This is a genomic window from Herbaspirillum sp. CAH-3 (assembly GCF_009668275.1).
GTDB classification, from domain to species: domain Bacteria; phylum Pseudomonadota; class Gammaproteobacteria; order Burkholderiales; family Burkholderiaceae_D; genus Herbaspirillum; species Herbaspirillum aquaticum.
The window spans coordinates 170,874-286,216 of the sequence record NZ_VSWE01000002.1 but is presented as its reverse complement, the minus strand read 5'-3'; the positions used below and the strand labels follow the sequence as shown (position 1 = coordinate 286,216).

The window sequence follows — 115,343 nt, the reverse complement described above, 5'->3', positions numbered from 1 at the left end:
AGCCGGTGCGGAAGTCACCCTGGTGTCCGGCCCGACAGCGCTGGACACCCCTTACGGCGTGCTGCGCGTGGACGTGCAGACGGCCCTGCAGATGCATGAGGCGGTGTTAGCCCATGTGAAGGAAAAAGACCTGTTCGTTGCCGTTGCGGCCGTCGCTGACTGGCGCGTGGCCAATGCCAGCGAGCAGAAACTGAAGAAACAGGACGAACACGACACCCCGCAGCTGGAGTTCGTCCAGAACCCCGACATCCTGGCCACCGTCGCCGCCCTGCCCCAGCGCCCCTATTGCGTGGGCTTTGCGGCCGAATCGGAGAACCTGGAGCAATATGGCGCGGCCAAGCGCATCCGCAAGAACATTCCGCTGCTGGTCGGCAATATCGGCCACCAGACCTTTGGCCGCGATGACAACGCTCTCATGCTGTTCGACGCCCAGGGCCACAGCGCCCTGCCCCGCGCGGACAAGCAGACCCTGGCCCGCCAGCTGGTGCGCGAGATCGCGCGCCGCATGGCGGCCTGACGGTGCACGGCCCGCGTCTTGCGGGCCGTGTCTTTTGTACGCTTGCGTACGTTTTGTTTTTTGAATCCGATTACGCATCATGAAGACCATCGACATCAAGATCCTCGACCCCCGCATGAAAGACCAGCTGCCCGCCTATGCCACTCCCGGCAGCGCCGGCCTGGACCTGCGGGCCTGCATCGATGCGCCGCTGACCCTGGCACCGGGTGCCACGCACCTGATCCCGACGGGCCTGGCGATCCACCTGGCCGATCCCAATTACGCGGCCGTGATCCTGCCGCGCAGCGGCATGGGCCACAAGCATGGCATCGTGCTGGGCAACCTGGTCGGGCTGATCGATTCGGATTACCAGGGCCAGTTGATGATCTCGACGTGGAACCGCGGCAGTACCGAGTTTGTCCTAAACCCCATGGAACGCCTGGCGCAGCTGGTGATCGTGCCGGTACTGCAGGTCGGCTTCAATGTGGTGGATGAATTCGACAGCAGCGAACGCGGCGCCGGTGGTTTCGGCAGCACAGGCAAACACTGATGGAGAACCGCATGCTCGTATCCCCCCTGCCCCGGTGGCAGAAACTGAAAACCCTCGCCGTCCTGGCGCCGCTGGCCTTCCTGGCCGCCTGCGCCACCCAGGAACCCGGTCCGGTCACCGCCACGCCGTCCAAACCGGTGGCCACCCCCACCCAGGCGCCGCGCCCGGTGGCCGACAACCCCCAGCAGGCACAATTGCGCGAACTGATCGCGCAGCAGGACCGGCTCTATCGCGTCGCTGCGCCGCTGTTGACCAGCAATGCCCAGCTCTGCCGCGGCAATGCCCGCAACTTGCTGGGCTTTACCGCCAAGAACCGCTACTCCTTCCCCATCGAATATGCAGAAACGGCCCGTAGCCTGGGCTACGACGACCGTCTGCAGGTCACCGGCGTACTGCCGGGCAGCGGCGCTGCCCAGGCTGGCATCCAGCGTGGCGACTTCCTGATCTCGGTGGCAGGCAAGCCGATGCCACAAGGCACCGATGCCGAACGCCAGGCCGCCGTGCTGCTGAGCCCGCTGGTGGTCAAGAAGGCCCCCATTGCGCTGGGCGTGCAGCGCAACGGCCAGAACACCACCGTCAATGTCCCGCTGACCTTCGCCTGCGCCTTCAGCATCGAGCTGGGCAATGCCGACAACGTCAACACCTATGCCGATGGCCGCCGCGTGCTCATTACCCGCGGCATGCTCAAGTTCACCCAGTCCGATGATGAACTGGCCTACCTGATCGCCAAGGACATGGCGCACAACATCCTCGGCCACGCCATCCGCCAGCGCATGGTCTCGACGATTGCCGAAGTAATCGACAACCTGCTGCTGCCGCATCCGGACCCGACCACCACGGCCGGTACCGCCGGCATCCGCGTCTATCCGCAAGACCTGGATGCGGCTGCCGATACGCTCTCGCTGTACCTGCTCGCGCGCGCCGGCTACAGCATCGACAACGTGCCGGCGTTCTGGAAGCGCCTGGCCGACCAGTATCCGGCCAGTGTGCCCAACGGCTACACGGCGCTGCATCCCGCCACCGCCTATCGCCTCTCGATGATCGACAAGGTCACGCAGATCGTGAAGGCCAAGCAGGAGGCGGGCAAGCCGCTGGTGCCGTAAATGCGGTGAGTTGAAGTAGTTGAAGTGGAGACGGCGCGGTGAAGACCGCGCCGTTTTTGTTTGCGTAGTGAATGTGAAGCCAGCTGCAAACAAAAAGGCCACGCCGGTTTCCCGACGTGGCCTTGATGGCTAGCCTGATGCGCTTATTCGACTTCGAGCTTTTCTTGCGGCTCTTCCGGCGGGGACGAATCGTCGCCCTCGGGGAATTCCAGCTTGATCTGCTCCTTGTCGTCCATCTCCACCGTCACGCGGCCGCCGCTGACCAGTTTGCCGAACAGCAGTTCGTCGGCCAGCGCCTTGCGGATCAGGTCCTGGATCAGGCGCGACATCGGACGTGCACCCATCAGCGGATCGAAGCCCTTCTTGCCCAGGAACTTGCGCAGATTGTCGGAGAAGACGGCTTCCACCTTCTTCTCGTGCAACTGCTCTTCCAGCTGCATCAGGAACTTGTCGACCACGCGCAGGATGATTTCCTCGTCCAGCGGACGGAAGCTGATGATGGCATCCAGACGGTTGCGGAACTCCGGGGTGAACATGCGCTTGATGTCCGCCATTTCGTCGCCGGCTTCCTTCTTTTCGGTGAAGCCGATGGTGCGCTTCTGCAGGCTCTCGGCCCCCGCGTTGGTGGTCATGATGATGATCACGTTGCGGAAGTCGGTCTTGCGGCCGTTGTTGTCGGTCAGCGTGCCATGGTCCATCACCTGCAACAGGATGTTGAAGATGTCGGGGTGCGCCTTCTCGATTTCATCCAGCAGCAGCACGGCATGCGGCTTCTTGTTGACGGCTTCGGTCAAGAGGCCGCCCTGGTCGAAACCGACATAGCCCGGGGGCGCGCCGATGAGGCGGCTCACGGCGTGGCGCTCCATGTATTCGGACATGTCGAACCGTACCAGCTCGATGCCCAGGATGAAGGCCAGCTGCTTGGCCACTTCGGTCTTGCCCACGCCGGTCGGGCCGGAGAACAGGAAGGAGCCGATCGGCTTGTCAGTCTTGCCCAGGCCGGCACGTGCCATCTTGATGGCCGAGGCCAGCGCTTCGATGGCCGGATCCTGGCCGAACACGACGTTCTTCAGGTCGCGGTCAATGGTCTGCAGCTTGGCGCGATCATCCTGGTTCACGGACTGCGGCGGAATGCGGGCGATCTTGGAAATGATTTCCTCGATCTCCGGCTTGCCGATGGTCTTCTTCTGCTTGGACTTGGGCAGGATGCGCTGGGCAGCACCGGCTTCGTCGATCACGTCGATGGCCTTGTCGGGCAGGTGACGATCATTGATGAAACGCGCCGCCAGTTCGGCTGCCGAAGTCAGGGCCGAAGCGGAATACTTCACACCATGGTGTTCCTCGAACTTGGACTTCAGGCCACGCAGGATCTGCACGGTCTGCTCCACGGTCGGTTCGTTCACATCAATCTTCTGGAAGCGACGCGACAGCGCGTGATCCTTCTCGAAGACGCCACGGAATTCGGTATAGGTGGTCGCGCCGATGCACTTCAACTGGCCGCTCGAGAGCGCCGGCTTCAACAGGTTGGACGCGTCCAGCGTGCCGCCCGACGCCGAGCCCGCACCGATGATGGTGTGGATTTCATCGATGAAGAGGATGCCATTGGGGCTGTCCTTCAATTGCTTCAACACGGCCTTGAGGCGCTGCTCGAAGTCGCCACGGTACTTGGTACCGGCCAGCAGCGCGCCCATGTCCAGCGAATACACGACGGCATTCTTCAGGATCTCGGGCACGTCGCCTTGCGTCACGCGCCAGGCCAGGCCTTCGGCGATGGCGGTCTTGCCGACACCGGCTTCGCCCACCAGCAGCGGGTTGTTCTTGCGGCGGCGGCACAGGGTCTGGATGACGCGCTCGACCTCGGAATCGCGGCCGATCAGCGGATCGATCTTGCCTTCGGCCGCAGCCTTGTTCAGGTTCTGGGTGAATTGGTCCAGCGGGCTTTCCTTCTGCTGGCCTTCGGCTTGCACGTCTTCGGCGCCTTCCGGCGCCTTCTGCGGATCAGCCTGCTGGTCCTTGCGCACGCCGTGCGAGATGAAGTTGACCACGTCCAGGCGGGTCACGCCCTGCTGGTGCAGGTAGTACACCGCGTGCGAATCCTTCTCGCCGAAGATGGCCACCAGCACGTTGGCACCGGTGACTTCCTTCTTGCCGTTGGAGGCCGACTGCACGTGCATGATGGCGCGCTGGATCACGCGCTGGAAGCCCAGCGTGGGCTGGGTATCCACCTCATTGGTGCCGGGGACCGTGGGCGTGTTGTCGGTAATGAAATTGGTCAGCGTCTTGCGCAGATCATCAATGTTAACCGAGCAGGCGCGCAGCACTTCGGCCGCCGAAGGATTGTCCAGCAGCGCGAGCAGCAAGTGTTCCACGGTAATGAATTCATGGCGCGATTGTCTGGCTTCGACAAAGGCCATGTGCAAACTGACTTCGAGTTCCTGCGCAATCATGCTTCCTCCATCACGCATTGCAGGGGGTGCCCTGCTTTTCGAGCGTGGGTTAAAACGAGTTCCACTTTTGTGGATGCGATATCTTTGGGATACACACCACACATTCCCTTCCCATCGCGGTGAACCTTGAGCATGATCTGCGTCGCGGTTTCACGGTCCTTGTTGAAGTACTGCTGGATGACTGCGACGACGAACTCCATCGGCGTATAGTCATCGTTCAACAATAAAACCTGGTACATCGGGGGCGGCTTGAGTTTTGCCTCCTGCCGTTCCAGGACTGTACCGCCATCATTTTCGTGCTTGGTTGCCATGCGTTTATTCGACCATCAAAGCTGTGCAACGCACAATGATCACGTAACCTCTAGATGAGATAGATATTACTTGTTTTCCGGACCTTGCGCAGATGACGATGATTTATCCTAAATCAAGGGTTTCTTTCCCCATCGCTCAAACAGGGCCACAAAGCGGAACGTGAAAACTGCTTGACTTTTGGATTTCGACCGAGAACAATGGAATTCATTGATTAGTAGTTACTAAATGTAACAGCTCATCGATACGATAGGGGGCAGGTTTAAGGGGGGCTGCGTGACGCGCGATGCTTCTTGCTTTGACGGCTCGTGTGAATAGTTAATTTTGAAAGATGCTTTTATGGCAACAGGTACTGTCAAGTGGTTCAATGATTCCAAAGGCTTTGGCTTTATCACTCCGGATGACGGCGGCGAAGATCTGTTCGCTCACTTCTCCGCAATCCAGATGAACGGCTTCAAGACCCTGAAAGAAGGTCAAAAAGTCCAGTTTGACGTTACGCAAGGCCCCAAAGGCAAGCAAGCTTCGAACATCCAGAACGCCGCTTAAACCCCGGTTTCTCTAAAAGCCCCGCTCTTGCGGGGCTTTTTTCATTGGGGCGACACTTTTGCTCGGCGCTGCCGTCCGTGCATCCCTGCCTGCCAACAACTTGCGCCCAAAACAAAAACAGCCGGCAAATGCCGGCTGTCTGTTGTTTTTTCGTCATCACGTCAGCAGAACAAGCTGCTGAAGCAGTATGGCGGCTTTACATGTTTTCGATCATCGCTTCACCGAAGCCCGAGCACGATACCTGCGTCGCCCCCTCCAGCAAACGCGCAAAATCATAGGTCACGCGCTTGGCCGAAACCGACTTCTGCATGGCCGTGATGATGAGGTCTGCCGCCTCGATCCAGCCCATGTGGCGCAGCATCATTTCTGCGGAAAGAATGCTGGAACCGGGGTTCACGTAATCCTTGCCGGCATACTTCGGCGCGGTGCCATGGGTGGCTTCGAACACGGCGACCGAATCGGACATGTTGGCACCCGGAGCAATCCCGATACCGCCAACCTGCGCCGCCACGGCGTCGGAAATGTAGTCGCCGTTCAGGTTCATGGTGGCGATGACGCTGTATTCGGCCGGTCGCATCAGTACCTGCTGGAAGAAGGCATCGGTGATGGCATCCTTGATGACGATCTGGCGGCCGGTCTTGGGGTTCTTCAGGCGCATCCACGGGCCGTCGTCGATCAGCTCGGCGCCGAACTCGCGGCCGGCCAGCGCATAGCCCCAGTCACGGAAAGCGCCTTCGGTGTACTTCATGATGTTGCCCTTGTGGACCAGCGTCACGGAGGGCTTGTCATGGTCGATGGCGTACTGGATGGCCTTGCGCACCAGACGCTCGGTGCCTTCGCGCGAGACCGGCTTGATGCCCAGCGCCGAGGTCTCCGGGAAGCGCAGCTTCTTGACGCCCATCTCGCGCGTGAGCAATTCGATCAATTTCTTCACTTCCGGCGTACCCGCCTGCCATTCGATGCCGGCGTAGATGTCTTCGGAGTTTTCGCGGAAGATCACCATGTCGGTCTTCTCAGGCTCCTTCAGCGGCGAGGGCACACCCTTGAAATAGCGCACAGGTCGCAGGCAGACGTAGAGGTCCAGCTGCTGGCGCATGGTCACGTTCAGGGAACGGATGCCACCACCGACCGGCGTGGACAGCGGTCCCTTGATCGAGACCAGGTACTCCTTGAGCACATCCAGCGTTTCCTCCGGCAGCCAGGTATCGGCGCCATAGAGCTTGGTCGACTTCTCGCCCGCGTAGATTTCCATCCAGTGGATCTTGCGCGCACCGCCGTAGGCCTTCTCCACCGCAGCATCGACCACCTTGAGCATCACCGGCGTGACATCCACGCCCACGCCATCACCCATGATGAAGGGAATGATGGGATTGTTCGGGACATTGAGGGTGTCATCGGCATTGGCGGTGATCTTGCGCCCTTCTGCAGGCACTTGGATATGTTGGTACGACATCGTGGTCTCCGACGGTTGAGGCGGTAGCGTTAGGAAGCATCAGCGGCAAAGCCCATGCAGATCGCAAAGGACCTTGCATGATTTGCCATACAAGCGGGGAATTTTAAGAGATTTCCGGATTTTCAGCCGGGAAAATTCCGGATTGCAATCACCAAGTCTTATATAAGACATAGGACATATCCAAACGATTATGCATCAGGATTTTACGCAAGGCCATCTTTTTGCGACACTAGCGCATGCCTTTGATCCTCTTCAACAAACCCTTCGGCGTGATGAGCCAGTTCTCCGCCCATCCCGAGCGCCAGACGCTGGCCGATTACCTCGACATCCCCAACATCTATCCTGCCGGCCGGCTCGATGCCGACAGTGAAGGCCTGCTACTGCTCACCGATGACGGCAAGCTGCAGCACGCCATCGCCCATCCGCGCCGCAAGCAGCCCAAGACCTACCTGGCGCAGGTGGAAGGCCTGGCCACGCCAGAAGCCCTGCAACGCCTGCGCAATCCGCTGGACCTGGGCGACTTCGTCACCCAGCCCGGGGAGGCGCGATTGATCCAGGAACCGGCCTGGATCTGGCCGCGCACGCCGCCCATCCGCCAGCGTGCCAACCAGCCCACCAGCTGGATCGCCCTGACTATCAGCGAAGGCAAGAACCGTCAGGTGCGCCGCATGACGGCGGCAGTGGGGCTGCCCACGCTGCGCCTGGTGCGCATCGCCATCGGCCCGTTCTCGCTGGCGACCCATCCGGTGATGCCCGGGGAATGGCGCGAAGTCGATCCGCAGGAGCTGGATGCCTGAGCGCCGCATGAACAATCTGACAAGATTCGAAGCACCCAGGGCTGCCCACTTCTTCCCGAAACCTCATAAAAAAGATCAGAAGTGATGTCAACCTTCATACGCGCGCGCCGTTATTGGCAGTGATTCGCACGAATCATCGTTTGCCTCACATCCCTAACATGTTGAATTGAAGGACGCAAAATGAAAAAATTGATCGCCGCTCTGATCGCTGGTCTGTTCGCAACTGCTGCTTTCGCACAAGCTCCGGCCGCGCCTGAAGCGCCGAAGGCTGAAGCCGCTGCTCCGAAGGCAAAGAAGGCCAAGAAGGCAAAGAAGGCCAAGAAGGCAAAGAAGGCAGCTGAAGCTAAGTAATTAGCGTCCGCACCAAGAAAAGGCAGGCTAGTCCTGCCTTTTTTCATGTCCGCACGGTTCAGGCGAGGCGCGCCATGGCCATCAACGCCGGCCAGCGCACTCCCGCTGCACACGCCCTGCCCCGCTGCTGCTATCCTGCCCGATCCGAATCCCGATTGATAAACAACATGCGCCAATCTTCACTTTCCCGATTTTCCCGACTTTCCCGTTTCTTCATGCATGGCACCGTCGCCCTCCTGGCCGTCGGCTGCCTGTCCACCGCCGGCGCGCAGACGCCGCAGGTGCGCAAGTTTGCCACCACCCAGCTCAACATCGGCATCCACCTGATCAAGGCTGAAGTGGCCCAGACCGAGGCCGAGCGCGAGCAAGGCCTGATGTTCCGCGAAAAGATGGGCGACAACGAGGGCATGCTGTTCCTCTTCGGCCAGCCGGCCGGGGTCTGCATGTGGATGAAAAATACGCTGATTCCGCTGTCGGTGGCCTTCATGGATGAAAAAGGCGTGATCATCAACATCGAGGAAATGAAGGAACAGACCCTGGATTCGCACTGTGCCAAACGTGCGGCGGTCTATGCGCTGGAGATGAACAAGGGCTGGTTCAAGCAGAAGAACATCAAACCCGGCACCAAGATCGAAGGCTTACCCCAATAAGCCGTACGGGCTGCGGCCTCTGGCTGCGGCCCGTTATCTGGCCATGACGCTGGGGAAGGCGGCAAAAAGCGCCGCCCCAAACGCAAAAAACCGCTTGGAATCAAGCGGTTTTCTTGTACTGCAGCCTGAAGCGGGCCAGGCCGCGCTTCAGTTCAAGCCAGGAGCAATTAAGCAGCCAGGGCCTTCAGGGCAGCAGCCAGGCGGCTCTTGTGGCGAGCGGCCTTGTTCTTGTGAATGATCTTCTTGTCGGCGATGCTGTCGATGGTCGACACGGAAGATTGGAACACGGAGGTTGCTGCAGCCTTGTCGCCGGCGGCGATGGCCTTGCGAACTGCCTTGATTGCGGTGCGCAGGGTCGAGCGCTGGCTCGAGTTGTGAGCGTTTTGCTTGACTGCTTGACGAGCACGCTTACGTGCCTGTGCGGTATTTGCCATGAAAATTATCCTAAATCGAGAGTCGTTTGCGCCGCAAACCCCGAGGACTCGCGATGCCAAATTCTGTAAAGCATCGGATTATAACGAGATTCCCGTGACAAGGCAATCAACTTGTCCGCTTCTGCTGTAAACACGGTGCCATCCGTTGCGATGCCACCGCACCGGCCCGGATTTCCGCAAGGAAATTCACGCCTGCTACCGAACCTGTAGCCACGACATCGAGTCTATCGCGCCGAGCAGCAGGGGCATGTCCTTTCCTTCATATCGTCTCCGAAGGGCCTGCATCCGGGGCCTGCCCCGCCCCTGTCGTGCTCCCGCACCAATCCTTGCCATTGCAGCAAAAGCACCGCTGCCCACCGCTATAATGCCGCTCCATGAATCTGCATAAAACCCTCGCCGCCATCTCCGGCATGACGATGCTCTCGCGCATCACCGGGCTGGCCCGGGAAATCCTGTTCGCCCGCGCCTTTGGCGCGTCCGCCTACACCGACGCCTTCAACATCGCCTTCCGCATCCCCAACCTGCTGCGCCGACTCTTCGCCGAAGGCGCCTTTTCGCAGGCCTTCGTGCCCATCCTGGCTGAATACAAGAACCGCCGCGGCCTGGAGGAAACCAAGCACCTGGTCGACCACGTGGCCACGGCCCTGATGTGGGTCATGTTGATCACCTGCGTGGCCGGCATCGCCGCCACCCCGTTCGTGGTCTATTTCATCGCCACCGGGCTGCAATACAACCCGGACGCCTTCAACGCCTCGGTGCTGATGACCCGCATCATGTTCCCCTACATCGGCTTCATGGCCTTCGTGGCGCTGGCCGGGGGCATCCTCAATACCTGGAAGGAATTCAAGATCCCGGCAGTCACTTCGGTGCTGCTCAACATCTCCTTCATCGTGGCATCGCTCTTCGTGGCTCCCTTCATGGAACAGCCCATCTATGCGATGGCTTTCGCGGTGCTGGTGGGCGGCATCCTGCAGGTGGCCATCCAGGTGCCGGCGTTGATCAAGATCGGCATGCTGCCGCGCCTGTACTGGAACCCGCTGCTGGGCCTGCGCGACGATGGCGTCAAACGGGTGCTCAAGAAAATGGGCCCCGCCGTCTTTGCCGTCTCGGCCGCGCAGATCAGCCTGATGATCAATACCAATATCGCTTCTCGTCTTGAGCACGGCAGCGTTTCCTGGCTCAGCTATGCCGACCGCCTGATGGAATTCCCCACCGCCCTGCTGGGCGTGGCGCTGGGTACCATCCTGCTGCCCAGCTTGTCCAACGCCCATGCCGCCGAAGACATGGAGGAATATTCCGCCCTGCTGGACTGGGGCCTGCGCCTGACCTTCATGCTGGCCATGCCCTCGGCCGTGGGCCTGGCCACGCTCTCCGAGCCGCTCACGGCCACCCTGTTCCACTATGGCCGCTTCGATGCGCTGTCGGTGACCATGGTCGGCCACGCCCTGGTGGCCTATGGCGTGGGCCTGATCGGCTTGATCGTGGTGAAGATCCTGGCCCCCGGCTTCTATGCCAAGCAGGATATCCGCACCCCCGTCATCATCGCCGTGGGCGTGCTCATCGCCACCCAGCTCATGAACAGCGTCTTCGTGCCCATGTTCTCGCACGCCGGCCTGGCCTTGTCGATCGGCCTGGGGGCCTGCCTCAATGCCCTGTGCCTGTACATCGGCCTGCGCCGCCGCCAGATCTACGTTCCGCGTCCGGGCTGGGGCATGTTCCTGGTGCGCCTGACCGGCGCGCTGCTGGTGATGGCCGGTGTGGCGCTGTGGATTTCCGGCCACTTCGACTGGGTCGCCCTGCGCGCCCATCCGGTACTGCGCATCGGGGCGCTGCTGCTGGTGCTGGCGGTCTGTGCGGCGGCCTATTTCGGCCCCTTGTTCGCGATGGGCTTCCGCCTGCGTGAATTCAAGCGCATCGCGCGCCGCTGAGCCGCCTTGCAGGCCGCTTGAACACAAGCAACGAGCGGCCTGGAACAAGAAATTTCATTCCCTGTCCGGCAGACCTGACGCAGCGCGCAATATTTTGATAGCATGGGTGACATGACGCTCACCTCCCTCGACTATTTTGCTTCGCTGGTGCGCCAGGACGATTCGATTCCACTGTTCGAATCTGCCTTGACGCTGGGACAGGATTTTTATCCGGAAATGGATTTTGCCGAGGAAGAGATGGCGCTCGACACCCTGGCCGCCAAGCTCAAGCAGCGCCTCCCATCGGATGCCTCGCAGATCCAGAAGCTGCGCATGCTGAACCATTTCTTCTTCCAGGAAATGGCCTTCGCCGGCAACGTCAACAATTACTACGATCCCGACAACAGCTACATCCACCGCGTCATCTCGACGCGGCGCGGCATCCCGATCTCGCTGGCGGTGGTCTATATCGAACTGGCCCAGCACATCGGCCTGGAAATGAAGGGGGTTTCCTTCCCGGGCCACTTCCTGATGAAGCTGTCGGTGCAATCCGGTGAAATCGTGCTCGATCCCATGAATGGCGCAAGCCTGTCGCGACAGGAACTGGAAGAGCGGCTGGAACCCTATCTGGCCCATCAGCCCGAGGAAGATTTCGGCGATGAACTGCCGCTGGCAGCCTACCTGCGCGCGGCCCATCCGCGCGAGATCCTGGCGCGCATGCTGCGCAACCTCAAGGCCATCTTCATGGAAAGCCAGCGTTGGCAACAGGTGCTGGATGTGCAGGAGAGACTGGTGATCCTGCTGCCCGAGGAAATCACCGAGAAGCGCGACCGTGGCCTGGCCTACGCCAACCTCGGCCAGGCGCAGGCGGCGCTGGAAGACCTGGAAGCCTACCTGGCCCTGCGTCCCCATGCCGAGGACGCGCCCAACCTGCGCGAGATGCTGCCCGACCTGCGCGAAGCACTGCGCAAGCCGAGCTGAACAGCCCGCACGGGCTTACTGCTTGCCTTCGATTTCTTCCCAACGCTCCAGGCTCACCAGCAGTTCTTCGTCGATCTCGGCGAAGCGCTGGTTCAGCTTGACGGCTTCATCGGCCCCCGTCTTGTAGAGGTCCGGATCGGCCAGTTTTGCCGACAATTCCTTCTGCTCCGCTTCCAGCGCGGCGATGCGCTTGGGCAGTTCTTCCAGCTCGCGCTGTTCCTTGTAGCTCAGCTTCTTCTTGGCCGGTGCAGGGGCAGCGGCCGGGGCGGCCATGGTCGATTCGGCCTTGACCTCGTTCTTGTCGGCCGCCTTGGCTGCCGCCTTGGAGGAGGTGGCAGACTGGGCCGGACGCTGGCGCTCCCAGTCGGAGTAACCGCCCACGTATTCACGCCAGACGCCATTGCCTTCGGAGGCGATCACCTGCGTGACCACGTTGTCCAGGAACATGCGGTCGTGGCTGACCAGGAAGACGGTCCCTTCGTACTCTTCCAGCAATTCTTCCAGCAGTTCGAGGGTATCGATATCCAAGTCGTTGGTCGGTTCGTCCAGCACCAGCACGTTGGCCGGCTTGGCGAACAGGCGCGCCAGCAGCAGGCGGTTGCGTTCGCCACCGGAGAGCGTGCGCACCGGCGAACGGGCGCGTTCGGGGGCAAACAGGAAGTCCGACAGGTAGGTCATCACGTGCTTGCGCTGGCCGTTGACTTCCACCCAGTCGCTGCCCGGGGCGATGGTATCGGCCAGGGTGGTTTCTTCATTCAACTGCGCGCGCATCTGATCGAAATACGCGACCTGCATCTTGGTCCCCTGCTTGACGGTGCCGCTGTCGGGCGCTTCCTCGCCCAGGATCAGCTTGAGCAAGGTGGTCTTGCCGGCGCCGTTCTGGCCGATCAGGCCGACCTTGTCGCCGCGCATGAGGATGCTGCTGAAGTCGCGCACGATGGTCTTGGGGCCGTAGGCCTTGTTGACGTTTTCCAGTTCCGCCACGATCTTGCCGGAACGTTCACCCGTCCCCACTTCGAGCTTGACCTGCCCCTGGCGCTCGCGGCGCTCGCTGCGTTGCACGCGCAGCGCCTCCAGGCGGCGCACGCGGCCTTCGTCGCGGGTGCGGCGGGCCTGCACGCCCTTGCGGATCCAGACTTCTTCCTGCGCCAGGAATTTGTCGAACTTGGCGTTTTCCACTTCCTCATTGGCCAGCAGCTCGGCCTTGCGGGCCTGGTAGGTGGTGAAGTTGCCGGGGAAGGAAAGAATCTTGCCGCGATCCAGTTCGATGATGCGGGTGGAGACGTTGTCCAGGAAGCTGCGGTCGTGGGTGATGAAGAGGATGCTGCCCTTGAAGTCGCGCAGCAGGCCTTCCAGCCACAGGATGGAGCCGAAGTCGAGGTGGTTGGTCGGTTCGTCCAGCAGCAGCACGTCGGGGTTGCCCACCAGCCCGCAGGCCAGCGCCACGCGCTTCTTCATGCCGCCGGAGAGCTCGCCGATGCGGGCCTCGCGGTTCAGGTTCAGCTTGTCCAGGGTAGTCTCGACCTTGTTGCCGATGGACCAGGCATCGGCCGCATCCAGCACGGTCTGGATCTGGTGCATGCGCTCCAGCAGGGCGTCGTCATTGTCGCCGCCGAACTGGCCGGTGATGGCTTCGTATTCGGCCAAGAGCGCCGGCAGCTCGCCCAGGCCGGAGGCCACGGCGTCGAAGACGGTCATCTCTTCCGGGAAATGCGGTTCCTGGTCGACGTAGGCGATCTTCAGGTTCTGCTGCATCACCAGCAGGCCATCATCCAGCTTGGAGCGGCCGGCGATGATCTTCAGCAGCGAGGATTTGCCGGTGCCGTTGCGGCCGATCAGGCCGATGCGTTCGCCGGTCTCCAGCGAGAATTCGGCGTGATCCAGGAGGGCGACGTGGCCGAAGGCCAGTTGTGCGTCGGAGAGGGAAATGACTGCCATAGCGTGCGTGATCTGCGTGAATGCGTCGGCCCAAGCCGCGCAGGATGAATGCGAAAGGCGCTTGATGCAGGAAAAAGCGCGAGAGCGGCATTGTACCGACTGCGCCGCACAAATGCTGGTTTAACGCGCCCACCGCCGCCTTCCGATGGCCCGAAACTGTCCCGGCTTGCACTTTGGCAACGGGAATGATGAAAAATAACGACAAAAGCTCGACATTCCTCGTCGTGCGGGAGCCATGTTACAACTGGTTAAGCATTGGCCGTGCCCCGCCCCCCGGCCCGGCGGTGCGATGCGGTAAGATAGCGCATTCCGATTCCCGCTCATCCCATGCCTTTTTCCTCTTTGCCGGACCTGCGCCGCCAGCGCGGCTTCCTCAATCCCAACATCGCCAAGTTCATCGGTCTTTCCATCCTCGGCCTGGGTGCCGCCGGTGCCCTGCTGGTGGTGTATGCACTGATCTTCATCAATCCGCGGCTACCCTCACTGGACCTGATCACCGATTACCGGCCCAAGGTACCGCTGCGCATCTGGTCCGAGGACAAGGTCCTGCTCGGTGAATTTGGTGAAGAAAAGCGCAGCCTGGTCAAACTGGAAGACATCCCGGCCGACATGAAGAATGCCGTGCTGGCCATCGAGGACTATCGCTTCTACGAGCACGGCGGCATCGACTGGATCGGCATCGCCCGCGCACTGGCCACCGACGTACTGCGCGGCAGTGCCTCCCAGGGCGCCAGCACCATCACCATGCAGGTGGCGCGCAACGTCTTCCTGACCAAGGAAAAAACCTTCTCCCGCAAGCTCTATGAAGTGCTGCTGGCCAACAAGATCGAACATGCACTGACCAAGGACCAGATCCTGGAGGTCTACATGAACCAGATCTACCTGGGCCAGCGCGCCTTCGGCTTCGCCGCCGCGGCCCGCACCTACTTCGGCAAGGACCTCAAGGACATCTCCCTGGCCGAAGCCGCCATGCTGGCCGGCCTGCCCAAGGCGCCCTCGGCCTACAACCCCATCGTCAACCCCAAGCGTGCGCATATCCGCCAGCAATACATCCTGCAGCGCATGATGGAGGTGGGTTTCATCACCAAGGCGCAATATGAAAAGGCCGCCAAGGAAGAACTGAAGGTACGCGCCCCGGGCAGCCAATACAGCATTCACGCCGAATACGTGAACGAAATGGTGCGCCAGATGGTGTACGCCCAGTACAAGGAAGACACCTACACCCAAGGCTTCAACGTCTACACCACCGTCAATGCGGCCGACCAGCAGGCAGCCTACCAGGCCGTGCGCAAGGGCGTGATGGATTACGACCGCCGCCACGGCTATCGCGGCCCGGAAGAAACCATCGAACTGCCGGCCAATGCCGAAGACCGCGCCTCGGCCATCGACGACGTCATGGACGACCACCCCGACAACGACGACATCCTGGCCGCCGTGGTGGTGGCCGCCGGCCCCAAGCAGATCGATGCGGTGCTGCGCAGCGGCGACAAGATCAGCATCAAGGGCGAAGCCCTGCGCTTCGTGGCATCGGCCCTGTCGGAGAAGGCCAAGAAGGAGATCCGCATCGCGCCCGGTGCCCTGATCCGCGTGATGCAGGATGCCAAGCAGAACTGGCAGGTGGTACAACTGCCGCAGGTGGAAGCGGCGCTGGTCTCGGTGGTGCCGCAGGATGGTGCCATCCGCGCCCTGGTCGGTGGCTTCGACTTCACCCAGAACAATTTCAACCACGTCACGCAAGCCTGGCGCCAGCCGGGTTCGACCTTCAAACCCTTCATCTATTCGGCTGCATTGGAGAAGGGTTTTGCACCGGCCTCCATTGTCAACGATGCCCCGGTTTCGTATCCGGCCGGACCCGGCCAGCCGAACTGGGAACCCAAGGACGACGAAACCCCGGCCGGCCCCATCACGGTACGCACTGCCCTGCAGAAGTCGGTGAACCTGGTGGCCATCCGCACGCTGGACTATATCGGCGTCCCTTACGCCAAGGACTTCATCACCGGCACCTATGGTTTCGATGCCGACAAGGTCCCGCCCTACCTGCCCATGGCACTGGGTGCGGGCCAGACCAATCCGCTGCAGCTCTCGGCGGCCTACTCGGTGTTTGCCAACGGCGGCTACAAGATCCAGCCCTACCTGATTTCGCAGATCACCGATGCACGCGGCAAGGTGCTGTCCAAGGCGGAACCGCTGATCGTGGGCAATGGCGCACCGCGCGTCGTCTCGGAGCGCAACAGCTACATGATGACCAGCATGCTCAAGGCGGTGGCCCAGGGCGGTACCGGCGCGCGCAGCAACAGCATCGGCCGCACCGACCTGGCCGGCAAGACCGGCACCACCAATGACGCCGTCGATGGCTGGTTCGCCGGCTACCAGCGTACGCTGGCCACCGTGGCCTGGATGGGCTATGACCAGCCCAAGAGCCTGGGCAGCAAGGAATTCGGTGCACAGCTGGCGCTGCCGATCTGGGTCGACTACATGGCCAAGGCACTCAAGGGTGTGCCGCAGTTCGACCTGCCGGTACCGGAGGGCATCCGCTTCATCGATGGCGAGCCCTACTACGACAACTTCACTCCCAACAACGGCCTGGTGACCAATGTGGGCGTGACGGTAGTGGATGCGATCTCGAACTTCTTCGGCTGGACACCCAGCCAGTCCCCGGCCGCACCGGGCAGTACGCCAGCGGCGCCGAACGTGCCGGGCACGTCGCAGGGGACGCCGGGGGCAGCGCCTGGCGGCGCTGCAAACCGGCCGCAAAATGAGAACGCCCGACGCTTCCTGGACAATACCAACCAGGGACATTGAGGCCACGCCAGCGGCAGCACGAAAAAAAACGGGCACTTCCGAAGAAGTGCCCGTTTCCTTTTGTCTGGCGCCCCCGACACGGATCGAACGTGTGACCTATCCCTTCATACCACTATGGCTTTCGCCACCATCAGATACATGAACGTCGTGTAACCGGATGTTTGTAGTCTGGACTATACCTTGGCCATGGACCCTGCCCGGGAGGGCGGGTCGGAAGGCCGGAGCCGTCTAGTCTCTACACCTTCCGGCTTCCGAAGAAACCGGCTTGGCTCGGTATTGCCAGCAGCCGCTGCACGACCATGCATGCGCTGTCAGGGTTCACCGACTTTGACTCCATTCAGGCGGCGCCTTTCGGCATCCGCTGCCCAATTTGACTTAGGAGGGGATCGCTCTATCCACTGAGCTACGGGGGCAAACAAGGCCGCTATTGTATCCGCTGCGCCCGGCCTTGCAAAGCCGCAAGCGTGCTGCCCGCTTGGACTACAATAGGCCGATGCGCTCGCCCACAAAAAATATGAAGAAGCTTGCAGCCGCCGTCCTGGGGACACTGATCACGGGCGGCGCTGCCATGGCCCAGACGCCCGCGGAGAAACCGCGCGCCGTGCCGGGCATGGCCGAACGCATGGCCGCCTGCATCGCCTGCCACGGCAAGGAAGGGCGTGCCACGGCCGATGGCTACTATCCGCGCATTGCCGGCAAGCCGGAGGGCTATCTGCTGAACCAGCTGCAGAGTTTCCGCGATGGCCGGCGCCGCTATCCGATGATGAATTATCTGCTGGGCCATCTTTCTGACGATTACCTGCAGCAGATCGCCCTCTTCTTCGCCGACCAGCATCCGCCCTACCCGCCCCCGGTGCCGGCCGATGTGGGCGCCACGGTACTGGAGCGCGGACGCCTGCTGGTCAGCCAGGGCAAGCCCGCCCAAGGCATCCCGGCCTGCGCCAGTTGCCACGGGGCCGGATTGACCGGCGTGCAGCCGGCCATTCCGGGCTTGCTCGGCCTGCCACGCGACTACATCAATGCGCAACTGGGTGCCTGGCGCAATGGCGAACGCACTGCCCGGGCCCCGGATTGCATGGGCGAGATCGCCAAGGCGTTGAGCCCGGAAGAAATCAATGCGGCCAGCAGCTGGTTGTCCTCCCAGCCGGTCCCGGCCGACTATGCACCTCAAGGCGTGCTGCCCAAGCCCCTGCCGGTGGCCTGCGGCAGCATGCCGGGTTCCCCTGCCAGCCCGGGAGCGACACGATGAACCGGAGCTTGCGCCTGGGAGTCGGCATCCTGCTGGGCAGCGTGCTGGCCGTGGTAGCGCTGGCCGGCGGCGTGATCGCCTGGCAAAGCCTGCGCAGCGAAGATCCTGGCGTGATCGTCCCGGTGACCGACCGCCAGGCACAGCTGGCCAAAGGCCAATACCTGGCGCGGGCCGGCAACTGCATGGCCTGCCACACAGCGCGCGGCGGCGCGGCCTATGCCGGTGGACGCGCCCTTGCGACGCCCTTCGGCACGATCTACACCAACAACATCACGCCCGATCGAGCCACCGGCATCGGCGACTGGAGCGCCGACGATTTCTGGCGCGCCCTGCATCAGGGACGCGGACGCGATGGCCGGTTCCTCTTTCCGGCTTTCCCCTACACCAGCTTCACGCAGCTCAGCCGCGAGGACAGTGACGCCTTGTTCGCATGGCTGCGCACGCTGCCCCCCGTGAATCAGGCCAATCGTTCACATGAGTTGCGCTTCCCTTACGACCAGCGTCCGCTGTTGGGTCTATGGCGCGCATTTTTCTTCACACCAGCTGTTTACCAGCCTGATCCGGCGCGCTCCGCCCAATGGAATCGCGGTGCCTATCTGGTGCGCGGCGCCGGCCATTGCAGCGCCTGCCACAGCGCCCGCAACGTGGTGGCGGCCAGCATCGCACCGCTGGACCTGGCCGGCGGCATGATCCCGGCGCTGGACTGGTATGCCCCGCCCCTGCATGGCGGCGAACACGGCCTGGGCAGCTGGAGCGAGGCCGACATCGCCGCCCTGCTCAGGACTGGCGTCTCGCCGCGCGGCACCTCGCTGGGGCCGATGTCGGAAATCGTCGGGCGCAGCCTGCAGTATCTGGACGATGAGGACATCAATGCCATGGCGGTCTACCTGAAGTCGCTGCCGGCGCAGCCCCTGCCGGGCGCCAGCGCCGCTGCGCAGCCGGAACCCGCCGAGGCCGAACGCATCCTCAAGCAGGGCAAGAAGCTCTATGGGGAGTTGTGCGTGGACTGCCACGGCGGCAAGGGACAAGGCAGTGCCCCGGACTATCCGCCGCTGGCGGGCAATCACGCCATCGGCGGACCGCAGCCGGTCAATGCCATCCGCGCGGTACTCAATGGCGGCTTCCCGCCCTCGACGGCAGGCAATCCCTATCCCTTCGGCATGCCGCCCTTCGGTCCGCAATTGAGTGACCAGGAAGTGGCGGCATTGGTCTCCTATGTGCGCAACAGCTGGGGCAACCAAGGGGGCTTCGTCTCGGCATCAGACGTGAACCGGTATCGCAGCGTACCGCTGGACTGAACAGGCGCAAAAAAGGCGATCCGAAGATCGCCTTTTTCATTCATGGTCCAGCCCGATGGCCGCCTGCCTCACTGCTCGGCGCTGAGCTTGTAACCCATCCCGCGTACCGTCTGGACATAATGCGCCAGATCGCCCAGCGACTTGCGCAAGCGCATGATGTGCACATCCACGGTACGTTCCTCGATGAAGGTGTGGTCACCCCAGACCTTGTCGAGCAACTGGGCGCGCGAGAAGATGCGCTCCGGATGCGCCACCAGGTAACGCAGCAGCTTGAATTCGGCCTGGTCCAGCGCGACCTGCCGGCCGGCCACCTCCACCTGGCGGCGTTCGACGTCGATGCTGATGTCGCGATATTTGAGCGCCTGGCTGCCGATTTCCGGTGCCTTGCGGCGCAGCAGGGCCTGCACGCGCGCCACCAGTTCCTTGGGCGAGAACGGCTTGGTGACGTAGTCATCCGCACCTTCATTCAAGCCCTTGACCTTGTCTTCTTCCATGCCCTTGGCGGTCAGCATGATGACCGGCAGCGCCGCCGTGCGCTGGTCGCGCCGCAGCTCCGAGAGCAGCACCAGGCCGGAGCTGTCGGGCAGCATCCAGTCCAGCAGCACCACGTGCGGCAGCGACTCGGCAATCAGCTTGCGGGCCTGGGCCACGTCGGTGGCGATGGTGGTGGCAAAGCCCGCCCCCTGCATCGTGAAGCGCAACAGCTCCGCGATGCTGGGTTCGTCTTCGACCATCAGGATGTGAGGGAGCTCTTTTGACATCGTCCTTGGATCCGCAACTACTGACTCAGAGCACCTTGGCCGCGATGCGCTGGGCCATGCTGCGCGCCAGCTCGGCTTCCTGCGCCTCCACCATCACGCGGATCAGCGGTTCGGTGCCGGAAGGACGCAGCAGAACGCGGCCGCGCTCGCCCAGTTCTGCTTCCACGGCAGCCTGCTCGGCTTGCAGGGCGGTATTGGACTTCCAGTCATAGCCGGCAGGAATCTTCACATTGATCAGCGACTGCGGATACAGGGTGATGTCGCCGGTCATCTGGGCCAGGGTCTGGCCGGCGCGCTTCAAGGCACACAGCACCTGCAGGGCCGAAACGATGCCGTCACCGGTGGTGTGCTTGTCCAGCGCCAGGAGGTGGCCGGAGCCTTCGCCGCCGAGCAGCCAGCCCTTTTCCTGCAGCACTTCGAGCACGTAGCGGTCGCCCACTTTGGCGCGCGCGAAGGGCACACCCATTTTCTTGAAGGCCACTTCCAGGGCCATGTTGGTCATGAGGGTGCCGACCGCCCCATCGACCGGGCCGATCGCCAGGCGATCCTTGACCATCACGTAGAGCAGCTCATCACCGTTGTAGATGCGGCCGCTGCCATCGACCATGATGAGACGGTCGGCATCGCCGTCCAGGGCAATGCCGAGGTCGGCGCGGTATTCGCGCACCGACGCCACCAGCGACTTGGGGGCCGTGGCGCCGCAATCCTCGTTGATGTTCAGGCCATCGGGCTGGTTGCCGATGGTGATGACTTCCGCACCCAGCTCATGGAACACATGCGGTGCGATGTTATAGGCCGCGCCGTTGGCGCAGTCCACTACCAGGCGCATGCCGCGCAGGTCCATGGCGCTGGGGAAGGTGCTCTTGCAGAATTCGATGTAGCGACCAGCCGCGTCCGACAGGCGGCGCGCCTTGCCCAGCTTCTCGGAGGGAACGCACTCCATGGGCTGCTCCAGCGCTGCTTCGATGTCGGCCTCGACCTGGTCGGGCAGCTTGTTGCCCCTGGCCGAGAAGAACTTGATGCCGTTGTCGTGGTAGGGATTGTGCGACGCCGAAATCACCACACCAGCCGAGAGGCGTTGGGCGCGGGTCAGGTAGGCCACGGCCGGCGTGGGCAGTGGACCGGCCAGCCAGACGTCCACGCCGGCGGCGGCGAATCCGGCTTCCAGCGCGGCTTCGAGCATGTAGCCGGAGATGCGGGTGTCTTTGCCGATGAGTACCGTGGGTCGAGCCACGCCGTCCTTGGACTTGGCCAGCACCTTGCCGGCAGCATAGCCCAGGCGCATGACGAAATCAGGAGTGATGGGCGCCACGCCCACGCGACCGCGCACGCCATCGGTGCCGAAATATTTCCCTGCCATGTTGGTCCCTTATCGCTTATCGCTTGTTGCTTGTTGATGTCTTGCGGGCCGGCGAGCATGCCAGCCTGCTTCTCGTGAAATCTGTTGTCGTGCTTGCGTTTTGGTCACGTTCGCACGCGGACGGCGCCCCGCATTACAGGTCGCCGCGTCCAGCCTGCCACATGGCCAGCGCGTCGACCGTTTCGGCCACATCGTGCACGCGGATGATCATCGCGCCCTGCTGTGCCGCCGCCAGCGCCGCGCCGATGCTGCCGGCCATGCGGCGCTCCAGCGGCTTGCCGGTAACCGCGCCGATCATGGACTTGCGCGACATGCCTGCCAACAGCGGCAGGTCCAGCGAATCGATGAGTCGCCGCGTATTCCTGAGCAAAGCCAGATTATGCTCTACAGTCTTGCCGAAACCAAAACCGGGGTCGATGCAGATTCGTTCACGTCCGATACCGGCCGCCTTCATCAGGTCGACCTGGGTCTGCAGGAATTGCTCCACCTCCGTGACCACATCGTCATATCGAGGTTCTTGCTGCATGGTCTGGGGCTGGCCTTGCATGTGCATCACGCACAGGCCGGCTTCGCTGTCCTTGACGGCATCGATGGCACCCTCGGCGCGAAAACCATTGATGTCGTTGATCATGTCCACCTCGGCGGCCAGCGCTTCGCGCATGACGGCCGGTTTGTAGGTATCCAGGGACAGCGGCTTGCCGCAGTCGCGCAGGGCGTAGATCACGGGCATGACGCGCTCCAGCTCTTCCTGCAGCGACAGCGGTGCAATGCCCGGGCGGGTGGATTCACCACCGATGTCGATGATGTCGACACCGTCGGCAATCATCTGCTCGGCATGGGTCAGGGCCAGTTCCAGCGAATGATGGCGGCCACCATCGGAGAAGGAGTCGGGCGTCACGTTGAGGATGCCCATGACCAGCGGCCGGCGGCCGTACTGGACCGGCAGGCGGAACCTGCCGCATTTGAGGAAAGCTTGCGTCATCGTTGTGGTGGGTGATGCGGATGAATTGCCCGAGGGGCGGCCATGTGCCTGCTGCGCCGCGCACCATCGCTGTGCGGCAGCATGATACACCGCCGATGGACCGCCTTTACACTTTTGTCCGGCAAGGACGTCATCGGCTGTACCGTTTTTCACCTGCCAAATTCATTGGCCAAATAAAAAAGGTGAGGATTTCTCCTCACCTTCATCGGGACTGCGGCTTCAGGCATTCACGCCTTGCGCCTCACGCTGCGCGCTTCAGGCCGGGGCCGTGGCGTTGGGCGACACGTCGCCGGAGCGGTTGTTGTCCGAGGACGACTTCTTGGCCGGAACACCATTGCGCGGCGGACGCGGTTCGTCGCCATTCATGATGTCGTTGACCTGGTCGGCGTCCAGCGTTTCCCATTCCAGCAGGGCCTTGGCCATGACGTCGACCTTCTCGCGGTTCTCTTCCAGCAGGCGGCGAGCCAGGGCGTATTGCTCGTCCAGGATGCTGCGGATTTCAGCGTCCACCTTTTGCTGGGTGGCTTCGGAAACGGTCTTGGAGGACATGCGGCCGAAGTAGGCATCCTGCTCCGAATCTTCATACACCATGGTGCCCAGGGTCACGGACATGCCGTAGCGGGTGACCATGGCGCGAGCCAGCTTGGTCGCGCGCTCGAAGTCGTTGGAGGCGCCAGTGGACATCTGGTGCATGAAGATTTCTTCAGCGATACGGCCACCGAAGAGGATCGAGATCTCTTCCAGCATCTTGTCCTTGTACATGTTCACACGGTCATGTTCCGGCAGCTGCCAGGTCAGGCCCAGGGCATAGCCACGCGGCATGATGGTGACCTTGTGGACCGGATCGGCCTTGGGCAGCAGCTTGGCGACCACGGCGTGGCCGGACTCGTGGTAGGCGGTGTTGCGGCGTTCTTCCTCGCGCATCACGGCCGACTTGCGTTCCGGGCCCATGACGATCTTGTCCTTGGCATCCTCGAAGTCCTGCATTTCCACCAGGCGCTTGTTGCGGCGCGCAGCGAACAGGGCTGCTTCGTTGACCAGGTTGGCCAGGTCGGCACCTGAGAAGCCAGGCGTACCACGGGCCAGGATATCGGCCTTGACGTCCGGGGCGATGGGCACCTTGCGCATGTGGACGTAGAGGATCTGTTCGCGGCCACGGATGTCGGGCAGGCCGACCATCACCTGGCGGTCGAAACGGCCCGGACGCAGCAGCGCCTTGTCCAGCACGTCGGCGCGGTTGGTAGCGGCGATGACGATGACGCCGGAGTTGGCTTCGAAACCGTCCATCTCCACCAGCATCTGGTTCAGGGTCTGTTCGCGTTCGTCGTTGCCGCCGCCCATGCCGGCACCACGATGGCGGCCGACGGCGTCGATTTCGTCGATGAAGATGATGCAGGGAGCGTGCTTCTTGGCGTTCTCGAACATGTCGCGCACACGGGAGGCACCGACACCGACGAACATTTCCACGAAGTCCGAACCCGAAATGGTGAAGAACGGCACCTTGGCTTCGCCAGCGATGGCACGGGCCAGCAGGGTTTTACCGGTACCCGGGGGACCGACCATCAACACACCGTGGGGGATGCGGCCGCCCAGCTTCTGGAACTTGGTCGGGTCACGCAGGAATTCGACCAGCTCCTGGACTTCTTCCTTGGCTTCGTCGCAACCGGCGACGTCGGCGAAGGTGACCGAGTTGCTGTTTTCATCCAGCATGCGCGCCTTGGACTTGCCGAAGGAGAACGCGCCGCCCTTGCCGCCGCCCTGCATCTGGCGCATGAAGAAGATCCAGACGCCGATCAACAGCAGCATCGGGAACCAGGAAATGAAGATTTGCGACAGGAAGGACTGCTCTTCCGGCTGGCGCACGTCGAACTTCACGCCATTGTTGAGCAGGTCGCCGACCAGGCCGCGGTCCAGGATGGTGGTCGCGGTCTTGACCTTGGTGCCGTCCTGGGTGGTCGCCACGATGGTGCGATCCTCGATGGTCGCATCCTTGATGTGTCCGGCCTTGACCTCGGAGATGAAGTCCGAATACGCGATCGACTTGGCGTTGGTCGCCAGGCTGCGGTTGTCGAACTGTTTAAAGACCATAAACAGCACGAGCGCGATGACTACCCAGATGGCAGCCTTGGAAAACATATTGTTCACTGGAACTCCTCCGACGCCTGCGCGCCACGTTGCCTTTGTATCGTCCGATTTTACCCGGATTCAACCACCCTTACACGGAAAACCGCCGTCCGCCTGGCCTCGCCCTGCCCCGCTGTGCCACCACGCAACGCACAAACACGCGTCACGCACGGCGGCAGCCGCCAATTGCTTGCCATTCGAACATGATCATTGCGATTGGCGGGGAGACATCCTTGCCTGCGTTTGCCTTCGATTCAGCCAGACTAACGATTTACAAAAATCGATATAAGGCTGAAATCAGGCAAAACAAGGCAGGAAAATTCACTAAATTGCCGGGTTTCCAGCAGATTTTGCGCCAGATTGCAGAAAACGGAACCACTCTGTGTCAACTTTAACCGATTTAGCTGCGAGGATTTTTAAGGATTTTCCCTAGCAGAAAGATTTCGGAAGACTTGTCGCGGCTGGCCTTGGGCTTCTTGGACATCACTGTCTTGAATTCGGCCCTGAATTTGTGCACCAGTTCGTTGTAGCCGGTCCCGTTGAAACACTTGACCAGCAATGAGCCGCCAGGTTTCATGTGCAGCTGCGCAAAATCGATGGCCAGGTCGATCAGGTACTCCACCCGCGCGGCATCGGCGATGGCCACGCCCGACAGGTTGGGCGCCATGTCCGATAGCACCAGGTCGGCCTTGCGGCCGGCCAGGACGGCTTCGAGCTGGCGTACCGGCTCGTCTTCGCGGAAATCGCCCTGGATGTAGTGCACATCGGCAATCGGGTCCATGGGGAGGATGTCCAGGCCGATGATGGTCCCATGGATGCCGCCGCCTTCAGCGCCGGCCAGCTTGTTGCGGGCGTACTGGCACCAGCTGCCGGGGGTGCAGCCAAGGTCGACGATCACCTGCCCGGGCTTGATGAGACGCTCTTCCTCATCGATTTCCTTGAGCTTGTAGGCGGCACGCGCGCGATAGCCTTCCTTCTGTGCCAACTTCACATAAGGGTCGTTGATATGGTCGTGTAACCAGTTTTTGTTCAGTTTGTTCTTTGCCATTCGCGTAGAATACTGGTTTTATCTCATTGAGGGACAACTTGGCATCGCCGAGACCTCGTCCCGAACCTGCACTCCCATGTTGAATCTGACTCCCGCCGAGCGCAGCGAACTGCGCGCCCAGGCCCATGGCTTGAACCCCGTCGTGATGGTAGGCGAAAGTGGCCTGACCGAATCCGTCATGAAGGAAATCGACAAGAGCCTGAACGCCCACGGCCTCATCAAGGTCCGTGTCTTCGGCGACGACCGTGAAGCGCGCATCGCGATCTACGAAACCATCTGCGCCGAGCTCAAGGCGGCACCGGTACAACACATCGGCAAGCTGCTGGTGCTGTATCGCCCGCAAAAGGACGAAGGCAAGAAAGCCGCTGCCGGTGCCAAGGGCGGCCTGCGCGAAGTGACCATCGTCAAGTCGCACGCCACCAAGCGTCCTTCGGTGAGCAAGGTCATGCTCAAGGGCAATGAACGCATCACCGCCGGTGGCCTGGTCAAGAAAGCCAAGCCGCGCCAGCGCAGCACCAAGAAGTCGCTCGGCTGATCCTTCGGTCGCTGCACGCACCGGGCTGCAGCTTGCTGCGGCCCACAAAACAGAATGCCCGCTGATGCGGGCATTTTTCATTTCCGGCGTCGGTATTGCGGCAGGATCAATGCCGCATCCGCCAGGCTTCAGCGAGACGGATGCGGCAGTCTACGTCAGACGTAGCGCACTTCCAGGATTTCGTATTCCTTCAGGCCCGAGGGGGCTTCCACGGCCACCACGTCACCGGCGCTCTTGCCGATCAGGGCACGGGCGATGGGCGAAGTCACCGAGACCTTCGATTCCTTGATGTCGGCTTCGTCCAGGCCCACGATCTGGTAGGTCACCTTCTCGCCGCTGTCCAGGTTTTCCAGGTCCACGGTGGAGGCGAAGACCACGCGGCCTTCGGCGTTCAGTTCCGCCGGGTCCACGATCTGGGCCGCGCCCAGCTTGCCTTCCAGGTCAGCGATACGGCCTTCGATGAAGGCCTGGCGCTCCTTGGCGGACTCGTATTCGGCGTTTTCGGACAAGTCGCCCTGCGCGCGCGCTTCGGCGATCGCATTGATGACTTCCGGACGGTCTTTGGTTTTCAAACGGTGCAATTCTTCCTTCAGAAGTTCGGCGCCACGCTTGGTAAGGGGAACTGTGCTCATAAGTCTCTTGCTCAAGGTTAGGGTTACACGGAAGACGCATCCAAGGTCCGCCGGCCGCTGAATACGCAAAAAGAGAGCCGCGCCGCCAACCTGGCGGACAAGCCTTGTTTTTACGGGAACAGTCTGGCTGGTGAACGGACCGTTGCTGCAGGATTCCGTCAGCTCTTCAACAACACGCGCTCTGACTCAGAGCCGCTAAGGACATGACGCCACGCGCAAATCCACTTGCATGTGGCCCGATGGCGTCATGTCCTTAGCGTCCCCGGACGGATCTGCCCTGCAACATTGAACATGTTGTGGCCGCAGGGTGTCGTCCAAAAGTCAGAGAGGGCATCGATTGCTCAGATGCCCTCTTTGCCTGCCGGCGTCAATCAAGCTAAAGCCGGCAAAAGTAACGTGTTGTGGGTTTAGTGTATAGCTTTATGCAGGCCTTGTAAATCGTAGACGTCCAGCGCGTCCAGATGGCGCATGCCTTCCACTGCCGCTTCGGCACCGGCGATGGTGGTGAAGGTGGTCACGCGGGCGGCCAGCGCCGAAGTGCGGATCGCTCCGGAGTCGGCAATGGCGTTGCGCTTTTCTTCAACGGTGTTCACCACCAGGGTGATCTCGTTGTTCTTGACCATGTCCACGATGTGCGGACGGCCTTCCACCACCTTGTTGACGGTCGCCACGGGGATGCCGGCAGCGCTGATGGCAGCCGCCGTACCCTTGGTGGCCACAATCGAGAAGCCCAGGGCGACCAGGTCGCGCGCCACTTGCACGGCACGCGGCTTGTCGCTGTTCTTCACCGACAGGAAGACCTTGCCGGACTTCGGCAGCTTCACGCCAGCACCCATCTGCGACTTCACGAAGGCTTCGCCGAAGGTCTTGCCCACGCCCATGACTTCGCCGGTGGACTTCATTTCAGGGCCGAGGATGGTGTCCACGCCCGGGAACTTGACGAACGGGAACACGGCTTCCTTGACGCTGTAGTAAGGCGGCACGACTTCGTTCTTGATGCCCTGGCTGTCCAGCGACTGGCCGACCATGCAGCGTGCAGCGATCTTGGCCAGCTGCAGGCCGGTCGCCTTGGAGACGAAGGGCACGGTACGCGATGCACGCGGGTTCACTTCCAGCACGAAGACGGTATCGACGGTCTTGCCATCGACTTCACTTTGCTGGATGGCGAACTGCACGTTCATCAGGCCGACCACGTTCAGGCCCTTGGCCATCAGTGCGGTCTGTCGCTTCAGTTCTTCAATCGTTTCCTTGGACAGCGAATACGGCGGCAGCGAGCAAGCCGAGTCGCCCGAGTGCACGCCAGCCTGTTCGATGTGCTCCATCACGCCGCCGATGAAGGTACGTTCACCGTCGGAGAGGCAATCCACGTCCACTTCGATGGCGTCGTTCAGGAAGCGGTCCAGCAGCACCGGCGAATCATGCGAAACCTTGACGGCTTCGCGCATGTAGCGCTCCAGGTCACGCTGCTCGTGGACGATTTCCATGGCGCGGCCACCCAGCACGTAGGACGGGCGCACCACCAGCGGATAACCGATTTCCTGCGCCAGTTGCAGCGCGTCGGCTTCGGTACGGGCGGTACGGTTGGGCGGCTGGCGCAGGCCGAGGTCCTGCAGCAGCTTCTGGAAGCGCTCGCGGTCTTCAGCGGCGTCGATCATGTCAGGCGAGGTGCCGACGATGGGCACGCCATTGGCTTCCAGGTCCAGCGCCAGCTTCAGCGGGGTCTGGCCGCCGTACTGGACGATCACGCCAACCGGCTTTTCCTTGTCGACGATTTCCAGCACGTCTTCCAGCGTCACCGGCTCGAAGTACAGGCGGTCGGAGGTGTCGTAGTCGGTCGAGACGGTTTCCGGGTTGCAGTTGACCATGATGGTTTCGTAACCGTCATCGCGCATCGCCAGTGCCGCGTGCACGCAGCAGTAGTCGAACTCGATGCCCTGGCCGATACGGTTCGGGCCACCGCCCAGCACCATGATCTTCTTCTTGTCGGTCGGGTTGGATTCGCACTCTTCGTCATAGGTCGAATACATGTAGGCGGTATCGGTCGAGAACTCGCCCGCGCAGGTATCGACGCGCTTGAAGACCGGACGCACGCCCAGCTTCTTGCGCTGCTCGCGCACGGCGGTGTCGGTGGTCTTCAACAGCTTGGCCAGGCGGCGATCCGAGAAGCCCTTCTGCTTCAGCTGGAACAGGGTCGCCTTGTCCAGCGACTCCAGCGCCACATCCTTTTCCAGCCACAGTTCGATGTCGACGATCTCTTTGATCTGCGACAGGAACCACGGGTCGATGTGGGTCAGGCCATGCACTTCTTCCAGCGAGAAGCCTTGCGCGAAGGCGTCGCCCACGTACCAGATGCGGTCCGGACCGGGTTCGCCCAGTTCCTTCTCGATCAGTTCGCGGTCGGTGGTCTTTTCGTTCATGCCGTCCACGCCCACTTCCAGGCCACGCAGGGCTTTCTGGAAGGACTCCTGGAAGGTACGGCCGATGGCCATCACTTCACCCACGGACTTCATCTGGGTGGTCAGGTGCTTGTCGGCCTGCGGGAATTTCTCGAAGGTGAAGCGCGGGATCTTGGTCACGACGTAGTCGATGGACGGCTCGAAGGACGCCGGGGTCGCGCCGCCGGTGATCTCGTTGCGCAGTTCATCGAGCGTGAAGCCCACGGCCAGCTTGGCGGCGATCTTGGCGATCGGGAAGCCGGTGGCCTTGGAGGCCAGTGCCGAGGAACGCGAGACGCGCGGGTTCATTTCGATGACGATCATGCGGCCATCGGCCGGGTTGACCGAGAACTGCACGTTGGAGCCGCCGGTATCCACACCGATTTCACGCAGCACCGCCAGCGAGGCGTTACGCATGATCTGGTATTCCTTGTCGGTCAGCGTCTGGGCCGGCGCCACGGTGATGGAGTCGCCGGTGTGCACGCCCATCGGGTCCAGGTTTTCGATGGAGCAGACGATGATGCAGTTGTCCGCCTTGTCGCGGACCACTTCCATTTCGTATTCCTTCCAGCCGATCAGCGATTCTTCGATCAGCAGTTCGGACGTCGGCGAAGCCTCCAGGCCGCGCTTGCAGATGGTTTCGAATTCCTCGGCGTTGTAGGCGATACCACCGCCGGTGCCGCCCATGGTGAAGGACGGACGGATGATGACCGGGAAGCCGATGGTCTTCTGCACCGCCCACGATTCTTCCATCGTGTGCGACACGCCCGAACGGGCCGAACCCAGGCCGATCTTGGTCATGGCCTGCTTGAACTTGGAGCGGTCTTCGGCCTTGTCGATGGCTTCCGGGGTCGCGCCGATCAGCTCGACCTTGTACTTCTCCAGCACGCCATTGCGATGCAGGTCCAGCGCGCAGTTCAGCGCGGTCTGGCCGCCCATGGTCGGCAGGATGGCGTCCGGCTTTTCCTTGGCGATGATGCGCTCGACAGCTTGCCAGGTGATCGGCTCAATGTAGGTGGCATCGGCCATTTCCGGGTCGGTCATGATGGTGGCCGGGTTGCTGTTGACCAGGATGACCTTGAAACCTTCTTCACGCAGGGCCTTGCAGGCCTGGGCGCCGGAATAGTCGAATTCGCAGGCCTGGCCGATGATGATCGGGCCAGCGCCAATGATCAGGATGCTTTTGATGTCAGTACGCTTAGGCATTTTGTTTCTTCTCCATCATCGCCACGAACTTGTCGAACAGGGGAGCGATGTCATGCGGTCCAGGGGATGCTTCGGGGTGGCCCTGGAAGCAGAAAGCAGGTTTGTCGGTACGCTCGAAGCCTTGCAGCGAACCGTCGAAGAGCGACACGTGGGTCACGCGGCAATTGGCCGGCAGGGTCGCCTGGTCCACGGCGAAACCGTGGTTCTGCGAGGTGATCATCACCTGCTTGGAATCCAGGTCCTGCACCGGGTGGTTGGCGCCGTGGTGGCCGAACTTCATCTTCAAGGTCTTGGCGCCGGAAGCCAGGGCCATGATCTGGTGACCCAGGCAGATGCCGAAGGTCGGGATACCGCGCTCGATCAGCTCCTTGGAAGCGGCAATGGCGTAATCACAGGGTTCCGGATCGCCAGGACCGTTGGAGAGGAAGATGCCGTCCGGGTTCAGGGCCAGCGCTTCGGCCGCAGTGGCTTGCGCCGGCAGCACGGTGACCTTGCAGCCGCGCTCGGCCAGCATGCGCAGGATGTTGTACTTGACGCCGTAGTCGAAGGCGACCACGTGGAATTTCGGGGTGATCTGCTGGCCATAGCCGCGGCCCAGGCGCCATTCGGTCTCGGTCCAGTTGTAGGCCTTCTTGGTGGAGACCACCTTGGCCAGATCCATGCCGGCCAGGCCGGGGAAGGCGCGCGCCAGTTCCAGTGCCTTGGCGGTGGCGGCCGCGATGTCGGCTTCACCGGCGACGATGGCGCCGTTCTGGGCACCCTTCTCGCGCAGGATGCGGGTCAGCTTGCGGGTGTCGATGCCGGCGATGGAGACGATGTTGCCTTCTTTCAGGTAATCCGACAGCGATTGCTGGCTGCGGAAGTTCGACAGCAGGCGCGGCAGGTCCTTGATGATGAGGCCGGCGGCGTGGATCTGCGACGCTTCGACGTCTTCACGGTTCACGCCCGTGTTGCCGATGTGCGGATAGGTAAGGGTGACGATCTGGCGGCTGTAGCTGGGGTCGGTCAGGATTTCCTGGTAGCCGGTCATCGCGGTATTGAACACGACCTCACCGGTGGTGTTGCCTGCGGCGCCGATGGAAAAACCTTGGAAGACAGACCCGTCTGCGAGCGCGAGGACGGCCGGAATCGCGGGACCGGAAAGAAGAGGCAGCAAGGGTAACTCCTGAGATTGTTACCGCCGCGGCTGGATGACCGGTAGACCTTTGCGCGCCAAACTGACCGGCGCGAACACCCCGACTCATTCGGTACGGAAGCGTGGCTGGGCCTGTTGGGAACGAGGAAGAGGAATGGGTATGCGCTACGGCGGATAAAATTGGCTAAACCGCTCGATTATAGCGCAAAAGCCTCCCTCCGGCAAATCGTAGATTGCCGAAAGTTGGCGCCAATAGCACCGGCACCGCACCGAATTGGGACCGAAACGGGGTGCAAGCAAGGCGGGAACGCCGGCCGCCAAGGCCGCCGGCGTCGAGGGGAATTACAGGCCCAGGGCAGCGATACCGGCCTTGGCGATCTGCACGTCTTCCGAGGACTTCACGCCCGAGACGCCGACGGCGCCCACGTAATGGCCATCGACCACCACCGGCACGCCGCCTTCGAGCAGGCCGTCCAGGCCAGGAGCGCTCAGGAAGGAGACGCGGCCGTTGTTGATCATGTCTTCATAGATCTTGCTTTCGCGGCGACCCAGGGCAGCGGTGCGCGCCTTGGCCGGGGCGATCTGCGAGGAGATCGGGGCGGCGCCGTCCATGCGCTGCAGCCACAGCAGGTGGCCGCCGTCATCGACCACCGAGATGGCCACGTTCCAGTTGTTGGCACGGGCTTCGGCTTCAGCGCCGGCAGCGATCTTCTTGACGTCGTCCAGCGACAGGAACGGTTTGGTTTGCATGTTTGCTCCGATAGGCAGAAAAAATTGAACGCTGATTGTACGGCCAGAATATCTTTTTTGACATCCCGCCCGGCCAACTCATCCTTGTCCGTTAGATGAAGATTTTTGCATCATCCCGGCCCTGCCAATCTCTTTTCTCATGCATCGAGGAAACTTTCCGCAAAAACGTAAATCATTTAGCCGAAATATTTTCCTACCCCGTGTAGGAAAAACACTGACTGGGAGAAGGCAGCAAAATCGCCGCTTTTGCCCCGTAATTGATTTCAATTTGACAAGCTGGCACGAATCCAGCTTTTGACAAGCCGTAAGATTTACCTTACAGTCCCGCAATCCTATTCTGAGAGGATCCCGATGACCCTACGCCGATCTGAACGAATCCGACGACAAACCGCTCGTGCGTGCGCGCTCGCAGCCGGCATCTGGATCAGTGCATCGGCCTATTCCGCTGACCTTTCCCTGGCAGCGCAGGATCTTCCCCCTCCCCAAGCCACCTCCCCGCAAGCCCAGCAGCTGATCAGCAAGACCAATCTCGCGATCGCCCGCCTGCAAGACATCACCAACCGCGCCTCCGAACTGGCTACCCAGGCCCTGGCCATGCTGGGCATCAATTACCGCTACGGCGGCAATTCGCCCGATACCGGCCTGGATTGCAGCGGACTGGTGCGCTACGTCTTCAAGGAAGCATGGGGCACCGACCTGCCGCGCACCTCGCTGGAAATCAGCCGCGTGGGCGAGAAAATCGGCAGCGACAACCTGCAGCCGGGCGACCTGGTGTTCTACAACACCCTGCGCCGTGGTTTCTCGCACGTGGGCATCTACCTGGGCGACGGCAAGTTCATCCACTCCCCCTCGGCCGGCGGCCAGGTGCGTATCGAGAGCATGGACGAGTCCTACTGGAAGAAGCGCTTCAATGGTGCACGCCGCATCATCGCAGGCGAAGACGAACAGAAATGATCACCATCGCGGTGCAGACCGCATGGTAAAAGGCCGCTGGAGACAGCGGCCTTTTTTTTCGTTCATATCACGGCCAACAACGGCCGAGCCCTCAATTGCCGCCAGTCGCCATCAACTTGAGCTTGCGCTTGATGTCCGGCATGGCGGCGGTAGCGGCCTGCTCCCCGGCCAGGATGGCCACGTTGCGGCTGGCGAAGTCGCTACCCTTCATCGAACCCAGGCCCGGCTGCAGGACGATGTCGGCATTCTTCAACTCATACTGGTTGATGGTCTGGCCCATGATGGCAAAGGTCTGCAGCAGCACGTCGATGGAGCTGCTGGAGGCCGCCTGCGCCTCGGGATTGGCCGAGATGTTGACCGCAATCACGAAGTCCGCCCCCATCTGCCGCGCAAAGCGCACCGGCACCGGCGACACCAGCCCGCCATCCACATAGGTGTGGTCGCCGATCCTGACCGACTGGAACACGCCCGGCACGGCCGACGACGCCCGCACGGCCGTGCCGGCATTGCCGCGCTGGAACAGGATGGGCTGGCCGGTACGCAGGTCGGTGGCCACCGCCCCGAAGGGAATCTTGAATTTCTCGATGGGGACGTTGTGCACGGCCTTGTTGACGTAGTTCTGCACGCCCTCGCCCTTGAGCACGCCACTGACCTTGGAGAACAGCGGCACCGACCAGTCCGAGATGGCCGCCTCGTCCATGGCCAGCGCCAGCTTCTGCAGCGCGAAGCCATCATTGCCGGCCGCATAGAGCGCCCCGACCAGACTGCCGGCACTGGTACCGGCCACCACATCGACGGTGATGCCCTGGGCTTCCAGCGCCTTGATCACGCCGATGTGGGCAAAGCCGCGTGCTGCGCCGCCGCCCAATGCCAGGCCGATCTTGATCTTGCGCGGGGTGGGCGCGGCCGTGGCGCTGGGAGCGACGGGCGTGACGGCAGGCGTGGAAGCGCTGGCCTCGACCGGCTTGGACGAAGCGCCGCCCGGCAGCAATGAGGTGGTACCACAGGCAGAAAGAAGGAACACCGAAGCGATGGCCGCAGCCATCAAGCGAGAGGAGAGGCGCATGACGCGAGGAAAAGCAGTGACGAAGCCCGACATTGTACTGCAAGCGCCATGCCCGTCCGGCGGGTGCGGGAGGCGGTGGTGTAGAATGCGGCCCCTGGCTTTACGATCCGCTCCAGCCCATCCAGGCATCACAGGCATCCCAGGCAGCACAGGCACATGAATATCGTCATCAACGAAGAACTGAAACAGTACATCGATCCCCTCACCCCCAATGAATACGCGGCGCTGGAACGCAGCCTCCTGGCCGAAGGTTGCCGCGATGCGCTGGTGCTGTGGGGCGATGTGCTCATCGATGGTCACAACCGTTACGAAATCTGCAGCAAGTACGACCTGCCCTTCAAGACCATCCAGAACGACAGCTTCGGCTCGCTGGAAGACGTGCTGCTCTGGATGATCGACAACCAGCTCGGCCGCCGCAGCGTCTCCGACTTCCAGCGCGGCATGCTGGCCCTGCGCAAGCGCGACATCATCGCCGCCCGCACCAAGGCCGAGGCCATGCCGGCCAAAAGCACCGCCACGGAAGAGAGCGAAGGCGCAGGCGCGGCTGCCAGCGACGCGCCTGCGGCCAGCGACGATCCCTGGCACGCCGACGACAACACCGGCCGCATCAAGACCCGCGAAGACATCGCCCGCGCCGCCGGCATCAGCAGTGCCACCATCGGCCAGATCGACCGCATCCGCAAGACTGCCGCCCCTGAACTGGTGGAAGCCGTACGCAGCGGTGCCATTTCCATCAACGCCGCAGCCGCCGTGGCGACCCTGCCCAGCGAGGCGCAGGTCAGTGCCGTGGCCGGGGGCAAGAAGGAATTGCGCGAAGCCGCCAAGAAGGTGCGCGAGCAGAAAGCCGCCACCCGCACCCCGCGCGCGCCCAAGGCCGATGAGGCGATGACGGAAAACGCCATCCCGCTGGTGGACGGCCAGGAAAACGAACTCACCGCCACCCTGCGCCGTGAAATTGCCTCGCTGCAGGCGCGCGTGAGCCGCCTGTCGGAAGAGAACCAGGGCCTGCGCGCCGAGCTGGCCCTGCTCAAGGGCGGCACTGCCCCGCAAGACTGAAGCGCCCTCCCGCATGGCCACCTTCACCATCGCCCAGCGCGCCGAGATCGAACTGGAGATCCGCAAGAGCCGCTTCATCGGCATCGTCATGCCGGTCCCCGGCCGCGAGGCCGCCATGCAGGAAATCGCCCGCATGCGCGACACCCATCGCAGCGCCACCCACGTCTGCTGGGCATTGATGGCCGGTGGCCAGTCCGGCATGTCCGATGACGGCGAACCCTCAGGGACGGCCGGACGCCCAATGCTGGAAGTGCTGCGCCATCACGAACTCGATGGCGTACTGGCCATGGTGGTGCGTTACTACGGTGGCGTCAAACTCGGTGCAGGCGGCCTGGTGCGCGCCTATACGGATGCGATTGCGACTGCGCTCAAGAGTACCGAGCGCACCGAACGCGTGGCCCAGGCCGAGATCGAGATCGGCGTGGTCTATTCGGCCGAACCGCAGCTGCGCCACTGGCTGGCCCAGCAGAAATACGAATTGCTGGACAGCCGCCACGACACCCTGGCCCATCTTCACCTGCGCCTGCCCGAAGCGGCGCTGTCACAGGCTGAAGAAGCGATCCGCCGGCTCTCTTCGAACGCCGAGATCAAGCGCATCATCTGATCCATCCGCGCGCGCAGGGCCGCCTCCGGTGGCCGCGCCCACAGCATGTCGAACTCGGCCACCAGCAGGTGGTAGTCGATTTCGGTCAACGGTGTTGAAGCCTCCATGCCCGCCTCACCGGTCCCGCGCCACACTGCGCGCCACCACGATGGCCCATGCCGGCGCCAGCGTGAACAGCGCCAGCAGGACCCGCGCGGCATGCGCCGTCGCCTGCGTGCCGCCCTCCCCCAGCCCTGCCTGATTGGCGACCAGCCCGGCCAGTGCCGCCCCCAGCGCCATGGCAAACAATTGCACGGTCGTGATGGCTGAAGAGGTCAGGTTCTCTTCGCCAGGCTGCGCCGCATGCAGCGCACGTGCCACCAGATGCGGCCAGCCCATGCCGATGCCCAGGCCCGTGGCCGCCAGCGCCAGCACGACCAGGCCATCGGCCAGCAGGCCTGCGGGCAGCCACTGCGCTGGCATCAGCAGCGCCAGCAAGGCCATGCCCAGCGTCATCACCCAAGGCCCGAGACGGATCATGCGCAATGCCGCCCGTCCGCCCAGCCCCGAGCCGCCCAGCGAGCCCAGGCTCCAGCCCGCTGCCATGGCCGCCGTCGCATACCCGGCGCCCAGCGGATCATAGCCATGCAAATTCTGCAGGAAATACGGCAGGAAGATTTCCACACACGTGCCAATGACCAGCAAGCCGATGCAGGCCATCACGCCACCCATGATTGTGTTCGGCCGGTAAGCCGCGTGCGGCAACAGGTTCACACGATGACGCAGGTCAATGCGGGCCATCCACCCGGCCAGCACCAGCCCCGCCACGACGCAGGCGGCGGCCAGCCAGTCATCTTCGGTCTGTGCGGCCAGCGCCACCAACAAGACCGATGCGGCCAGCAGGGCGATGCGTCCCAGCGGTACGGCCTGTGCCGGGCCGCTCAGGCTGCGTACCGTCGCCGGTCCCAATTGCCGCCACACCAGCCAGGCCTGTGCGGCCAGCAAGGGCAACAAGGCAAAGAACGCCACCCGCCAATGGCCGCCAGCGGCAAACAGGCCACCGACGGCGGGGCCCAGCAAGGTCGAGACACCCCACATGCCGGACACCAGCGCGATGGCACGCGGCCACAAACGCGGCTCGAACACCAGCGGGATCAGGGCATACGCCAGCGCTGCCAGCAGACCGCCGCCCACGCCCTGCACCGCCCGCCCGGCCAGCATCCATGCCATGCTGGCAGCGCTGCCACACAGCAAGGCACCGCAGCCGAACAGTGCCAGTGCCAGCAAATAGGTGGCGCGTGCGCCGATTGCGCCCATGAGCTTGCCGGTCAAGGCAGAACCGGCGATGGAGGCGGCCACGAAGAGCGTCACGTTCCAGGCGTAGTAAGCCAGGCCACCGATATCCCTTACCACCGAAGGCAGGATGGTGGTGACGATGTGCACGTTGATCGCATACAGGGCGACCCCGCCGGTCAGCGCGACGGCGCGCCAGCGGTGCGGCCCCAGCAGTTCGCCCCAGCCGGCCGCAGCCGTTGCGGCGCCTGGGGAAAGGGACGAGGTGGAAGAACGGGTCATGGCAACAAACCTTTCTTTATGCAGCAAACACGATGCGTGGCCCGGGACCGCATCGACAAGGACGAGGCACCGGGATATTATGCAAGCCATTCCTTGCTTAATTACCCCAAATGGTAAGAGCATTTTTTTAATTAAACAAGTAAACACTTGGAAAATAACATGCGCGAAGAAAGCTCTGCTGCCGACACCGGCCCCAGCACGGCCGAACGTCTCCTGCTGCGCCTGAAGACACGTGGGCCGGCATCCACCGCCGAACTGGCAGGCGAGCTGCAGGTCACGCCCGAGGCGGCGCGCCAGCAATTGCAGAAGCTGGCGGCCGAAGGCCTGATCTGTCCGCGCCAGGTCCAGACCACGGTGCGAGCCGGAAGGCCGCGCCAGGATTGGGAGTTGACCGGTGCCGGCCATCGCCGCTTCCCGGACACCCACGCCCAGCTGACGGTGCAATTGATCGGCTCGATCCGCCAGCTCTTTGGCGAGCCCGGCCTGAACAAGCTGATCGACCAGCGCGAGCAGGACATGCGCGCGGACTACCTGCTGCAGTGCGACGGGATCACGGCGCCCGCCAAGCGCCTGCAGCGACTGGCCGAGCTGCGCACCGCCGAGGGCTACATGGCAAGGGTGGAAAAGGATGGAAGGGATTGGCTGCTGATCGAAGACCACTGCCCCATCTGCGCCGCCGCCAGCACTTGCCAGGGGTTTTGCCGTTCGGAGCTGCAGCTCTTCGGCGAGGTGCTGGGCAAGGAGTTCGCCATCACCCGCGAGGAACACCTGCCCACAGGGGGCAGGCGCTGCGTCTATCGTATCCGGCGCTTGCCAGCACGTTGAGCACGGGACTGCCGTCACCGCCGTAAATGTGCGAAGATCGCGCTCGCCGCACCGCCTCGGGGGAGGCCGGACGGCCATCGTCACCACGCCACCGCACCAACACACCAACGCCAGGGGAAGCCATGCCGCCAGACCAGAGTGATTTCGATCCCGTTCTCTTCATCAAGGATGGGCCGTCAACGCCCTTGCGCGATCCCAAGCAATATCCTTACATGCTCAATGACAGGGGCGTGGGCAGCCAGATCGAGACCCCCGTCGGCGTGCCCATCACGCTGGCACCGGAAGCACCGGCCCTGGAACGCGGTGCGACCTACCGCGACATCGCCCATTGGCAGCGCACCGTCACGCCCAAGGACTGGCCCCCTTACGAGATTACCGAATTCGATTTCCGCGTTCCCGAGGTGCGCTACGAGCCGCTGCCCGCGACCGCGGAGAGCGCCCAGGCCTTCGGCGCGACCCTGCTGCGCGACGGCCAGTGCCTGTACTTTCCCTACGAGGGCCTGGTCATGGCCGAATACACCTACGGCAAGTGGGCCGGTTATGAATCGCCCTACCTGGGCGATGGCCGCAGCCGCGAGCTGCTGACCTGGAACGCCACCGACCTGGAGTATCACGATTTCGCGCACATCTTCTTTTCGCGCGGACCCGAGCCGCTGGTGATCACGGTGGCGCGCTGGCGTCCTTACGTCAATGAAATCAGCCTGGCCGACCTGTGGGTGGAACCGGGCGACGCCCTGGTGATCCCGCCCAAGCGCATGGCGCCGCCGCCCCTGCCTGGCATGAGCGAACAGGAGAAACGCCTGCTGGTGGTGGACATGCACAACAACCGCAATTCAGCCCAGGCCTGCCGCCGCTATGACGGTCCACCCGGCCTGTTCACGGTCACGGTGCTGGCCGATGCGGCGGTGATGTCGGCACCGCTGACCCGCCCTTATTATCACGAAGAAAAACAGCCGACCTGGCACGGCATGTTGCGCTAGCGCCTGTTCACTGCGCTGCTTTACTGCTGGCCCAGTTCCCGGTACAGGTCATTGGCCCGCATCAGGTGCGCGCGCATGGCTTCGGCGGCGGCATCGCCGTCATGCGCGGCGATGGCGTCGACGATGCGCTGGTGCTCGGCCAGGGTCAGTTCCTCGGCGCCGGGCGCGCGCACCAGGGTGGTGTAGAACTCGCTGGCCCAGCGGAACATCGATTCCACCACCGAGGGAAAGATCGGATTGCCGCTGATGTCGGCGATCTCGCGGTGAAACGCCATGTCGCGTTCAATGAATTCTTCCAGGTTGACCATCGAAGCGCGGTGCGCGGCGATGGCCTCGCGCAGGCGTGCGACCTGCTCTTCGGTGGCGCGTTCGGCCGCCATGCGGGCGGTGCTGGTTTCCAGGAACACGCGCGCTTCCTTCATATGCCTGAGCATGTCCGGCTTGGTGCGCAAGAGATGCTGCGCACCAGCCGCGATCTGGGCGATCAGGCGGTCGGCCGTGGGGTCGACCACACGCGCCCGTTCACCATGGGCAATCTCCACGAAACCCGAGCGCTCCATGGCCTGCAGCGCTTCACGCACGGCCGGGCGGCCGACGCCGTACTGGTCCATGAGGTCGCGTTCGGAAGGCAATTGGGACCCCGGCGGAAATTCCCCTTGATGAATGCGCGCCATCAGGCGCTCCAGGACTTCCTGGTATAGCTTGCGTCGCTGTATCGGTTCCGGCATGGCAGCACTGTCTCAATTGTAGGTTTCGTTGGACGCGCACTCTATCACAATCCCGCGCCAGGACTGTGATTGCGGCCGCCCGTCGATCCTCTTGTTTCAGCTGCGCCGTCCCTCCAGTACATCGCCGAAGAAGCTGCGTGCACCGACCTGCCCGCCCTTGAGCACCAGCTGCAGGCCATCACGCCCCGGATGGTCCGAGCACGCCCGGCACAAGGGCGCCCCGGGTGCCAGCCCGGCGCAGACCGACAGCGCCGCAATGTCCAGCGCACTGGCCACCTCGCCCGAGCTGTCGCCGCCGGCAATGGCGATGCGCTGCAAGGGCTTCGCATCGAGCAGCCGGCGCATCGTGGCGGCCAGTGCCAAGCCTACCTTCTGCGCTGCCTCCTGGCGCGCCAGCCCGGCAGCAGCGGCCATCGCATCAAAGCCGGTCACCTGCGGGTCATCCGGCCCTTCCGCTGAAAACACCAACGGACTGCGGCCTTCCCGCAGTGCCGCCACGGCGGCCGAGACCAGCCGCGCCAGTTCGGTCTCGCGCGTGGCCTCGGACAAGACCGCCGGCAGGTCCATGCGCAAGCAGACGAAGCCATGCTCGCGCGCCCAGCCGATCTGCCCTGCTGTGACCGGCGAACAACTGCCGCTGACGGCCGCGATCACCGGCACCGGGCCAGCCTGCGGCAACCCGGACTCGGGCGAGATCCAGCCACGGGCACGCCAATAGGCCGTGAGCGCATATTGCAACCCCGATGAAGAGGCCGTGAAGACGCCCGCCCCGCGCCCTTCCCAGACCAGCCGCCCGGCTTCGCGCAGGGTCTCCTCATCGAGCACGTCGATCATCACCACCGGTACATCCTTGCCACGCAAGGATGGCAAGCGGGCATGCGCAGCCTCCGCGCCCTCGCGCAACTGCAACATGTTTACCAGTTCGATGCGGCGCGCCGTCTGGCGCCGCAGGTGGCGGCGCAGATCGGACTCGTCCATGGGCGTGACGGGATGACGGGCCATGGTGGGGTGGCGATCAAGCCGGTAGCCTTCACCGTCGACGGCCGCAAAGAGATGGCCGAAGACCTGATAGCGCTTCAGCCGTGGCGCCCCCACGATCATGGGGGAGAAGTCGCCGGGCATGTGGCGCACACCCAGGTCGATGGCACGACCGATGGAGCCGATGGCGGGCGAAGAGTCAAAGGTGGAGCACACCTTGTACTGCATCAGCGGAGCACGCAGCGAGGCCAGCGCGGCAAAGGGCGCGCCCAGGTGTTCATCCATCCACTGTGGCGAACGTCCGCGCGAGGCACCCGCGATGCCGATGCAGCGCGCCTCGGGGAACCGCGCCAGCAGTGCCGCATCGGGCGTACGCAAAAACAGTACGCTCGACAAGCCGGCCGCGCTCATCACCTCCATGGCATCGGTGGAGCCGGTGAAGTCGTCACCGTAATACGCCAGCAGCAAACCCGGTGGCAGGCCGTCAGGATCGGTCAGCAGACTCATTTCCAGAACTCCAGTGCTGCCTGCAGGGCCGGATGCTTGCCCGCATGCTGCTGCAGCGGCACGCCTTCGATGGCCGCCACCCAAGCCTCGCGCAGGGCCTGCACACCGGCGGCCACGCCTTGCGGATGGCCGAAGATGCCGCCGCCAGCCGTGTGGATCAGGTCGGCGCAGCCGATGGCCGCGTAAGTATCAGCGGCCTGCAGCCCGGTCTGGCCCGAGCTGAACACCGGCATGGTACTGACCATCTCGACACCGGGGACCACTGGCTGCAGTACCGAACGCGCCGCGGTGATCACGCTGTCGTCCGGTTCGCTGAATTTGTTGCGCAAGCCATTGACATGCATGTGGTCAGCCCCGGCCAGTCGCCACAGCTGCTGCCAGGGCGCGTAGTCCCAGCCCAGTTGCGGGCTGCGCGTGAGATAGCCCCAGCCGGCGCGGTGCGCGTGGATCGGCAACTGCGCATGGCGACGCAATTCCTGCAAGCCGACCAGGCCGATGGAATTCAGGACCGCCATCACGCAGGTACCGCCTTCGGCCAGCACCAGGTCGTGGCGACGGCGCATCTGGTCGAGGTCGCCGGTCAGGTTGAAGGCCACCATCACCTTCTTTCCGGTACGCTCGGCGTGCTCGTTGACCACCCGCATCACCGCACGCACCCGTTCATCGAAGGGACAGCGGCCACCATCGGCCTGCAATTCATCGTCCTTGATGAAGTCGATGCCACCGGCCACCAGTTCACGCACCTGCTCAACCGTCTCCTCGACCGACAAGCCGATGCTGGGCTTGATGATGGTGCCGATCAGCGGGCCGTGGGTCACGCCGGTCAGCTTGCGGGTGCCGGCGATGCCGAAGGCGGGGCCGGGATAGGCCTCCACGAAGGCGCGCGGCAAGCGTAGCCCGGTCAGCCGCAGGCCCGAGACCTGGCGCAATTCGAACAGGTTGCCGGCCACCGTGGACATCAGGTTGGGCAGCGAGGCGCCGGTGTTTTCCAGGGGCCATGACAGTTCCAGCCGGCATTGCGTATAGCGCGCAGCGGGCATGCCGCCCGGCAGGCTGGGCGTGGTGCTGTGGCCGAGGATCTCCAGCTTTTCCACCCGCGCCCCGGAGCGCTCCTTCAGGGCGGGCGTTTCGGTGGCCAGGGCCACGAAGGTGCCGCTGGATTGTTCGCCGGCGATGACCTCGGCCGCGCGGGCCGGATCATCACCCGTTTCCAGCCAGTAGCTGGCGTAGATGCGTTCCATGCGCGCTCCCGGTCAGGTGATGCGGCGGATGCTCTCCGCGATCTCGTCGTGGTCGAAGACCTTGAGCCAGTCATCGCGCAAGAGACGTGGTAAGCCGTTCTGTATGGCCTTGTTGCAGGCATCCGAAAACGCGCCCGGGATCTCCTTGAAGATCACCGCGCCCAGGATATTCATGTGGCCCAGCAGGAAGTCGCGTGCCGCCTCTTCCGGCACACCGCGGCGCACGGTCTCGTCCATGGCCTGCTTCATCGCGTAGAGCAGCGTGGCGCAGACCGTCTCCGACAACCCCGGTTCGAGGATGGCCATCTGCTCCACGGTCAGGCGATAGCTGCGCAGGATGGGCTGGTAGATGACCTTGGCCACGTCTTCCCCGAGATCGAAGGCCGACTCCGGCCCCTGCATCAGGGCGCTGGTGATCGATTGCCGGGCCGCACCACCGCCGAAGAAATCGCGTCGGCCTTCGGCCGTGGTTTCATCGTTGAAGATGGGTGGATGGCATGGGTGCGCCACGAAGTAGACCAGGTCCGGCCGGTCCGGCAGGTGGCCGGCGAAGGGCGCGGCGGCGTCCAGCGTCATCACCATCACGCCGGCACGCAGCTTGGGCGAGATCTCGGCGGCGATCCTGCCGATCAGGGTATCGGGCACGGCCAGGATGACCACGTCCACATTGTCCAGCGCGGCGTCGATGCCGACGCACTCCACGCCGACTTCATCGCGCAGGCGCTGCTGGCCGGCCGCGCTGACTTCCACATGGGCCACGCGGTAGTCGGATTTCTTCAGGTTCTTCGCCAGGCGCACGCCCATCTTGCCGCCTGCGCCGAAGAGTGCAATTTTTTCCTTCATATCATTTCTCCTGTCATCGTTGGCGGCCCGCTCCTTCGTTGAGCGGGCCGATTGTTTCCACGTACCGATCTCACTCGGCGATCACGCGTCCCTGCAACTCGCTGGCCTCTTGCCTTGCCCCGGCACCGATGGCGAAGATCACCAGGGCCGATACCGCCATGAGCGCACCTACCACGAACATCGGCGCCTGGTAGTTGCCGGTGGCATCCTTGATGGCGCCGGTGATGAAGGGCGCCATGAAGCCGGCGGCGTTGCCCACGGTGTTGATCAGCGCAATGCCCGCCGCCGCAGCTGCCCCCGAGAGGAAGCGCGCCGGAATCGACCAGAAGGCCGGCAAGGCCGAGAAGATGGCGCAGGCGGTCACGGTAATGGCCAGCACGGTCGTGGCCGGGCTTTGCATGTAGAGTGCGGCCGGGATGCTGATGGCGCCCATCAAGGCGGGCAGGCCGACGTGCCAGCTGCGCACCCCGCGCCGGGTGGCGTCGCGGCTCCACAGGAACAGCGCGACAGCGGCCGGCAGGTAGGGGATGGCCGTGATCAGGCCCTTCTGGAAGACATTGAATTTGCTGCCGAACTGCGCCTCGAAGCCGCCGATGATGGTCGGCAGGAAGAAGGCCAGGGCATAGAGGCCATAGATCAGCCCGAAATACACCAGTGCCAGCAGCCACACGCGCGGATTCTTCAGCGCCGCCCCGGCATGGGCCACGTGCTCGACGCGCTTGCTGCTCTGTTCGGCTTGCAGGGCGGCGGTCAACCATTGGCGCTCGGCCGGCTCCAGCCATTTGGCGTCGGCCGGGCGGTCAGCCAGGTAGAACCAGGCGATCACGCCCACCACGATGGCCGGCAGCGCCACCCCGGCAAACATCACGCGCCAGCCTTCCAGGCCGAACAGGCCGTGTGCCTCGATCAGCAGGGCCGCCACCGGTGCCCCGATGACGATGGTCAGCGGCTGGGCCAGGTAGAACAGGGCCAGGATATGGCTGCGGTGTCGTGCAGGGACCCACAGGCTCAGGTAGAGGATGGCACCGGGGAAGAAGCCGGCCTCGGCCACGCCCAGCAGGAAGCGCAGCACGTACAGGCCCTCCACGCTGCTGACCCAGGTAAAGAGCAACGCCACGATGCCCCAGGTCACCATGATGCGGGCCAGCCAGCGGCGCGCGCCGTATTTGTGCAGGGCCAGGTTGCTGGGGATCTCCAGCAGCACGTAGCCGATGAAGAAGACCCCGGCCGCAAACCCGAACTGGGCGGCGGTCAGGGCCAGGTCACGGCTCATGCCATTGGGGCCGGCGAACGAGATCGCCGTGCGATCCAGGAAGTTGATGAAAAACATCAGGCCCACGAAGGGCACGAGCCGCATTGCGACCTTGCGGATGGCCGATCTTTCGACGGCGCTTTGGGGCGTCTCCATTGTTGTCTTGTCTCCTGTCGGGTTGAGAGGCTGTGCCTGTTCAACGACAACCTCTGCGGGTGAGGCCAGGAAACGCGGGGGCTGTGCGCCTCGCGGTCGCCTGGCTGCCTTGGTTGCTTCTTTGTTATTTCTTTGTTTTTCCAGAAGGCAACACACAGATCAGCTCTGAGAAGCCCAACTGGTATCATCACTATACCATTACACCAGAACAGGCTACCCGAATTATTTGCATGGATGAGGTGAATATCCTTTCACCTCGCCCTGCATCCACCGTGGTGCGGCGGTTTGCGACGGGGCAGGATTCGAACAGGGCATGGGACAAGGGCGAACGAGCGCGGCCGGCAACGGCCGCCTGGACGGCGCAGGTGAAGCACTGCGCCTCAGAGAGAGGACAGAGAAATACGGGGCCGGATGGAGACCAACCCTCCCTGGCCGCTACGTGCAGCGACGGCCGGGCACCCGGACAGGTTCAGGCAGCCTTGGCGCCCTGGCGCAGCAAGCCCACGAAGGCCTCCCCCGCCCTGGACAACTGCCCACCCTTGCGCGTAACGATGCCGATGGTCTGCGACATCGACCGCAGCGTCACCGGCAGGATGCGCAGCATGCCGCGCTTGACGAACATCTCGGCCACCGCCGTGGGCAGGATGGAGACCATGTCAGTGCCCTGCTGCAGCAGGGCCACCGTCACGAAGGTGGAGGCGGTGGAAGTCGCATTGCCGGGCATGCTCACCCCGGCCAGGTCCATCTCGCGCTCCAGCACCGCGTGCAGCGGCATGTGGCTGGGATAGGTGACCCAGCGATAGCCGGCCAGTGCCGCCAGGCTCATCTGCTTGCCGCGCACTCGGGGATGTTCGCCCGAGACCACCACCGAGAGCGGCTCTTCCGACAAGGGCTGGTAGTGATACTTGCCAGGATTGTCCGAGACGCTGGCACGCGCCACCAGCAAATCGAGATGGCCTTCGTCAAGGAGGCTCAGCAGCTGCACGCTGGTCTCTTCCACGATATCGATGGAAAGCTCGGGATGGCGTCGCTGCAAGGCATCCACGGCCGGCACCACCAGTTCCGGCAAGGCCCCCATGACCGCCCCGATGGCCAGGCGTCCGCCGCGTCCGGAGCGGATCTGCGCCATTTCTTCGCAGAGCGACCCGAGATCGGTGGCCATCAGCCGCGCGTAGCGGATCACGCAGTGGCCGAACTGGTTGGGGATCAGGCCGGATTTGGTCCGCTCGAACAATTGCGCATCCAGCATCGATTCGAGCTCGGCCAGCGACTTGCTGGCTGCCGACTGCGTCATGGCCAGGGCGCTGGAGGCCTTGTGCAGGGACTGGTGATCATCCAGGGCGATGAGCAACTGCAGCTGCTTCATGCGCAGGCGGGACAGGAGACTGTGGAGGCTTTGCTGGCTGGGCGCGGGTTTCATGGGTGATTCCAAAAAGCGATCACATGATGGAAAGTCTTCACTATACAGTCCATCGGGCCCCACGTATATTCATCGCCATCGCACACCGCCATCGCTGTGATGGCCCACGACAACCAAGACGGAGACTCCATGAGCACCCCCATTTACCGCGGCGTATTCCCGGTCGCCCCGACCATCTTTGACGAAAACGGCAAGCTGGACCTGGAAGGCCAGAAGCGCGCCATCGACTTCATGATCGATGCCGGCTCCAACGGCATCTGCATCCTGGCCAACTTCTCGGAGCAGTTCGTGCTCTCCGACGAAGAGCGCGTGCTGGTGCAGGATACGGTCTTGAAACACGTGGCCGGCCGCATCCCCGTGATCGTCACCACCACCCACTTCGGCAGCCAGATCTGTGCCGAGCGCAGCCGTGCGGCGCAAGATGCCGGTGCGGCCATGGTGATGGTGATGCCGCCGTATCATGGCGCCACCTTCCGTGTGTCGGAAAAACAGATTTACGAGTTCTTTGGCCGCGTCTCCGATGCCATCGACATCCCCATCATGATCCAGGATGCGCCGGTGGCCGGTACGCCCCTGTCGGCGCCCTTCCTGGCCCGCATGGCCAAGGAGATCGAGAACGTCTCCTACTTCAAGATCGAGACCGCCGGTGCCGCCTCCAAGCTGCGCGAACTGATCGAGCTGGGCGGCGACGCCGTAGTCGGCCCGTGGGATGGCGAAGAAGCCATCACCCTGATCCCCGACCTGGATGGCGGTGCGACCGGTGCCATGACCGGTGGCGGCTATCCGGACGGCATCCGCAAGATCGTCGACGCGTATTTCGCGGGCGACACCGAGAAGGCCGCCGAGCTGTACATGCAGTGGCTGCCGCTGATCAACTACGAGAACCGCCAATGCGGCCTGGCGGCGTGCAAGGCGCTCATGCTTGAAGGCGGCGTGATCAAGTCCGACATGCTGCGCCATCCGCAAGCCCCGATGCATCCCAAGGTGCGCGAAGGCCTGCTGCGCGTGGCGCGCCGACTGGACCCGATGGTCCTGAGCTGGGGCAAGTAAGACCGCTCACGCCTGCCATGCGCAGGAGGCGATCTGCATCATGAACAACGGGAGCTGCGGCTCCCGTTGTTCATTGCGCGGCCACATGGGCGCACAGGCCCCGCGTGCATCAAAATAGTTTGTAGTTTCCCCAAAACATTGGCGTCATTTCCAACAACGGCCGTCCTCTCCCCCATCATCGCGCCTTCACACCGGACGCCCTCTCCTGGCTTGCATCCGGATTTCCTGAACTGCTCCCCTGTGAAGACCATGCATCTCGAATTGAGCTACCCTTCGCCGCATGCCACGCTACCCGGCGTGGCCGATCATCTGCGCCAGTTGCTGCCGCTGCTTGACTGGCTGGCACTGCAAGGACTCGCCGTGGAAAACTGGTATGCGCCGGCCGCGGAAGCCGGCTCGCCGGAATACCCGGCCTGCCCGCCCGCCTTCGCCGGAAATGCGCCCACAGCCGCCGCCATCGCGGTCCTGCATGATGAGGACGCGATGCGGGACGATGACCGTTTGCGCCCGCTGGCCTTGTGGAGCGGTGAAGAAGACGGCGCCGGTGCCTTCCTGCTGCATACCCTGGGCACGCAGCGCTACGGCGAGCCATGCCACCTGCTGTTGCAAAGCCAGTTCCTCCCGCAACTGGAACAGCAGGATACGCTGCTCGCCCTGGTCAGCGCCCTGGTGCAATGGTGGCCGGCGTCCCGGGTGGAGATCGGCATCAGCAGTCCGCAAGAAGAGGACGCGGGGCACGATGAGAATGCCCTCCTCGATGATCCCCTCGGTGCGATCTGGATGCGCTATCTTCCGCGGGTGATCGATGCGTCTGAAGTCCCTGGCAGCAACCGCCTGCATGCGGTTCATGCGGCCGATGGCAGCCGGCTGGGAACGCTGGTCCTGGCGGTGGATACGGACAGGTTTGATCCCGCCAATGAGGCGCATCGCCAAGCCGCCCGCGAACTCGCCGCGTGGCAATGAATGCAGCCCGCGCAGGATAACTTGCAACAGGGCGGGCAAGCACGCAGCAGGCGGTTCTGTGGCATGCTTGCCCTTTATCCCTGTTGAGGAAAATTCATGTCGCAGCCCCTTGCCGCTACCGCTTCCGAGCACTTCCGTCCGGTCGCCCTGGAATACGCCAGCCGCCTCATCAACCATGGCCCGACGGTGCTCATCAGCAGCGCCCATGGCGCGCATCGCAACATCATGGCAGCCGCCTGGTCGATGCCGGTCGAATTCACTCCCCCGCGCATCGCCGTGGTGATCGACAAGAGCACGTGGACGCGTGAACTGATCAAGCAGTCAGGCAGCTTCGGCATCATCGTTCCCGGTGCGGCCCGGATGGACCTGACCTACGCGGTCGGCAGCGCCAGCGGACGCGACGAAGACAAGTTCGCCCGCCACCAGATTGCTGCCCGCACCGGCCCGGTGCTGGGCATGCCGGTCCTGGAACAAGGCTGTGCGGCCTGGCTGGAATGCCGCTGGCTGCCGCAGGGCCAGACCGAAGATGCCTACGACACCCTGTTCGGTGAAGTCGTCAGTGCCGCTGCCGATGTGCGCATCTTCGAGAACGGCCACTGGAACTTCACCGAAGGCAACGCCGACCTCCACACCCTGCACCACCTGGGCGCGGGCAAGTTCGTGGTGGCCGGCAACCAGGTCCAGGCACGCCAGGACTGAGGAGTCGGACAGCAGCCTCAGCAGGCCTGGATCGCTTCGGTGAAGCAGTAGCCCACGCCATGCAGGGTGCGCAGCGGCAGGTCACACATGGTGCTGTCGCGCCATTTGCGGCGCAGCCGGCTGACGGTCTTTTCCAGGATGCGCTCGTCGAAGCTGACCCACTCCATCCCGAAGGCATGCGCGATGGCGCAGCGGTCGGCAGCATGCCGGGAGCTCTCGGCCAAGGCCTTCAACAACGCCACTTCACGCGAATTGATGCCCACCGCGTCATGCCGTGGCGCGCGCAGCGTGCGTGCGCCCACATCCAGTTGCCACGCCTGCGGCATGACCCGCCGCAGCATGGCATCGAGGTAGGCGTTGAGCAGTTCGAGCCGGTGCGGCAACACTTCGCAGAAGTCGGCACCGCGCTCAAGTCCCGTGATGCGCACCGTCGCACTCTCATGCGTGGCTGCCAGCAGCAGGATGCCCATGCGGGCATCGGCGCTGCGCAATTGCTGCGTGAGCTGGTAGCCCGCCGCGCTGGCGCATCCGACGTGGATGATGGCGATATCGCTCTTGCGTATCGGCATCAGCAACTGCTCACCCTCGGCGCGTACCCGGCTGACACTGTGCCCCTGCTCTTCCAGAAAAGTGCAAAGATTGCGGTTGCGATAGTTCATCAAAATATCTTCTACCAACAATATGCTGGCCATTTGTCTCTCCCTGATCTCATAGCGACGCATGTTCGATGGCGGACCTTGGACACCGGTCCGTTCTGATGGTGAGTAGGGACGCCATCGCAGTTGCAGGGATCGGTCCCGGCAGCGGCAGCGGCAGCGATGCCATGCTCACCACGGAGAGGCAATCTAGCGCAAGAAGCCCGTGATTTTCTCTCCAGGTTTTTGCGGGGTCGCCGACTGAGTTTGCTTCAGGGAAGAATATTTGGCAGTACCAATTAGGGCCTGTTCACATTAAATCTGCGAGTGCGCAGTTTTAATGTGAACAGGCCCTAGCATCTGCTGAGCCGGCCACTGCCTGAAAATCACAAGCTGGCAGTTCATCGATATCGAATTTTTTCGACAATTTCCTCGACGATGTTTTGCCCATCGACCGCATAGTTTTGATCGCAGGAAAAATATTTCCTGCCAGGCCATTTTCGCTTCGTGTCTCGAACATTTCGCGGTAACTTCCCGCTCATTCAAGATGAGGCAAACATGGTCTACAAATCGATACACCCGGTGTACGCCGGGCCTTTGGCGGGGCAGCGCATCCTGGTCGTCGACGACGCCGAGGAAGATCGCATGCTGCTCTCCGACTTCCTGCTGTGCCATGGTGCGCGGCTGTACGTGGCACGCGATGGGCAGGATGGCTATCGCAAGGCGCAGACGGTGCGGCCGGACCTGATCCTGATGGACATCCGCATGCCGGTCTATGACGGACTCACCAGCGCCCGCCTGCTCAAAGCCAATTCCTCCACGCGCAACATTCCGCTGATCTTCCTCTCGGCGGCTGCGGCCACCGAGGAAAAGGTCAATGGCCTGAGCGTCGGTGCCGTGGACTACATCACCAAACCCTTCGATTTCGAGGAAGTGCGGCTGCGGCTATGCGTGCACCTGCGCTCACCCGTGCATGTGGACCTGCCACCGGTCACCCAGACGCCCGTCGGCCCGGTGCCACAAGGCGGCTCCAGTACCTTCGACATGGTGCTGTTCCAGGCAGCGCGCCGCCTCATGATGGACAAGCTCGACCAGCCGCTGGGACTCAATGCCCTGGCGGCGGCGGTGGGCACCAATGCGCGGCGGCTGTCGAGCGCCTTCAAGCATTGTGCCGGAGTGACCGTCTTCGACTTCCTGCGCGAAGAGCGGATGAAGGAAGCCCGCCGCCTGCTCTCTGAAAGTACCCTCGACATCGGCGCCATTGCGCTGGCGCTGGGCTACAGCAACACGGCCAACTTTTCCACGGCCTTCCGCGAACGCTTCGGCATGCCGCCCAGCCAGTTCCGGCGCTGACGAGAGGACGATGTCACGCTTGCGCGCAGCACTGCTGTGGTCTTGGCTGCTGCTGTGCAGCCTGCTGTCGCCCCTGGTGCTGGCCTCACCCGCACCGCCCTCCATCGAGCTGGCCAGCATCGCCACCCACCAGGTCATCACGCCGCAATTGCAGGTGCTGCGCGACGCCCGCGCCAGCGAGCTGCTCTCGACCGCGCTGGCCAGCGGTCCATGGGAAGCCATCCACATACCCATGCTGCAGGAGGGCTACAGCACCGGCGCCTTCTGGCTGCGCGGACAGGTCCGCAACGACAGCAGCGAGCATGTCACGCGCTGGCTGGCGATGGGGTCGGCACGCTTGCAGGACGTGCGGCTGTACTGGCTGCCCTCTTTGCCCTCATCGTCCGCGCACACGGCCGATGATGTCATCCCGCGCTACGCCGGTACCCTGCATCCGATCGCCCGGCGTGAAATCGCCAGCCGCACTCCCCTGTTCCCGCTGACGCTGGCCCCGGGTGAAGAGCGCCAGTGGGTGCTGCGGGTGACCGGTGATTCAGCCATTGATCTCAATGTGGCGCTCTGGGAAAGCGCCGCGTTCCGGCAGGATGAAGGACGCGAACTATCCATCCAGGCCTTCGTGCTGGGCGTGTCGGTGTTGCTGGTGACCTATGCGCTGATCCAGGGCATCGCCTGGCACGACCGCGGCTTCGTGCTCATGGCCGCGTGGATCGTGACGGCGCTGGCATACATCTGGACCTTCCAGGGGTATCTGCAGCTGTATCTGTTTCCGCAAGGCGGCGCCTGGCTGGTGCGCACACCGGCCACCCTGGGCTGCCTGGCCACACTGCTGTACGTGCGCATGAGCTATGTGCTGGTCGGCCTGCAGCGCCTGCGCCCCTGGAACAGCGTCTATGCTGTCATCCAGGCGCTGCTGATCGCGGTGATCGGCGCAACCGCACTGGGCAACTATCGCGTCACCGCCCCGCTGGCCAACGCCACCGCTGCACTGGCCTATGTGATGTGGCTGGCCTCGCTGCTGCACGCCTGGCGCGCTGGCCTGCCCCATGCCCGGGTATTGACGCTGTCCTTCGCCCTGGCCTGGCTGGGCATGTCGGTCAAGCTGCTGGAACTGAACGGGCTCGTTGATCGCAGCCTGCTGCCGGACTGGCATTTCGCGGCGCTGTTCCAGATCGGGCTGTTGTGCATGACGGCCCTGGTGATCATCGGCCGCGCGCTGGAACTGCACCGCAAGCATGACCAGATGCAATGGGCCATGCTCTACCTGCGCGTGCGTGAGCAGCTGAAGCTGGAACAGGCCGTGGCCGCGCGCACCCGCGAACTGCGCGAAGCGCTGGAGGCGGCCGACCAGGCCAACCGCGCCAAGACCGGCTTCCTCACCCGCATCAGCCACGACCTGCGCACGCCGCTGACTTCCATCCTGGGCTTTGCCGACATGCTGCAGACCGGCGGCGACGAGCGCGCGCGCCACGGCCGCATCATCGTGCGCAGCGCGCGGCACATGCTGGCCATGGTCAATGACCTGATCGACTATGCACGCGGCGACCGGCCCGACCTGCCGCACCCGGCCCCGGTCTACGTCCACGCCCTGCTGCAGGAGATCGGCCAGGAAGCCAGCCTGCTGGCCCAGCGCCAGCACAACGCCTTCCGCCTGCAGGTGGCGCCGACGCTACCGCCGGTACTCACGCTCGATGCGCGCCGCGTGCGGCGCATCCTCGGCAACCTGCTGGACAACGCCGCCAAGTACACCCGCGATGGCCGCATCGTGCTGCAGGTGCAATGGCATCCTGCCTCGGCGCAATCCGGCATGGGGGTCATGGAAATGCAGGTGCGCGACACCGGCTGCGGCATTCCGCTGCATTTCCAGAAACGGGTGTTCGAACCCTTCGAACGCGCCCATGCGGACCGCTCGCAGCCGGGCATCGGCATGGGCCTGGCCATCGTGCGCCAGTGGATCCAGCAGATGGGCGGGCAGGTGGCACTGTCGAGCCGGCCCGGCGAAGGCACCACGATGACGCTGCGCCTGCCGGCGGCCATCGGCAGCGAGCACGACGTGGCCCGCCATGACGCCCCGGAAGACGCCAGCGGCCGCCTCCTGATCGATGGCGAGGGGCGCCTGGTGCTGGTGGTGGAAGACCATGCCGACATCGCCCAGTTGCTGGGCGACCAGCTTGGCAGCGTCGGCTTCGCGGTGGAGCTGTATGCAGATGCCGAGCGCGCCATCGCCCGCATGGCCGCGCCCGATGCGCCCGCCGTGGCGCTGGTGATGACCGATTTCCAGTTGCCGGGCCTGCATGGCGATGCCGTGCTGGAGGCGGCGCGGCGACTGCTGCCCGGCATACCGGTCCTGCTGCTGTCAGCCACGCTGCAGCCCGAACGCGGCCAGGAGGACGGTGGACAGTTCGATGCCTGCCTGCTCAAGCCGGTCAATTTCCTGGAACTGCAGGAGACCATCGGCCGGCTGCTGGGCCTGCAGAAACAGGAGCCCTCCTGCGAGGACGGTACCGCCCCGCCCTTGCAGCGCCCCGCTCCGGCCGACCTGCAGGAGGCGCTGGCGCTCATCGAGATGGGGGCGGTGTCGGATTTGCTGGACTGGTGCGATACGCTGCAACGAAGGAACCCGGTCTGGACGGGTTTTGTGACCATGGCGCGGCAACTGGTCATGGATGCGGACCTGAGCACGCTGGAGGCGCTGTGCCAGACGGATCAGCCGGTGCAATCCGTCGATGAATGAGGGGAGCGCGATGCGATGGCCGCTAACGCCCATCCAGATACTGCCGGGGCAGTCCGCCAATGGGACAGCAAAGTAACTTGATCGAAAAAAATGAAGATTGGATGATGAATTGCGGGGATCGCAGGGCTTATCCCTGAAGAACAAATATGATATCATTTTTTGATATCAACCCAAGCCATGAAAAGCATCCATCGACGAACTCTTCTGGCCATCTTCAGCGATCCGATGGCACGTTCGCTCCAGTGGCGCCAGATCGAAATGCTTTTCCTGGCCATCGGTGCGCAGCTGGTAGAGGGACGCGGATCGCGCGTGCGCTTCATGCTCGGTGACGCCATGGGGACATTTCACCGTCCACATCCGGCCAAGGATGCAAAGCCTTACCAGATCCGAGATGCCCGTACCTTCCTGCGCAACGCAGGATTCGACCCGGAGAAAGGAATGAGGGAATGGGAACAATGATCTACAAGGGCTACGCGGCCCGAATCGAATACAGCGATGAAGACGAAAGTTTCATCGGCCGTATCGCCGGAATTCAGGATGTCGTCGGATTCCACGGTGACTCTGTTGTCACATTGAAGGCGGCGTTCGAAGAGGCGGTCGACGATTATCTGGAAGCCTGCGCCAAGGTGGGCAGGGCCCCGCAGAAACCGTTTTCGGGAAAGTTCATGGTGCGCGTCACACCTGAAATCCACGCGCACGCAGCCACGATGGCGGAGGCACGCGGCATGAGCCTGAACGCTTGGGCGGCACAAGCACTCGCGCTCTATCGCTGACAAGACCCGGGCGGAAAATCAATCCCGCTCCCGGCTGCGTTCATCCATCCGCGATGACTCGCCCTCGGGACGGCTGCGCGCCAGTTCCGCATTGCGCTGGTTGATCTGGTACTGCTCCTCGGCATGCTGGAAGGCCAGTTGCTCCTTGGGCGAACGGCTGCATGCCCCCAGCGTCAAGGGCAGCAACACAGCCAGGACCAGGACGGCGATCGACGCCAACGGGAGGGGGGCCGGTTGGATTGTCACGGATAGTCTCCAAATTTATATTTCTATCCGGCAATATACCCCTCACAAATACTCACTGCAAGTCTCTGTTCCGGCGCTGCTGGCGCTCAGCGGGCCCGTCACCGCGGGAGGGAGGCCCAGGCGCTCAATCCCGGGCCGCGATCCAGTCCCAGGTATCGGCCGCCGTCATCGGGCGCGCGATGCCATAGCCCTGACCGTATTCGCAACCGAGATGATGGAGGATGCGGCGGCATTTCTCGGTCTCCACGCCTTCGGCCACCACCGCAAACCCGAGCTTCTGGCCCAGGTGGATCATCGAGGGCACGATCTGCTGGTCCGAATAATTGCTTTCCATGCTGCGGATGAAGGACTGGTCGATCTTCAGGTAATCCGCAGGAATGTTCTTGAGATAACTGAGGTTGCTGAATCCGGCACCGAAGTCATCGATGGCTACCTTTACGCCCAGGCGCTTGATCTCCTGGATGCGGCCGTAGAGTTTCTCCGGGTTCTTGCTCATCGCGCTTTCGGTGAACTCGATCTCGATCAGGCCAGCCGGAATGCGATGGCGACGCAACTGCACTGCCAGCGTCTGCACCAGATCATCGTTGTCGAAGTCGCGCGCCGACACGTTGATGGCCACTGGAATGGCCCGCCCCTGGCGGGCCCAGGCCGCGGCCTGTTCGATGCCATGCTGCAGCACCCACAAGGTGACCTGGCGAATCAGCGCGGTCTTCTCGGCCAGTGGAATGAAGAGCGCCGGCGAGACCACGCCATGTACCGGATGGCGCCAGCGCAGCAGCGCTTCCACCCCGGCGCACTGGCCCGAGGACAGCGCAATCTTGGGCTGGAATTCCAGCCACAGCTGGTCTGCCGAAAGCAATGCTCCCGGAATGGCCGAGAGCAATTCGAAGGAATGTTTCTGCTGGCGTCCCAGCGGCTGCTCGTAACTGCAGTGCAGTACGCCGGACTCGCGGGCCATGTCGGCGGCCGTCAGCAGCGAAGGCACCAGTTCACCGACTTCACCGCACTGGGCCAGGGGCACGATCCCGACTGAAATCTGCAGCCGATGCGGAATGCCCTGGTGCTCCACCGTGCCGGCAAAGGCGCGCTCTACCCGCTCGACCTGGGGCTGCCAGCGATCCCTGCGCTCCAGGTAGGCGAAGGTGGTGGTGCCGATGCGATAGAGCGCAACCTCGCCGAGCGCCTGCCGCAGTTGGTCCATGGCCTGGATCAGGAAACCCTCGACATAGTCCCAGCCCAGCGCCTTGATCATGTCGCGCAGGTAGATGCGGTCACAGATGTCGACCACCACCGCCGTGAGCTTGCCCGACAGCCCCCCGCCTTCCGGCCCGAACGCGGCCAGCTCCTGCAGGTCCGCGTCCAGGCGGCTGCGGTTGGGCAGCGCAGTCAGGCTATCCATGTAACTGGCTGAGCGCAGTGTATCCAGGCGAGCCATCACCACGGCCGCCAGCTGCCGCAGCGTCAGCCGCTCGGCCCGAGTGAATTCCGTACGCGGGGAGGTGCTGATCACGCACAGCGTACCCAGCCTGACCCCATCGGCGGTCTGCAGCGGGGCACCGGCATAGAAGCGGATGCCAGGTGCACCGGTGACCAACGGATTGTCGGCAAATCGCGCATCCTGGCAGGCATCCGGCACCACCATCACTTCGTCCTGCCCGATGGCGTGGCTGCAAAAGGATTGCGAGCGCGGCGTGCCGGGTGCCTCCAGGCCGCGCCGCGACTTGAACCACTGACGCTGCTCGGCCACCAGCGAGACCAGCGCAATCTCGGTCCCGAAGAGCGAACAAGCCAGTTCCGTCACAAGATCGCAGAGCACATCGGGCTGCGTGTCCAGCACACAGTAGCTATCCAGTACCGCAAGGCGCTGCTGCTCATGCGGTGTTGGCGCGTCCTGCTGGAGGGTCGCCGTCAGCGCGGGCGACAGGCGGAGGAGGTCTGCGTGCATGTGGTCGCCCTGTTCAGAAAGTGACCCATTCGTCAGAGGCGCCGGCCGCGTGGCGGCTCGCCAGGACGGGTGCCAGCGGCTTGCCCAGGCGCGGCTCCCGCACCAGTGCACGCGGCGTCACGGCAAGCGCAGCCGGCTTGGCGGGCACGCTGGCCGGCGCTGGTGCAGCAGCGACCGCATCCACGGCGTGGTCCTGCGCAGCATGGCCATCCAGGCGGAACACACTGACGGCCTGCGCCAGTTCCTGTGCCTGTTCCTGCAGCGCTTGCGAGGCGGCAGCGGCTTCTTCCACCAGGGCTGCGTTCTGCTGCGTGACCTGGTCCATCTGCCCCACCGCCTGGCTGACCTGTTCGATGCCGGAACGCTGCTCTTCGCCTGCAGCACTGATCTCGTTGATCATGCCGGTCACACGCTGTACGCTCTCGACGATCTCGCGCATGGTGTCGCCGGCCTCGTTGACCAGCACGCTGCCGGACTCCACTTTGGCCACGGAGTCGCTGATGAGGGACTTGATTTCCTTGGCAGCGGCCGCCGAGCGCTGCGCCAGGCTGCGCACTTCGGTGGCCACCACCGCAAAGCCACGGCCCTGCTCGCCGGCGCGCGCCGCTTCCACGGCGGCATTCAACGCCAGGATGTTGGTCTGGAAAGCAATGCCGTCGATGACGCTGATGATGTCCACGATCTTGCGCGAGGACGCATTGATTTCTTCCATCGTTTCCACCACGCGGCTGACCACGCCGCCACCGCTGCTGGCGATGTCGGAAGCGGCCTGCGCCATGCGGTTGGCTTCACGGGCATTGGCGCTGTTCTGCTGCACGGTGGAGGTCAGCTCTTCCATCGAGGAGGCGGTTTCCTCCAGGGAGCTGGCCTGCTGCTCGGTACGCGAGGACAGGTCCAGGTTGCCGCTGGCAATCTGCGAAGAGGCAGTGGCAATCATGTCGGTGCCACGGCGCACGCCGGAAACGATATGCACCAGGCTGGCATTCATGTCCTTGAGGGCGCCCAGGAGTTCACCGGTCTCATCACGCGAACGCACCTCGATGCGCGCGGTCAGGTCACCGCCGGCCACCTGGCGGGCCAGGCGAACGGCCAGCGCCAGCGGACGGGTGATGTTGTTGGCCAGCCACCAGGCCAGCAGCATGGCCAGCGCCACCGAAATGATGCCGCCGATGATGAGCGTATTGCCGGTCACCGATTTGAGGGCGGCGGCTTCCTCAGCGCGGGCTGCCATCAGCGAGGACTCGGCATTGTCCATCTCGCCCAACAGGCGGCGCATGTTGTCCATCTCGGTCTTGCCCTTTCCGGCCTGCTCCAGCGTGGTCACGGCCGCCATCTGCTCGCGGCCCTCACGCACCGCACGGCGCAGGGTGATGGCCGGCTCGATGGCGGTAGTGAGCCAGCGCTGTTCGGCCTCCGTGATCAGCTGCAGTCGCTGCTGCTGGGCCGGATTGTCGGCGGTCAGCTCACGGGCTCTTTCCAGGTATTTCTTGAAGTTGGCGTTGCCCAGCTGGTACGGTTCCAGCGAGGCCTCATTGCCGGTAAGCGAAAATCCGCGCTGGCCGGTCTCGATGTTGATGAGGCTCTCGATCATGCCCTGCAGCTGGTCGCGCACGTCATAGGTATGCACGTTCCAGTCATTGGCTGCACCCAGCCGCGCGAAATTGGCATACGCCACACTGACCAGGATGACCAGGATGGCGGAAATCATGCCGAAGCCGATATAAAGGCGGGTGCCGATTTTCAGGTCCGATAGTTTCATGATGGTTCTTTCAGGGGGACTGCAAGGTTTCTCGAATGGATCGACACGTGTCCACGGGGAGCGGGCCGATTCTTGTTGTTGATCACGATGTTTCACATCCAAGCAAAAGCGTGACATACTGGCAAAAATCACAAAAACAAACAGAAATATTTACCAATCTCTTGCAACAAATTTGCTTTGCAACGACTCTGAACAGATATATTTAAAAAATATCCGTACATTTCGAAAATATTTTCGTTAAAAACATGACAATGACGAACAAACAAGCCCCCTCTCCTCCCCCGGCGGCCGCCGAGACGATGGAGCTGTCCGACCTGCCGCTGCTGCGCCCTGGCGCGGTAGCGCGCCAGCTGGGCATGTCTGTGGAGACCCTGCGCGCCTGGGAACATCGTTACGGCATCACCTCATCGCAGCATAGCGGCGGGGGGCAGCGCCTGTATTCGCAGGAAGACCTGCAACGCCTGGTGTGGATCAAGGCCCTGGTGGATGCCGGCCATCGCATCGGCAAGCTGGCCACCCTGGCCCCGCAAGACCTGCAGGCGCTGGCACAGGCCCTGCCCGCAGAGGCTTACGCGACGGCAGGCGCAGGTCATGGCGAGCACCCTTCGCACCCGCCCACTCGGCTGGCGCTGGTCGGCCCGTGGATGGCCGTCAAGGCGGTGGCGCAGGCACTGGAGCATCGGCAACTGCGCGTAGCGGCCGCCGTCGAAAGTCTTGATGAACTCGACCTTGCACAGGTCGACGCCGAGCTGCTCGTGCTGGAAAGCACGGTCCTCGACAGCGATCTCGACCAGCGTCTTGAGCGGCTGTACAACACCTCCATCAAGCTGCCCATGCTGATCCTGTATCGCTTTGGCTCGCCAGACATGGTGACGCGCCTGACCGAGGCCGGGCATCGGGTCGTGCGCAAGGCCGTGGAAGGAATCGATGTGGAATGGCTGTGCGAGATGATCCGACGCATGGAGCCGGCCACCGGCCACGCCGGGGGCGAGGAGGACGCCTTGCCGGAGCCGCGCTTCAGCGAGAGCACCCTGGCCTCGGTGTCGGAGCAGTCCGATCGCATGCAATGCGAATGTCCGCGCCATCTGGCGGAACTGCTGACGGCATTGGCCGGCTTCGAGCGCTACAGCCGGCAATGCGAGGATGACAGCGCAGAAGAAGCCGAACTGCACCGCGAACTGCGCATCGCCGCCGGACGCGCGCGGCTGCCCCTGGAAGATGCCTTGCAGAAGCTGGTCCGCTTCAAGGGGATTGCACTGGGCTAGGCAGGAATGCGGAAAGAGGCGTCGAAGAAATCACGTCCCCAATTCCGGTCCGAACAGACGCGCTAATTGACACCTGAATTCGGCCCCGATTTCTGCGCTCAATTCACGCCTGAATCCTGGCCTTGATGCCGGCCACCATTGGGCCGCGAAGACGTAAAAAACAGCGCGCCCAATGGACGCGCTGCTTGTTCACACTGTGCTACCGGGCTAGCGCAAGCTCAGAACTGCTCCCAATCTCCCTCAGCGGCCGCCGGCTTCAAGGCCGGTTGCGCCGCTGGCAAGACCTTGGCGGGGGCACTCGCCTTGGGGGCAGGTTTGCGCGGCAAGGCCGCCGCACGCGGCGTGACATCCACCGTGCGCGGCGCACTCACGGGTGCCGCACGATGCCCTTCATGGCTGCTCAGCTTGAAGATGCTGACCGTTTGCACCAGGCGGCCGGACTGTTCCTGCAGCGATTGCGCCGCCGCTGCCGCCTCTTCCACCAGCGCGGCATTCTGCTGGGTAACTTCATCCATTTGCACGATGGCCTGATTGATCTGTTCGATGCCATCGCTCTGCTCGCTGCTGGCGGCAGTGATCTCGGCCACCACATCGGTGACGCGCTTGACGCTGGCCACCACTTCATCCATGGTCGTGCCGGCCTGCTCGACCAGCCGGCTGCCGCTATCGACGCGCTCCACCGACGCATCGATCAGGGACTTGATTTCCTTGGCTGCGGCCGCGCTGCGCTGGGCCAGCGTGCGCACTTCGGAAGCCACCACCGCAAAGCCGCGACCCTGCTCGCCGGCCCGTGCCGCTTCCACGGCCGCATTGAGGGCCAGGATATTGGTCTGGAAGGCGATGCCGTCGATGACGCTGATGATGTCCACGATCTTGCGGGAGGCATCATTGATCTGGCCCATCGTCTGCACCACTTCACCGACCACGCTGCCACCTTGCATCGCGACCTGCGAAGCGGTCGCGGCCAGGGTATTGGCTTGACGGGCATTGTCGGCATTCTGCTTGACGGTGGAGGTCAGTTCCTCCATGGCCGAGGCGGTCTCTTCCAGGGCGCCGGCCTGCTGCTCGGTACGCGAAGACAGGTCCAGGTTGCCGGTGGCGATTTCGGCGGAGGCGGTATTGATGGTATCGCTGCCCTGGCGCACTTCGGTCACGATACGGTGCAGGTTCTGATTCATGGCCTTGAGCGCCGCCAGCAGTGCACCGGTCTCATCCTTGGCGGTATCGTTGATCTGCACCGTCAGGTCGCCGGCGGCCACCGCCGTAGCAACGTGCACCGCCTCGTTGAGCGGACGGGTGATGGAGCGCGTGATCAGCAGCGCGCACAGCGCCGAGAGGAGGATGGCAACACCGGAAAGCACGAGCACCGTATTGACGGCGTTGGAGGACTCATCAGCGCCTTTGGCCACGCTTTGATCCATGAGCGATACCTGGAAGGCGACCAGTTCCTTGAGCACCGCGAAGTACTTGTCCTGCGCCGGAATCACTTCCTTGAAAAGAAACTCTGACGCTTCCACCGTCTTCCGCTGGCGCAGCAAATCAAATGCCTTGTCGCGCGGCTTGGCGTAATCGGCCCGTACCTGCTTGAGCTTGGCAAACAACTCCTTGCCTTGGGGAGTATTAAGCCGCTTTTCCAGATCCGCCATGAGCTCGGTCACCTCGCGCGTACTGTTGAGAGAACGCTCGACATACTTGTCCAGAGTGGCTTGGTCAGGGGCAATGATCGCATTGCGCAAGGCGCGAGCGGCGGCGTTGACCTTGTCGCTGATCTGATTGACCAACGCCACCTTGGCGTATCGGTCATTGACGATTTCATCGGTGATGGCGCTGACCGCCCACAGATTCTTCACCGCCACAAATCCGATCACGCACATCACCACGATGAGTCCGGCAAAGGCCGCGCCGAGCCGAACACTGATCTTGATATCCGAAATTTTCATACTACCCCCTTGATCGTTTTACACCTGAGCCATCCCAAGAAACCCCTGGTCCCGGCACGCCTGTCGGCACCGAAACAGGTTGACTATAAACGATTTATTTAACGGATTCGGTGAAAATGTTTTTAAAGCGATTTTTCGTGGTTTTTTCACGGCAGAGTTGCCAAGCCGATTATTCAAACGTGAACAACGGTGAGGATTGATGCGCGGAAACCGCCGTTCCTCAAGGAAATTGCTGGTGCAAAGCAACAAGCCGGACTTCCCCCAAAAGCAACACCCGGCTTAACGTACATCAAACTTCACATGCTTTCCGGGTCAATTTGTATTGCAAAAAAGGAAATCAAAATACATCTGCAGTAAAATACAAATGGTGAATTTGATTAATTTGATTCCAGATTGACATGACTCACCAGAAGTCAGCCCGGAGTAAGCCATGCCCCTCAAACGTCTCAACAACAAGGTCAGGATCACTTCGCTGGTGCTGGCCATCCTCGGCAGCGCACTGTTTGGCTATGCGCTGCTCAATGGCAGCCTGACCAGCAGGGAAGCGGCCCTCAAAAGCGGGGAAACCGCCACCCTCAACATCGCCACGGGCTTGTCGACCCAGGTCAACCTGAGCTTTCGCGCGGCCGACCTGCTGATCCAGGAAATCGCCGAGCTGGAGGGCAACCGCAGCCTCCCGCAGGCTGAACTGCAGCGTCTGCTGCAAGACCTGCTCACCCGCCAGAGCAGGCTCTTCCCGGAGCTCGACAGCCTGCTGGTCATCGATGACCAGGGCCGCATCCTGCACCGCTGGCCCAGCCAGCCGGCACCGACCGGCCTGCCCGGCATGGAGCCGGCGGCCGCGATGGCACGCATGCAGGCCGGCCCTGAGGGCCGCAGCAGCGGCCTGCTCATCGGTACCCCCGTCATCAGCAGCGTGACCGGACACTGGGTCATTCCGCTCACGCGCCAGCGCCTGCGCCAAGGCAAGCCGGCTGGCACGATCCGCGTGGGCGTCAGCCTGGATCATTTCATGCGCCTGTTCAACGAAATCAACATCGGCAAGCAAGGTTCGCTGGTGCTGGCCAGCACCGATGGCAACATGCTGCTGCGCCGCCCCTACAGCGCCGAGTTCCTCGGCAAGAGCATGGCCGAGCTGCCGCTCTACCGGGACCATGCCCGGCAGCGCCAGTCCGGCTGGGCCGTGATCCAGTCGGCCCAGGACGGCGTGCTGCGCCTGAACTATTTCACGCGTGTGCCGGACTATCCGCTGTTCGTGACGGCGGCGCTGGCCCATGAGGACATGCTGGCCGACTGGCGCGAAGCACAGCGTGCGCAATTGATGGTGATCGTCGCGGCGGGGCTGCTGGTGGGCCTGCTGACGGCCTATCTGGTGCGCGTGGTGCGCATGCGCGACCGCGCCGAGGAAGAAATCGAGAAGAAGAACCTGTCCCTGAAATTGCTCACCGAAAACCTGCGGGCGCAGGCCATGCTCGATGGCATGACCGGCATCCCCAACCGGCGCTACCTGGATGAACAGCTGCAACTGGCCATGCAGAACGCCAGCCGCAGCAAGAGCGCCTTGTCGCTGGTGATGTTCGATGTCGATTACTTCAAGAAGTACAACGACCTGTATGGCCACATCCAGGGCGACTACTGCCTGCAGGACATCGCCCGCGTGCTGCGCGCGGTACAGCGCCGCCATGGCGACCTGGCGGCGCGCTATGGCGGCGAGGAATTCGTCCTGCTGCTGCCCGATACCGACCTGGGCGCCGCCCACCGCATCGCGCAGAAGGTACTCGATGGGGTACGTGCCCTGGAGATCCCGCATGAAGGCAATGCTGGCGGCGTGGTCACCATCAGCGCCGGCGTGATGACCTGCGTGCCGCGTCCGGACATGCGCATCGAGGATCTGTTCGCCGGGGCCGACCGTGCGCTGTACCGCGCCAAGGACAACGGCCGCAACCGCGTGGAGGACTGCCAGCTGCCGCGACCGGTGAAGGCGGCGGCCGCTGGCAGCACCGCTGCCTCATCGGGAAGTAGCGGCTGAGAGCGTTCGCTCAGCCCAGCCGTGCCGGACTCAATGCTGCGGCATCGACACCAAAGCGTGCGATATGCGGTGGTACAGGTTCGCCCCGGATCAAGGCCGCATAAGTCTCCCCTGCCGCCGGTGAAGACTGGATACCATAGCCCCCCTGCCCGGCCGCCCAGAACAAGCCGGGCAGCCGGGTGTCATAGCCACCCACGAAACTGCCATCGGCCACGAAGGAACGCAGTCCGGCCCAGACATGCGCGGGACGAAGGATCTCCAGCGTGGTGCCGTTCTGGATGTGATCGATGGCAATGGCGATATCCAGTTCCTCGGCCTGCACGTCGTGCGGTCCGACCGGATCGGCATTGGCCGGCGAGCCCAGCAGCAGGCCGGCATCGGGCTTGACGTAGAAGGATTCATCGACCGGCATGAACATGGGCCAGTGGGCGCTGTCGGCTGGCGCAGCGAAGGTGAAGGCCGAGCGCCGTTTCGGCACCAGCCCGATGGGTGCCGCCCCGGCCAGGCGGCCGATCTCGTCGGCCCAGGCACCGGCCGCGTTGACAATGACGCCCGCGCGCAACTCACCCTGACTCGTCTGCACATGCCACGTGCTCTCTGCCTGCTCACCGTCATGTTGCAGCGACTGCACCTCTGCATTGCACAGCACGCGCGCGCCTGCTGCCCGCGCCCCGCGCAGGAAGCCCTGGTGCAAGGCATGCACGTCGATGTCGCTGGCGTCTTCCTCATAGACCGATCCGATCAGGTCGTCTTCACGCAGCACCGGCACCATGGCGCGGGTCTGCGCCGCGTCCAGCCGCTGCACCTTGTCGGAGACCGAACGCACCAGGGCCTCATGGGCGTCGAGTTCTTCACGCAAGGCGGAGGTGGCGTAAAACAAGGCGCCCCGCGGCGTGAGCAGGGCATGTTCCGTAAATCCTTGCGGCGGACGATCGAAGAACGCGCGGCTGGCGCAGGTCAGCGCACGCACCTGCGGCGGACCGTAGCTCTCCATGTAGAGTGCGGCCGAACGGCCGGTGCTGTGGTAGCCCGGCTGGGATTCGCGCTCCAGCAGCAGCACGCTGCCGTGACGCGCCAGCCAGTATGCGATGGAGGCCCCGGCGATGCCGGCCCCGATGATGAGATAGTCGACGCGGCAATGCTGGCTCATGAACAGGCCCCCTCGATCAGGTCAAAGCGCGGCGATGACCGCCACTTCCACATCCAGCCCCGGCGCCATCAGCAGGGCCTGCACGCAGGCACGCGTGGGCGCGTAGCCGGCCGGCACCCAGGCGTCCCACACGGTATTGAAGGCCGCGAAATGGTCGGGGCTGGAGAGCCAGACATTGGCGCTGACGATGCGCTCACGGCCGATGCCCTGGGCCTGCAATTGCGCATCGACCTTGGCCAGCACTTCGCTGGCCTGCTGCGCAATGGAAGCACCGGCGTGGTCCGCCACCTGGCCGGCGACGAAGGCAAAACCATTGGCCAGCACCAGCTGGCTCATGCGGGCATTGGTATTGAAACGTTGGATGGTATTCATGGAATCGGTCGAGGTTGAAATTGACTAAATGATTTATACCGCCGCCTGTCCCGCCACGGCAGTGGCCTGCCCATCGAAGACGGGAGGATGGGTGACGATGGAGGTCAGCGGCGCGTGGACCGCCTTCAGTTGTGCCAGGTCAGGACGCGGCCGGCACAATGCGGCATCGCCCGCAAACGCCGCCTCCAGCGCGGCGGCCCAGGACAGCAGGCGGGCATCGTCGCGGAAGGCGCCGGTGACCTGCAAGCCGAAGGGCATGCCGCGATGGTCGCGGCCGCAGGGCAGCGAGATCGAGGGATTGGTAACAAGCGTGACCACATAGGTCAGGGCCAGCCAGCGATAATAATTTTCCAGCGCCACGCCGTTGACCTCCTTGAGATACAGCTCGCTCCAGGGGAAGGGAGATACCGGCGTGGTCGGCGAAACGATCAGGTCATAGCGCGCATACAGTTGCTGGAAGCGGCGGAACAGGCGGGTCTGCTCACCCTGCGCCCAGGCGCAATCGGACAGGCTCATGGCCGCGCCCATCTCGTAGTTGGCGCGGGTGTTGGTGCCGAGCGAGGCAGGATCGCGGCGATAGGCCGCCTCGAAACCGGCCACGAAGGCTTCGGCACGGATCACGTCGAAGGCGCGATGGGCCTCGCCCATGTCCATCTCCACCGGCTCGCAGACCTGCACGAAACGGCCGATGGCCGCCATCTTCTGGCGGAATGCCGCGCGGATGCCGTCGTCCACCTCGCACACGCCGAAGTCTTCGGTATAACCGATGCGCAGGCGCGACAGCTCCACCGGCGGCAGCGCCGCGAAGCTGCCTTCATCGACGGCGTAGCTGAGGGGATCACTCTGATGCAGTCCCAAGGTGGCGCGCAATTGCAGCACGGTATCGGCCACATTGCGGCCCATCGGGCCGACCACCGAGATCGGCGTCCAGCCCAGCAGCTTGCGTTCGCTCGGCACCAGCCCCGGTGAAGGACGGAAGCCGACGACGCCGCATTTGGCCGCCGGGATGCGCAGCGAACCACCGGTATCCGAACCCGAGCACAGCGGCAGCAAATCCACCGCCAGTGCCGCCGCCGAGCCCCCGGAGGAACCGCCCGCATTGAGCAGCGGATTGAAGGGATTGCCGGTGGCACCCCACACCGTATTGCGGCTGTTGGCACCGGCGCCCATCTCGGGCACGTTGGTCTTGCCGGCCACGATGGCACCAGCCGCGCGCAGGCGCGCTACCAGTGCATTGTCGCGTGTGGGCACATTGCCGCGATAGATGGGAGAACCGTAGGTGGTGAGCAGGCCCTCGGTTTCTTCGAGATCCTTGATGCCGATGGGCAGCCCGTGCAGCAGGCCCAGCGGGCGACCGTCGATCACGGCCTGCTCGGCCGCGCGCGCCTCCTGGCGGGCGCGCTCGAAGCAGGTGGCGGTCACGGCATTGATATGGGGATTGAGGTCTTCGATGCGGGCGATGCAGGCGTCCAGCAATTCGACCGGAGAGACTTGCTTGCTGCCGATCAGCTGGCGCAGTTCGACGGCAGTTTTTTCGACGAGGGAATCAGACATGAATTTCCTTGAGAGTGGATCAGGCCGGCAGCAACTGGCTGCCGGTCTTGCTGGTACGGATGAACAAGCTCACCAGCACAGAGAAGAGGGCCGCACCGATCAGGAAGGCAAAAGCGTAATCATAGTTGGCAAAGGCGCTCACCAGGAAGCCGATCACCAGCGGCGAAATGAAACCCGCCAGTTGCCCGCCCAGGTTGACCATGCCCACGCCGCTGCCCACCAGTTGCGCCTGCAGCAGCTTGGTCGGCAGCGCGATACAGGTGGCCAGAACGAAGGACTTGAAGAAATAGGCCAGGCATTGCCAGGCGATGACGCCCTCGACAGTCGCGGCAGTGTACATGCAGTAGACGAAGACTGCGGTGAGCAGCGAAGAAGCGATCAGCAGCACTTTCTCACGGCCGTCGAAGAAGCGCACCATCACCCAGCCGCCTATGGCAGTAGACAGCCCCGCCATGATGTAGGGCAGCGGCAGCAACAGGCCCACTGCCTTGAGGTTGAGACCGCGCACGGTCATCAGGTAGGTCGGCATCCAGCTGTCGAGTCCCTTGTTGATGATGGACAGGCCAAACCACACCGCCACGATCTTCCACATCAACGGCATCTTGAGCAGGGCCGCGAAGGCTTGATTGTTGATGGCTTTGGGACCGTCCTTGCCGGGCCGCACCGGCCGCACGCAGAACCAGTACACGAGGGCGAACACCAACCCGGCAACGCCGATGGTATGGAAGACCGCGCGCCAGCCGAAATGCATGATCAGCGGTGCAATCAGCAGCGGGGCCAGCATGCTGCCGATGTAATTGGAGGATATCAGCAGCGAGGACATCTTGGGCCGTTCCTCACGGCTGAAGTTTTCGGCCACGCCCTTGATGCTGGCGGCCGGAAACGCGCCCTCGCCCAGGCCGAAGGCGAAGCGGATCACCACCAGGCTGGTAATGGACCAGGCCATGCCGGTCACGCCGGTGAAGACCGACCACAGCAGGATGGAGATGACGATCACGGGCCGCGATCCATAGCGGTCTGCCAGCCAGCCGCCGGGCAGTTGCAACAGGGAATAGCCGAGGAAGAAGCTCGACAACAGGATGCCCAGGTCAGAAGGCTTCAACGCAAATTCGCTGGCGATCTGGGTCGCGGCGAAGGTGATGGCGGCACGGTCGATGTAGGACACGCACCAGCCCAGATACAGCAACACCAGTACCAGATACTTGTAGCGTCCCTCACCCTTCGCCTTCGTCATTGCAGCCTGTGCAGCATCCATGAAGCCTCCCTCGCGACGCGGCGGCAGGCACCATGCCGCCGATCCGTGAACGCATCCTAAGCCGGCATGTGGTTTGCCACAAGTACAAGTTTTCGAATTATCGATTGCCGAATCAGCAAACCGTTTCCACAAGTCACGGAGGTAAATCATCCGTACGCGCGTGCTGCAGGAGACGGCCGTACGCCACTTCCTCGAAGTGGTGCGGCGAGGTTCCATCACCGAGGCGGCCACTACGCTCAACGTGGCCTGGTCAGCCATCAGCCGCCAGATCGCGTGGCTCGCAGCCGAACGCATCGGCAACGAGCTGGCGGCTTTGAAGGGCTTGCGCCGGGGTGAAGTGAAACTGGCTACCATCGTGGACTTTGCGCTGGAATTCGTGCCAGCGGCGCTCGAACAATTCTGCCGCCAACACTGGGACATCCGCTTCCAGCTTTCGGTGGGCAATGCACTTCACGTGGCGCAACAGATCCGCGACAAGACTATGAAAACCCTGCAGCTGGAAATCCAGTCCCTGGCCGGCCGCATCCTGCCCGATGCGGCGCGCGCTTTCCTCAACGCCCTGATTGCGCGCGCCAGCGGGCGGCACTGAATGTTTACGCCACCTGTGCGCCTTGCAGCACCAATAACGGCGCCAGGTGGAAGGAATGTTCCAGGCGCGCCTGCGGGTCTTCCATGTGCTCGGCGATGACGCCCATGCAGGCCGCCACCAGGCAACGCGCCACATCGATGGGCGTGAGCCCGCGCCGCAACTGGCCGCGCTCATAGGCGATGTTGATGGCGGCAGTCAGGTGCTGCAAGGTGCGCAGGCTCAGCGATTCGATCCGCTCACCCAGTTCCTCGGGCAGCTCGGGCGTGCCGCGATAGCGCAGCACCACTTCCATGCGGCGCCGCTGCCGGACGTTGCGCAAGAAATCGAGCAGCTTCAACCACAGCACTTCGCGCAGCAACAACAAGGGCTGCTCGCTCTGGCGATACACCGCCAGTTCCGGACCGATATCGAAGGGCCAGACCAGGTCATCGAAGACCGCCTTGACCAGCGCCACCTTGTCCGGGAAGTGCCAGTAGACGGCACCTCGCGTAAAGGCGGCGCTGGCCGCCACGTGTTCCAGCGTGGTGGCCCGCACACCGCGCCGGGCAAACGCGGCCAGCGCGGCATCGAGCAGGATGGCGCGGGTCTTGTCGGCGCGCGGGCTCATGGCGCGGCCGTGGCCAGGTCACTCGCCACCGGCTGGCCGGAGCGTTCCACCCAGCCGCCGCCGAGGGCCTTGTAGAAGGTCACCAGATTGGTCCAGCGCGACAGGCGCGTACCGATCAGGGTCTTCTGCGCCGAATACAGCGTGCGTTGCGAATCCAGGACGGTCAGGTAGCTGTCCACGCCGTTGTTGAAGCGCGCCTGCGAGAGCCGGTACGAGGCGTCGCTGGCCTCCACCAGGTCCTCCTGCGCCTTCAGCTGGCGGCCCAGGGTATTGCGCTGGGCCAGTGCATCGGAGACTTCCTGGAAGGCGGTCTGGATGGCCTTCTCATACTGGGCCACGCTGATGTCGCGGCTGATGGTGGCGATATCCAGGTTGGCCTGGTTGGCGCCGCCATCGAAGATCGGCAAGGAGATCTGCGGCACGAAACTCCACGAACCCGAGCCGCCCTTGAACAGGCCGGCCAGCCGCGCACTGGCTGTGCCCGCATCGGCAGTCAGGCTGATGCTGGGATAGAAGGCCGCGCGCGCCGCACCGATGTTGGCATTGGCGGCACGCAGCGTGCGTTCGGCCTCGACGATATCGGCGCGTCGCTGCAGCAGGTCCGAGGGCAGCCCTGGCGGAATGGTCGCAAGCGGACTGGCAGCGGCCAAGGCGGTATCGGGCAAGCCTTGCGGCAGCAGGCGGTCCGGCAGGTCCTTGCCCACCAGCAGCACCAGGGCATTGCGGTCCTGGTCGACCTGGGCGGTATAGCTCTCCACATCCACGCGCGCACTCTCCACGCTGGTCTGCGCCTGGCGCAAGGTCAGCGCCGAGGATGAACCCAGCTCGAAGCTGCGCCGTGTGAGTTCGTAACTGCTGGCCTGGCTGGCCAGCGTGTCCTTGGCCAGGCGCAAGCGGTCTTGGTCGGAGGCCAGCGTCAGCCAGGCGGTAGCGACTTCGGCGATCAGGCTGATCTGGGTGCTGCGGCGCGCCTCGGCGGTGGAGAGGAAGGATTGCAGCGCCTGCTCCTTGAGGCTGCGCACCCGGCCGAACAGGTCCAGTTCATAGGCGCTGAAACCCAGCGTGGCGGTATAGCTGCGCGCGGTCAGCGCACGGCCGGTGGACGACAGGTCGGCCGGTGTGCGGCTGGCCGATTCGCTGGTGGCGGCGTTGATGGTCGGGAACAGCGCGGCGCGCTCCACGCCATATTGGGCGCGCGCCTTCTCGATGTTGAGCACGGCCACGCGCAGGTCGCGATTGTTGGCCAGACTGAGGCTGATCACCTCCTGCAATGTCGGATCGGTGAAGACATCACGCCAGCCGATATCAGAAACCGCCATGGCCGCTGTGCCACCGGCGGCGTTGGCGCTGTGGTCGCCCGCAAACTGGCTCGCCACGGGGGCAGCGGGCCGCTGGTACTCGGGCATCAGGGTGCAGCCGCCCAGCAGCATGGCCAGCAGCAGCGGTGTCACCAGCGCGCGGGGGCGATGCGCGGGGCGATGGGTCAGGGAAGGATTCATGTCAGTGCTCCGGGGAGATCGCGGGTTGGCCTTGCGGCGCGGAGGAAGGCTTGCGGGCAAACAGCTTCATGATGATCACGAAGAAGAGCGGCACGAAGAACACCGCCAGCACCGTGCCCGAGAGCATGCCGCCGATCACCGCCGTGCCCAGCGCATGCTGCGCGCCGGCACCCGCACCGCTGCCCAGCACCAGCGGCAGCACGCCGAGGATGAAGGCCAGCGAGGTCATCAGGATAGGACGCAAACGCATGCGCACCGCATCCATGGTCGCTTCCACCAGGCCCTTGCCGTGTTCGTGGAGATCCTTGGCGAATTCCACGATCAGGATGGCGTTCTTGCAGGCCAGGCCGATGGTAGTCAACAGGCCCACCTGGAAGTAGACGTCATTCATCTTCCAGGTCAGGATCGCGCCCAGCAGTGCGCCGAACACGCCCAGCGGTACCACCATGATCACCGAGAAAGGCACCGCCCAGCTTTCATAGAGCGCCGCCAGCGCCAGGAACACGATCAGGATCGAGATCGAATACAGCAGGCCGGTCTTGCCGCTGGAGGCCTTTTCCTGCAGCGACAGGCCGGTCCACTCATAGCCGATGCCGGGCGGCATCTTGGCCAGCGCCGCTTCCACGATGGCCATGGCTTCACCGCTGGAGGCCGCACCCGGCAGGGCCATGCCGAGGATTTCCATGGACGGCACGCCGTTGTAGCGCTCCAGGCGCGGCGAACCGGACGCCCAGCTGGCGGTCGAGAAGGCGCTGAAGGGAACCATGGTGCCGGCGCTGTTGCGCACGTACCAGCGGTCCAGGTCCGAGGGCAGCATGCGGTATTGCGCATCGGCCTGCAGCATCACCTTCTTGACGCGGCCCTTGTCGATGAAGTCGTTGACGTAGCTGCTGCCCCAGGCGGTGGCGATGGTGTCATTGATGTCGGACATGGCCACGCCCAGCGCACCGGCCTTGTCGGTATCGACATTGAGGCGGAACTCCGGCGTATCTTCCAGGCCATTGGGGCGCACGGCCACCAGGCGCTTGTCCTGCATCAGCGTACCCAGCAACTGGTTGCGGGCCTGCATCAGGGCGGCATGACCGAGGTTGGCTTCATCCTTCAACATCAGGTCGAAGCCGGTGGCATTGCCCAGTTCGGACACCGCCGGCGGCGCGAAGGCAAACACGCGGGCATCGCGAATCTGCGCGAAGGCGGCACCGGCCTTGGCCGCCACATCGGTCACCGACAGTCCGGGGCCCTTGCGCTCATCCCAGGGCTTGAGCTTGATGAAGGCAAAGCCCATGTTCTGGCCGCTACCGGCGAAACTGAAACCGGAGACGGCGAATACGCCGGCCACCGCATCCTTCTGGTCCACCAGGAAATGATGCTCGACCTGTTCAATGACTGCATCGGTACGCGCCTTGGTGGCACCGGACGGCAACTGCAGGATCGCAAACAGCGTGCCCTGGTCCTCATCCGGCAGGAAGCCCACCGGCAGCTTCATGAAACCCGTCACCACCAGCGCCAGCAGCACCGCGTAAGCGGCCATGTAGCGCCAGCCGCGGCCCAGCATGTGGCGCACGATCCCCTGGTAGCGCAGGTTGCCGCGATCGAACTGGCGATTGAACCAGCCGAAGAAACCGGTGGTGGCCAGCGCATGGCCCTTGGCTGCGGGCTTGAGCAGGGTGGCGCACAGGGCCGGGGTCAACACCAGCGCCACCAGCACCGACAGGGTCATGGCCGAGACGATGGTGATGGAGAACTGGCGATAGATCACCCCGGTCGAGCCGCTGAAGAAGGCCATCGGCACGAACACCGCCGCCAGCACCAGCGCCACGCCGACCAGCGCGCCACTGATCTGGCCCATGGACTTGCGGGTGGCCTCCTTGGGCGGCAAGCCCTCCTCGGACATCACGCGCTCGACGTTTTCCACCACCACGATGGCATCGTCCACCAGCAAACCGATGGCCAGCACCATGGCAAACATGGTCAGCGTATTGATGGTGAAGCCGAAGGCTGCCAGCACGCCGAAGGTGCCCAGCAGCACCACCGGCACGGCGATGGTGGGGATCAGCGTGGCGCGGAAGTTCTGCAGGAACAGGTACATCACCAGGAACACCAGCACCACCGCTTCGATCAGGGTGCGCACCACTTCCTCGATGGAGATGCGCACGAAGGGCGTGGTGTCATAGGGCTTCTGCACCTTCATCCCGGCGGGGAAGAACTTCTCCAGCTGGGCCACGCTGGCGTCGATGGCCTTGACGGTATCGAGCGCATTGGCACCGGTGGCCAGCTTGATGGCCAGGCCGGCCGCGGGCTTGCCGTTGTAGCGGCCGACCGAGGTATAGCTCTCGCTGCCCAGTTCGATGCGGGCGACATCGCGCAGCTTGACCCGCGCACCACCGGAGAGCGTGCGCAGCACGATGTTCTGGAACTGCTCGGCCGTGCGCAGACGGGTCTGGGCGGTGATGGTGGCGTTGATCTGCTGGTTCTCGGCCGCAGGCAAGCCACCCAGCTGGCCCGACGAGACCTGTACGTTCTGCGCCTGGATGGCGTTCTTCACGTCCAGCGGGGTCAGGCTGTAGCTGTTGAGCTTGTCGGGATCGAGCCAGATGCGCATCGCATATTGCGAACCGAAGAGCGTGGTATCGCCCACGCCTTCCACCCGGCTGATGGCGTCCTGGACATTGGCGGCCACGTAGTCCGACAGGTCGGAGCCGCTCATGCTGCCATCTTCCGAGGTAAAGGCCAGCACGTTCAGGAAGTTGGTGGCCGACTTGGTCACGGTGATGCCCTGCTGCTGGACTTCGGAGGGCAGCAAGGGCGTGGCCAGGGAGAGCTTGTTTTGTACCTGCACCTGGGCCGTATCCGGATTGGTGCCGTTCTCGAAGGTCAGGGTGATGGTCACCGTCCCGGACGATTCACTGGTGGAGGCCATGTAGCTGAGACGATCCAGCCCCTTCATCTTCTGTTCGATGATCTGGGTCACGGTGTCTTCCAGGGTCTTGGCCGACGCCCCCGGATAGTTGGCGGTGATGGCGATGGCCGGTGGCGCGATGGCCGGATACTGCGCAATCGGCAGGGTCAGCACCGAGATGGCGCCGGCCAGCATGACGATGATGGCGAGCACCCAGGCGAAGATGGGGCGGTCAATGAAGAAGCGAGCCATGATGTCGTCCCGCCTTTCAGTTGGTGCCGCTGGCGGTACCGGCGCTGGCCACCGTGGCCTTGGGCGACCACGGCACCACCTTCACCTTGGCCCCGGGCTTGGCGGACTGCTGGCCGTCGACCACCAGCTGGTCGCCTTCCTTCAAGCCGCTGCTGACCAGCCACTTGTCGCCGATGGCGCGGTCGGTCACCAGGGCGCGCTGCTCCACCACGCCTTGCGCGTTGACCACGAAGGCCACCGGCTTGCCGGCACCGTCGCGGCTGACTGCCTGTTGCGGCACCAGCAGGCCCTGCTGGCGCACGCCCTCCTGCAGCACGGCGCGCACATACATGCCCGGCAGCAGGTCGGCCTTGGGGTTGGGGAAGACTGCGCGCAGCGTGATGGCGCCGGTGTCCTGGTTGACCGTCACATCGGAGAACTGCAGCGTTCCTTCCTGCGCGTAGGTACGGCCGTTCTCCAGGATCAGCCTGACCTTGGCGCCGTTGCCGGACTTCTGCAATTCGCCATTGGCCAGTGCTTCCTTCAGGTTGAGCCAGTTGGTGCTGGACTGGGTCACATCGACGTAGATGGGATCGAGCTGCTGGATGGTCGTCAGCGCCGTGGTCTGGCTGGCGGTGACCAGGGCGCCCGGCGTCACGCTGGACTTGCCGATGCGGCCCGAGATGGGTGCATCGACCTTGGCGTAATCGAGGTTGATGCGGCTGGTCTGCACGTTGGCCCGGGCCGAGCCGACGTCGGCCTCGGCTTCCCCCAGGGAGGCGACGGCGTCATCGTAATCCTGCTGGCTGACCGCCTTGATGGCCACCAGCTCCTTGTAGCGGCTGGCCTTCAGGCGCGCCGTCTTGACGCTCGCCTCGGCCTTGGCCAAGGCGGCCACGCTGCTGTCATAGGCGGCCTGATAGCTGGCCGGATTGATCTGGTACAGCACCTGCCCGGCCTTGACGTCGCTGCCCTCGCGGAAATTGCGCGCCTTGACGATGCCATTGACCTGCGGCCGCACGTCAGCAATCTGGTAAGGCGAGGTCCGGCCCGGCAGCTCGGTGTGCAGCTCTACCGGCTCGGTGCGCACCGTCATCACGCCCAGCACGGGCGTACCTGCGGCCGGTGGCGGCCCGCCCGGCGGCTTGCCGCAGGCACTGAGGACACTGAGGATGGCCAGTGCAGCGACGGGCCGTAGAAGGGGTGTGGTGCGCATGAAGGACTCTCCGGAAAGGGAAGAAGGTTTTTATAACGATACCGAACTGTACAGTATTATTAATTGACAGTTCTTCCCCGGTCAAGCAATACTGAACACATCTGTACGAAAATGACACTTGTAAAGAAAACGGAGACAGTTCGATGAGAGTCAAGACCCCTGCGCGGCGCGAGGCCATCCTGGCCGTGGCGGCCGACGTCTTCAAGGAAATGGGTTTCGAGGGTGCGTCCATGGCCGAGATCTCGGCCCGCATTGGTGGCTCCAAGGCCACGCTGTATGGCTACTTCAAGTCGAAGGAGGAGCTGTTCGTGGCGGTGACCCACGGCGAGGCGAAGAAGCAGATGGAACCTGCCCTGGCCGCACTGGACCAGGAGGTGGACGATCTGGCGAAGACCCTGCAGGTCTTTGGTGAGAAGGCGGTCAGCTTCCTGTGCCAGGAAAGCACCTTGCAGACGCACCGCATGATCGTGGCCGAAGCGGGCCGCAGCGACATCGGTCGGCGCTTCCACGAAGAGGGACCGAAGATGGGGATGGAGCGCATCGCCGCCTTCCTGAAGAAGCAGATGGCAGCCGGCCGCCTGAGAACGGCCGACCCCATGCTGGCGACCCTGCAGCTGTGCGCCCTGCTCGATTGCGAGACGGTCAAGCCGATGATGCTGGGGCTGGAGACCAGCATCTCCCGGCCGCGCATGAAGCGCATGGTCGGCCGCGCGGTAGAGACCTTCCTCGCGGCCTACGCCATGCCTTCCGACTGAGAACGACGGTCCTCAGAAGGTATGCCGGATCCCCAGTTGCACGCCGGTCTCGCTGGCGCCCGCATCCGGGCTCAAGGCCTGGCTGGCCGTGAAGCTGGCACCGGTCATGCGATAGGCGGCGGTATTCTGGTTGACCAGCCGTGAGGCCACCGCATACAGCCGCGTGCGCTTGGAGAGGTCGTAGTTCACGATCAGGCTGAACTGGCGCGCGTTGTTGTTGTAGCGCGAGCCGTCCTTGACATAACCGCCACCGGCACCGACCGTAGTCTGCGCATTGATGCGGTAGTCGGCCGAGAGGCTGTAGGTGTTGTGATAGTCGCCCGCCGTATTGCCGACCACGGCACCGGCAGGATCGTACTTGCCGGCCGGGTTGGTGAAAACATTGCCGGTGGTGGCCGAGATCACTTCGTTGGTGCGGAAGAAGGCCAGGTAGACCTTGCCGCTGCCATACTCAACATTGCCGCCCAGCATGAACTGTTTCACGCTGTTGGTGTTGGTGGCGTTGTTGGCGTTGAGATAGGCGCTACCCACGTAGAGCGGTCCCTGCTGGGTCTGCATGCCGATCTGGTAGACCGCATTGCCGGCGGTGCTGCCGGCGCGCTCGCCGACCGAGTAATGCAGTTCCAGCGTGGTATTGGCAAACTTGGGCGAGATGTAGCTGATGTCGTTGTCCACCCGCGCCAGCCAGTTGGCGAAGTTGTTGTAGGCCGAGCCATAGGTGGCCGCACCGAACGCATCCATATTGCCCGAGTAGAGGAACATGACGCTGTTCTGCCGCCCCACGCGCACTTCGCCGAAGCCGCCGCCGAGGCCGACCCAGGACTGGCGGTCGAAGTAGCGATAGCTGTTCTGCAGGCCGCCGGTGCTGGGATCGAAACCGGTTTCCAGATTGAAGCTGGCGCGATAGCCGCCACCCAGATCCTCGACGCCCTTGAAGCCGAGACGGCTGGTCATCTGGCCGTTGTTGCCCATGGCCCAGAGCGAAGTGTCCTTGCCGCCGACGGTGCTCTTCTGGTAGGCCGTATAGACGTCCACTACGCCATAGATGGTCACTGAACTCTGCGCGAAGGCAGCGGGGGCAGCGGCCAGCAGCAGGGCTGCCGGGATGAGACGGATGGGGTGTTGCAACTGCATAAGGAATCTCCTCCTGTGGTTGAATCGGTCTGGTTGATCCAGTGTTCTTGTCAATGTCGATGGCCTGCATCAAGGGCGCGCTGCCGGGCAGCGCACGTGTCAGTTCAGCTCGGCGTGCGCCTCTTCTGCGTGGGCGCTCTCTTCTTCCCCTCGCGGTTTCCTGCCAGGTTCGTCCTGCGGGTCACATAAAATCAGTCGATGTATTTCAGGCCGGCCGCTTCCAGCGGCGCGCGCATCTTGTACATGTCCAGCCCCAGCACGCCGGCGGCGAGCTGGGCGCGCTTCTCGCCTTCCAGGGCTTCGCGCTTCTGCGCCACCTCGGCCACACGCACGGCATCAGCGGCAGGTACGGCCACCACACCATCATCATCGGCCACGATCACGTCGCCCGGATTGACCAGGGCACCGGCGCAGATCACCGGCACATTGACCGAGCCCGGTGTGGCCTTGATGGTGCCCTTGGCGCTGATGGCGCGGCTCCACACCGGGAAGCCCATTTCCTTCAACACCTTCACGTCGCGCACACCGGCATCGATGATGAGGGCCCGCGCCCCGCGTGCCATGAAACTGGTGGCCAGCAGGTCGCCGAAATAGCCGTCGGTGCACTCGGCCGTGATGGCCGCCACCACGATGTCACCGGGACGGATCTGCTCGGCCACCACGTGCATCATCCAGTTGTCGCCGGGGTGCAGCAGCACGGTCACGGCCGTGCCAGAGACGGTGCTACCGGGAAAGATCGGACGCAGGTAGGGCTTCAACAGGCCGGTGCGGCCCTGCGCCTCATGCACGGTCGCCACGCCGAACTGGCCGAGCTGTCGTACGGCGGCGGCATCGGCGCGTTCGATCTGGCGCTTGACCACGCCAAGCTGGTTGATCAGGGGAGTGCTCATGCTGTCAGTCCTTTCGCGTTGAGGGCGGCATCCAGGCGCGGGTAGACGCGGCGGGCATTGCCTTCGTAGATCTGGTGGCGCTCTTCGCGGCTCAGGGCGGCGGCCTCGATGTAGCGCTTGGTATCGTCGTAGTAGTGGCCGGTCTGCGGATCAATGCCGCGCACCGCTCCGATCATCTCGGAGGCGAACAGCACGTTCTGTACCGGGATCACGCGCGTGAGCAGGTCGATGCCCGGCTGGTGATACACGCAGGTGTCGAAGAAGATGTTGTTGAGCAGATGCTCCTCCAGCAGCGGCTTCTTCATCTCCTGCGCCAGGCCACGGAAACGGCCCCAGTGGTAAGGCACGGCACCGCCGCCGTGCGGGATCAGGAACTTCAGCGTCGGGAAATCCTTGAACAGGTCCGAGGTCAGGCACTGCATGAAGGCAGTGGTATCGGCATTGAGGTAATGCGCACCGGTGGTGTGGAAGCAGGCATTGCAGCTGGTGCTCACGTGGATCATGGCGGGCACCTCCAGCTCCACCATCTTTTCGTAGAGCGGATACCAAGAGCGGTCCGACAGCGGCGGCGCAGTCCAGTGCCCGCCCGAGGGATCGGGATTGAGATTGATGCCGACGAAACCATATTCCCGCACGCACTTTTCCATCTCCGCAATCGAGGTGCGGATATCGGCCCCCGGCGACTGCGGCAGCATGGCCGCACCGATGAAGTGATCGGGAAACAGCTGCGCTACCCGATGGCACAGCTCGTTGCAGATGGCCGCCCAGGTCTGGCTGGTCTTGAGATCGCCGATGTGATGCGCCATGAACGAGGCGCGCGGCGAGAAGATGGTCAGATCCGCACCGCGTTCGCGCATCAGTCGCAACTGGTTGCTTTGGATGGATTCGCGCAGTTCGTCGTCGCTGATCTTGAGCTCGGCCACCTTGGGACCGAGTTCAGGCGTGTTCAGGTTGGCGATCTGCCGGTTGCGCCAGTCTTCCAGCGCCTTGGGGGCGGTGGTGTAATGGCCATGGCAGTCGATGATGAGGGAGTCTCGCATGGGATTCAGGAATGTTCTGTCAGGAGTTCGGCGGGAACCAGGACTTCCCCGCGCAGGATGGGACGCGCCGTGCGCAGCAGCGCGGCACGCAGGATCTGTTGCTGGTCATGGGGATCAAGCTCCAGCGCGACGCTGAATTCGCCGCTGGGATGCTCCACCGAGACGGTGCGCTGCAAGCCGCTGCCGGCCAGCGCCAGCCCCTGGGCTATGGAGCCTTCCAGCACGCAGGCGGTGGCGACGGTGACGGCGGCCAGTACACCGATGGCCTCGTGGCAGACATGCGGGATGAAGCAGCGGGTGCTGATCGTGCCACCCGCCAAGGGGGCAGACAGCAGGCACATCTTGGGATAATTCCTGGCGCTGACCTCACCCAATCCCATGAGCGGACCGCAGGCCAGCCGCAAAGCCTCCAGCCGCTCCTTCAGGACCGCGTCGGCATTGAGGGCAGCCACGCTTTCATCACCGGTCAGGCCGAAATCAGACGCGCGCACCAGCACCATGGGCATGCCATTGTCGATCAGGGTGGCAGCAGTCTCGCGCTGCTCACCGCCGGGGGTGGCGTAGCGCACCCGGTCTTGCACGCGCCCCGTAGGCAGCATGGCAGGGCTGACCGAGCCCGCCGTGTCGAGGAAGTTGATGCTGACCGGTGCCGCCGATCCCGGCACGCCATCGATACGGGTATCGCCCCGATAGCGCAGGCGGCCGCCCGGTGTCTGTACCGTCACATCGCACTGCATGCCGGTGTTGAGTGTGAGAATGCGCGCGGTGGTGGTCTCGGGACCGGCAGCGATCAGGCCGCGCTCGATGGCAAAGGGCAGCACGGCAGCCAGCATGTTGCCGCAATTGGGGGTGGTATCGACGCGGTCCGATTCAGGCTGCAACTGTGCGAACAGGAAATCCAGGTCCACCCCGGTCACACGGCTGCGGCTGACGATGCCGGCCTTGCTGGTCAGCGGATGGGCACCGCCGAGGCCATCGATCTGGCGACGATCGGGAGAACCCAGCGCGGCCAGCAGCACGCGATCGCGCGCAGCGACATCCTGTGGCAGGTCGTCGGCCACGAAGAAGGGACCGCGCGAGGTGCCGCCGCGCATCAGGGTGCAGGGAATGGCCAGCAGGTCGGACGCGTCAGCGTCGCCAGGAGCAGGGAAATCAGGATCAGGCACGGCGCTTTACCTTTGAAAACAATGGCGTCGAGTATGCGTGAGCGCCTTGTCGGCTTGGTTGCGTTGTGGGCCTTCCTCTGTTCTAATTTTCTAATCGCGCTCAGAAATCAATGTCCCCGGATCGTCTCGCCATGGCCCTGCTCAACCTGCGTCACCTGCACGTCTTCAATGTTGTCGCCACCACTGGCGGCGTGCGCCGCTCCTCCGACACGTTGCTGCGCGCCTCCTCTGCGGTGGCGCGCTCGGTGGCGGCGCTGGAGCAGAGCCTGTCGGCGCAACTGTTCGAGCGCAAGGGCCGCGGCATGCTGCTGACCGCCGCTGGCCAAGCCGTGCGGCTGCGCGTCGAACGTATCGAAGCCGAACTGCGCGAGGTACGCGACGATGCGCTGCGCCTGCGCGACCGAAACGGCCAGCCGGTGGGCAGCCTGGACGCGCTGTTCAACGAACGCCGCCTGCATGCCGCCGCGCTGCTGGCCGAAACGCATCACATGCCCAGCGTGGCGCGCCTGATGGAAGTGTCCCCCTCGGCGGTGAGCCAGGCCCTGTCGATGCTGGAGGGCATCCTCGGGCAGGCGCTCTTCTTTCGCACCGCACACGGGATGTTGCCCACCGATGCGGGCCGCCGCTGGACCGAACGCTTCGGCCGGGCGCTGGCCGAGCTGCGCCATATTCCGGAAGACATCGCCGCCCTCGACGGTGTGGTGCAAGGCACGGTGACCGTCGGGGCCTTGCCGCTGGCGCGTTCGCAACTGCTGCCGGCGGCGATGACGCGGGTACTGGCGCGCCATCCGCGGCTGCAGATCCGCTCGCTGGAAAGCCCCTATGAAGAACTGGCCGCCGGCCTCATGAGCGGACGCATCGATTTCATCGTCGGCGCATTGCGCGCCTTTTCCAGTGACACCTTCGACATGCGGCCGCTGGTGGCCGACAGTGCCGCCCTGATCGCACGGGCCGGGCACCCGCTGGCGCGCCGCAAGAAGCTGTCCCTGCGTGATCTCGACGGCTATCCCTGGGTGCTCTCACGAGCCGGGACGCCCCTGCGCGATTCCATCGAGCAATTCTTCCGCGACAGCCGCTGGCCGGCGCCCCGTCCAGCGGTGGAGACCGGCGACCTGGCGTTGCTGCGCGGACTGCTGGTGGGCAGCGACATGCTCACCGTGATCTCGGCCCATCAACTGCAGCATGAGATCGCCACCGGGCAGCTCACCACCCTCCCCTTCGCCATGCGCGGCATGGAGCGCCGCATCGGACTGATGCAGCGCAAGGGTGCGCATCTGTCGCCCGGCGCCCGGGCCCTGCAGGAAGCCATCGAAGCGGTCGCCGCAGCACTGGACTGAACCGCGCACGCCCGCAGCAGGCGGGCCCCAAGCGGTACGAGCGCGCTTGCCCGGATGCATAAAAAATCCATCACGATTAGCAAATGGCAACGCTCCGGTAGCCGAAAGCAATACTCGCCAGCCCTCCCCGTCTTACACTTTGTGCCAAGTCGAGGCACGCTGGTGCTGCCTAGACAGGTAATCCCCAAGCCGCGTGCAGACAAGCCGGCAGATCCCGACAATTCGACACCATTACGGAGACTTAATGAATACAGCACAATCGCTGGACGTGCGCTCGCACATCAACGGGCGCAAGATGTCCGGCTACCAATGGCTACTGCTGATCCTGTGCTTCCTCATCGTGGCCACCGACGGCATGGACGTGGCCATCATGGGCTTCCTGGCACCGGCCATCACCAAGGAGTGGGGCATCTCGCGCGCAGCCTTCGGCGTGGTCATGAGTGCCGCGCCCATCGGTCTGGCCGTGGGTGCGCTGCTGGTCGGTCCGCTGTCGGACCGCTATGGCCGCAAGAAACTGCTGATGACGGCGGTGGCCTGGTTCGGTGCGTGCAGCCTGGCCTGTGCCTTCGCGCATGACGTGGTCACGCTCTCGGTGCTGCGCTTCCTGACCGGACTTGGCCTGGGCGCGGCCATGCCCAATGCCACCACCCTGCTTTCCGAGTACGTCCCCGAGCGTTCGCGCAGCACGCTGCTGGCGATCATGTTCACCGGCTTCAACCTGGGCTCCGGCCTGGTCGGATTCCTGGCCGCCGCCCTGCTGCCGGATTACGGCTGGCGCACCGTGCTGATGGTCGGCGGTGCCATTCCGCTGCTCTGCCTGCCGTTCTACCTGTGGCTGGTGCCGGAGTCGGCGCGCTTCATGGTGGTGCGCCACTATCCCGCCGAGCGCATTGCGCGCACCCTGGCGCGCGTCTGCGGCAGCCAATTCGCCGCCGGCCAGACCTTCAGCGTGAGCGAACCGCCGGTCAAGGGCGGCCAGCCGGCCAAGGTCCTGCTCTCGGACGCCTATCGCAAGACCACCCTGTCGCTGTGGGGCACCTACTTCATGGGCTTGCTGGTGATCTACCTGCTCTCCGGCTGGCTGCCCACGCTGATCAAGGATGCCGGCCTGCCCATCGAGAAGGCGGCCAGCATCACGGCACTGTTCCAGCTGGGCGGTACCGTCGGCGCGCTGGTGGTAGGCTTCCTGATGGATCGCTGGTCGCCCAGCCGTGCCATCGCCTGCGCCTACATCGCCGGTGCCGTCTTCATCCTGCTGCTGGCGTCCGGCAGCGTGCAGTCGGGCATGTTTGCGGCCTACGTGCTGCTGGCCGGCTTCTGCATGAGCGGCGCACAAACCGGACTGAACGCCTTTGCCCCCTCCTGCTATCCGACCGTGGTGCGTGCGACCGGCGTATCGTGGATGCTGGGGGTGGGCCGCTTCGGCAGCATCCTGGGCTCCTTCGCCGGCGGCGTCCTGCTGTCGATGGGCTGGGGCTTTGGTGCCGTCATCGCCATTCTCGCGGTCCCGGCGACGCTGGCGGCGCTGATCATCGTCTTCATCCAGATGGGACAGCGTCCGGCGGCAGCGGTTTGATCAAGCTGCTGCATCAATCACATCGGATTCATCTGTTACAGGAATAAATCGTCATGGCCAACATCGTCGGCGCCATCGCCACCTCCCACACACCGACCATCGGCTTCGCGCTGGATGCCAACAAGCAGCACGATGCGGTCTGGGCGCCCATCTTCAAGGCTTACGAGCCGGTGCAGCAATGGCTGCAAGAGAAGCAGCCGGACGTGCTGCTGGTGGTCTACAACGACCACGTGACCTCCTTCTTCTTTGACCATTACTCCGCCTTTGCGCTGGGGGTGGGCAGCGAGTACCAGGTCGCCGACGAAGGCGGTGGTGCCCGCAAGCTGCCGCCGGTGGGCGGCCAGGCGGCGCTGGCGCGGCATATCGGCAGCTCCCTGATGGCCGATGAATTCGACATGGCCTTCTTCCAGAACAAGCCGCTGGACCATGGGTGCTTCTCGCCGCTGTCGATACTGTGGCCGCACCAGGAGGGCTGGCCCGGCCAGATCATCCCGCTGCAGGTAGGCGTGCTGCAGTTCCCGATCCCCACCGCGCGCCGCTGCTACAAGCTGGGCCAGGGCTTGCGCCGCGCCATCGAAAGCTATCCGGAAGACCTGGACGTGGTCATCGTGGCTACCGGCGGGCTGTCGCACCAGGTGCATGGCGAGCGTGCGGGCTTCAACAACACGCCGTGGGACCATCAGGTCCTCGATCTCCTGCAGCATGATCCGGAGGCGCTCACGCGCCTGACCCACGCCGAGCTGGCGACCCTGGGCGGACTGGAGAGTGCCGAAGTCATCATGTGGCTCATCATGCGCGGGGCCATGCCGGCAGGCGTGAATTGCCTGCATCGCGAGTATTACCTGCCCTCCATGACCGGCATCGCGGTGGCCGTCTATGAACCGGCGGTGCCGGCCGATGCGGCCTTGCAGGCGGCCGAGGTGGCGCGTCATCGCGAGCACGTGGCGCAGCAGCTCAAGGGTATCGAGCAACTGCAAGGCACCTATCCCTTCACGCTGGAGACGGCCAATACGCGCTACCGCATCAACCGCTACCTGTACCAGCTGATCCAGCCGGCGTTCCGCGAGCGCTTCCTGGCGGATCCGCAAGCGACCTATGCGCAAGCTGGTCTGTCGCAGGAGGAATGCGACATGATCAGCCGCCGCGACTGGCAGGCCATGATCCGTTATGGCGTGATCTTCTTCCTGCTGGAAAAGCTGGGCGCGGTGGTCGGCGTATCAAACCTGCATATCTACGCGGCGATGCGCGGTCAGTCGCTGGAAGAATTCCAGAAGACGCGCAATGCGCCGGGAGCGCTGTATTCGGTGGCAGGGGCGGCATCGGACAAGGCTGCGGATTGGAACAAGACCGGGACCCGGTGAGCGTGTTCTTCCTGCTGACGTAAACCGCATCGCGCCCTCCCTCGGAGCGGCGCGATTTTTTATGGCCGTTGCCATTCAAAGAAAATCAGCACTCCATCAAAACACCCGAGCTGTCTTGACTATGGCTTGGCGAAAGCCACTACGCTAATCGTCCGAAAAATCGAATTACTTCCATTGAGAAAGTGCCTCGCGCAACGGAGACTGTCGCCTTCGTCGCCCGCGGCCTTGGCTGTACCGAGGAGTCCATGGGCATTGGCCGCATCAGGGACATCCTCCTTCCAAACGGGCAGGCGCGCTTCGCATCAGGTGCTGCGATTTTCTCCTGTTTGTTCACTGGCATGTTCCCGACTGCGCGAATTCTCTCTGGAAGCCGCATCGCATGCCCTCCCCCTCGCCGAATCATTCACCACGCTCCCACGCGCGCATCACGCAGCATCGCCGGCTGCTCCAGCTGGACTCGCCACTTGGTCCAGACGTCCTCTTGCCACAACGGCTGATCGCCACCGAGCGACTCAATGATGGCTACGAAGTCACCCTCGATCTGCTGAGCACGCATACCGGCATCGCGCTGGAGCAGTTGATTGCGCAGCCAGTCACGCTGTGGATCCGGCAGCATGAGGGCGAGACCCTGCCCTGGCATGGCTACGTGCATACTGCAAAGCGCCTGGGCAGTGACGGCGAACTCGATTTCTGCCAGCTCTCGTTCTCTTCGTGGCTGCATTTCCTGCGCTTTCGCAAGGACGCCCGGATCTGGCAGGACAAGCGGACCGAGGACATTCTCGCTGACGTCTTCAACAACCATCCGCAAGCACGCGGCCATTACCGCTTTGTCCTTGAACGAACTTACGTCCCGCGCTCCTATTGCACCCAGTACGAGACCGACTGGCATTTCGTCCAGCGCCTGTTGGAAGAAGAAGGCTGGTTCGCCCATCACGAGCAGCGGGAAGATGGCAGCGGCCACGTTCTGGTCATCACCGACAATACCTGGAACCTGCCCGGCTTGCCCCGGCAAGGCATCGCCTTCCACGGCGCCGCCCCCCGCGACGAGCTCGACAAGATCCTGCATTGGAGCGCCAGCCGCACGCTTTCCTCGAAGTCATGGCGAGGGCGCACCGACGACTACAAATCGCCTCGCATGCAGAAGGAGGCCGAAGAACAGGTGATGCCCGAATACGGCCACCTGCCCGCGCAGCTGGAGATGTATGAATACACCGGCGCTTACAGTTTCAGGCTGCAGGAAGACGGCAATCGCCAAGCCGATCTGCAAGTTGAGCAATGGGAGTCTGCCATGCAGCGCTACGCAGCCGTCTCGGGCGTGCGCAATCTGGCCTGCGGGCGCTGGTTCAGGCTGGAAGAACATCCCCAGTACCGGACCGAGCCCGACAGGGAACGCCAGTTCGTCATCCTCGCCATCGACTGGTTCATTGAGAACAACCTGCCCCTGTCGCATCAGGCACTGGATTTTCCGGGCAGCCTGAAAGGCACACTGATGGCCTTCAAGGAGTCGATCCGGCGCGAACGGCAGGTCGATGAAACGGACAACGAGCACACCGGCCATTGCTTCAACCGCTTCGAGGTACAGCGCCGCAAGCTGCCGTTTCGTGCTGCGCGCACGCATGCCAGGCCGCTCATGCTGCCGCAGACGGCCATCGTCGTGGGGCCGGCCAGTGAGGAGGTCTATACCGATCACCTCGATCGCATCAAGGTCCAGTTCCGCTGGGACCGCATCAATCCCGGCAACGAGGCGGCGTCCTGCTGGGTACGGGTGAGTTACCCCAATGCCGGCCAATCCTGGGGTGCCCTCCAGGTGCCGCGCATCGGGCAGGAAGTCATCGTGTCCTTCCTCAACGGCGACCCGGACCGGCCGGTGGTGACCGGTCGCTTGTTCAACGGGGAGCAGCGTCCGCAGTGGCATACCGACGGACGGCTCTCGGGCGTGAAATCCAAGGAGTTCGGCGGCACCGGGTTCAACCAGATGGTGATGGACGACACCCCTGAGCAAAGCCGGATTCATCTCTACAGCACCAATACCCATGCGCAATTGAATCTCGGCCACCTGGTCAGCCAGACGGGCAACGAGCGTGGCGGCTTCTTCGGAAGCGGCTTTGCACTGAGCACCGATGCCTACGGCGCCATCGTCACGCACAAGGGCTTGTACATCAGCACCTATGGACGACCAGGCGCACAGGGTACGCAACTCGATGCCAATGAGGCTACCGGTCAGCTGAAGTCCGGCGCGGCCCTCAGCCGGACCCTGTCGGAGACAGCAGCGAAAGCGGGCGCTGAAGCGCTCGCAGCGCATGAGTCATTGTGCGATTTCATCGATGCCACCCAGGCGGATTACGCGGATCCGTCGCAGGCGCAGGCCAATCGTTTCAAGCAGGCCGTTCTGCTGGCGGCCTCCCCGGATGGCATTGGCCTCACTACCCCCAAGGGGGTGCATACGCATGCTGGTGCGGAGCTCACGCTGTCATCGGGAACGGATACCAGCATCGCTGCCGGTAAAAGCCTGCTGGCCAGCGTGGCCGAGAAGATCAGCCTGTTCGCCTTCAAGGCCGGGATCAAGCTGTTCTCCGCCAAGGGCAAGGTGGAGGTGCAGGCCCAGAGCGACGACCTGGACCTGATTGCCGAGAAGGTGGCCCGGCTGCTGTCGACGAGCGGGCGCGTCGAGATACATGCAAAAGACGAAGTGTTGATATCCGCCGGCGGGTCCTTCATCCGGATCAACGCCTCCGGAATCACGCACGGGACGGCTGGCACATGGGAAGCCAAGGCATCGCAGCATGCGATGACAGGTCCGGCGCGCGTGTCGTATGCGATGCCATTGCTGCCCGCGAGCGACTTGAATCTGCCCAAGCGCTATCCCTACTCACAGTGAGTTTTTCTTCAACGAGGACATCATGCTGATCAGTCCCCCTTTCCTGCCGCCGCGCACGGAGCAACAGAGCGAAGACGAATGGCTCGACCTGGCCATGAATGGCGATGCACCCGGCCGGGGTGCTTTCCCGGTCAGTTTCAATCTCGGGTGGCACGGCGGGATTCACCTGACCGCTCCGAGGACAGGCAACGCGCATGAGCCGGTCAGGGCCATTGCGGATGGCACCATCGTCTTTGTGCGCCCGCCTACGAAAGGCTTGCCCAACCTGCCGCCTGAACATCCTCTCATGTACAACGGTGCCACCAGCGATGGCGTGGTCGTCATCAGGCATGAAGCCGAGATTGGCGAAGGTGAACAGGCGCGCGTCGTCTTCTTCAGCCTCTACATGCACCTGCATGCCATCGCACCGGCCGCGCGGGTCAATCGCTTCGTGCATCGCAAGGAAGTCATCGGGAACGTAGGCTACATCGATGGAGAGATGGGGCGCATGCACTTCGAGATCATTTGCGACGATGCGAATCTCGCCAGGCTCACGGGCCGCGCTTCAGGTCCGTTGCCGCTCACGTCGGACGGACGAAGCGACGTCATCTTTGGCGAAATCCATTTCCACATCCCTGCCGGGACGCCGGTCTACGACAAACAGCCGCTGGCACATTCCGCGCAGGCATTGACGGCAGCACCAAAACCAAGCCGTCCATCGCGCGACAAGGAGCCCGATCCCCCGGTTGCGCTCTCTGCCGTCCACATCACCGCCAGTGACATGATCCTGGGCGTGCGCTATCCCGGCGCAGAGGGCAACGTCGCCAGCACCGGAGAAGCGGTGCTCACCACTTACGCGATGGACGGGACCAGGACCGGCACGCCGGTCAGGGAAAAGGATGGCGAAGCCGATCTCTACAAGCATGCGGTCCGGATCGCCAACGCCTGTCCCGAAGCGCAGCGCCCTGCCCCGAGCGCCGTGTATGAACTGCTGCGCTTTGGCCGCGTGATCGGACCGGACAAGCTGCCATCCGCCAGCCTGCCCCATTGGAGAAAGCTGTCTTATCCCGGCGGAGAAGGCTGGATCAACCTGAATGCCGCCAACATCCGCAAGTTCAGCGATGCAGATTTCCCGCACTGGAAGCAGTGGCGCCTCATCAATGACGATACCGATCAGGATAGCCGCTGTGATTCGCGGACGATCCGGGGCTGGCTCGATACCGACAAGGATGGACGTGTCCAGCCGGCAGAAGCCAGGTCCAGGATGGCCGAGGTGGACATGGCCTACAAGCTGCGCCGGGTCATCGCGCGGTTTCCAACTGAGTGGGAGAGCAGCACGATCGAGGCGCGCTGGGGATGGTTGAAGACCAGCACGGCGGAAAATCCGACGCCGTTGAGCAATACGGATTTTGAGGCCTTGCGTGCGCATATCAGCGCCCTTGCCTTCTGGCCCGGGGGTACTGAGCTCCCCAGAATTCATTGGCACTGGCATCCGAAGGAATTCATTCGCCACTTCCGCAAATGTGCGTGGCTGAGCGCAAAGGATCTGGCGCGCATCTATCCGGATGAGAAATATCCGTTGAAGGCGTTGGAGGCAGAGGGACGCCAGCGTACCCCGGCCTCCATTCGGGAAACTTACCGCAAAGACCTCAACAAGGTGATGCGCAAGTACCTGATCAATTCACCGGTGCGGATGACACATTTTCTGGGTGAGGCGGCGGTGGAATGCATGTACCTGGTGATCATGGCGGAGGGGGCGGTCAGTTTTGCCAGGAAACCGACGCATGAGAGTTTTCAGCCGGAGGATGCGGGGTTCTATGCCCCCGAGAAACCGGGCTATCTCAAGTATCTGTCGGGGAAGCTTGGCAACATCGAGCCCGAAGATGGGCCCAAGTTCAGAGGGCGTGGGATCAAGCAACTGACGGGGAGAGAGAACTACGCCAAGTATTGGGTATATCGAGGATGGCTCTCACCCACCTCATTTGCAACAACTTGGTGGAAACCATCCGAGCCCAAAAAGGCACCGAAAATCCCGGACCCGCAAAGACTTTCGATCAATGTTTATAACGCAGTGGATTCGGGCGGATGGTACTGGACTGCTGGAGCTAGAGATAACCAATTCAAAACAATCAATTTGAAAATAAATTCCCTCGTTATCGATCAACCTTTGGTCAAAGAGGTAGCAATAGCAATCAACGGAAAAGATCCTCTTACGCAAGAACCTAACAATTTAGTTGAACGCGTGAAGGAAACTCAATGGACCAAATCAATCACTATGGATGGAGTGTAAATGCAAGCAACCCAGAAATCGGTGTTCCTTTTTTTTCTTATTTTTACGAACTCCGGCGATGTTCAGGCTTTGTCTCAAAGTGACTTGGATCTGGTCAAAAGAGACCTGAATATTCCAAAGACGTGGACCATCTCGCAAAAGGCATCTCCATGGAATAGCAGTACTGGCGACACATATTGCACGGTTCTGATGTCCACCGACCGAAGAAAATGGCTAGGGAATTTCTGCATTTCATCCAGCTCACAAGTTCGCTTTGACGTGGGCGTCTGGGACGAAGTACCTGACGAAGAGTATTGGGGTGACCGCAGCAAAGAAGAGATCGGCTATTGGAACGTCACCCCGATGTTCATCTATCCGATGACGCCATTCATTACCCACCCCATCAAGAATTATGCCGCGGAAATTGACTGTAATTTGGGGGATGGAATCGGCTATAGACCTACCAACACCTGTCACAGCGCCTATTACCAACTCCGCGAGGGCGTGTTCATTTACAGCATATTTCATCTCTCCGATGATGTAAGGCGCAAACAGAAGGCGCGAATCTCGGACATTAGAAATCTATGGATTCATGTCGGCAAAAAGATCGAGGGGAGATCTAACCCAAAATGAAGAAGCAGACGGACGAGAGAGTGCTGCGGACCACAAAAAATCGCATCTCCGGCGCAAAGCCCAACACCGACCGCGGAAGAACTTATATGCAAGCGATCAGAATATTGCTCTTTGCCTTTCTACCGATATTTGCAGACCCTGCTTTTTCGCAAGTCCTTTCCAGAAATGAGGCAATCGCGCTTACCCGGGATTTACGCTTTCCCAAAGCGTGGCACATGTCCAAAAACATGAAACTAGTTAGCAAAGACTATCCAGATAGCTACTGCACCGTCTTCCACTCTACAAAAACGAAGAAGTGGCTAGGCGAACTATGTATCTCGTCCAATAAGGACTTTATCTGGACGATGGGTTTCGCTGAGACAGTCCCCGACGAAGAACGTTGGGGCGATCGGGATGAACAGCAGATCGGTTATTACACATTTACCCCCCTCTTCACCTATCCAATGACACCCCTAATGGCCGATCCGATACAAATTTACGCTGCCGAGTCAGACTGTTATCTCGACGACGGCCCGGTGTATCGAGCTACCAGCATGTGCCATACCGCGCTTTATGAACTGCGTCCCGGCGTCTTCATCTTCACCGCCTTTGACTTCTTCGACAACGTCAAGCGCAAGCAAAAAGCGCAACTATCAGACATCAAAGACCTATGGATTCAAGTAGGAAACAGGATCAAAAAAGAATCAAGGTACTGAAACACCGCAATACCCCACCGTTTTCTCCGACTGGCCCGTCGCTAGGCTCCGGGCCATATTGGGCGGCACCCGCTCCGCCCGGACCAGTCCCACTAATCTCTCGCAAGATCAACCCACCTGATAAACCCCCTTCAACATCTTGCGCACAATCGCCTCAAAGAAAATCACCGCAAACCCGTCATTGCGAATGAGCTGCTGCGTCAGGTCCGCACATTTCTGCCTCACCGCATCCGGCAACAGCTGATCCTCGCCCGCCATCGACCGTCCCGCCACCTGGATCTCGGCCGCCCGCTGCACCGTCCACAGCAGGAAGAAGGCGCGCTGGATATCGCTCTCGCACACCGCCACCCCGTGATTGCGCAAGACCAGGATGTGCTTGTCCCCGAGGCTCTGCAGCATGCGCTCCTTCTCCTCCGCAAACAGCGTGATCCCCTCGAACTCGTGATACCCGATGCGCCCGAACAATTGCGCCCCATAGAAATCGTTGTGCTCGAAACCGCTCTTCTTCATCGTCACCGCCGAGATCGGCGTGGTATGCGTGTGGATCACGCAGCGCAGGTCATCACGCGCACCATGGATGGCACTGTGCAGCGCAAACCCCGCCGGGTTGGCCTTGTAATCCGACGGTTCGGCCAGTTGCCCATCCAGCCCGACCTTGAGCAGGTTGGCCGGCGTGACTTCGTTGTAGTTCAGCGCAAAGGGATTGACCAGGTAATGATGCTCCGGCCCCGGCACGCGCACCGAGATGTGGTTGAAGATCATCTCCGTCCAGCCCAGGTAATCCACCAGCCGGTAACAGTGCGCCAGCTGGATGCGCAGCGCCCATTCTTCGTCGCTGCAGTGGGATGGCTTATCTGCGCCATAGCTGAATTGCATGATATTCATCGATTTGACTCCTGAATTCGTCAATGAGGTGATCGCGCTCAGGCGGCTCGTGCCGCCGGCTGCGGTTGTTGTGTCTGCTGCGCTCTCTGTTGTCCTGTCTGCCCTGTCTGCTGCTGCGCCGCCTCGCCGCGAAAACGCGCCAGCGATACGATAGCCCGCGTGATCGGCATCGGGATGGCATAACGCGCGGCCATCTCCAGCACTGCATCGCCGATGGCCGCCAGCTCCAGTGGCCGTCCGCGCTCCAGGTCCTGCAGCATCGAGGTCCGGAACGCCCCCATGGCCTCGCCCAGCTGCAGGAAGGTCAGTGGATCGATGTCCACCCGCGCCCCGTGGCTGGAAGCCACCAGCAAGGTCTCGCGCATGATCTGGCTGACCACCTCGCGCAGCTCGGGCAAGCCGTACAACTGCTGCAGCGTGCCCTGCGTGATGACCGACAGCGGATTGGTGCTGATGTTGGCAATGATCTTGGTCCACAGCTTGTCGCGAATGCGATCGGTGGCGCGGGCTTCGATACCGGCAGCTTCCACCGCCGCCCGCACACGCATGAGGCGCTCGCTCATCGCCCCGGATGGCTCCCCCAGCACCATCAGGTGCGGATTGACCGAGCGGATCACGCCCGGACTGTCGACCTCGGCCGTGATGAAGAGCACGCTGCCAATGAGCCTGTCCAGCGCAACCGCATTTGACAGCGCACCGTCCGGGTCCACGGCCTTGACGGTTTCGCCATCGAAGCGCCCGCCCTCGCGGTGGAAATACCACCACGGCACGCCATTGTTGGTCGGGATCACCACCGTCTCTTCGCCCACCATGGGCGCGATCTGGGGCAGCAGGGCTGACATGTCCTGACTCTTGGCGCACAGGAAAATGACGTCCTGCATGCCGAACTCCGGCAACTGGCTGGCCGCCGGACGCGCGTGCGTGGTGCCGTGCAGGTCATGCAGGGTCAGGCCGCGCTCGCGGATGGCCTGCAGCGTCTGGCCACGCGCCAGTACGCTGACCTGGTGGCCGGCCGCCGACAGGCGCACGGCCAGGGTGCCGCCGATGGCGCCGGCACCGGCGATGCAGATGCGCAAGGGTTCAGCAGGTGATGCAGCAGAGGGGGAAGTTGCGTTGCTCATGGCAATCACTCAATCAATCAGGAAAATGTTCAGCCAGCCAGCTTGTCCTGGTGCTTGCCGGACAAGCCCAGGTAAGCCTCGATCACGCGGCGGTCATGGGCCAGCTGGCTGGCCGGGCCATGCATGCGGATCTCGCCGTTCTCCAGAACGTAGCCATAGTCGGCCACCTGCAGCGCGGCGCGCGCGTTCTGCTCCACCAGCAGGATGGAAACGCCCCGCCGGCGCAGCTCGGCGATGATGCGGAAGATCTCGCGCACGATCAGCGGTGCCAGCCCCAGGCTGGGTTCGTCCAGCATCAGCAGGCGCGGCTTGGCCATGAGCGCACGACCCACGGCCAGCATCTGGCGCTCGCCGCCCGAGAGCGTACCGGCCTGTTGCGTGCGGCGTTCACGCAAGCGCGGGAAGAGCGTGTAGACTTCCTCCAGCGTCGCCGCGTAATCACGCTGGCCGGTGCGGTAACGCTGGAAGGCCCCCAGCATCAGGTTGTCCTCGATGTTCATCTCCGAAAACAGCTCGCGCTTCTCCGGCACCAGGGTCATGCCGGCCGCCACCATCTCTTCGACCTCGGGCGAGTGGCGGATGGTGCCGTCAAAGGCCATCGCCCCGCGCGAGGGCAGCACGCCCATGATGGCCGAGAGCAGCGTGGTCTTGCCCGCGCCGTTGGGGCCGATCACGGTGACGATCTTGCCCTGCTCCACCGACAGGTCGATGCCCGACAGCACCTGCACCCGGCCATAGGCCGCCGACAGGTCGCGTACTTCCAATACCTTATTGCCCATGATGTGCTCCTGCTGCGATGGCATTGCCCGCGCCTTCTTCGACCGCTGCGCCCTCTTCCTCGTCGGCCACGCCCAGATAGGCTTCCAGCACGGCGCGATTGTTCTGGATCTCTTCGGGCAAGCCCTCGGCGATCTTCTGGCCGAAGTCCATCACCACGATGCGGTCCACCAGTTCCATCACGAAATCCATGTCGTGTTCCACCAGCAGGATGGCCATGCCCTCGCTGCGCAGCTTGCGCAGCAGGTCGCCCAGCGCCTGCTTCTCGCCCAGGCGCAGGCCCGCTGCGGGTTCATCCAGCAACAGCAGGCAGGGATCGGCGGCCAGGGCACGGGCGATTTCCAGGATGCGTTGCTGGCCCAGCGACAGCGCGCCGGCCTGTTCGTACATCTGCGCCTTCAATCCGACACGTTCGATCTGGCGTGCCGCTTCAGCCAGGATGCGCGCCTCTTCCTGGCGATCCAGACGCAGCATGGACGACAGCACACCGCGCTGGCCACGCAGGTAGGCGCCGATGGCAACGTTCTCCAGCACCGTCATGCGCGGCATCAGGCGCACGTGCTGGAAGCTGCGGCTCATGCCCAGCCCGGCGATATGGCGCGAACCGCGACCGGTGACCTCGTGGCCACGGAACTGCACGCTGCCCGAGGTCGGTGTATCGACACCGGAAATCTGGTTGAAGAGCGTGGACTTGCCCGCACCATTGGGGCCGATCAGGGCCAGCACTTCACCGGCCATCACTTTCAGGCTCATGTTGTTGTTGGCCACCAGGCCGCCGAACTTGCGGGTCACCTCCCGCACGTCCAGCACCACCTCCTGCGGCGCAGGCATGGGGCGGCGCGGCAGCGCTTCGGCGTGCGGGTCGATCTCCAACCGACGGCTGCGCACCGGTACCAGGCGAGCCAGGTAAGGCCACAGCCCATCGCGCGAACGCTGCAGCAGCACCACGATCAGGAGCCCGAAGACGATGGTCTCGAAGTTGCCCGAGCGCCCCAGCACCACCGGCAGGATGCCCTGCAGCCATTCCTTGAGCACCACGATCAAGGTGGAGCCCAGCACCGCGCCCCACACATGGCTGGCCCCGCCGAGTACCGCCATGAAGAGGTAGTCGATGCCGAAGCCCAGCCCGAAGGGTGAGGGATTGACGAAGCGTTGCATGTGCACGTACAGCCAGCCCGACAGGGCTGCCAGGACGGCAGCGATCACGAAGACCACGATGCGCATGCGTGCCGTATCGATGCCCATGGCCTCGGCCATCACGATGCCGCCCTTGAGCGCGCGGATGGCGCGGCCCTCGCGCGAGTCCAGCAGATTGCTCAGGGCCGCCACACCCAGCAGTACGGCCACCCAGATCAGGCCAAACATCGCCCGGTCAGAACTGAGCGCGATGCCGAAGAACGTGATGGAGGGAATGCCCGACATGCCGGTCTGCCCGCCCATGCTCTCCAGCGTGCCGAAGATGAAATACAGGCTGATGCCCCAGGCGATGGTGCCCAGCGGCAGGTAGTGGCCGGAGAGCTTGAGCGTGACGCTGCCCACGGCAAACGCCAGCACGGCCGTCAGCACCAGGGCCACCACCAGGGCCACCCAGGGCGATTGCATCCACAGCAGCGCATCGGGCAGCGGCAGGATCTTGGCCGACAGCGCCGCCGAGAAGTAGGCTCCCAGACCGACGAAGGCCGCCTGCCCGAAGCTGGTCAGGCCGGCCACTCCGGTCAGCAGCACCAGCCCCAGCACCACCAGGGAAGCCAGGCCGATGTTGTTCAACAAGGTCATGGTGAACGGCGGCAGCACGAAGGGGGCTGCTGCCAGCAGGACCACGAACAGGCCCAGCGCCGCGCGCGAGGACAAGCGCGCCACCGGACGTTTGGACGAAGTGGAAGAAGCGGGTTTCATTCTTCTTCCTCCACGTGACGGGTCGACAGGGAACGCCATAGCAGGATGGGAATGATCAGCACGAAGACGATGATTTCCTTGTAGGCACTGGCCCAGAAGGTCGAGAAGGATTCGATGAGGCCAATGGCCAGTGCGCCGATGGCCGCCACCGGATAGCTGACCAGCCCGCCGATGATGGAACCGACGAAGCCTTTCAGGCTGATCAGGAAGCCCGAGTCATAGTAGATGGTGGTGATGGGGGCGATCAGCACGCCCGACATCACGCCAATGAGTGAAGCCAGCAGGAACATGGCCTTGCCCGCGAACACCGGCGAGATGCCCATCAGGCGCGCGCCCATGCGGTTCAACGCAGCAGCGCGCAAGGCCTTGCCATAGAGCGTGCGCTCGAACATCAGGAACAGTCCGACGATGAGCAGCAGCGATACGCAGATCACCCACAGCGCCTGGCTGGAAAAGCGCAGGCTGCCCAGTTCCAGGCTGGCCTCGGTGAAGGGCGCCGTGCGCGCGCCTTCGGGGCCGAACACCAGCAATGCCACGCCGACCAGCGCCACGTGAACGGCGATGGAGACGATCAGCAGCACCAGCGGCGAGGCCGAGGCAATGGGCTGGAAGGCCATGCGGTACATCAGCGGGCCCATCGGCACCAGCAGCAGCAGGGTCATGGCGATCTGCGCCAGCATGGGCAAGGTGGAGAAATTGAGATTGAGGGCCAGGCCCGCCACGACCACCGCATACACCAGCTTGGCCGGCAGCCACAGGCTGGGCCGGCGGCGGCTGGCGCGCCACATGTCGTAGAGATCGAAGGCACAGGCGCCCAGGCACATGGCCACCAGCAGCCAGGCCACGGTGAGCGGCTGGCCGTTCTGCATCATGCCCATGGTGAGCGCGCCGAAGGAGACGAACTCGCCCTGCGGAATCAGGAGGATACGGGTGACGGTAAAGACCAGGACGATGGACAGCGCCAAGAGCGCATAGATGGCGCCGTTGGTGATGCCGTCCTGTCCCAGCAGCGCCACGATTTGGAGATTCATTGCGACTTCCTTGTGGAGCCGGCGCGCGCTGCCATCCAGCCGGGAACGACGCGCCAGGTTCGGGATGCGTGTGGAGGTGGGGCTCTGCGCCGGCCCGGCGTGGAGGCCGGGGCCGGCGCAGCAGGCAAGGGCCTTACGGTTTGAGCAGGGTCCAGTTGCCACCCTTGACGGTGATCAGTTCGCGCCCGCGTTCATCGAAGCCGCTGTGGTCCGCCGGGCTCATGTTGTAGACGCCCTGGGTGCCCACCACTTCCTTGGTGTTTTCCAGTGCATCGCGCAGGGCGGCGCGGAATTCCTTGCTGCCCGGCTTGGCCTTCTTGGCGGCCACGGGGATGGCTTTCTCCAGCAGCAGGCCGGCGTCATAGACGTTGGCGCCGAAGGTGGCAGGCACGGCGTTGTACATCTTCTTGTACGCTTCGATGTAGTCGGTGGCCACCTTCTTGGACGGATTGCTGTCGGCGATCTCGGGCAGCACCAGCATCAGGCTGGCCGCGAGAATGGTGCCCTCGACCTTGTTCTTGCCCAGCTGCAGGAAGGCCGGCAAGGCCGCGCCGTGGGTCTGGTACATCTTGCCCTTGTAGCCCTGGTCATAGAGCGTGGTCTGCGGCAGCACGGTGGCGGCGCCCGGGGCGGCTACCAGCACCGCATCCGGATTGGCCGCGAGAATCTTGAGGGTCTGCGCGGTGACCGACGTATCGGTGCGCTGGTAGCGCTCGTTGGCCACGATCTTGATGTTGTTCTTGGCGACCAGTTCGCCAAAGACCTTGGCCCAGTTCTCGCCGAAGGGATCGTTGATGGTGATGAAGCCTACCGTCTTGACCTTGGTCTTGACCATCTGCGCCACCAGCGCGTTGGCAATGAGGTCGTCGTTCTGGGTGGTCTTGAAGACCCACTTCTTCTGCTCCGTCATCGGCAGCACCACGGCTGCCGTGCCCACCGGGGCCAGCATGGGCACGCCGGCTTCGGCCGCAAAGGAGATCACGCCCATGGCATTGGGTGAACCGCTGGGGCCGATGATGGCATCGACGTTGTATTCGGAAATCAGTTTCTTGACTTCGGTGACCGACTTGGTCGGATCGCTGGCGTCGTCCAGCGAAATGTATTCGATCTTCAGGTCACCGGCCTTGGCCGGCAGCAGCGGCACGGTGTTCTTTTGCGGAATGCCCACCAGCGAGACCGGCCCGGTGGAGGAGGTGACGACCCCGACCTTGACCTGGGCCATGGCAAGATTGCCGACGACGCTGGCGAGGGTACCGGCAGTGGCCAGGACGGCGGTAGCGGCGGTGGCAATCAGGCGTTTGTGCAGCATGTGTTTCTCCCTTGTTGGTTGAGATGATGGCGGGCTTCCCCACGCCGCCACCGATCTGGACAGCAATCTGGCATCGGCACCAGGCCGATCCTCATCAACGCATGTAGAGCCCGCCGTTGATGTCGAGGCAGGCACCGGTGGCCGAACCCGCATCGGGCGAGGCCAGCAGCAGGACCGCATCGGCGATGAAATCGGGTTCGCCCAGCGTCTTGACCGGAATGGTGGCGATGGTCGCGGCCAGCTTGTCGGCCGGCACGATCTCGCGCACGATCGGCAGGTCCAGCGGGCCCGGCGAGATGGCATTGACGGTCACCCCGGCGCCAGCGAGTTCACGGGCAAAGACCTTGGTCAGCGTCAGTACCGCGCCCTTGGCCGCAGCATAGTGCGCGCCGGTGGCCGTACCGCCGTTTTGCCCGGCCAGCGAGGCGATGTTGATGATGCGTCCGTAGCCGCGATCGGCGAAGCGCTTGCCGAACACCTGGCACGCAAGAAACGTGCCTTTCATGTTGATGGCGGTGACCTCGTCCCACTCCTCGGGAGTGATCTCCATCAAGGCTGCCACACGTGAACGGCCGGCATTGTTGACCAGCACCGCAGCACCGCCCCAGCGCAGTTCGATGGCGTCGCAGGCGGCGATGAAGTCGGGCTTGCGGCGCACGTCCAGGGCCAGCGGCATGGCGGTGGCGCCGCTCACGTCGAGACTGGCGGCCACTGCCGAGACCTGCTCCAGGTCGATGTCGGCCAGCGCCACCTTGTAGCCGGCCGCGTGCATCTTGCGCGCGATGCTTTCACCGAGGCCGCGTGCGGCACCGGTGACCAGGGCAATCTTCTTGTCCATGATCAGCCGCCCTGGATGATCAGGGCACGGCCCACGCGGGCTTCGATCTTGCCGTACTTCCACAGGCGGTGTTCACCGACCATGGTGGTACGGAACAGGTTGCAGGCCGCTACCACCGTATCGAGGTCGGCCACGTCGGCCATGATGTAGAAGGTCCACGGGGCATCGTCGGACTTGCCCACCATGAGGCGGTCATCATCCATGGTGCCCAGCACCTTGATGCCGTCCATGGTGGCCAGCGCCGTCATCATCTGGCCATAGGCCTGCCACACCGGACCGGTCTCGGTGGCGGGAAGGTCGAAGAAGTTTTGCGTCACGCCGACACAGAAGAGGACGCGCAGCGGTTCTTTATCATTGCTTGGGACTTGGCTCATGAGGGCTCCGGGCTGAAAACTTGGAAATCAAAAAAGAGAAAGGACGCAGCGGCTTACAGGAAGCCCGGCATCGGCGGCACGCCCAGCGTGACCGCACCGGCACCGTCATAGATGCCCTCGCCCAGGAAGGCGTGCTGCTTGACCACGGCGGCATCGCGCAGGTAGCGCTGCAGCGGGTGGTTGCTGTAGATGGCAGTGGTGCCGGCCAGGCCGAACATGGCCTGCGTGACTTCATTGCCGACCTTGGCAATTTCGACGGCGGTCAGGCGCAGCAGGCTGACCTGCTCGGGCGTGACGGGATTGCCGGCGAGGATGGAATGCCAGACTTCGCTGGTGGCGTCGTAGAGGAAGGCGCGCGCCGAACGCAATTTCGCTTCGGCCTTGGCCACCTCGATGCGCACATAGGAACGGTCGGCCAGCTTGGGCGCACCGGTAATGGCCACGCGGCCGCCGGACATCTGGTTGATCTCGTCGATGGCGGCGCGTCCCACGCCCAGGTTCACCACGGCCAGCACCTGCGCCGCATAGGCGATGGTCGGATAGCGATACAGCGGTTCATCGATGGTGGGCACGCCGCCACGAATGAAGGTCCACTCCTCGGGGACGAATTGCTGGCTGACCTTGAGGTCATGGCTGCCGGTGCCGACCAGGCCCATCACGTCCCAGTTGTCGATGATCTCGACCTGCTCCGGCGGCAGCACGGCGGTGCGCGGCTTGGAGCCAGCCTGCCCAGGCACGGCCGCGCCGATACCCACGCCCAGCATATCGGCGCCCTTGCAGCCGCTACCGAATTTCCAGGTACCGTTGACCATCCAGCCGCCCTCGACCTGCTCGGCCGGCTGCAGCGGGAACAGGCCACCGGCGAAGGTCAGGTCCGGGCCCTTGGCGTAGAGCTTGGCTTGCGTTTCCTTGGGCAGGGCGGCCAGGTAGACCGAGGCCGAACCGAAGCTGGCGACCCAGCCGACCGAAGCGTCGGCGACGGAAATGCGTTCGATCATCTGCAGGAAACCCATCGGCGAGAGGCCGCTGCCGCCGAAGCATTGCGGGGTGGCGGCGCGATAGACGCCGACCTTCTTCAACTGCGCGATGAAATCCTTGGGCACGAAACGTTGCGCGGCGAATTCCTCGCGGCGCGCGCGGATCTCGGCCAGCAGCGGGACCAGGGCGTCTTCTTCACGGGCGGCCAGCGCGGCCGGGTTCTCCATCACGGACATTGCATTCTCCAGGTGGCTTGCATCAGAATGAAGTCGAGTGTAGGGAGCGGCGTATCCCGGTTCAATCGGGAGCGCTGCAGCTTTTTTAGGGGAATAGGTGAAGCTTTCTAAAGAAAACCCCTAGAACCCATTTCACAAAGCAGCGCCGGTGCGCACTTCCATGCGTGAACTCATCCTTGGCGGCGAGACCGGCCTGCAGATCATGAAGCAATCACCGAGACGAGCGATGCCAGAACAAACCGCTGCACCAGTTTCCCCTGCCCTGCCGGATGACAGCATCCGCTTCGGCCTGGACGATTTCCGCCGCATGATGGAAGCGCTGCCCATGTGCATCATCCTGCACGACGCCCAGACCAAGTCCATCCTCTGGGCCAATCCCTCGGCCTGCCAGGTGCTGGGATTCACGCTGGAAGAACTGCTGCCGCTCAAAGCCCCGGACATGAGCCGGCAGTCGCACGAATACCGCCGCGAGATCGGCCGCAAGTGGCTGCACGATGCGGTGCTCCACGGCAGCAACATGGTGGAGTGGTGCTACCGCGCCAAGAACGGCGACGAGATTCTTTCGGAGGCCATTGCCACGCTGGTGCCGCTGACCGAGCGTGACGTGATCATGGTGCAGTTCCGCGACATTGCGCGCGAGGAGCAAATCCGGCGCGAGATGAAGAAGCTGGAAAGCCGCCTCAAGGAATTCATGCAGGACTCCGACGAAGGCGTGACGGTGCTGCGTTCGGATGGCGGCATCGAATACCTGAGCGACGCCGGGCGCAAGCTGCTGGGCGTGCGGCCGGGCCAGAACCCGCCCAAGAACTTCGTCGAACAATGCCTGCCGGAGTCGCGCGATGAATTGCTGGAACTGCTCACGCTAGCGCTGCCGGATGCGATCAGCTTCCCGCTGCGCTACCAGATCCTGCGCAAGGATGGAGCGGTGCGCTGGCATCATGCGGTGTGCCGCTACATCGAGATCGAGAACGACCTCAAGGGCCACCTGCTGCACTTCCACGACATCACCGACCAGGTCGAGGCGGAGGAAGCGCGCCGCCGCGACCAGGCCTCGCTGGAATACCTGGCGCGCCACAATGCCATGGGCGAGATGGCCACGGCCATCGCGCACGAGCTGTCGCAACCGCTGGCGGCGATCCGCAATTTCCTCGAAGGCTCGGTGTTGCGCCTCAAGCAGAGCGAGGCCCTGCTTGAGCAGGCCGGACAGATCGTGTGGGGGCTGGAGAGCGCCGGACGGCAGGTCGACCATGCCGCCACCATCATCAAGAGCGTGCGCGAATACGTGGTACGGCTGGAGCAGAGCGAAGGCCTGATCGACCTCAATGCCGTGCTGGAGGAAGTGCGCTGGTTCATCGAGATGAAGGCCGCCGAGGGCAAGGTACACCTGCACATCGAACCGGGCACGCAGCCGCTGGTGGTGAGCTGCGAGAAGGTGCTGGTGGGCCAGGTGATCTTGAACCTCGCCTTCAACGCCATCGAGGAAATGATGGCCTTTCCCGAGGGCGCAAGGCATGTGCGCATCAGCACCGCCCGCAGCGCCGGCAATGCCCTGCTGACGGTGGCCGACGAGGGACGCGGCATCGATGCCGGCCATCGCGAGCGGCTCTTCGATGGCTTCTTTTCTTCCAAGGTCAGCGGCAACGGGATCGGATTGGCGCTGTGCAAGAACATCATTGCGCGCCATCGCGGCGATATCTGGGCACAGCCCGGAGAGACCTGCGGCACGCGCTTCTGCTTCACGCTGCCGTTGGTGGAACGCCACAACTAAAGATACCTTTAGCCGCACCACACGGCGCGCCGCCTTGGTGATCGCGCGCACTCGCGTGGTGAAGTTCTGCACGTTTATCCCGTCCACCAGGGGATTCATGCACCGGATTCGAGAGTCGGGGACTTATCTGCCACATGCATGAATCGGGCTTATTCCATCTATCCGCTGCATCAATTTGATCTGGCGCAAATGCGCTTCCTATGATGGGCACACATGACGACTTGTCATGCACGCCACGCAGACCTCCACCGCACCAGGCTGCGTTCGCCGCTGCGCACCGGACTCAACCGGCACGCTGCGCGACCATCACACTGCAACACCACAGGGAGCCTTGTCACATGAAGAAGAAATTACTGGCCGCCGCCTTGCTCGCGGCCGGCACGGGGATGGCACATGCACAGAGCAGCGTTTCCATCTATGGCCTGATCGATCTGGGCCTGACCTATTATTCCAACGCCCCCAAGACCGGAGGCGGCAGCGCTTCGCTGCTGCGCATGGACAGCGGCATCGCCCAGGGCAGCCGCATCGGCTTCAAGGGCATCGAAGACCTGGGCGGTGGCTTGAACGCCTTCTTCACCCTGGAAACCGGCTTCGGCGCCGATGACGGCAGCCTGGGCCAGGGCGGCCTGATCTTCGGCCGCCAGTCCTTCGTCGGCCTGGGCAGCAAGGAACTGGGCTCCATCAGCGTGGGTCGCCAGTACGACTTCATGGCCAACATCGGTGGCCAGTATGCGATGGGCGCACTCTCGCCGGCCGGCTCCTTCGGCTGGGGCCTGCACGCCGATGCCGCGCACGGCACGGCCTTGAACAACCACATCTATGCCGGTGACCGCACCAACAATTCCATCAAGTTCAACAGCGCCAAGCTCGGTGGTTTCAGCTTTGGCGCCATGCTGGGCATGGGCGAAGTGGCGGGCAACAGCAATGCCGGACGTACCGTCAGCGCCCTCGGCCAGTACGACAGCGGCGCCTTCAGCGGCGGCCTGGCCTACACCGACATCAAGAACAGCACCGGCAGCGCGGCCACCCGCATCTACGGTGGCGGTGCGCGTTACCAGATCGGTGCCTTCACCCCCTTCGGCGTGATCACCCAGGTCAAGAACACCGGCACCGGCGCCAAGGCCACCACTTATGAACTGGGCACGGTCTATGCATTGACGCCGCTGTGGGATCTGGCTGCCGCTTACCAGTTCCAGAAGCGCAACCAGGGCGTGGGCAACGCCCAGGCACTGGTGGCGACGGTGGACTACAAGATCTCCAAGCGCACCGACCTCTACGTGGGCGCCGTCTATGACCGCGACAAGGGCTACAACGCCTATCCGGTCTTCGGTGGCGGCATCCAGTCGTCGACCGGCAACCAGACGGCCGTCCGCCTGGGCATGCGTCACCGGTTCTGAGAACGGGCTACTTGAGGAGGGACGGCCGCTGCCGACATCCGGTGGCCGTCCCGCACGCAGGAGAGAACGGCCCGCCGCAGTGGCGGGCCTTCTGCTTTGGGGCGAGATGGATCAGCTGCTGCGGCCGTAGCTCTGCAGCATGTCGATGACGATCTGGCGCAGCCAGGTATTGCCGGCGTCGGCATCGAAGGCCGGATGCCAGTGCAGGGTGATATCCACCGCCGGCAGCTTGACCGGCAGCTCATAGGAAAGGAACACGTCCGGATGCTCGCTGTGGAACAGCTTGGCGATGCGCGCCGGCACGGTGGCCACCAGGTCGGATTTGCCGAGGATGCGCGGCAGCACCGTGAAGTGCGGAATCGACAGGCTGATCTTGCGCTGCACGCCGAGGTTGCGGAACGCGTTCTCGACCTGGTGATGGCTGCTCTCGGCCGACTCCACCAGCACATGCGAGAGCGCCAGGAATTCGTCGAGCTCCAGTTGTTCCCGCGCAGGCAGTGCCGGGCGCTTGCGCATCATGCAGACATAGGTTTCGCGGAACAGCTGTTCGTGACAGGTCACCGCCTTGAGCGCCGGCAGGTTGCCGAAGGCGAAGTCGAGCTGGCCGGTGCGCAGCGCTTCTTCCAGGTGCGCCGGCGGTACCTGCTCCACCTGCAGGCGCGTATGCGGGGCCTGCGCGGTCAGCAGTTCGCACAGCTGCGGCAGGAACATCATCTCGGCCACGTCCGTCATCGAGGCGCGAAAGACGCGCGTGCTGGCGGCCGGGTCGAAGCGCTCGGTGTAGCGCAGCGCATCCTGCACCGCCTGCAGCGCGCGGTTGATGGGCTTGGCCAGTTCCAGCGCCGCCGGGGTGGGCTGCATGCCCTCCTTGGTGCGGATGAAGAGCGGATCGTCAAAGATCTGGCGCAGCCGGCCCAGCGCATAGCTCACAGCGGGCTGCGACAGGTGCAGGCGGTTGCCGGCCAGGGTCAGGCTGCGTTCGTCGGCAATGGCCTGGAAGACGCGCAGCAGGTTCAGGTCCATGTTGTTGAAGGTCGCCATAGCAGTCTCCGGATGGGGTCGCGCGGGGCCTGGGCCCGATGAGTCAAATCAGGGAAAGCGGCGATCACTATCCATGCCGCTTATGTGAAAAATATTTTACATCAATTTGATCTATTTTAAGGCGACTTTTAGAATGCTTCACATCAGCCAAGGAAACCGCCTGCATGCCGCGCCCGACGTGGATTGCCAGCCTGGTCGGCCCCATTTGAACGGATGCGCGATGAGCCCTCAGCCAATTTCTTCATCTCCCTCGCCGACGCCGCGCAAGCGCAACGGCCAGGCGGCCCTCGCCGCCCTGCAGCAACAGGCCCGCATTGCCTGCCTGGGAGCGGCAGGATGAGCCACACTTCCCCGCGCACCGTCCCCGGCACCGGCCACGCCCTGCTCTCGCGTTTTCACCTCGGCGGCAGCGGCCCCACGGTGGCCATCAAGGATTGCATCGACATCGCCGGCCAGCCCACTTGCGGTGGCAGCGCCGCCCTGGCCGATGCGCCGCCGGCCACGGCCCACGCCGACGTGGTCAGGAAGCTGCTCGACGCCGGCTGGCAGATCACCGCACGTGCCAACATGCACGAGCTGGCCTATGGCATGACCGGCATCAATGACTGGAACGGCACTGCCGTCAATCCGCAGGATGCCAGCCGCATGACCGGCGGTTCTTCCAGCGGCTCGGCCTCGGCCGTGGGCGCGGGGCTGGTGGATGTGTCCATCGGCAGCGATACCGGCGGCTCGATCCGCCTGCCCGCGGCCTGCTGCGGCGTGATTGGTTTCAAGCCGACCTTCGGCCGCGTCAGCCGCGCCGGCGCCTATCCGGCGGTAAGCAGCCTGGATTGCGTAGGCCCCTTTGCGCGCAGCATGGACCTCATCATCAGCGCCATGGCCAGCATCGCGCCCGGTTTTGACCGCGCTGCCGCTACCGCAGCGGCAGCACAGGCCCGCGTCAAACTGGTGACGGTGCAGGCCGATCCCGGGATCGCGCAAGCAGTGGCCGCCGCCTTCGCCGCCAGCGGCTGGACGGGCGACGCCTGGACCCCGCAGTACATGCAGGCCGCCTTCGAGGCCGGCATGACCCTCATCAACCGAGAGACGCATGACGCCTTCGGCCACCTGCTCGGCCTGGGCAAACTGGGCGCCGATATCGAGAAGCGCCTGGCGGCCGCAGCCGCCACCACCGATGAAGCCGTGGCCCAGGCCGAAGCCGTGCGTGCGGCCTTCAGCGCCGAAGTCGACGCCGCGCTGACTGACGCCGATGCGCTGCTGCTGCCGACCCTGCCGTCGCTGCCGCCGACGCTGGAGGCGATCCGCCAGGGTACCTCGGTGCTGATGCTGTCCTCGCTGGTGCGGCCCTTCAACCTGTCCGGCCATCCGGCCCTGAGCATCCCGGTGGCGATTGCCGGCAGCCCGCTCAAGGCCGGACTGCAACTGGTTGGCCGCAAGGGGGATGACGAACGCATCTGCGCACTGGGCCTGCACCTGGAACAGGTACTCAAGCAACGGCAATGACCACCACGCGGATCACGCATTGACCGCATCAAGCTCGCCACATCAACACTGACAACGACTGCAAGCCACTGGAGAAAGCCATGAACGCACCGCTACGCTTCCACCCGCGCAAGACCGATTCATCCTATGCCGACCTGGTACAGGATGCGGTGGTGGACCCTTCGCTCTACACCGATCCGGCCATCTTCGAAGCGGAGATGGACAAGATCTTCTACAAGACCTGGATCTGGGTCGCCCATGAAAGCGAGATCAAGAATCCGGGCGACTTCAAGACCGCCCAGATCGGCCGCCAGCCGGTGATCGTGGTGCGCGACAAGACCGGCAAGATCAACGTGCTGGAAAATCGCTGCCGCCACCGTGGCGCCACCGTCTGCGAAAAGCACAAGGGCAATGCCACCGGTTTCACCTGTCCTTACCACAGCTGGTCCTATGGCCTGGACGGCAAGCTGCGCGGCCTGCCCTATCCGGAAGGCTACGAAGACGTCATCGAGAAGGCCGACCTGCCCCTGCAGAGCCTGCGTGCGGAAAGCTACAACGGCATGATCTTCGCCTCCTTCAACCAGGAGATCGAACCGCTGTCTGACTTCCTCGGCCATGCCAAGAAGTGGATCGACCTGTTCATGAAGCAGGGCGCAGGCTTCCCCGTGAAGGTTCAGGGCGAGCACAAGTTCAGCTTCAAGGGCAACTGGAAGATCCAGCTGGAGAACACCACCGACGGCTATCACTTCCCGGTGGTGCACAAGACCTTCCTGTCGTCGGTCGATGAAGAGACCTCCGAGATGCTCTCCTTCATGACCGATGACCAGTCCATCACCCGCTCGCTGGGCAATGGCCACAGCGTCATGATCATGGTGCCGGAACACGTGGACCTGGATGTGGACGATGGCAGCGAACAACTGCAGGAGCGCTTCGCCCACGTCACCGAAGAACTCTCCAAGACCATGCCGCCCGAACAGGTGCGCCGCATCGTGCGCTCGCTGCACGGCGCCGGCTTCAACCTGAACCTGTTCCCCAACGTGGCCATGTCGATGTCCTTCTTCCGGGTGCTGCATCCGGTGTCGGTGGGCGAGACCCAGATCCGCCACGTGGCCCTGGGCATGGACGGCGGCCCCGAGATCGCCAACCGCGAACGCCTGCGCATCCACGAGCACTTCCAGGGTCCGTTCGGTTTCGGCAGCCCCGACGATGCCGAAGCCTGGGAACGCGTGCAGGCCGGTTCGCACGCCGGCCGCGATGCGCCCATCCTGGTCAACCGTGGCCTGAACCGCGAATGGGTGGACGACAACGGCGACAAGGTGTCGCACTCGACCGATGAAACCGGCATGCGCGAAGCCTATGCCATGTGGAAAAAGATGATGGAGAAATGATCACCATGAACCAACAAGACACCCTGCAAGGCATCCCCGCGCCCATGGCGCGTGCCATCGCCTTCATCTGGAAAGAAGCTGAACTGCTGGACAAGAAGGACTATGCCGCCTGGCAAGCCCTGTGGACCGCCGATGGCTACTACGTGGTGCCCATCGATCCCGACACCACCGACTACGCAGCCACGCTGAACTACGCCTACGACAATGCCCACATGCGCAAGATCCGCATCGAGCGCCTGACCTCGGGTCACGCGATGTCGGCCGTGGATGCGGCAGCGACCGTGCGTACCGTTTCGCGCTTCGTGCCGGTGCACTTGTCGGAGGAGCTGGTGGAGATCACCTCGGCGCAGGTCCTGGTGGGCTACAAGCGCCAGCAGCATACGATGTTCGTGGCCAACGTCACGCATCGCCTGCGCTTCACGCCCCAGGGTCCGAAGATCGAGCAGAAGGTGATCCGCCTGATCAACTCCATGGACAGCCTCAACGCCCTGGGCTTCCTGCTCTGAGCGCGCAGCGCCCATTCGCAATTGAAATGAACCGACGAGTATTGGCCTCATGAAACTGATCGTAGACACCGTTACCGACGAAACCGGCGACATCCGTTCCTTCCGCCTGGTGCGCGCCGATGGCGCCCCGCTGCCGGCTTACGAGCCGGGGGCCCACATCGACGTCACCGGGCCGACTGGGATCATGCGCCAATACTCGCTGTGCGGCCCGCTCAAAGACCGCTGCGGCTACACCATTGCGGTCAAGCGTGAACCCGCCTCGCGGGGCGGTTCAGCGGCCCTGCACGATGCCGTACGGGCCGGCACGGAACTGGAAGTGGGCACGCCCCGCAATCTCTTCGCCCTCGATGCCAGCGCACCGGAACACCTGCTCTTTGGCGCGGGCATCGGCGTGACGCCGCTCTTGGCCATGGCCTATCGCCTGTGGGCCGAACAGAAACCTTTCACGCTGCATTACTTCGTGCGCGCGCGCGAACACGCGGCCTTTGCCGACCTGCTGGAAAACGCGCCCTTCGCCGCGCAGGTGCGTTTCCACTACGCGGTCATGCCGGCGCAGATGGAGCATTACCTGACGGCCTGCCTGGAAGCCGGCAGCAGGGAAGCCCACGTCTACACCTGCGGCCCCGCCCCCTTCATGGATGCGGTGGTCAAGTGTGCCGCGGCCAGCCGCAGCGAGGATGCCATCCACCTGGAACACTTCGCTGCACCGGTGGCCCCGGCCGCTTCTGGCGACGGTGCTGCCGGCGGCGATGGCGCCTTCGAAGTGAAGCTGGCCAGCTCGGGCAAGGTAGTGCAGATCCCGGTGGGCATTCCCATCGTCGATATCCTGGCGCGCGAGGGCATCGTCATCGATACCTCCTGCCGGGAAGGCATCTGCGGCACCTGCGTGGTGCCGCTGCTGGAGGGCGAGCCGGATCATCGCGACAATTGCCTCTCCAAGAAGGAGAAGGCGGCCAATGACCAGATCTGCACCTGTGTCTCGCGGGCCAGGTCGGGGATGCTGGTGCTGGATCTCTGAGCACTGCTTTACCTTCTCTCCATTTTCTTTTTTTCAGACAACCGTTCGGACTGAGTAGCGGCTTGGCCGCGTATCGAAGGCGCACAGAGGGGAGCGCCTTCGATACGCCGCTGCGCGGCTACTCAGTCCGAACGGTTTTTTTTAAACGAAACAAACACCCCCGGAAAGCATGAATGCCGTTCAGCATTACGCTGAACGGCATTCATCTTTAACCCCAAGGAAAGAATCTCAGAGCGCCGTACGCTTGACCTTGTGGAACAGCCGATTGAAATAAATGAGGCTGTCCTTCTTCTCATTGACCTTGACCTCGGCCAGCTCCACGAACATCACCGAGTGCGTACCCACTTCCTTGAATTCGCGGATGCGTCCCTGCAGCTTGACCAGCGCATCGGCCAGCACCGGCTGCCCCAGTTCGCCGGGTTCTTCCCAGATATCCCAGCCGAAGCGCTCTTCCATCGGGACCTTGGTGGCACCGGAGAAGTGCATGGCCAGTTGTTCCAGCTCGTCCGAGAGCACGTTGACGCACAGTCGGCCATTCTTCTTGAACACGTCATGCATGGCGCTGCCACGATTGATGCAGACCAGGATCGTGGGCGGCGTATCGGTCACCGAACAGACGGCCGAGGCGGTGATGCCGCAACGGCCGCCTTCGCCATCGGTGGTGATGATGGACACGGCGGCCGGCAGGTGTGCCATGGCATTGCGGAATTCCAGTTGCTCGGGGGCAAGGGGCGCGCGCACCACAGGTGCGGCGGGCGTTTCTTTTTGGATGGCGGTGGTGCTCATGGGATCTCCCTGTTATGCACGCCGATGAAGCACGGCGCTCGATGACAGCAGGTTAAGGCATGCCCATGGTGCGGGCAATCCGTGCCACACGCCCGCCCCACAGGGGATTGCGGCAGACGATCTAGGTAAAAATACCTAGACCATCGTCCGGATGGGGGTGTTACAGTGTCGCTGATCCCAAGAATTTCAGGCCTGCTTTTTGCATAAGTCAAAGCATGACGTGTTGATTTGTGCCGACCAGTCCATCAAGAAATCGAGAGGGTCGGAAATAGCGCCGGTGCAAGCCGGCACCATTTTGACGAGACGAGGAGTGCAGATGGAAACCAACCCGCCGGTGGTCTACATCGTCGATGATGATGAAGCCGTTCGGACTTCGCTGGCCTGGCTGCTGAGCTCGGTCAATATCCGGACCGAATGCTTCGATGGCCCCGAGGCCTTCTTGAAGGCCTATGACGCCAACAGCCTGTCCTGCCTGATCCTGGACGTGCGCATGCCTGAAATCAGCGGCTTCCAGCTGCAGGATCGCTTGAAGGAAATCGGCGCCGACATCCCCGTGATCTTCGTCTCGGGCCATGGCGACATTCCCATGTCGGTGCGCGCCCTGCACAATGGCGCGGTCGACTTCCTGGAAAAACCCTACAACTCGCAACAGATGCTGGAGCGCATCCAGATGACGCTCAAGAACGTGGCCGGCAACATGCAGGCCCGCGAGCGCCGCCAGCAGCTCAAGGCGCGCCTCAAGACCCTCACCGCACGCGAACGCGAAATCCTGGAGAAGGTCATCATGGGCCAGTCCAGCAAGCTCATCGCACGCGACCTCAACATCAGCGTCAAGACGGTGGACGTGCATCGCGCCAGCGTCAAGGACAAGCTGGGCTGCCAGAGCACGGCCACGCTGGTGCGCGACGTGCTGATGGATTTCGGGCCGGAATTTCTCAAGGCGGCCTGATTCTTTCTGATCGTTCCTGAGCCTGCATGAAAAGGGCTGCAGCATGCTGCGGCCCCCTCCGATATTTCCCGCTGCGCCCGATCGGCCTACGCTGCCTGCAAGGCGAAGAAGGCCACGGCGCGCTTCAATTGCGCCGCCTGGTCTTCCAGCGACTTCGCTGCTGCAGCCGCCTGCTCCACCAATGCCGCATTCTGCTGGGTGACCCCGTCCATCTGCCCCACGGCCTGGTTGACCTGGTGGATGCCTTCGGCCTGCTCGCGGCTGGCCGTGCTGATGTCGCCTACCAGCGCATGCGCGCCCTGCACGCTGCCCACCACTTCCTGCATGGTCTTGCCGGCCCGTTCCACCAGTGCGCTGCCGGCATCGACCTTGGACACCGAATCATCGATCAACTGCTTGATCTCCTTGGCGGCCGAGGCCGAGCGCTGCGCCAGGGCGCGCACTTCGGAAGCCACCACCGCGAAGCCACGGCCCTGCTCGCCCGCACGCGCTGCTTCCACGGCCGCGTTGAGTGCGAGGATGTTGGTCTGGAAGGCGATGCCATCGATCACGCCGATGATGTCGACGATCTTGCGCGAAGAGGCATTGATGTTGCCCATGGTGTCGATGAGCTCCTGCATCACCTGGCCACCCTGCCCCGCGATGGAAGCGGCCGACTTGACCAGGTCATTGGCCTGGTGGGCGTTCTCGGAATTGGTGCGCACGCTGGAGGTAAGCTGCTCGATGGAGGCAGCCGTCTCTTCGAGCGCACCGGCCTGCTCTTCAGTGCGGGCCGAAAGGTCGAGGTTGCCATTGGCGATCTCACCGGAGGCCACTGCAATGCTGTCGGCCCCCAGGCGCACGGTGGAAACCACGCCATGCAGGCGTTCGCTCATGCCCTGCAGCGAGGCCACCAGCTGGCCCAGTTCATCCTGGCCCATGGGCTGGGCACGCGAGGTCAGGTCGCCGGCGGCCACGCGCTGCGAAATGGCCAGCGCCGCGTGCACCGGGCGGGTGATGCTGCGCGTGAGCAGCAGCGCGAAGGCAATGCCGCAGGCGAGGATCACGGCTTCCAGTGCGAAGATCTGCCACTGGCTGCTGGCCGCATCGCTCTGGATGTCGGCAGAGATCTCATCGATGCGCGCCCGTTCGAAATCCAGCAAGGAGCGCATCGCTCCCTGGGTATTGTTGGCGATGCCCACGTATTGCTGCTGGTAGAGTTGGTCCACCTTGGCGGCATCACCCTCCTTCTTGGCGGCATAGATCTGGTCGCGGATGGCAAGGAACTGCTTGCGCGCCGCGTTGATGGCCGCGAAGAGCTTCTTCTCTTCCTCGCTGGTGAGCAGTTGCTCGACGTCCTTCAGGGTCTGCGCGGACTCCTTGCTGGAGGCAGCGGCTTCCTTGGCCAGGAAGGCTTCCAGTTCGGGATCGCGGCTCTTGACCACGGTAGTGGTGCGCTGGATGGCGATGAGCAGCAGCGTGTTCCATTGCGAGACCAGGCGTTCGGTCTTCAGCGGCACGTCCATCATCTGCTGCGTCTGCTGCGCCACCGTCTTGAGGCGCCAGATGCCCACCGCCGCCACCACCATGGAAAACACCAGCACCACGGCGAATCCCGCCCCCAGGCGCGAGCCGATACGTATGTTCTTGATCATTTGCTTCTTCCCATCCCACCATGTTGTGTATGGCCCCCGCGAAGACGGACTTTCCCCAGCCGTCCGGTGTGCCCCCTGATGCCCACAGCAAGACCAATGCCAGCCCTTGCCGTTCGGTAACGCCGCCCTGCCATGCGCTCGATTCTAGGAGCGCACCGCCACGGCGACCATATCAAAATCAAGAAACATGGTATGCCGTTACGGCAACGCAATCCGCAAACCCTTGCCGGACAAGGATAGACCAAAATAGCCTGGCGGAAACATTATGCAATGTAAAACATTAAATGTTGTGGTGCGGATGCGATGGCGGACCGGGCCGGGTGGCTTCTGGCAGCGGTGGCCTCCGTGGTTGCGCACGGCCGTGGACGCGCAGCGGGCCAAACTTGGGCACAATGCGCCTTTGCCTTCCCGTTTCCGGAGCCTTGCCGCACCATGCCGACGCCCTCCTCCCCCATCGCCCTGCTGCTGGCCGCCGGCCGTGGCAGCCGCTTTGGCGACCATGAAGAAAAGCTCTTGCAGCCCTTCGTCCATCACGATGGCCGCCCCGGCATGGTAGCCACTGCCACTGCTGCCGTCTTGCTGGAAGTCATGCCGGTACTGGCGGTGGTGCACGCGGAAGGTCCCTTGGCCGCGGCCCTGCGCCAGCTGGGCTGCACGGTCTGCCTGACGGCACCCGGGGCAACGCGTGAGATGAGCGCCTCCTTGCGCTGCGCTCTGCAGCAGAGCGCCGAGGCGCCGGCATGGCTGGTGGCCCTGGCTGACATGCCGCGCGTGCAACCGGACACCGTGCGGCGCTTGCGCGATGCGCTGGCGGCGGGGGCGTCGATGGTGGTGCCGGTGATGCAGGGACGGCGCGGCAACCCGGCCGGCTTTGCGCATGCGCATCTGCCTGCGCTGATGTCACTGCAGGGAGATCGCGGCGCGCGGGCTTTGCTGGAGAGCCCGGCGCTGGTGGAGATTGCGGTGGAGGATGCGGGGATTTTTACGGATGTCGATACGCCGGACGATCTGGCACGACTCCGGCAGAACCAGGGCTGAACTGCCGCCCGGTTCGCGCCGTCCGGATTGCGTCTTGGGGAATCCGCGCCTCAGATCCCGCTGAACCAGTTGTAGCCCTGGTCTTCCCAATAGCCGCCCGGGTTCTGGTTGCTCACGAAGATGGCCACCACATGCTTGGGATTCTTGAAGCCCAGCTTGGTCGGTACCCGTACCTTCAGGGGATAGCCGTATTGCGTGGGCAGGGCTTCCTTGCCGAAGTCCAGTGCCAGGATGGTCTGCGGGTGCAGCGCCGTGGGCATGTCCAGGCTGGAGTAATACCGGTCCGCGCATTTGAAGCCCACGTATTTCGCCGTGAGATCGGCCCCGACCGCCTGCAGGAACAAGCTCAGCGGTACCCCCGACCACTGGCCGATGGCGCTCCATCCTTCGATGCAGATATGGCGCGTGATCTGCGCCGCCTGCGGCAGTGCGCGCAGGCGCTCCAGGGTCCAGCTGCGCTTGTCGCTGACCAGTCCCGAGACCTCCAGCTTCCAGTCGCTGCCATCGATGTCGGGCGCATTGAATTCGTCATAGAAGGCGTTGAAGGGAAACGGATTGGTGATCTGGCTGGCCGCATAGGTCGGCGCCAGCTTCTGGCCCCGGAACAGCAGTGCCTGTACCCGGTCATTCCAGCGCGACATGGCCCACAGGACCTTGTCCACGCTGTCGTTGTCCTGCAGGTCGCAGCCCGAGAGCATGGACAGCGCGCCCACCGAGAGCGCCGAGCGCAGCATCAGGCGGCGCTGCACGTTCAGCAGGGCCGGGCGATGGTCGGCCAGCAGGATCTTGCCGGTCTTCTTCGCCGGGGTGGTCTTCTTGTCGTCCTTGTCTTTCATGATGCATTGGCCTTGTGGTCAGCCCCGCCGGTGAACATGGGAATGAGGGTCTTGGGAACGATGGCCACCAGCGCCAGGTGCACCACCACGAAGGCAGCAATTCCCGCCATGGCGGCGAAGTGCACCTTGCGCGCAAAGTCGAAGCCGCCGAAGAGATCGGCCAGCCAGTCCAGCTGCACCGGCTTCCACAGCGCCAGCCCCGACAGCACCACCAGGATGCCCAGCAGGATCACCGCCCAGTACAGCAGCTTCTGCACGGCGTTGTACACGCCGGGCTGGTGCGGCAGGCGAAAGCGCATGGCCTGCACCGCATCGCTCACCACATCGGCTGCGCGCAGTGGCAGCAGGTGGCGGCGGAAGTGGCCGCTCAAGCTGCCATAGAGCAGGTAGAACAGGCCATTGGCCACCAGCAGCCACATTGCCGCGAAGTGCCAGGCAATGGAGCCGCCCAGCCAGCCTCCCAGGGTCATCCAGGGAGCGAACTTGAAGCCGAAGATGGGCGAGGCGTTGTAGATGCCCCAGCCACTGCTGATCATGCAGGCGATGGCCACGGCGTTGAGCCAGTGGGCAATGCGCACGGCCAGCGGATGAAGAACGGGTGAACGGGGCATCGCGGCACCTGCTTACATCGGCGGGGTGATGCCGTTCTTGCCGGCGCTCACGCTGTTGGCCGTCAGGCTGCCATCGGCGTTCTTGCGGGCGCGCACCACCACCTTGACGCCAGCGGCCAGCAGCGAGCGGTCACCGGATTCAATGTTGACCACGGGCACATCCTCGGGCACCACGATCTTCTTCTCGCCGCCCTTGTATTTCAGGGTGAGGGTACGGCCCTGGCTGGCCACCACGTCACCCACGGTGCCATTGGTCATGGTGCTGTTGGGTGCCAGGTCGAAGGGACGATGGCCGTCACCGGTACCGGCCATGGCAGGCGGGAAGACGTGCACTTCCAGTGCTTTCTGGGAGCCGTCCGGTTGCGGGATGCCGGCCGCGCCGATGTAGCTGCCGGGCTTGATGTCGTTGATGTCGGCAATCGAGATGGCGGCCACGCGGGTGTCCTTGTCCAGCATCACGTTCTGCTCGGCGCCCTTGTTGGTCTTGACCACCAGTTGATCCTTGTTGACCGAGACGATGGCACCACG

General features: G+C 63.4%; 98 protein-coding genes (2 of these 98 cut by a window edge). 44 read left to right on the top strand and 54 right to left on the bottom strand.

Going from position 1 to position 115,343, the window contains the following annotated elements; genetic code table 11:
- The 3 genes from coaBC to FYB76_RS03990 all read left to right on the top strand — a co-directional run.
- On the top strand, positions 1 to 517 hold the 3' end of the coding sequence (gene coaBC, locus FYB76_RS04000) for a bifunctional phosphopantothenoylcysteine decarboxylase/phosphopantothenate--cysteine ligase CoaBC (RefSeq protein ID WP_088755983.1). The gene continues 680 nt to the left of window position 1, outside the view; the window shows 517 of its 1,197 coding nt (coding positions 681-1,197); its start codon lies off the left edge, out of view; its stop codon occupies positions 515 to 517.
- 79 nt (positions 518 to 596) lie between these two features.
- A complete protein-coding gene (gene dut, locus FYB76_RS03995; RefSeq protein WP_154132765.1) occupies positions 597 to 1,046 on the top strand; it encodes a dUTP diphosphatase in 450 nt (149 codons plus the stop codon).
- Between the two features lie 11 nt (positions 1,047 to 1,057).
- Positions 1,058 to 2,149 carry a M48 family metallopeptidase gene (locus tag FYB76_RS03990; protein ID WP_195724565.1) on the top strand — a complete coding sequence of 364 codons (1,092 nt, stop codon included), beginning with the start codon at positions 1,058 to 1,060 and terminating at the stop codon, positions 2,147 to 2,149.
- A gap of 143 nt (positions 2,150 to 2,292) precedes the next feature.
- Here the strand turns inward: FYB76_RS03990 and clpA are convergent, their stop codons facing one another.
- Positions 2,293 to 4,596, bottom strand: coding sequence for an ATP-dependent Clp protease ATP-binding subunit ClpA (gene clpA, locus FYB76_RS03985; RefSeq protein ID WP_088755986.1), 2,304 nt, complete (start codon positions 4,594 to 4,596; stop codon positions 2,293 to 2,295).
- A complete protein-coding gene (clpS, locus tag FYB76_RS03980) occupies positions 4,593 to 4,907 on the bottom strand; it encodes an ATP-dependent Clp protease adapter ClpS (protein ID WP_034330154.1) in 315 nt (104 codons plus the stop codon). The genes clpA and clpS overlap by 4 nt, the downstream gene beginning before the upstream one ends.
- A gap of 337 nt (positions 4,908 to 5,244) precedes the next feature.
- Between clpS and FYB76_RS03975 the strand changes: the two genes are divergently transcribed.
- On the top strand, positions 5,245 to 5,451 hold the full coding sequence (locus FYB76_RS03975) for a cold-shock protein (RefSeq protein ID WP_006463169.1): 207 nt from the start codon (positions 5,245 to 5,247) through the stop codon (positions 5,449 to 5,451).
- Between the two features lie 196 nt (positions 5,452 to 5,647).
- Here FYB76_RS03975 and icd read toward each other — a convergent pair whose 3' ends face one another.
- Positions 5,648 to 6,904 carry an NADP-dependent isocitrate dehydrogenase gene (gene icd / locus FYB76_RS03970; protein WP_088755987.1) on the bottom strand — a complete coding sequence of 419 codons (1,257 nt, stop codon included), beginning with the start codon at positions 6,902 to 6,904 and terminating at the stop codon, positions 5,648 to 5,650.
- A gap of 236 nt (positions 6,905 to 7,140) precedes the next feature.
- Here icd and FYB76_RS03965 point away from each other — a divergent pair, with 236 nt between their 5' ends.
- The 3 genes from FYB76_RS03965 to FYB76_RS03960 all read left to right on the top strand — a co-directional run bounded on the left by FYB76_RS03965 (position 7,141) and on the right by FYB76_RS03960 (position 8,702).
- A complete protein-coding gene (locus FYB76_RS03965; RefSeq protein ID WP_154132763.1) occupies positions 7,141 to 7,701 on the top strand; it encodes a pseudouridine synthase in 561 nt (186 codons plus the stop codon).
- Between the two features lie 180 nt (positions 7,702 to 7,881).
- On the top strand, positions 7,882 to 8,052 hold the full coding sequence (locus tag FYB76_RS26550) for a hypothetical protein (RefSeq protein WP_006463172.1): 171 nt from the start codon (positions 7,882 to 7,884) through the stop codon (positions 8,050 to 8,052).
- Between the two features lie 167 nt (positions 8,053 to 8,219).
- Entirely contained in the window at positions 8,220 to 8,702 is a 483-nt protein-coding gene (locus FYB76_RS03960) for a DUF192 domain-containing protein (protein ID WP_088755993.1), read from the top strand.
- Between the two features lie 167 nt (positions 8,703 to 8,869).
- Here the strand turns inward: FYB76_RS03960 and rpsT are convergent, their stop codons facing one another.
- Positions 8,870 to 9,136: a 30S ribosomal protein S20 gene (gene rpsT, locus FYB76_RS03955; RefSeq protein ID WP_006463174.1), complete on the bottom strand. Its 267-nt coding sequence runs from the start codon at positions 9,134 to 9,136 to the stop codon at positions 8,870 to 8,872.
- A 374-nt stretch (positions 9,137 to 9,510) separates the two neighbouring features.
- Between rpsT and murJ the strand changes: the two genes are divergently transcribed.
- Together murJ and FYB76_RS03945 are read left to right on the top strand one after the other, a co-directional pair.
- The gene (murJ, locus tag FYB76_RS03950) at positions 9,511 to 11,064 is read left to right on the top strand and encodes a murein biosynthesis integral membrane protein MurJ (RefSeq protein WP_088755994.1); all 1,554 of its coding nucleotides are present in this window, start codon (positions 9,511 to 9,513) and stop codon (positions 11,062 to 11,064) included.
- A gap of 111 nt (positions 11,065 to 11,175) precedes the next feature.
- The gene (locus FYB76_RS03945; RefSeq protein ID WP_088756035.1) at positions 11,176 to 12,024 is read left to right on the top strand and encodes a SirB1 family protein; all 849 of its coding nucleotides are present in this window, start codon (positions 11,176 to 11,178) and stop codon (positions 12,022 to 12,024) included.
- A gap of 15 nt (positions 12,025 to 12,039) precedes the next feature.
- On the opposite strand, the gene FYB76_RS03940 is transcribed toward FYB76_RS03945, so the two are convergent.
- On the bottom strand, positions 12,040 to 13,962 hold the full coding sequence (locus FYB76_RS03940; RefSeq protein WP_154132762.1) for an ATP-binding cassette domain-containing protein: 1,923 nt from the start codon (positions 13,960 to 13,962) through the stop codon (positions 12,040 to 12,042).
- A 327-nt stretch (positions 13,963 to 14,289) separates the two neighbouring features.
- On the opposite strand from FYB76_RS03940, the gene FYB76_RS03935 reads away from it, so the two are divergent.
- The 3 genes from FYB76_RS03935 to FYB76_RS03925 all read left to right on the top strand — a co-directional run bounded on the left by FYB76_RS03935 (position 14,290) and on the right by FYB76_RS03925 (position 19,311).
- Complete coding sequence (locus tag FYB76_RS03935) at positions 14,290 to 16,764, top strand: penicillin-binding protein 1A (RefSeq protein WP_154132761.1); 2,475 nt, start codon at positions 14,290 to 14,292, stop codon at positions 16,762 to 16,764.
- A 514-nt stretch (positions 16,765 to 17,278) separates the two neighbouring features.
- The gene (locus FYB76_RS03930) at positions 17,279 to 18,013 is read left to right on the top strand and encodes a c-type cytochrome (RefSeq protein WP_195724564.1); all 735 of its coding nucleotides are present in this window, start codon (positions 17,279 to 17,281) and stop codon (positions 18,011 to 18,013) included.
- The gene (locus FYB76_RS03925; protein ID WP_154132759.1) at positions 18,010 to 19,311 is read left to right on the top strand and encodes a cytochrome c; all 1,302 of its coding nucleotides are present in this window, start codon (positions 18,010 to 18,012) and stop codon (positions 19,309 to 19,311) included. The genes FYB76_RS03930 and FYB76_RS03925 overlap by 4 nt, the downstream gene beginning before the upstream one ends.
- Positions 19,312 to 19,379: 68 nt before the next feature.
- Here FYB76_RS03925 and FYB76_RS03920 read toward each other — a convergent pair whose 3' ends face one another.
- The 5 genes from FYB76_RS03920 to FYB76_RS03900 all read right to left on the bottom strand — a co-directional run bounded on the left by FYB76_RS03920 (position 19,380) and on the right by FYB76_RS03900 (position 25,586).
- Positions 19,380 to 20,072: a response regulator gene (locus FYB76_RS03920; protein ID WP_088755999.1), complete on the bottom strand. Its 693-nt coding sequence runs from the start codon at positions 20,070 to 20,072 to the stop codon at positions 19,380 to 19,382.
- 25 nt (positions 20,073 to 20,097) lie between these two features.
- Positions 20,098 to 21,432, bottom strand: coding sequence for a phosphoglucosamine mutase (gene glmM, locus FYB76_RS03915; RefSeq protein WP_154132758.1), 1,335 nt, complete (start codon positions 21,430 to 21,432; stop codon positions 20,098 to 20,100).
- Positions 21,433 to 21,565: 133 nt separating this feature from the next.
- On the bottom strand, positions 21,566 to 22,414 hold the full coding sequence (folP, locus tag FYB76_RS03910; protein WP_088756001.1) for a dihydropteroate synthase: 849 nt from the start codon (positions 22,412 to 22,414) through the stop codon (positions 21,566 to 21,568).
- A gap of 255 nt (positions 22,415 to 22,669) precedes the next feature.
- Positions 22,670 to 24,559 carry an ATP-dependent zinc metalloprotease FtsH gene (gene ftsH, locus FYB76_RS03905; RefSeq protein ID WP_088756002.1) on the bottom strand — a complete coding sequence of 630 codons (1,890 nt, stop codon included), beginning with the start codon at positions 24,557 to 24,559 and terminating at the stop codon, positions 22,670 to 22,672.
- Between the two features lie 379 nt (positions 24,560 to 24,938).
- Complete coding sequence (locus FYB76_RS03900) at positions 24,939 to 25,586, bottom strand: RlmE family RNA methyltransferase (RefSeq protein ID WP_088756003.1); 648 nt, start codon at positions 25,584 to 25,586, stop codon at positions 24,939 to 24,941.
- Positions 25,587 to 25,662: 76 nt separating this feature from the next.
- Here FYB76_RS03900 and yhbY point away from each other — a divergent pair, with 76 nt between their 5' ends.
- Complete coding sequence (gene yhbY / locus FYB76_RS03895) at positions 25,663 to 26,121, top strand: ribosome assembly RNA-binding protein YhbY (protein ID WP_034340366.1); 459 nt, start codon at positions 25,663 to 25,665, stop codon at positions 26,119 to 26,121.
- A gap of 155 nt (positions 26,122 to 26,276) precedes the next feature.
- Here yhbY and greA read toward each other — a convergent pair whose 3' ends face one another.
- The 4 genes from greA to FYB76_RS03875 all read right to left on the bottom strand — a co-directional run bounded on the left by greA (position 26,277) and on the right by FYB76_RS03875 (position 32,279).
- Complete coding sequence (gene greA, locus FYB76_RS03890) at positions 26,277 to 26,753, bottom strand: transcription elongation factor GreA (RefSeq protein WP_013233401.1); 477 nt, start codon at positions 26,751 to 26,753, stop codon at positions 26,277 to 26,279.
- Positions 26,754 to 27,160: 407 nt separating this feature from the next.
- The gene (gene carB, locus FYB76_RS03885; protein ID WP_154132757.1) at positions 27,161 to 30,394 is read right to left on the bottom strand and encodes a carbamoyl-phosphate synthase large subunit; all 3,234 of its coding nucleotides are present in this window, start codon (positions 30,392 to 30,394) and stop codon (positions 27,161 to 27,163) included.
- Positions 30,387 to 31,550, bottom strand: coding sequence for a glutamine-hydrolyzing carbamoyl-phosphate synthase small subunit (gene carA / locus FYB76_RS03880; protein WP_058894666.1), 1,164 nt, complete (start codon positions 31,548 to 31,550; stop codon positions 30,387 to 30,389). The genes carB and carA overlap by 8 nt, the downstream gene beginning before the upstream one ends.
- Before the next feature lie 321 nt (positions 31,551 to 31,871).
- Positions 31,872 to 32,279 (bottom strand): heme-binding protein, encoded by a 408-nt coding sequence (locus FYB76_RS03875; RefSeq protein ID WP_008326828.1) that lies wholly within the window; start codon positions 32,277 to 32,279, stop codon positions 31,872 to 31,874.
- A 351-nt stretch (positions 32,280 to 32,630) separates the two neighbouring features.
- Here FYB76_RS03875 and FYB76_RS03870 point away from each other — a divergent pair, with 351 nt between their 5' ends.
- Entirely contained in the window at positions 32,631 to 33,233 is a 603-nt protein-coding gene (locus FYB76_RS03870) for a C40 family peptidase (RefSeq protein WP_088756005.1), read from the top strand.
- A gap of 91 nt (positions 33,234 to 33,324) precedes the next feature.
- Here FYB76_RS03870 and FYB76_RS03865 read toward each other — a convergent pair whose 3' ends face one another.
- The gene (locus tag FYB76_RS03865) at positions 33,325 to 34,299 is read right to left on the bottom strand and encodes a patatin-like phospholipase family protein (RefSeq protein WP_154132756.1); all 975 of its coding nucleotides are present in this window, start codon (positions 34,297 to 34,299) and stop codon (positions 33,325 to 33,327) included.
- A 156-nt stretch (positions 34,300 to 34,455) separates the two neighbouring features.
- On the opposite strand from FYB76_RS03865, the gene FYB76_RS03860 reads away from it, so the two are divergent.
- Together FYB76_RS03860 and FYB76_RS03855 are read left to right on the top strand one after the other, a co-directional pair.
- A complete protein-coding gene (locus FYB76_RS03860) occupies positions 34,456 to 35,355 on the top strand; it encodes a hypothetical protein (RefSeq protein WP_154132755.1) in 900 nt (299 codons plus the stop codon).
- A 13-nt stretch (positions 35,356 to 35,368) separates the two neighbouring features.
- Complete coding sequence (locus FYB76_RS03855) at positions 35,369 to 35,959, top strand: YigZ family protein (protein ID WP_154132754.1); 591 nt, start codon at positions 35,369 to 35,371, stop codon at positions 35,957 to 35,959.
- Positions 35,960 to 36,073: 114 nt separating this feature from the next.
- On the opposite strand, the gene FYB76_RS03850 is transcribed toward FYB76_RS03855, so the two are convergent.
- Entirely contained in the window at positions 36,074 to 37,513 is a 1,440-nt protein-coding gene (locus FYB76_RS03850; protein ID WP_154132753.1) for an MFS transporter, read from the bottom strand.
- A 159-nt stretch (positions 37,514 to 37,672) separates the two neighbouring features.
- Between FYB76_RS03850 and FYB76_RS03845 the strand changes: the two genes are divergently transcribed.
- On the top strand, positions 37,673 to 38,338 hold the full coding sequence (locus FYB76_RS03845) for a metalloregulator ArsR/SmtB family transcription factor (RefSeq protein WP_154132752.1): 666 nt from the start codon (positions 37,673 to 37,675) through the stop codon (positions 38,336 to 38,338).
- A 122-nt stretch (positions 38,339 to 38,460) separates the two neighbouring features.
- Positions 38,461 to 39,318, top strand: coding sequence for a hypothetical protein (locus tag FYB76_RS03840; RefSeq protein WP_154132751.1), 858 nt, complete (start codon positions 38,461 to 38,463; stop codon positions 39,316 to 39,318).
- Positions 39,319 to 39,338: 20 nt separating this feature from the next.
- On the opposite strand, the gene FYB76_RS03835 is transcribed toward FYB76_RS03840, so the two are convergent.
- From FYB76_RS03835 to FYB76_RS03810, 6 genes are all read right to left on the bottom strand, one after another.
- Entirely contained in the window at positions 39,339 to 40,046 is a 708-nt protein-coding gene (locus FYB76_RS03835; RefSeq protein WP_154132750.1) for a transcriptional regulator NanR, read from the bottom strand.
- Between the two features lie 96 nt (positions 40,047 to 40,142).
- On the bottom strand, positions 40,143 to 41,531 hold the full coding sequence (gene oiaK / locus FYB76_RS03830; RefSeq protein ID WP_088756013.1) for a 3-oxo-isoapionate kinase OiaK: 1,389 nt from the start codon (positions 41,529 to 41,531) through the stop codon (positions 40,143 to 40,145).
- Entirely contained in the window at positions 41,528 to 42,772 is a 1,245-nt protein-coding gene (locus tag FYB76_RS03825; protein ID WP_088756014.1) for a ribulose-bisphosphate carboxylase large subunit family protein, read from the bottom strand. The genes oiaK and FYB76_RS03825 overlap by 4 nt, the downstream gene beginning before the upstream one ends.
- Before the next feature lie 12 nt (positions 42,773 to 42,784).
- On the bottom strand, positions 42,785 to 43,615 hold the full coding sequence (locus FYB76_RS03820) for a phosphogluconate dehydrogenase C-terminal domain-containing protein (RefSeq protein ID WP_088756015.1): 831 nt from the start codon (positions 43,613 to 43,615) through the stop codon (positions 42,785 to 42,787).
- A gap of 70 nt (positions 43,616 to 43,685) precedes the next feature.
- The gene (locus FYB76_RS03815; protein ID WP_154132749.1) at positions 43,686 to 45,023 is read right to left on the bottom strand and encodes an MFS transporter; all 1,338 of its coding nucleotides are present in this window, start codon (positions 45,021 to 45,023) and stop codon (positions 43,686 to 43,688) included.
- A 469-nt stretch (positions 45,024 to 45,492) separates the two neighbouring features.
- Positions 45,493 to 46,443, bottom strand: coding sequence for a LysR family transcriptional regulator (locus tag FYB76_RS03810; protein ID WP_154132748.1), 951 nt, complete (start codon positions 46,441 to 46,443; stop codon positions 45,493 to 45,495).
- Positions 46,444 to 46,572: 129 nt separating this feature from the next.
- Between FYB76_RS03810 and FYB76_RS03805 the strand changes: the two genes are divergently transcribed.
- The 3 genes from FYB76_RS03805 (at position 46,573) to FYB76_RS03795 (ending at position 49,155) form a co-directional block, all read left to right on the top strand.
- On the top strand, positions 46,573 to 47,493 hold the full coding sequence (locus FYB76_RS03805; protein ID WP_088756018.1) for a dihydrodipicolinate synthase family protein: 921 nt from the start codon (positions 46,573 to 46,575) through the stop codon (positions 47,491 to 47,493).
- 249 nt (positions 47,494 to 47,742) lie between these two features.
- The gene (locus tag FYB76_RS03800; RefSeq protein ID WP_154132747.1) at positions 47,743 to 48,456 is read left to right on the top strand and encodes an Imm52 family immunity protein; all 714 of its coding nucleotides are present in this window, start codon (positions 47,743 to 47,745) and stop codon (positions 48,454 to 48,456) included.
- A gap of 96 nt (positions 48,457 to 48,552) precedes the next feature.
- Positions 48,553 to 49,155 carry a flavin reductase family protein gene (locus tag FYB76_RS03795; protein ID WP_154132746.1) on the top strand — a complete coding sequence of 201 codons (603 nt, stop codon included), beginning with the start codon at positions 48,553 to 48,555 and terminating at the stop codon, positions 49,153 to 49,155.
- A gap of 17 nt (positions 49,156 to 49,172) precedes the next feature.
- Here FYB76_RS03795 and FYB76_RS03790 read toward each other — a convergent pair whose 3' ends face one another.
- Positions 49,173 to 49,814: a response regulator transcription factor gene (locus tag FYB76_RS03790; RefSeq protein WP_229296866.1), complete on the bottom strand. Its 642-nt coding sequence runs from the start codon at positions 49,812 to 49,814 to the stop codon at positions 49,173 to 49,175.
- A gap of 534 nt (positions 49,815 to 50,348) precedes the next feature.
- On the opposite strand from FYB76_RS03790, the gene FYB76_RS03785 reads away from it, so the two are divergent.
- From FYB76_RS03785 to FYB76_RS03770, 4 genes are all read left to right on the top strand, one after another.
- Positions 50,349 to 51,143, top strand: a complete 795-nt coding sequence (locus FYB76_RS03785) for a DNA-binding response regulator (protein ID WP_154132745.1) — start codon at positions 50,349 to 50,351, stop codon at positions 51,141 to 51,143.
- A 10-nt stretch (positions 51,144 to 51,153) separates the two neighbouring features.
- Positions 51,154 to 53,874, top strand: coding sequence for a hybrid sensor histidine kinase/response regulator (locus FYB76_RS03780; RefSeq protein WP_154132744.1), 2,721 nt, complete (start codon positions 51,154 to 51,156; stop codon positions 53,872 to 53,874).
- Positions 53,875 to 54,051: 177 nt separating this feature from the next.
- Positions 54,052 to 54,333: a type II toxin-antitoxin system HicA family toxin gene (locus FYB76_RS03775; RefSeq protein WP_088756024.1), complete on the top strand. Its 282-nt coding sequence runs from the start codon at positions 54,052 to 54,054 to the stop codon at positions 54,331 to 54,333.
- Complete coding sequence (locus FYB76_RS03770) at positions 54,321 to 54,647, top strand: type II toxin-antitoxin system HicB family antitoxin (RefSeq protein WP_088756025.1); 327 nt, start codon at positions 54,321 to 54,323, stop codon at positions 54,645 to 54,647. The genes FYB76_RS03775 and FYB76_RS03770 overlap by 13 nt, the downstream gene beginning before the upstream one ends.
- Before the next feature lie 18 nt (positions 54,648 to 54,665).
- On the opposite strand, the gene FYB76_RS03765 is transcribed toward FYB76_RS03770, so the two are convergent.
- The 3 genes from FYB76_RS03765 to FYB76_RS03755 form a co-directional block, all read right to left on the bottom strand.
- Positions 54,666 to 54,893, bottom strand: coding sequence for a hypothetical protein (locus tag FYB76_RS03765; protein WP_088756026.1), 228 nt, complete (start codon positions 54,891 to 54,893; stop codon positions 54,666 to 54,668).
- Between the two features lie 124 nt (positions 54,894 to 55,017).
- Complete coding sequence (locus FYB76_RS03760) at positions 55,018 to 56,838, bottom strand: EAL domain-containing protein (RefSeq protein WP_154132743.1); 1,821 nt, start codon at positions 56,836 to 56,838, stop codon at positions 55,018 to 55,020.
- 13 nt (positions 56,839 to 56,851) lie between these two features.
- Positions 56,852 to 58,597: a methyl-accepting chemotaxis protein gene (locus FYB76_RS03755; protein ID WP_154132742.1), complete on the bottom strand. Its 1,746-nt coding sequence runs from the start codon at positions 58,595 to 58,597 to the stop codon at positions 56,852 to 56,854.
- A 251-nt stretch (positions 58,598 to 58,848) separates the two neighbouring features.
- Here FYB76_RS03755 and FYB76_RS03750 point away from each other — a divergent pair, with 251 nt between their 5' ends.
- The gene (locus tag FYB76_RS03750; RefSeq protein WP_154132741.1) at positions 58,849 to 59,862 is read left to right on the top strand and encodes a MerR family transcriptional regulator; all 1,014 of its coding nucleotides are present in this window, start codon (positions 58,849 to 58,851) and stop codon (positions 59,860 to 59,862) included.
- Positions 59,863 to 60,080: 218 nt separating this feature from the next.
- Here FYB76_RS03750 and FYB76_RS03745 read toward each other — a convergent pair whose 3' ends face one another.
- Positions 60,081 to 61,802 (bottom strand): methyl-accepting chemotaxis protein, encoded by a 1,722-nt coding sequence (locus FYB76_RS03745; RefSeq protein ID WP_154132740.1) that lies wholly within the window; start codon positions 61,800 to 61,802, stop codon positions 60,081 to 60,083.
- Positions 61,803 to 62,232: 430 nt separating this feature from the next.
- Here FYB76_RS03745 and FYB76_RS03740 point away from each other — a divergent pair, with 430 nt between their 5' ends.
- Complete coding sequence (locus tag FYB76_RS03740; RefSeq protein WP_154132739.1) at positions 62,233 to 63,831, top strand: diguanylate cyclase domain-containing protein; 1,599 nt, start codon at positions 62,233 to 62,235, stop codon at positions 63,829 to 63,831.
- A 10-nt stretch (positions 63,832 to 63,841) separates the two neighbouring features.
- On the opposite strand, the gene FYB76_RS03735 is transcribed toward FYB76_RS03740, so the two are convergent.
- The 4 genes from FYB76_RS03735 to FYB76_RS03720 are packed head-to-tail and all read right to left on the bottom strand — an operon-like array spanning position 63,842 to position 68,162.
- Positions 63,842 to 64,981, bottom strand: a complete 1,140-nt coding sequence (locus FYB76_RS03735; RefSeq protein ID WP_154132738.1) for an FAD-binding oxidoreductase — start codon at positions 64,979 to 64,981, stop codon at positions 63,842 to 63,844.
- Positions 64,982 to 65,002: 21 nt separating this feature from the next.
- Complete coding sequence (locus tag FYB76_RS03730; protein ID WP_154132737.1) at positions 65,003 to 65,353, bottom strand: RidA family protein; 351 nt, start codon at positions 65,351 to 65,353, stop codon at positions 65,003 to 65,005.
- 33 nt (positions 65,354 to 65,386) lie between these two features.
- Positions 65,387 to 66,907 carry an amidase gene (locus FYB76_RS03725; protein WP_088757118.1) on the bottom strand — a complete coding sequence of 507 codons (1,521 nt, stop codon included), beginning with the start codon at positions 66,905 to 66,907 and terminating at the stop codon, positions 65,387 to 65,389.
- Positions 66,908 to 66,926: 19 nt separating this feature from the next.
- Positions 66,927 to 68,162 carry an MFS transporter gene (locus tag FYB76_RS03720; RefSeq protein ID WP_187697726.1) on the bottom strand — a complete coding sequence of 412 codons (1,236 nt, stop codon included), beginning with the start codon at positions 68,160 to 68,162 and terminating at the stop codon, positions 66,927 to 66,929.
- A 160-nt stretch (positions 68,163 to 68,322) separates the two neighbouring features.
- Between FYB76_RS03720 and FYB76_RS03715 the strand changes: the two genes are divergently transcribed.
- Positions 68,323 to 68,751 (top strand): LysR family transcriptional regulator, encoded by a 429-nt coding sequence (locus FYB76_RS03715; RefSeq protein WP_370516291.1) that lies wholly within the window; start codon positions 68,323 to 68,325, stop codon positions 68,749 to 68,751.
- Between the two features lie 4 nt (positions 68,752 to 68,755).
- Here the strand turns inward: FYB76_RS03715 and FYB76_RS03710 are convergent, their stop codons facing one another.
- From FYB76_RS03710 to FYB76_RS03695, 4 genes are read right to left on the bottom strand one after another with little or no spacing between them, the layout of a single operon-like run.
- Positions 68,756 to 69,358, bottom strand: a complete 603-nt coding sequence (locus FYB76_RS03710) for a TetR/AcrR family transcriptional regulator (RefSeq protein ID WP_088757115.1) — start codon at positions 69,356 to 69,358, stop codon at positions 68,756 to 68,758.
- A complete protein-coding gene (gene adeC / locus FYB76_RS03705; RefSeq protein WP_154132736.1) occupies positions 69,355 to 70,857 on the bottom strand; it encodes an AdeC/AdeK/OprM family multidrug efflux complex outer membrane factor in 1,503 nt (500 codons plus the stop codon). Before adeC ends, FYB76_RS03710 begins: the two co-directional genes overlap by 4 nt.
- 1 nt (position 70,858) lies before the next feature.
- Positions 70,859 to 74,008 (bottom strand): efflux RND transporter permease subunit, encoded by a 3,150-nt coding sequence (locus tag FYB76_RS03700; RefSeq protein WP_154132735.1) that lies wholly within the window; start codon positions 74,006 to 74,008, stop codon positions 70,859 to 70,861.
- A gap of 16 nt (positions 74,009 to 74,024) precedes the next feature.
- Positions 74,025 to 75,203, bottom strand: coding sequence for an efflux RND transporter periplasmic adaptor subunit (locus tag FYB76_RS03695; RefSeq protein WP_154132734.1), 1,179 nt, complete (start codon positions 75,201 to 75,203; stop codon positions 74,025 to 74,027).
- A gap of 143 nt (positions 75,204 to 75,346) precedes the next feature.
- Between FYB76_RS03695 and FYB76_RS03690 the strand changes: the two genes are divergently transcribed.
- On the top strand, positions 75,347 to 75,958 hold the full coding sequence (locus FYB76_RS03690; protein WP_154132733.1) for a TetR/AcrR family transcriptional regulator: 612 nt from the start codon (positions 75,347 to 75,349) through the stop codon (positions 75,956 to 75,958).
- A 12-nt stretch (positions 75,959 to 75,970) separates the two neighbouring features.
- On the opposite strand, the gene FYB76_RS03685 is transcribed toward FYB76_RS03690, so the two are convergent.
- The 4 genes from FYB76_RS03685 to FYB76_RS03670 all read right to left on the bottom strand — a co-directional run bounded on the left by FYB76_RS03685 (position 75,971) and on the right by FYB76_RS03670 (position 80,188).
- Positions 75,971 to 77,092 carry a porin gene (locus tag FYB76_RS03685; RefSeq protein ID WP_154132732.1) on the bottom strand — a complete coding sequence of 374 codons (1,122 nt, stop codon included), beginning with the start codon at positions 77,090 to 77,092 and terminating at the stop codon, positions 75,971 to 75,973.
- A 191-nt stretch (positions 77,093 to 77,283) separates the two neighbouring features.
- Complete coding sequence (gene ligK, locus FYB76_RS03680; protein ID WP_370516296.1) at positions 77,284 to 77,967, bottom strand: 4-carboxy-4-hydroxy-2-oxoadipate aldolase/oxaloacetate decarboxylase; 684 nt, start codon at positions 77,965 to 77,967, stop codon at positions 77,284 to 77,286.
- 11 nt (positions 77,968 to 77,978) lie between these two features.
- Positions 77,979 to 79,022 (bottom strand): amidohydrolase family protein, encoded by a 1,044-nt coding sequence (locus tag FYB76_RS03675; RefSeq protein WP_154132730.1) that lies wholly within the window; start codon positions 79,020 to 79,022, stop codon positions 77,979 to 77,981.
- A 5-nt stretch (positions 79,023 to 79,027) separates the two neighbouring features.
- Complete coding sequence (locus FYB76_RS03670) at positions 79,028 to 80,188, bottom strand: 4-oxalomesaconate tautomerase (RefSeq protein WP_370516290.1); 1,161 nt, start codon at positions 80,186 to 80,188, stop codon at positions 79,028 to 79,030.
- Positions 80,189 to 80,319: 131 nt separating this feature from the next.
- On the opposite strand from FYB76_RS03670, the gene FYB76_RS03665 reads away from it, so the two are divergent.
- The 7 genes from FYB76_RS03665 to FYB76_RS03635 all read left to right on the top strand — a co-directional run bounded on the left by FYB76_RS03665 (position 80,320) and on the right by FYB76_RS03635 (position 90,916).
- Positions 80,320 to 81,525: a LysR family transcriptional regulator gene (locus FYB76_RS03665; protein ID WP_154132816.1), complete on the top strand. Its 1,206-nt coding sequence runs from the start codon at positions 80,320 to 80,322 to the stop codon at positions 81,523 to 81,525.
- 244 nt (positions 81,526 to 81,769) lie between these two features.
- The gene (locus tag FYB76_RS03660) at positions 81,770 to 83,101 is read left to right on the top strand and encodes an MFS transporter (RefSeq protein ID WP_154132729.1); all 1,332 of its coding nucleotides are present in this window, start codon (positions 81,770 to 81,772) and stop codon (positions 83,099 to 83,101) included.
- 53 nt (positions 83,102 to 83,154) lie between these two features.
- On the top strand, positions 83,155 to 84,462 hold the full coding sequence (locus tag FYB76_RS03655) for a gallate dioxygenase (protein ID WP_154132728.1): 1,308 nt from the start codon (positions 83,155 to 83,157) through the stop codon (positions 84,460 to 84,462).
- A gap of 379 nt (positions 84,463 to 84,841) precedes the next feature.
- A complete protein-coding gene (locus tag FYB76_RS03650; protein ID WP_154132727.1) occupies positions 84,842 to 87,340 on the top strand; it encodes a type VI secretion system Vgr family protein in 2,499 nt (832 codons plus the stop codon).
- A 22-nt stretch (positions 87,341 to 87,362) separates the two neighbouring features.
- Positions 87,363 to 89,609, top strand: coding sequence for a M23 family metallopeptidase (locus FYB76_RS03645; protein WP_154132726.1), 2,247 nt, complete (start codon positions 87,363 to 87,365; stop codon positions 89,607 to 89,609).
- Positions 89,610 to 90,221, top strand: coding sequence for a hypothetical protein (locus FYB76_RS03640; protein ID WP_154132725.1), 612 nt, complete (start codon positions 89,610 to 89,612; stop codon positions 90,219 to 90,221). It abuts the gene before it with no gap.
- A complete protein-coding gene (locus FYB76_RS03635; RefSeq protein ID WP_229296864.1) occupies positions 90,218 to 90,916 on the top strand; it encodes a hypothetical protein in 699 nt (232 codons plus the stop codon). Before FYB76_RS03640 ends, FYB76_RS03635 begins: the two co-directional genes overlap by 4 nt.
- Before the next feature lie 108 nt (positions 90,917 to 91,024).
- On the opposite strand, the gene FYB76_RS03630 is transcribed toward FYB76_RS03635, so the two are convergent.
- From FYB76_RS03630 to FYB76_RS03590, 9 genes are all read right to left on the bottom strand, one after another.
- Entirely contained in the window at positions 91,025 to 91,801 is a 777-nt protein-coding gene (locus tag FYB76_RS03630) for a class II aldolase/adducin family protein (protein ID WP_034334430.1), read from the bottom strand.
- Between the two features lie 38 nt (positions 91,802 to 91,839).
- Positions 91,840 to 92,922, bottom strand: a complete 1,083-nt coding sequence (locus tag FYB76_RS03625; protein ID WP_154132724.1) for a ketopantoate reductase family protein — start codon at positions 92,920 to 92,922, stop codon at positions 91,840 to 91,842.
- A gap of 29 nt (positions 92,923 to 92,951) precedes the next feature.
- A complete protein-coding gene (locus FYB76_RS03620; protein ID WP_034334426.1) occupies positions 92,952 to 93,701 on the bottom strand; it encodes an ABC transporter ATP-binding protein in 750 nt (249 codons plus the stop codon).
- Entirely contained in the window at positions 93,691 to 95,595 is a 1,905-nt protein-coding gene (locus FYB76_RS03615; protein WP_154132723.1) for an ATP-binding cassette domain-containing protein, read from the bottom strand. Before FYB76_RS03615 ends, FYB76_RS03620 begins: the two co-directional genes overlap by 11 nt.
- A complete protein-coding gene (locus FYB76_RS03610; RefSeq protein ID WP_088757101.1) occupies positions 95,592 to 96,626 on the bottom strand; it encodes a branched-chain amino acid ABC transporter permease in 1,035 nt (344 codons plus the stop codon). Before FYB76_RS03610 ends, FYB76_RS03615 begins: the two co-directional genes overlap by 4 nt.
- Before the next feature lie 133 nt (positions 96,627 to 96,759).
- Positions 96,760 to 97,935 (bottom strand): ABC transporter substrate-binding protein, encoded by a 1,176-nt coding sequence (locus tag FYB76_RS03605; RefSeq protein ID WP_154132722.1) that lies wholly within the window; start codon positions 97,933 to 97,935, stop codon positions 96,760 to 96,762.
- A gap of 94 nt (positions 97,936 to 98,029) precedes the next feature.
- Positions 98,030 to 98,773, bottom strand: a complete 744-nt coding sequence (locus FYB76_RS03600; protein WP_088757099.1) for an SDR family NAD(P)-dependent oxidoreductase — start codon at positions 98,771 to 98,773, stop codon at positions 98,030 to 98,032.
- A 2-nt stretch (positions 98,774 to 98,775) separates the two neighbouring features.
- The gene (locus tag FYB76_RS03595; RefSeq protein WP_034334415.1) at positions 98,776 to 99,147 is read right to left on the bottom strand and encodes a hypothetical protein; all 372 of its coding nucleotides are present in this window, start codon (positions 99,145 to 99,147) and stop codon (positions 98,776 to 98,778) included.
- 53 nt (positions 99,148 to 99,200) lie between these two features.
- Positions 99,201 to 100,361, bottom strand: a complete 1,161-nt coding sequence (locus FYB76_RS03590) for an acyl-CoA dehydrogenase family protein (protein WP_088757098.1) — start codon at positions 100,359 to 100,361, stop codon at positions 99,201 to 99,203.
- Positions 100,362 to 100,587: 226 nt separating this feature from the next.
- On the opposite strand from FYB76_RS03590, the gene FYB76_RS03585 reads away from it, so the two are divergent.
- Complete coding sequence (locus FYB76_RS03585) at positions 100,588 to 102,129, top strand: ATP-binding protein (protein ID WP_154132814.1); 1,542 nt, start codon at positions 100,588 to 100,590, stop codon at positions 102,127 to 102,129.
- Between the two features lie 338 nt (positions 102,130 to 102,467).
- Entirely contained in the window at positions 102,468 to 103,526 is a 1,059-nt protein-coding gene (locus tag FYB76_RS03580; protein ID WP_154132721.1) for a porin, read from the top strand.
- A gap of 111 nt (positions 103,527 to 103,637) precedes the next feature.
- On the opposite strand, the gene FYB76_RS03575 is transcribed toward FYB76_RS03580, so the two are convergent.
- Positions 103,638 to 104,567 (bottom strand): LysR family transcriptional regulator, encoded by a 930-nt coding sequence (locus FYB76_RS03575; RefSeq protein WP_088757096.1) that lies wholly within the window; start codon positions 104,565 to 104,567, stop codon positions 103,638 to 103,640.
- Between the two features lie 336 nt (positions 104,568 to 104,903).
- On the opposite strand from FYB76_RS03575, the gene FYB76_RS03570 reads away from it, so the two are divergent.
- From FYB76_RS03570 to FYB76_RS03555, 4 genes are all read left to right on the top strand, one after another.
- Positions 104,904 to 106,070, top strand: coding sequence for an amidase (locus FYB76_RS03570; protein WP_154132720.1), 1,167 nt, complete (start codon positions 104,904 to 104,906; stop codon positions 106,068 to 106,070).
- A gap of 80 nt (positions 106,071 to 106,150) precedes the next feature.
- Entirely contained in the window at positions 106,151 to 107,437 is a 1,287-nt protein-coding gene (locus FYB76_RS03565; protein ID WP_088757094.1) for a Rieske 2Fe-2S domain-containing protein, read from the top strand.
- A 5-nt stretch (positions 107,438 to 107,442) separates the two neighbouring features.
- Entirely contained in the window at positions 107,443 to 107,943 is a 501-nt protein-coding gene (locus FYB76_RS03560) for an aromatic-ring-hydroxylating dioxygenase subunit beta (RefSeq protein ID WP_154132719.1), read from the top strand.
- A gap of 49 nt (positions 107,944 to 107,992) precedes the next feature.
- Complete coding sequence (locus FYB76_RS03555) at positions 107,993 to 108,961, top strand: PDR/VanB family oxidoreductase (RefSeq protein ID WP_154132718.1); 969 nt, start codon at positions 107,993 to 107,995, stop codon at positions 108,959 to 108,961.
- Between the two features lie 228 nt (positions 108,962 to 109,189).
- Here FYB76_RS03555 and hpaC read toward each other — a convergent pair whose 3' ends face one another.
- A complete protein-coding gene (hpaC, locus tag FYB76_RS03550) occupies positions 109,190 to 109,747 on the bottom strand; it encodes a 4-hydroxyphenylacetate 3-monooxygenase, reductase component (RefSeq protein WP_154132717.1) in 558 nt (185 codons plus the stop codon).
- A gap of 316 nt (positions 109,748 to 110,063) precedes the next feature.
- Here hpaC and FYB76_RS03545 point away from each other — a divergent pair, with 316 nt between their 5' ends.
- The gene (locus FYB76_RS03545) at positions 110,064 to 110,696 is read left to right on the top strand and encodes a response regulator transcription factor (RefSeq protein ID WP_034337633.1); all 633 of its coding nucleotides are present in this window, start codon (positions 110,064 to 110,066) and stop codon (positions 110,694 to 110,696) included.
- Between the two features lie 86 nt (positions 110,697 to 110,782).
- On the opposite strand, the gene FYB76_RS03540 is transcribed toward FYB76_RS03545, so the two are convergent.
- Entirely contained in the window at positions 110,783 to 112,330 is a 1,548-nt protein-coding gene (locus tag FYB76_RS03540) for a methyl-accepting chemotaxis protein (protein WP_088757090.1), read from the bottom strand.
- Between the two features lie 432 nt (positions 112,331 to 112,762).
- Between FYB76_RS03540 and FYB76_RS03535 the strand changes: the two genes are divergently transcribed.
- Positions 112,763 to 113,368 carry an NTP transferase domain-containing protein gene (locus FYB76_RS03535; RefSeq protein ID WP_154132716.1) on the top strand — a complete coding sequence of 202 codons (606 nt, stop codon included), beginning with the start codon at positions 112,763 to 112,765 and terminating at the stop codon, positions 113,366 to 113,368.
- Positions 113,369 to 113,418: 50 nt separating this feature from the next.
- Here the strand turns inward: FYB76_RS03535 and FYB76_RS03530 are convergent, their stop codons facing one another.
- The 3 genes in view from FYB76_RS03530 to FYB76_RS03520 are tightly spaced (at most 12 nt apart) and all read right to left on the bottom strand, a layout consistent with a single transcriptional unit that may run on beyond the window.
- Positions 113,419 to 114,204, bottom strand: coding sequence for a molybdopterin-dependent oxidoreductase (locus FYB76_RS03530; RefSeq protein ID WP_088757088.1), 786 nt, complete (start codon positions 114,202 to 114,204; stop codon positions 113,419 to 113,421).
- The gene (locus FYB76_RS03525) at positions 114,201 to 114,815 is read right to left on the bottom strand and encodes a cytochrome b/b6 domain-containing protein (protein WP_154132715.1); all 615 of its coding nucleotides are present in this window, start codon (positions 114,813 to 114,815) and stop codon (positions 114,201 to 114,203) included. Before FYB76_RS03525 ends, FYB76_RS03530 begins: the two co-directional genes overlap by 4 nt.
- Before the next feature lie 12 nt (positions 114,816 to 114,827).
- On the bottom strand, positions 114,828 to 115,343 hold the 3' portion of the coding sequence (locus tag FYB76_RS03520) for a DUF5666 domain-containing protein (protein ID WP_370516295.1). Its footprint extends 111 nt past the window's final position; the window shows 516 of its 627 coding nt (coding positions 112-627); its start codon lies beyond the right edge, outside the window; its stop codon occupies positions 114,828 to 114,830.

Coding starts and splice junctions, on each gene's coding strand:
- FYB76_RS03685 (WP_154132732.1), bottom strand. CDS start 77,092: ATGCAGTTGCAACACCCCATCCGTCTCATCCCGGCAGCCCTGCTGCTG.
- FYB76_RS03665 (WP_154132816.1), top strand. CDS start 80,320: ATGGCCCTGCTCAACCTGCGTCACCTGCACGTCTTCAATGTTGTCGCC.
- FYB76_RS03750 (WP_154132741.1), top strand. CDS start 58,849: ATGACGAACAAACAAGCCCCCTCTCCTCCCCCGGCGGCCGCCGAGACG.
- FYB76_RS03835 (WP_154132750.1), bottom strand. CDS start 40,046: ATGCCGGAACCGATACAGCGACGCAAGCTATACCAGGAAGTCCTGGAG.
- FYB76_RS03825 (WP_088756014.1), bottom strand. CDS start 42,772: ATGGAACGCATCTACGCCAGCTACTGGCTGGAAACGGGTGATGATCCG.
- FYB76_RS03600 (WP_088757099.1), bottom strand. CDS start 98,773: ATGGACAAGAAGATTGCCCTGGTCACCGGTGCCGCACGCGGCCTCGGT.
- FYB76_RS03645 (WP_154132726.1), top strand. CDS start 87,363: ATGCTGATCAGTCCCCCTTTCCTGCCGCCGCGCACGGAGCAACAGAGC.
- adeC (WP_154132736.1), bottom strand. CDS start 70,857: ATGAATCCTTCCCTGACCCATCGCCCCGCGCATCGCCCCCGCGCGCTG.
- FYB76_RS03810 (WP_154132748.1), bottom strand. CDS start 46,443: ATGAAACCCGCGCCCAGCCAGCAAAGCCTCCACAGTCTCCTGTCCCGC.
- FYB76_RS03585 (WP_154132814.1), top strand. CDS start 100,588: ATGCCAGAACAAACCGCTGCACCAGTTTCCCCTGCCCTGCCGGATGAC.
- FYB76_RS03635 (WP_229296864.1), top strand. CDS start 90,218: ATGAAGAAGCAGACGGACGAGAGAGTGCTGCGGACCACAAAAAATCGC.
- FYB76_RS03720 (WP_187697726.1), bottom strand. CDS start 68,162: ATGGATGCTGCACAGGCTGCAATGACGAAGGCGAAGGGTGAGGGACGC.
- FYB76_RS03560 (WP_154132719.1), top strand. CDS start 107,443: ATGAACCAACAAGACACCCTGCAAGGCATCCCCGCGCCCATGGCGCGT.
- FYB76_RS03820 (WP_088756015.1), bottom strand. CDS start 43,615: ATGAAGGAAAAAATTGCACTCTTCGGCGCAGGCGGCAAGATGGGCGTG.
- rpsT (WP_006463174.1), bottom strand. CDS start 9,136: ATGGCAAATACCGCACAGGCACGTAAGCGTGCTCGTCAAGCAGTCAAG.
- FYB76_RS03535 (WP_154132716.1), top strand. CDS start 112,763: ATGCCGACGCCCTCCTCCCCCATCGCCCTGCTGCTGGCCGCCGGCCGT.
- FYB76_RS03800 (WP_154132747.1), top strand. CDS start 47,743: ATGCATCTCGAATTGAGCTACCCTTCGCCGCATGCCACGCTACCCGGC.
- FYB76_RS03935 (WP_154132761.1), top strand. CDS start 14,290: ATGCCTTTTTCCTCTTTGCCGGACCTGCGCCGCCAGCGCGGCTTCCTC.
- FYB76_RS03540 (WP_088757090.1), bottom strand. CDS start 112,330: ATGATCAAGAACATACGTATCGGCTCGCGCCTGGGGGCGGGATTCGCC.
- FYB76_RS03605 (WP_154132722.1), bottom strand. CDS start 97,935: ATGCTGCACAAACGCCTGATTGCCACCGCCGCTACCGCCGTCCTGGCC.
- icd (WP_088755987.1), bottom strand. CDS start 6,904: ATGTCGTACCAACATATCCAAGTGCCTGCAGAAGGGCGCAAGATCACC.
- FYB76_RS03755 (WP_154132742.1), bottom strand. CDS start 58,597: ATGAAACTATCGGACCTGAAAATCGGCACCCGCCTTTATATCGGCTTC.
- FYB76_RS03625 (WP_154132724.1), bottom strand. CDS start 92,922: ATGAGCAACGCAACTTCCCCCTCTGCTGCATCACCTGCTGAACCCTTG.
- FYB76_RS03920 (WP_088755999.1), bottom strand. CDS start 20,072: ATGTCAAAAGAGCTCCCTCACATCCTGATGGTCGAAGACGAACCCAGC.
- clpS (WP_034330154.1), bottom strand. CDS start 4,907: ATGGCAACCAAGCACGAAAATGATGGCGGTACAGTCCTGGAACGGCAG.
- FYB76_RS03725 (WP_088757118.1), bottom strand. CDS start 66,907: ATGTCTGATTCCCTCGTCGAAAAAACTGCCGTCGAACTGCGCCAGCTG.
- FYB76_RS03620 (WP_034334426.1), bottom strand. CDS start 93,701: ATGGGCAATAAGGTATTGGAAGTACGCGACCTGTCGGCGGCCTATGGC.
- FYB76_RS03875 (WP_008326828.1), bottom strand. CDS start 32,279: ATGCAAACCAAACCGTTCCTGTCGCTGGACGACGTCAAGAAGATCGCT.
- FYB76_RS03710 (WP_088757115.1), bottom strand. CDS start 69,358: ATGAGCCCGCGCGCCGACAAGACCCGCGCCATCCTGCTCGATGCCGCG.
- FYB76_RS03730 (WP_154132737.1), bottom strand. CDS start 65,353: ATGAATACCATCCAACGTTTCAATACCAATGCCCGCATGAGCCAGCTG.
- FYB76_RS03575 (WP_088757096.1), bottom strand. CDS start 104,567: ATGGCGACCTTCAACAACATGGACCTGAACCTGCTGCGCGTCTTCCAG.
- hpaC (WP_154132717.1), bottom strand. CDS start 109,747: ATGAGCACCACCGCCATCCAAAAAGAAACGCCCGCCGCACCTGTGGTG.
- glmM (WP_154132758.1), bottom strand. CDS start 21,432: ATGGCAGGGAAATATTTCGGCACCGATGGCGTGCGCGGTCGCGTGGGC.
- FYB76_RS03930 (WP_195724564.1), top strand. CDS start 17,279: ATGAAGAAGCTTGCAGCCGCCGTCCTGGGGACACTGATCACGGGCGGC.
- FYB76_RS03655 (WP_154132728.1), top strand. CDS start 83,155: ATGGCCAACATCGTCGGCGCCATCGCCACCTCCCACACACCGACCATC.
- FYB76_RS03760 (WP_154132743.1), bottom strand. CDS start 56,838: ATGCACGCAGACCTCCTCCGCCTGTCGCCCGCGCTGACGGCGACCCTC.
- FYB76_RS03525 (WP_154132715.1), bottom strand. CDS start 114,815: ATGCCCCGTTCACCCGTTCTTCATCCGCTGGCCGTGCGCATTGCCCAC.
- FYB76_RS03805 (WP_088756018.1), top strand. CDS start 46,573: ATGAGCACCCCCATTTACCGCGGCGTATTCCCGGTCGCCCCGACCATC.
- FYB76_RS03660 (WP_154132729.1), top strand. CDS start 81,770: ATGAATACAGCACAATCGCTGGACGTGCGCTCGCACATCAACGGGCGC.
- clpA (WP_088755986.1), bottom strand. CDS start 4,596: ATGATTGCGCAGGAACTCGAAGTCAGTTTGCACATGGCCTTTGTCGAA.
- FYB76_RS03815 (WP_154132749.1), bottom strand. CDS start 45,023: ATGGAGACGCCCCAAAGCGCCGTCGAAAGATCGGCCATCCGCAAGGTC.
- FYB76_RS03570 (WP_154132720.1), top strand. CDS start 104,904: ATGAGCCACACTTCCCCGCGCACCGTCCCCGGCACCGGCCACGCCCTG.
- FYB76_RS03850 (WP_154132753.1), bottom strand. CDS start 37,513: ATGACCCGTTCTTCCACCTCGTCCCTTTCCCCAGGCGCCGCAACGGCT.
- FYB76_RS03630 (WP_034334430.1), bottom strand. CDS start 91,801: ATGAATATCATGCAATTCAGCTATGGCGCAGATAAGCCATCCCACTGC.
- FYB76_RS03945 (WP_088756035.1), top strand. CDS start 11,176: ATGACGCTCACCTCCCTCGACTATTTTGCTTCGCTGGTGCGCCAGGAC.
- murJ (WP_088755994.1), top strand. CDS start 9,511: ATGAATCTGCATAAAACCCTCGCCGCCATCTCCGGCATGACGATGCTC.
- FYB76_RS03580 (WP_154132721.1), top strand. CDS start 102,468: ATGAAGAAGAAATTACTGGCCGCCGCCTTGCTCGCGGCCGGCACGGGG.
- FYB76_RS03940 (WP_154132762.1), bottom strand. CDS start 13,962: ATGGCAGTCATTTCCCTCTCCGACGCACAACTGGCCTTCGGCCACGTC.
- FYB76_RS03640 (WP_154132725.1), top strand. CDS start 89,610: ATGCAAGCAACCCAGAAATCGGTGTTCCTTTTTTTTCTTATTTTTACG.
- FYB76_RS03595 (WP_034334415.1), bottom strand. CDS start 99,147: ATGAGCCAAGTCCCAAGCAATGATAAAGAACCGCTGCGCGTCCTCTTC.
- FYB76_RS26550 (WP_006463172.1), top strand. CDS start 7,882: ATGAAAAAATTGATCGCCGCTCTGATCGCTGGTCTGTTCGCAACTGCT.
- FYB76_RS03700 (WP_154132735.1), bottom strand. CDS start 74,008: ATGGCTCGCTTCTTCATTGACCGCCCCATCTTCGCCTGGGTGCTCGCC.
- carB (WP_154132757.1), bottom strand. CDS start 30,394: ATGCCTAAGCGTACTGACATCAAAAGCATCCTGATCATTGGCGCTGGC.
- FYB76_RS03775 (WP_088756024.1), top strand. CDS start 54,052: ATGAAAAGCATCCATCGACGAACTCTTCTGGCCATCTTCAGCGATCCG.
- greA (WP_013233401.1), bottom strand. CDS start 26,753: ATGAGCACAGTTCCCCTTACCAAGCGTGGCGCCGAACTTCTGAAGGAA.
- folP (WP_088756001.1), bottom strand. CDS start 22,414: ATGACGCAAGCTTTCCTCAAATGCGGCAGGTTCCGCCTGCCGGTCCAG.
- FYB76_RS03790 (WP_229296866.1), bottom strand. CDS start 49,814: ATGAACTATCGCAACCGCAATCTTTGCACTTTTCTGGAAGAGCAGGGG.
- FYB76_RS03960 (WP_088755993.1), top strand. CDS start 8,220: ATGCGCCAATCTTCACTTTCCCGATTTTCCCGACTTTCCCGTTTCTTC.
- FYB76_RS03860 (WP_154132755.1), top strand. CDS start 34,456: ATGAATATCGTCATCAACGAAGAACTGAAACAGTACATCGATCCCCTC.
- FYB76_RS03855 (WP_154132754.1), top strand. CDS start 35,369: ATGGCCACCTTCACCATCGCCCAGCGCGCCGAGATCGAACTGGAGATC.
- FYB76_RS03565 (WP_088757094.1), top strand. CDS start 106,151: ATGAACGCACCGCTACGCTTCCACCCGCGCAAGACCGATTCATCCTAT.
- FYB76_RS03675 (WP_154132730.1), bottom strand. CDS start 79,022: ATGCGAGACTCCCTCATCATCGACTGCCATGGCCATTACACCACCGCC.
- FYB76_RS03870 (WP_088756005.1), top strand. CDS start 32,631: ATGACCCTACGCCGATCTGAACGAATCCGACGACAAACCGCTCGTGCG.
- FYB76_RS03965 (WP_154132763.1), top strand. CDS start 7,141: ATGCCTTTGATCCTCTTCAACAAACCCTTCGGCGTGATGAGCCAGTTC.
- FYB76_RS03555 (WP_154132718.1), top strand. CDS start 107,993: ATGAAACTGATCGTAGACACCGTTACCGACGAAACCGGCGACATCCGT.
- FYB76_RS03845 (WP_154132752.1), top strand. CDS start 37,673: ATGCGCGAAGAAAGCTCTGCTGCCGACACCGGCCCCAGCACGGCCGAA.
- FYB76_RS03975 (WP_006463169.1), top strand. CDS start 5,245: ATGGCAACAGGTACTGTCAAGTGGTTCAATGATTCCAAAGGCTTTGGC.
- FYB76_RS03900 (WP_088756003.1), bottom strand. CDS start 25,586: ATGGCAAAGAACAAACTGAACAAAAACTGGTTACACGACCATATCAAC.
- FYB76_RS03865 (WP_154132756.1), bottom strand. CDS start 34,299: ATGCGCCTCTCCTCTCGCTTGATGGCTGCGGCCATCGCTTCGGTGTTC.
- FYB76_RS03785 (WP_154132745.1), top strand. CDS start 50,349: ATGGTCTACAAATCGATACACCCGGTGTACGCCGGGCCTTTGGCGGGG.
- oiaK (WP_088756013.1), bottom strand. CDS start 41,531: ATGAGTCTGCTGACCGATCCTGACGGCCTGCCACCGGGTTTGCTGCTG.
- FYB76_RS03545 (WP_034337633.1), top strand. CDS start 110,064: ATGGAAACCAACCCGCCGGTGGTCTACATCGTCGATGATGATGAAGCC.
- FYB76_RS03840 (WP_154132751.1), top strand. CDS start 38,461: ATGCCGCCAGACCAGAGTGATTTCGATCCCGTTCTCTTCATCAAGGAT.
- FYB76_RS03990 (WP_195724565.1), top strand. CDS start 1,058: ATGCTCGTATCCCCCCTGCCCCGGTGGCAGAAACTGAAAACCCTCGCC.
- FYB76_RS03740 (WP_154132739.1), top strand. CDS start 62,233: ATGCCCCTCAAACGTCTCAACAACAAGGTCAGGATCACTTCGCTGGTG.
- FYB76_RS03780 (WP_154132744.1), top strand. CDS start 51,154: ATGTCACGCTTGCGCGCAGCACTGCTGTGGTCTTGGCTGCTGCTGTGC.
- FYB76_RS03530 (WP_088757088.1), bottom strand. CDS start 114,204: ATGAAAGACAAGGACGACAAGAAGACCACCCCGGCGAAGAAGACCGGC.
- FYB76_RS03690 (WP_154132733.1), top strand. CDS start 75,347: ATGAGAGTCAAGACCCCTGCGCGGCGCGAGGCCATCCTGGCCGTGGCG.
- FYB76_RS03695 (WP_154132734.1), bottom strand. CDS start 75,203: ATGCGCACCACACCCCTTCTACGGCCCGTCGCTGCACTGGCCATCCTC.
- FYB76_RS03745 (WP_154132740.1), bottom strand. CDS start 61,802: ATGAAAATTTCGGATATCAAGATCAGTGTTCGGCTCGGCGCGGCCTTT.
- FYB76_RS03610 (WP_088757101.1), bottom strand. CDS start 96,626: ATGAATCTCCAAATCGTGGCGCTGCTGGGACAGGACGGCATCACCAAC.
- FYB76_RS03650 (WP_154132727.1), top strand. CDS start 84,842: ATGCCCTCCCCCTCGCCGAATCATTCACCACGCTCCCACGCGCGCATC.
- FYB76_RS03615 (WP_154132723.1), bottom strand. CDS start 95,595: ATGAAACCCGCTTCTTCCACTTCGTCCAAACGTCCGGTGGCGCGCTTG.
- yhbY (WP_034340366.1), top strand. CDS start 25,663: ATGTTGAATCTGACTCCCGCCGAGCGCAGCGAACTGCGCGCCCAGGCC.
- dut (WP_154132765.1), top strand. CDS start 597: ATGAAGACCATCGACATCAAGATCCTCGACCCCCGCATGAAAGACCAG.
- FYB76_RS03925 (WP_154132759.1), top strand. CDS start 18,010: ATGAACCGGAGCTTGCGCCTGGGAGTCGGCATCCTGCTGGGCAGCGTG.
- FYB76_RS03795 (WP_154132746.1), top strand. CDS start 48,553: ATGTCGCAGCCCCTTGCCGCTACCGCTTCCGAGCACTTCCGTCCGGTC.
- FYB76_RS03590 (WP_088757098.1), bottom strand. CDS start 100,361: ATGTCCGTGATGGAGAACCCGGCCGCGCTGGCCGCCCGTGAAGAAGAC.
- FYB76_RS03770 (WP_088756025.1), top strand. CDS start 54,321: ATGGGAACAATGATCTACAAGGGCTACGCGGCCCGAATCGAATACAGC.
- FYB76_RS03735 (WP_154132738.1), bottom strand. CDS start 64,981: ATGAGCCAGCATTGCCGCGTCGACTATCTCATCATCGGGGCCGGCATC.